The organism is Streptomyces sp. NPDC014006, assembly GCF_043088925.1.
Classification (GTDB): Bacteria; Actinomycetota; Actinomycetes; order Streptomycetales; family Streptomycetaceae; genus Streptomyces.
On the sequence record NZ_JBICAJ010000011.1, the window covers coordinates 113,809 to 229,151 of the forward strand.

Consider the following 115,343-nt stretch of genomic DNA (forward strand, 5'->3'; position numbering starts at 1 on the left):
CCTGCGGCGCGGCATCCTGTGCGCCTCGCTCACCGCGCGGGCCGTCCGGCTGTGCACCGCACATCTCAGCCCGGCGGGCAGCGATCGCGCCCACCCCCGCTGGGAGCTGCGCGACGACCAGCTGAAAGCCCTGGTGACCGCGGTGCCCCAGCGGCGCACGGTCTACGGCGGTGACCTGAACGTCCGTCCGCCGGGCTCCGGCAACCCGTCCACGTGGGTGTGGCCGCCCGGTCCCTACACCGTGCACCGGGAGTGCGACCAGGCCTCCCCCACCGCGCGGTCGGGGCGGGCGACGCATCGCTCCGGGCACAAGCTCGACTACCTGTTCACCGGATTTCCCCGGACCCGGTGCCAGGTGTACGACACCAGCGCCTCGGACCACTCCGCGCTCCTCGTCGAGGTGCGCACCGCCTGAGATCTCGCCCGGGTGACCGCTGCGTGGCCACCAGCCCGTGGAACCGGTCGTGGACGTCACACGATCACGCCCTCGACGGCCCTGCCGTCGTACGACCGCGTCGGGGGGTGGTGCTCGCCGGGCCCTTCGAGACCGGTCAGCTCCTGGAATCCGGCCGGCATCGGCTGCCGACGTGCCTGCTGCGGCGGTGCGGGTATGCGCACCGCCGCCTCGCCCCGGCTGGGCTGGCCCGGCAGCACGTCCATCAGCCGGTGGCGGTCCTCCCCGTGGCCTGGTTCTTCCCCGTAGCCGGGCGCGGGCGATCGCTGCGGGGAGAACCACTGCGGAGTGGTCCGGGCAAGCGGCGTCACCGGACGGCCGACGTGCCGGGTGCCGACGGTTCCGACAGCCGGAGCCTGGGCGCCCTCGGGGGCGAGGTCACCGCCGGCGACCAGCATCCGGTCGGCGAGCCGTGCCGAGGCGTAGCCGTCGTCCAGGTCGCAGAACTCGCGCTGGAACCAGGCGTAGCGCTCGGCGTAGGTCTGCTGGATACGGTCGACCTCACGGATGGCGGTCACCAGTTCCTGCGAGGTGTACACCAGGGGGCCGGGAGCGCTTTCCGCGAAGTCGAAGTAGAAGCCGCGCAGGGTGTCGCGGTAGTGATCCAGGTCGTAGGTGAAGAAGAGGATGGGTCGCCCGGTGTTGACGTAGTCGAACATCAGCGACGAGTAGTCCGTGATCATCACGTCGGTGATCAGGGACAGATCGGCCATGTCCGGGTAGTCGGAGACGTCGAAGACGAATCCGTCACCGGCGCCCGGCACCGGGTCGACCACGTTGGGGTGCCGGCGCACCAGCAGCACGTGGTCGGCTCCCAGGCGGGCGCGCGCGTCGTCCAGGTCGATACGGAAGTCGAGCTTGTACTTGCCGGGGGCGTAGAACTGGTCGTCGCGCCAGGTGGGCGCGTACATCACGACGCGCTTGCCCTCCGGCAGGCCGATGCGCCGCCGGATGGCCTCTTCCCGCTCGGCCGTTCCGGGCCGGCGCAGGATGTCGTTGCGGGGGTAACCGGACTCCACCATCTCACCCGGGAAGCCGAAGGCGCGTCGCAGGATCGGCGTGGAGAAGCTGTTGGGCGAGACCAGCATGTCCCAGTTCTGCACCTCCTTCTCGACCCGTTCCAGGTAGCGCTGGTCCGCGAAGTGGATCGCCTCGATGTCGTGGCCGATCTTCTTCAGCGGCGTGCCGTGCCACGTCTGTACGACGATCTGGCCCTCCCGCTTCTGGAACCAGTCGGGCAGGTGGTTGTTGGCGACGACGTACCGGCTGGTGGCGAGGGCGTCGTACCACTCCGGGGACCACATGCGCACCGGCTTGGCCGTGGGCGGCACCTGGACCTGGTCGTCGCGCACCACCCACAGGTGTTCGAGGTCGGCGCCGCGCCGTACCAGTTCCTCGTGCAGGGCCCGCGGGCTGTCGGAGTACTGGGTGCCCTTGAAGGCGTCGAAGAGCACGGCGGGGCGCACCTTCTGGCGCCGGGCCGCCGGGTACGCCTTGGTGCGCAGCGTCTTCTGCCGGTAGGGACCGCGGGCGTGGTCGGGCATGGCCGAGTGGACCAGCAGGGAGAGCCGGTCCCAGGCTTCCGCCTGGAGTTCGTAAAGGCGGTCGTCGCGCCCGTACTCCTGGGGGAAGGCGGCGATGACGTCCTGGTCGAGCTTGACCATCAGATCGTCGAGACGGTCCTCGCGTGCGACCGCCGAGAGGTCCTGGCGGCGCAGGAAGAAGTCCCAGCGGCCGGCGGCGAGCGGGATGTCCCCGGCGAGCGTCCGCATGGCCGCGGGGGCCAGCACGCCGTGGAACCGGTTGCCGTCCCAGGTGAGCCGCACGGCGCGTTCCGCGCCGTGCGCACGTGAGCGCACCACCAGGTGTGCGGCCCGGTACTGCTCCGGGGTGAGACAGTCGGCCGCCCGGTACCGTCCGTGGACCTCCAGCGAGCCGTCCTCCCGCCAGCTCACCTGTGTCGCCGTCGGCAGGGTCGCGCGCTCGAAGACCACCAGGTAGCCGGAGCCGTTGCGGTGGACCACGACTTCCCGGTCGCCCTGGCGGGTCTGGAGCGCCGCGGGCACCCGGTAGTACCCGTCCGGGGTGTCTTCCGCCACGACCGGATAGATGGCCGCCTTGCGGCCCTCGACATGGAAGGTGGTCTTCCAGCCGTTGCTGCCCATGTTCCAGGACTGCGGTATCTCCACCCCGTCCTGGGCCGTCGCCCGGAACTTGGGGACGAGCACCCGCACGGGGACCTTCGCCGTGAAGGTGCACCACCCCTCGCCGCCGGGCCTGAAGTGGACGCGGGCGTCATGACGCCCGGCACCGACCATGCTGGTGACCCGGAGCTTGCCCCACTCAGGCACCTTGGGGCCGAGGTACACACCGCGCACCTCAAGGTGGTCGCCGACGAGGCGGTGACCGGTGATCCTGCAGCGCACGATCTCCACGCGCAGCTTGAGGGATCCCTGGAGGAAGACGGGGAGGATGCGGGTGTTCTTGTCGACGTACCGGTACGGCGGGTTGGCGGCGCTCCCGGCGCTCCCGCGGCCGATGCCCTTGTAGCGGAACAGCCCGCGGCTGAGGACGCCCGCCGCGACGTCCCAGGTGCCCTCGGCCCACTGCCCCTTCTTCTTCAGCCTGGTCGTGTCGATCCGGACCTCGAAGCCGGCCCAGTCGTAGCAGTAGCGGCTCTGGTTCGAGTGCTCCGTGGCCTGCGGCGCGTAGGTGGTCTTCGCCGGCATGACCACCATCCGCCCCTGCTTCTTGTTCCGCAGGGCGAGCGCCTTGACCGACATGTGCCGCTTGTGCACGTTGATGAACCGCACGTAGGCGGTTCCGGTGAGCGTCAGCAGGTCCGAGTCGGCGTTCCAGCGGGCCCCGGTCAAAGAGCCGTGCAGGGAGAGTTCCTTGTCCAGGCGGTAGGCCTTCTTATCGAGGCCGACCTCCCGGTCGCCGAGGTAGGGGTAGTTGAGGTAGCGGCGGAAGCGTCGCTGGACGGGTATGGGTCCGCCGCGGCGCTCGAACTCGATGACGTCGATGAGCTCCGGCAGCCGGCCCTCACGCACCAGAAGCCACTTGACCCGGGCCTCGGCGGGCAGTTCGTCGATGATGCTGACGTCGGCCTCGTCGAGGAAGAGGTTGGACCACTGCATGAAGGCCCGCTGGTACTCCTCGTCGGCGTCGGGCAGCACCTTCAGATGCTGCATCAGGTCCGACTTCAGGCAGGCGAGGTCGTACTTGCGCTTGGCATCCTGGTACTGGCGCGAACGGTGCTCGGCGAGGAAGCGGCTGACGGTCTGGACGGCGACGACGCGGTCATGGAGGTTGGACAGTTCGGTGTACCGCTGGGTGATGGAGGGGGCGGCACCACCCTCCCGGCGGCGCCAGTAATAGATCACGTCGGTGATGACGTCGACCTTGGCCGCGCGGAAGTGCGCGTACATGTTGACCCAGGAGTCCTCGTACATGACTCCCTCGGGGAACTGGATGAAGTTCCGGTCCCAGAAGGGCCGCCGGAACATCTTGTTCCACACGGTGCGGTCGTAGATCAGTGCGTCGAACCTGGTGATGTGGGTACCGCGCCGGTTCTTCTGCATCGGACCCTTGTGCAGCGGTGACTGCCACTTCTTCTCGGAGTTCATCATCTGCACGTTGCCGGAGACGAAGTCCGCGTCGGACTCCTCCAGGGTTCGTATCAGAAGCTCATAGGCGTATTCGGGGATGACGTCGTCGCCGTCGATGAAGGCGAGGAACTCGCCCCTCGGATGCAGCGAGCGCAGACCGGTGTTGCGGGCGTGGCCGGGACCGTGCGCGTGCTGGCGGATGAGCTTGAAGCGGGGGTCGGCGGCACAGTAGTCGGCCGCGATGCGGATCGATCCGTCGGTGGACCCGTCGTCCACGAGGATCACCTCGAAGTCCCCGAAGGACTGGCGAGCGATCGACTCCAGGCACTCGGCGAGATACGCCTCGACGTTCTGGAAGGGAACGACAACACTCAGACGCGGCTGAACCGCCAACTTCAACTCCTGCCCAAATCCCCCCCACGGGGACGCCAACCGGTACCCATGCGGACGCCTGCCCCCGCACTGCGGCGCGCCCTCGCGGCCTCCCGGCCAGTACGGCAGAACCGCCGCTGCGACCTGGGCAAATCCCCCTCTACCAAGATTCACAGCTTCGCTACATCTTATGTCACACTTACGAGTGGTCAAGAACTATTAATGCGGGGTTCATTCGCATCTCGCTATACGGTCACCCACCCCCCAAGACGCGGCGACCCCTTGCCTATAGTTCTGTCACCGCTTGACAGATCAGTGGGCCGGCCTCCCCCACCCGGGCCCGAACCCTCCGCCGCGGCGGAGCCCGTGAGGAGAGGAACCCAAGGCGATGACGCACAGCGCCACCAGCGAGTCCAGGCGTGCCCGCCGGTCCCCGGCGAACGGCGGTCGGCGTCGGCAACAGGGCGGCAAGCGGCGCTGGGGCCGCATCGTGTTGCTGTCCCTCGTCGTCGTCCTGCTGGCCGCAGGCGGTACCGGTTACTGGCTCTACCGGGACCTCGACGGGAACATCAAGGGCGTCGACATCGACAAGGCGATCGGTGACGACCGACCCGCCAAACTGCCCACCTCCGGACAGAACATCCTGATCCTGGGCTCCGACTCACGCGCCGGCGCGAACGCCTCTCTCGGTACGGGCAACGTGGCCGGGGCCCGTTCCGACACCGCGCTGGTGATGCACATACCGCAGGGCCGCACGCGAGCCGTCGCCGTGAGCATCCCGCGCGACACCCTCGTCACCCGGCCCGCGTGCACGAAGACGGACGGCACCGAGGTGGCCTCCGCGAAGCGTGTGATGTTCAACTCCATCTATTCGCTGGCGGGTCCGGCCTGCGTCGTCAAGACGGTGGAATCCCTCTCCGGGGTCCGCATGGACCACTACGTCGAGATCGACTTCGCCGGCTTCAAGGGCCTGGTGGACGCCATCGGCGGTGTGACCGTCACCGTCGACCAGGACATTCACGACTCCTCCAGCGGCCTGAACCTGACCGCGGGCACCCATCGGCTGGACGGGACGCAGTCGTTGCAGTTCGTCCGCACCCGGCACGGCATCGGCGACGGCAGCGACCTGGGGCGTATCGGTCTCCAGCAGCAGTTCATGCTGGCCCTGCTGTCCGAGATCAAGAAGCAGGACCTGCTCGGCAGCCCCACCAAGACGTACAAGATCGCGAACGAACTCACCGCGGCGCTCACCACCGACTCCGACCTGGCCTCGCTCACCAAGCTGGCGGAGTTCGGCCGCAGCATGAACGGCGTCGACCCGGCCGACATGGAGACGATCATGCTGCCGGTCGCGTACGACAAGGTCGACCCGAACCGGGTGGTGGCCGCTGAGCCGCAGGCGTCGCAGCTCTGGAAGGCGATCCGCACCGACGACGACATTCCCGAGAGCGCGAAGAAGTCGCCCGCGAAGGGCGGTTGAGCCCTGTCCCCAGGTGCGGGCTCAGCGCTCCCCGCTGCGGGCCCGGCGAATCACAGCCGGCGCCATCGGGTGAGGCTGAGCCCCGTCCCCTCCTCCTGGCGGGCCACCTTCGGTACACCGTCGGTGCCGATCAGCGCCATCACCACGCGCCCGCGGCCGTCGCGGGCCAGGGCGGGCGCGCCCTCGCACGACTCTCCCAGCGCGTACCACCAGAACCCGCCGGCCTCGTTCTCCGTGGCGCCGATGCCGAACACGGCGGAGCCGTCCCGGTCCCGATAGGCGAGAACGACCCAGTCGTGACCATCCAGTCGGGTGCGCAGGGTGGCGTAGGGCCGCTGGGCCGAGGACGCGCCGAGCGCGGTCGGCCAGTGACCGATCCGCCAGGCCGCGGCGGCGCCGTTGTCGGCGTCCGTCCAGAAGAACGTGGCGCGGTCCGGTCCGGTCTCCAAGGCGGCGACCGTGCCCGGCGCGGGGCGCAGCGAGAAGCCGCGTGGTCCCGTGAAGTCGCCGCCCGGCGCCGTCTGTCGCCAGACCAAAAGCCCCGTTTCGGCGGCGGCGCACACCTCCAGCCGGCCTCCGCTCAGGGCGATCGGCGCCGGCAGCGCGTCGATGCCGCTCCCCTGCAGGTCTTCCCAGGCCCGCCACTTGCCGTTCGGGGCTTCCCGACGCAGCATCAACCCGCCGAGCGCACCGCGCACGAAGACGTGCACGATGCCGTCCATGGCGACCGCTCCCAGCGGTGGGCCCAGTTCACGCCCCAGTTCCCGGTCCGCGTGCGGATTGCCGAGCGAACGCCAGTCGGTGACGGCGAGCCCGGTCTGGTACTGGATGGCGTGCACGACGTCCACGGTCCGCGCGCCGTCGGCGCCGGCCCGCTCCCTCCGACCGAGCAGGTGCACATAGGCGTCCGCACCCTGTACCACCGTCAGGTCGGTGAGCCCCGGCGCTGCGACGAAGTGCGCGTCGCCCCAGTCGGGGCCGCCGACTGCGGTTTCGGTCCACCGCAGGAGTCCGCCGTCCGCGGGGGCGTACAGCGTGAGCCGGCCGTCCTTGCCGAGCGTGAGCCAGCTTCCATGGGCCGCGCCGGACGCGTTGCGCGTCCGCGCCTCGACCGAGCCGGCGGCGCCCGCGGGACCGGTCGGCTTTCTCCGCATGGCCTGGTGAACCTTCCTGAATCCCGCCGCATCCGGCACTGGGGAACTTGAGACGGGGACATCATATGCAGTTCGCTCAGACGTTCCCCCAGGGCTGCCGGCCATACGCCCGCGAACCCGCCGCGCTCCGTGAGAGCCGCGTGAGCGGGCCGCGGACGCCGTGCGAGGCTGACCCCATGGACGACAGCACCCCCCTGCTCGTGATCGTCGACGGCGCCAACGTCGTCGGGTCGGTGCCCGACGGCTGGTGGCGGGACCGGCGCGGGGCCGCCGAGCGGCTGCGGGACCGGCTGGCGGCACGAGGGCTTGCCGGATACGACGGCGACGGCGGCGCCGTGGACATCGTCCTCGTCGTCGAGGGCGCCGCCCGCGGCGTGGCCTCCGTGCCCGGCGTCCATGTCGAGGACGCCCCCGGCAACGGCGACGACCACATGGTCGACCTGGTCGCCCGCGCCACGGGCCGCCGCTGCCTGGTCATCACCGCCGACCGCGAGCTGCGCCGCCGGGTCATGGAACTGGGCGCGGAGGTCACCGGGCCACGGGCGGTACGCGACTGAGCCGCCGGCGAGGCGCGGGCGGCAGCCACTGGCGAGGCACGGGCAGCGGCCGGCGAGGCACGGGCGCGGGCCGCACGGCCCCGGGCACGGGGTCGGAACGCCCCGTGCCCGGGATGTCCGTCCCTCCCCCGCCCCCGCGCGTGACGCGGCGGTGGTCACGGCCTGGTGCCGGTGCCGGGTCCGGACGCCTGGCCCGCCGCGGCCCGTTGGGCCCGGCCCAGGCGGCTGTGGCCGCGGCCGTACAGGAAGTAGACGACGAAGCCGATCGCCATCCAGACGCCGAAGCGGACCCATGTCTCGGCCGGCAGGTTGAGCATCAGCCACAGCGAGGCGCACACCGACAGGATCGGGATCACGGGCACCCACGGGGTGCGGAAGGCGCGGTGCAGCTCGGGCCGGGAGCGCCGCAGGAGGATCACACCGATCGCGACCACCACGAACGCGAACAGCGTGCCGATGTTGACCAGCTCGGCCAGTTCGCTCAGCGGGGTGAAGCCGGCGAGGATCGCGATGAGCACGCCGAGCAGGATGGTCGGCCGGTGCGGGGTCCTGAAGCGCGGATGGACGTGCGAGAAGAAGCGCGGCAGCAGTCCGTCGCGGCTCATCGCGAAGAAGACCCGGGTCTGCCCGAGCAGCAGGATCATGCAGACCGTGGTCAGGCCGACCGCGGCGCCGAAACTGATCAGGCCCGCGAACCAAGGGTGCCCGGTGGACTTGAAGGCGTCGGCGAGCGGCGCGGTGATGGACAGCTTGGTGTAGTGCTCCATACCGGTGACGACGATCGACACGGCGACGTAGAGCGCCGTGCAGATGAACAGCGAGCCGAGGATGCCGCGGGGCATGTCGCGCTGCGGGTTCCTGGTCTCCTCGGCGGCCGTGGCGACGACGTCGAAGCCGATGAAGGCGAAGAAGACGACGGAGGCCGCGGTGAAGATGCCCATCACGCCGAAGTTGGACGGCGCCCAGCCGAAGATCAGCTGGATCAGCGGCGATTTCAGGTCGCCGCCCGCCTCCACCGGCTTCTGCGGGGGGATGAAGGGGTGGTAGTTGTCGCCCTTGACCAGGAAGGCGCCCGCGATGATGACGACGAGGACGACCGTCACCTTGATCGCGACGACGACCGAGGTCACGCGCGCGGAGAGCTTGGTGCCGACCACGAGGATGCCGGTGAGGACGAGGACGAGCGCTGCCGCGAGGATGTCGAAGCCGAAGCCGTGGGCCCCGTCCCGCGTGCCCAGCGCCGCGGGCAGATGCCACCCCGCGTTGTCCAGCAGCGAGGCGACGTAGCCGGACCAGCCGACGGCGACCACCGCCGTGCCGAGGGCGAACTCCAGGACCAGGTCCCAGCCGATGATCCAGGCGGGGAATTCGCCCAGGGAGGCGTACGAGAAGGTGTACGCCGATCCGGCGACCGGGACCGTGGAGGCGAACTCGGCGTAGCACAGCGCGGCCAGGGCGCAGACGACGCCGGCCACGACGAAGGCGAGCGCCGTGGCCGGACCCGCGTTGTTCTTGGCGACCGTTCCGGTGAGCACGAAGATGCCGGTGCCGATGATCACACCGACGCCGAAGACGGTCAGGTCCAGCGCGGACAGGGATTTCTTGAGCGCGTGCTCGGGTTCCTCGGTGTCGGCGATCGACTGCTCGACCTTCTTCGTCCTGAAGAGGGTGTTGCTCACGGTGACCTCCCACGCTGTGTCGTCCTCGACAGGGTCGAGAGGGGGTGTGGTGCGTATGCCCCACCGTGGGCCTCATCACGCGAACGGGCCGGTCGCACCACTCTTCACAGTGGCGCAACCGGCCCATTCCGGCACGTCGGGGATCAGTCGCGGGCCGGCTCGATCTCCGCGGCGCTCCGCTCGAAGCGGCCGTCGAGCTTCGAGACCAGGCCCGTGACCTGGCGTGCGATGTCCGGCGCGGTCAGCCCGATCTCGGCGAGGACCTCGGCGCGGGAGGCGTGGTCGAGGAAGCGCGGCGGGATGCCGAAGTCGCGCAGCGGCACGTCCACGCCCGCGTCGCGCAGAGCCTGCGCGATCGCGGAGCCGACGCCGCCGACGCGGCTGTTGTCCTCGACGGTGACCACGACCCGGTGCCGCTCGGCGAGCGGGGCCATCGCCTCGTCGACCGGCTTCACCCAGCGCGGGTCGACGACGGTGGTGGAGATGCCCTGCTTGTCCAGCAGGTCGGCGACCTCCAGGCACATCGGGGCCAGCGCGCCCACGGACACCAGCAGCACGTCCGGGCGTTCGGTGCCCGGCTCGCGCAGCACGTCCATGCCGCCGACCCGGCCCACGGCCGGTACGGCGGGGCCGACGGCGCCCTTGGAGAAGCGCACCACGGTCGGCGCGTCCTTGACCTCGACGGCTTCCCGCAGCTGGGCGCGGACCTGGTCGGCGTCGCGCGGCGCGGCCAGCCGCAGGCCGGGCACGACCTGGAGGATCGACATGTCCCACATGCCGTTGTGCGAGGCGCCGTCGGTGCCGGTGACTCCGGCCCGGTCCAGCACGAACGTCACCCCGCACCGGTGCAGGGCCACGTCCATCAGCACCTGGTCGAAGGCGCGGTTGAGGAAGGTGGCGTACACCGCGAAGACCGGGTGCAGCCCGCCGTGGGCGAGGCCGGCCGCGGAGACGGCGCCGTGCTGCTCGGCGATGCCGACGTCGTAGACCCGCTCCGGGAACGCCTTGGCGAACCGGTCCAGGCCGACCGGCTGGAGCATCGCGGCCGTGATGGCGACGATGTCCTTGCGCTCCTTGCCGAGCTTGACCATCTCGTCGCCGAAGACGGACGTCCAGTCGGCGCCGGAGGTGGCGATCGGCAGGCCCGTGTCCGGGTGGATCTTGCCGACGGCGTGGAAGCGGTCGGCCTCGTCCTGCAGGGCGGGCTGGTAGCCGCGGCCCTTCTCGGTGAGGCAGTGCACGATCACCGGGCCGCCGAACCGCTTGGCGCGGGCCAGCGCGGACTCCAGCGCCTCGATGTCGTGGCCGTCGATCGGGCCGACGTACTTCAGGCCGAGGTCCTCGAACATGCCCTGCGGGGTGATGAAGTCCTTCAGCCCCTTCTTCGCGCCGTGCAGCGTGTCGTAGAGGGGGCGGCCGACGACCGGAGTGCGCTCCAGGAGGTCCTTGGTGCGGGCCAGGAAGCGCTCGTAGCCGTCGGTGGTGCGAAGGGTCGCGAGGTGGTTCGCGAGGCCGCCGATGGTCGGCGCGTAGGAGCGCTCGTTGTCGTTGACGACGATGACGAGGGGGCGGTCCTTGGCGTCGGCGATGTTGTTCAGCGCCTCCCAGGCCATGCCGCCGGTCAGCGCACCGTCACCGATGACGGCGGCGACGTGGCTGTCCCGCTTGAGCAGCTGGTTGGCCTTGGCGATGCCGTCGGCCCAGCCGAGCACCGTGGAGGCGTGGCTGTTCTCGATGACGTCGTGCTCGGACTCGGCCTGCGACGGGTAGCCCGACAGGCCGCCCTTCATCTTCAGCTTGGAGAAGTCCTGGCGGCCGGTGAGCAGCTTGTGCACGTAGGACTGGTGGCCGGTGTCCCACAGCACCTTGTCCTTCGGCGATTCGAAGACGCGGTGCAGGGCGATGGTCAGCTCCACCACGCCGAGGTTCGGACCGAGGTGGCCGCCGGTCTTGGAGACCGCCTCGACGAGGAAGGTCCGGATCTCCCCGGCCAGCTGGTCCAGCTCCTCCAGGCTGAGCCGGTCCAGATCGCGCGGTCCCCTGATGCGGGTCAGCAGCGGCACCCGTGCCTCCTTGCAGTAGAGCTGATCGAGCAATTGCCGGGCTTGTCGAGTCTAATGTTCCGCCCACGGAAACGATGTCCGGCCCCATGACACGACAGTCGCCCGGCACCTGTCAGGTGCCGGGCGACTGGACCTACTCAGGAGTGCGGGGAACTGCGGGACCAGCCACGGACTACCCGCACCCGGCCCACATCCGCACCCCTACGGCGCTGAACGCGAAGCGCTACGCACGCCCCGCGGTCTTCTGCGTCTTACGGGTGACGGAGTCGATGACGACCGTGGTCAGCAGCACCGCCGCCGTGATCATGTACTTCACCGGCTCCGCGATGGACTCCAGCTGCAGCCCGTACTGGATGGACACGATCACCAGCACACCGAGCAGCGCGTTCCACGTGCGCCCACGCCCGCCGAACAGCGACGTACCACCGATGACCGCCGCGGCGATCGCGTTCATCAGCAGGTCACCGGTACCGGCGCTCTGGTTGGCGGAGGCGATCTTCGACGCCAGGAACAGGCCGCCGATCGCCGCGAACCCACCGGAGATCGCGAACACGGACATCCGTACGGCGGTGACGTTGATGCCCGCACGCCGGGAGGCCTCCACGCTGCCGCCGAGCGCGAACACCTTGCGGCCGTAGGTGGTACGGCGCAGCAGGAAGTCCGTGCCGATCAGGAACACGAGGAAGATCACCGTGGCCAGCGGCAGGCCCTTGTACTGGTTGTACATGTAGGCCGCGGCGAAGGAGATCACCGCGAGCAGGATCGTGCGCAGCACGGTGTCGCTCATCGGCCGCGACGGGATGCCGACGGCCTCGCGGCGCCGGTTGCCGAGGAAGGAGGTGAGGAAGAACACGACCACGACCACGGCGGCCAGCCCGTACGCGGCGGCCGTGTCGGTGAAGAAGTACGTGGTCAGTTTGCCGATCAGGCCCTCGCTGTCGAGGTTGATCGTGCCGTTCTCACCGAGGATCTTCAGCATGAAGCCGAGCCAGAACAGCAGGCCGGCCAGGGTGACGGCGAACGCGGGTGCGCCGAGGACGGCGAAGAAGAAGCCGTGCAGGGCGCCGATCGCGCAGCCGGCGACGACCGCGACGGCCACGGCCGCCCACTCGGGCCAGCCCTGGTTGACCGCCAGGACGGCTGCGATGGCGCTGGCCGCGCCACTGACCGAGCCGACCGCAAGGTCGATCTCGCCCAGCAGCAGCACGAACACGATGCCGACCGAGATCATGCCGGTGCCGACCATCGTGACGGTGATGTCACTGAGGTTCTGCGCGGACAGGAACTCGGAGTTCAGGCTCTGGAAGACGACGCAGATGATGATCAGGCCGAGGATGACGGGCATGGAGCCCAGCTCGCCCGCCTTCAGCTTGCGCTTGAACTCACCCAGGTAGCCCGCGAGACCCTGCTCACGGACGAGGAGGCGGGGGTCGACGGCGACGTCGGCGCCTGCGGCTGCCTCGGGGTTCACGACCTGCTCGTCCTGCGCGGTCGTGGAGGTCTTGTCGATGCTCACTTGGAAACCTCCCCGGTCGTGCTGGTCGTGCGGGCCGCACGGCGGGTCACTGCGTTGTCGGTGGCGCCGGTGATGGCGGAGATGATCTCTTCCTGCGAGGTCGTCTTGACCTCGAAGACACCGTTGTTACGGCCGAGACGCAGGACCGCGACCTTGTCGGCGACGGCCTTGACGTCGGCCATGTTGTGGCTGATGAGGATGACGGCGTGCCCGCGCTCCCGCAGCCGCTCCACCAGGTCGAGCACCTGTGCGGTCTGCTCGACGCCGAGGGCGGCGGTGGGCTCGTCGAGGATGACCAGCTTGGGCTCGCCGAGCATGGAACGCGCGATGGCCACGGTCTGGCGCTGACCGCCGGAGAGCGAGGCGATCGGGATCCGGACGCTGGGTATGCGGATCGAGAGGGTGCGCAGCAGCTCCTGGGAGCGCCGCTCCATCTCGACCTCGTCGAGGATGCCCCACTTCCTCAGCTCACGGCCGAGGAAAAGGTTGCCGACGACATCGATGTTGTCGCACAGCGCGAGGTCCTGGTAGACCGTCGCGATGCCCAGGGACTGGGCGTCGTGCGGCCTGCTGATCGAGACCGCCCTGCCCTCCCATTCGATGACGCCCTCATCGATCGGGTGCACGCCGGCGATCGTCTTGACCAGCGTGGACTTTCCGGCGCCGTTGTCGCCCACCAGGGCGACCACTTCACCGGCGTGGACCTCAAGCTCTACGTCGGTGAGCGCCTGAACGGCACCGAACCGCTTGGAGACCCCGCGCAACGCCAGCACGGGCGTAGCGGACACGTGAACCATCTCCTTCGCCGCCTGACCCGGCGGAAGGGTTGTGCAGAAGAGTTTTCTTGGGGGGTGTTCCGTCCGGCGCCCCGCCACTGAGCTTGCGGGGCTGTCCGATGCGCGGGGCGCCGGAGGAGCGGGGAAGCAGCGGGTGCTGCTTGTGGGGGCCGGTCCGGGTACGCCGGGACCGCTCGGGGCGGCCGGCGGACACGGACGGCCGCGGCTTACTTCAGACCGATCTTGTCGCAGGCCGCCTTGTACTTGGCGGTGCAGATCTCGTCGATGGTGTAGATGCCGTCCTTGACGACAGTGTCCTTGATGTTGGCCTGGGTCAGCGAGGTGACCGGGACCAGGACGGACGGAACGTCCTTGGCGCTGCCGCTGGAGACCTTGTCCTTGGCGACGGAGCTCAGGGACTGGCCCTTGGCGAGCGCGACGGCCATCGCGGCGGCGGCGTCGGCCTCCGGCGCGTACGGCTTGTAGACGCTCATGTACTGGTCGCCGGTGACGATGCGCTGCACGCCCGCCAGCTCGGCGTCCTGGCCGGTGACCGGGACCTTCACACCCGCGGCCTTGAGGGCGGTGATGATACCGCCGGCCATGCCGTCGTTGGCGGAGTAGACGCCCGCGATGTTGTCCTTGCCGACCGCGGAGATCGCCGCCTCCATCTCGGAGTTGGCGTTGTCCGGCGACCACTCCTTGGTGTCGTACTCCTTGGCGATAGTCACCTTGGGGTCGAGGGCGGAGTGCGCGCCCTTCTTGAACTGGGCGGCGTTCGGGTCGGTGACCGAGCCGTTGATCATGACGACCTTGGACGCCTTGGTCGCCTTGTTGCCCAGCGCCTTGATGAGGGCGTTGCCCTGGGTCCTGCCGACCTCCTCGTTGTCGAACGAGGTGTAGCCGCTGATCGGGCCCTCGGCGAGGCGGTCGTAGGCGACGACCTTGATGCCGGCGTCGGTGGCCTTCTTGACGGAGTTCTGGATGGCCTTGGCGTCGACCGCGTCCAGGATCAGCACGTCCACCTTGTTGGTGATCATGGTGTCGACCTGCTGGGCCTGGAGGTTGGCGTCCTGGCGGGCGTTGTTGTACTGGATGGTCGCCTTGCCACCCGTCAGCTCCTTGATCTTCTTCTCGATCAGGGGCCGGTCGAACTTCTCGTAACGAGCGGTCTTGTTCTCCGGCAGGAGCAGACCGATCTTGATGTTGTCGCCCTTGGCGGCGGCGGAACCGGACGACTCGGTCTTGCTGCCGCCGGACTCCTTCGCGCTGCCGCAGGCGGCGAGCGAAACGGCCATCGCACCAGCGGCAACGGCTACGGCGGCACGACGCATACGCGTGTTCACTTCGAAAAACCTCCCTGACGAGGCCGCGTCGTTGCGGCCGAGGTGGCTGGAAGTCAACTCGGCCACACGTACGACGTCAAGAAGTAAATCCTTAACGAGATGGCAACGGTGCCATCCGTTCTCTAAGTGAAGGCAGGCACGGCCGTAGTCGGCGCGCCGTCCAAAAGTGTCGAATCACCCATCTCGCTGAGTGCGAGCGCGAGTGCTCCGAGCACCTCCGCACGGCCCCCAAGTGCCCCCGGGAGAACGGACAGTTGGCGCGCCGCGCTGGGGATGGCGTAGCGGCCGACGGACTCCCTGATCGGCCCGAGCACAAGCTCACCGGCCTCGGCGAGATCACCGCCCAGGACCACCCGGCTCGGATTCAGCAAGTTGCAGAGATTGGCCACTCCACTGCCGATATGGCGGCCGACGTCGGCGATCACCCGACGACAGCCCGGATCCCCGTCCTTGGCCAGCCGTACGACGCCTTCCATGGTCAGGTCGGTGCCGTGACTGGACTGGAGCAGCGGCAGCACATAGCGCGCGGCCGTGAAGGTCTCCAGGCAGCCACGGTTCCCGCAGCGGCAGACCGGTCCGGATTCATCAAGAGTAATATGTCCTATTTCTCCCGCAGTGCCACCCGGGCCGCGGTAGATCTTGCCGTCGATCACCAGACCGGCGCCGACACCGCTGGCGACCTTGATGTACGCCAGGTCGCGCACGCCCCGGCCGCTGCCCCAGACCAGCTCGCCGAGGGCGCCGAGGTTGGCGTCGTTGTCCACGTACACGGGCACGCCCAGGCGCTCTTTGAGCTCCTCGGCGGGCTTGGTGCCGGTCCAGCCGGGGAGGATCGCGGTGGACCCCAGGGTGCCGGATTCGACGTCGATCGGACCCGGTACGCCAAGGCCCACGCCGGCGACTTTGGACCGGTCGACCCCCGTTGCTGCGATCAGGCGATTCACGAGCTCCTCGGCCCGGTCCAGGCCCTGCGCGGAGGAGGCGTCGACGTCCAGCGGCTCGGACTCCTCGGCGAGCACCTGGTGGGCGAGGTTGCCCACGGCGACGCGCAGGTGGGTGTGCCCGAAGTCGACGCCGACAACGATGCCCGCGTCTCCGCTGAGGCTCACGCTGCGGGCCCTGCGGCCACCCGCCGAGGTGGGCGTGACGTCGACCGTCCCGCCGTCCTTGAGTTCCCGGACGATGTTGGAGACCGTAGCCGCGGACAGGCCCGTGGTCCTCGCGATCTCCGCCTGGGTGAGCGATCCCGCCAGCCGAACGGCGCGTACGACCCGCTCCAGGTTGGCTCGGTGCAGCGACGACTGCGACCCCGGAGTCTCCACGACGACCTCCTGCGCACGGGACCGCTTCGATGAGGCCCCGCTCTATGTCCAACTAGTGAACTCTAAGCTGAGCTGTTCGGGGTGACTCCCGTCAAGAGGTTGAACACTTTCCACTGTGTGCACGAACTCTCACCGTCAGTCCCCGACGGCGGTACGGGATGCGTCCACACGGTCGCACAGGGCTACGGACGGACCGGGGGCGAGGGCTTACTCGGGGGCCTGCCGTATCCAGGCCCGGAGTACCCCGGAACGGGGCCGGAGCACCCCCGCACACGGGTACGCCGCCCCCTCGGGAGCGGCGTACGCGTCCTTCGGTGCGGCCGGGCCGGCCGCCGGGGCTACTTCAGCGCCCCCGCCGTCAGGCCCTGGACCACCTGGCGCTGGAAGATGATGTACGCCGCCAGGACCGGGAGCATCGCCATCACCAGGCCCGCGAAGAGGCCCGACCAGTCCCCCTTGTAGCCCTGGCTGACTGCCAGCTGGACCAGACCCTGGGTGAGGACCCGCTTGTCGGGATCGGTGTTGAGGACCGTCGGAAGCATGTACTGGTTCCACTGGCCCAGGAAGTTGAAGATGCCCACGCTGATCAGGCCCGGCTTTGCCATCGGGAGCATGACCTGGAAGAACGTCCGGCTGTGCGAGGCGCCGTCCACGAACGCCGCCTCCGCCACCGACGACGGCAGCGAGCGGAAGAACGCGGTCAGGAAGAACACCGTGAAGGGCAGCGAGTACGCGATGTACACCAGGATCAGCCCGTGGATGGTGTTCAGCAGTCCCATGTTGTTCACGACGTAGAACAGCGGGACCAGCGCCAGCATGATCGGGAAGCTCATGCCGCCGACGAAGAGGTAGTAGATGAAGCGGTTGCCCGGGAAGTCGAACCGGGCCAGTACGTACGCCGCCATCGAGCCCAGCACCAGCGTGCCGACGAGCGAGCCCCCGACCACCAGGACGGTGTTGAGGAAGTACTCGCTCATATGGGCGTCGGTCCAGGCCCGCGCCCAGTTGTCGAAGTGCAGCGTGTCCGGCAGCGACCAGGGCGAGCCGAAGATGGAGCTGTCGTCCTTGAAGGACGTCATCACCGCCCACAGCAGCGGCATGACCACCATGATCGCCCAGAGGATCAGCATGCCGTGCGAGAAGACGTTGAGGACACTGCCCTCCTTCTTCACCGCACGCGGCTTCTTCGCCGGTACGTCCACCTTGGCGATCGGCAGGCCCGGCTCGGCCGGGATCGGGGCGGGGGTCTCGGTCGTCTTCATCAGAACTCCAGCCGCTCGCGCCGGCCCAGCCGCATGACGACGGCCGCGAAGGCCAGCGTGACGACGAGCAGGGCGACGCCGATCGTGGTGGCGTAGGCGGCCTGCCCGTCACGGAACGCCTTCTGGTACACGTACAGGACCATGACGGTGGTCGAGTAGTCGGGGCCGCCCGGTCCGGTCGTCATGATCTGCACGACCGCGAACGACTCGGCGCCGAGCGCCAGGATGCCCATGTACACCCAGCCGGACTGCACGGTGTCCCACAGCAGCGGCAGCGTGATCCGGAAGAACGTGGTGAAGCGGTTCGCCCCGTCCAGCAGCGCGGCCTCGTACAGGTCCGCCGGGATCGACGCCATGCCCGCCGAGAACAGCACCACGAAGAAACCGACCGTCGACCAGACCAGAACGGCCATCACACACCACAGCGCCAGGCTCGGATCACCCAGCCACAGCGGCTGCAGGCTGTCCAGCCCGATTCCGCGCAGGACCGAGTTGATGGCACCGCTCTCCGGGTTGTACGCGAAGGCGAACAGCAGGGCGACGATCGCGATGGAGAGCACCTGCGGGAAGAAGTACACGATTTTGTAGAACGACGACCCCCGCACGCCGGAAATGACCGGCCCGCCCTTTCTCCGCCGCCCGCCCACATTGATCATGAAGGAGAAGAACAGCGCCAGACTGAGTGTCACCAGCGGCAGCACCAGGGCGAACACCAGGCTGTGCTGCAACGACTTCCAGAAGATGTCGTCGTCGAGCATCCTCTTGTAGTTGTCGAAGCCGACCATCTTGAATTCGGGGCTCAGACCCGTCCAGTCCGTGAACGAGTAGTAGATGGACTGGATGAAGGGCCAGACCACGAACAGGGCGTACAGCCCCAGGGGTACCGCCAGGAACCCCACGATGAACCGGTATTTACCGTGCTGCATTACTACCGACCCCGATCTCTGGGCGGGTCCGGCCGCCAGGGCCCGCCCGGGCTGGTCAGGGTGCCGGGCGGGCTCTGGTGACGGTTCGTCACTGGTGCTTGTAGTGCTTGATCGAGCTGTCCTTGGCGGCCTCGTCGGCGAAGCCCTGGATCTTCTTGATGGCCTCCGCCGGGGTGAGACGGCCGGCCATCATCTCACCGAGGCCGGCCACACCGATCTTCTCCTTCTGCAGCTGCACATACCAGTCCTGCAGCCGCGGGTTCACCACGTTCTGTCCGGCCTTGTCCAGCGCCGCCACACCCGACTTCAGACCGGGGGTGAGGGTGATGCCGTCGGTGCCGCCGTTGTACGCGGTCAGCGACTTCACCTTGGCGGTGAAGTTCTTCGAGGACGCCTCGCTGAGCATGATGCGCAGCTGCTCCATGCCGCCGGTGCCGTTCTTGGCCTTGGCCGGCACGATGAACGGCTCGCCGCCGGAGGCCCAGATGGTGCCGAAGGGCATCTTGTCGGAGGCGTCCAGGCCGGTCGGCGCCGAGACGGCGAGGTTGAAGTCGGCCGGGATGACGTTGGCCGACTCGTTCTCCACCCAGGAGCCGTTCGGGATGAACAGTGCCTTGCCCTTGGCCCACGCGGTCTGCGACTGGATGTGGTCCAGGCCGGGGGTGCCCTGGAGGACGTAGCCCTTCCGGTACAGCTCGTAGTACGCCTCGAAGCAGGCCTTGACGGCCGGGTGCTTCCAGGCGTTCGGCTCGAGGTTGTCGATGGCGTCGAGCACCTCGCGCCCGCCGACCTTGCCGATCATCGGGTAGAGGGAGAAGGGCAGGTAGTACGGGTACTTGCCGGCGTACGTCCAGCCGGCCATGCCCTTCTTCTTGGCCTTCTCGCACACCGCGAGCATCTGGTCCCAGGTCTCGGGGTACTTCTCGTCGAGCGCGTCCAGCGCCTTCTGCGAGTACCACACGCCGTACACGGTGTAGGCGTAGTACAGGATCCAGACCTGCTGCCCGTCGAACTGGCCCATCTCCACGATGCCCGGGCGCAGGGTGTCGCGGACCTTCTTCTTCGGGTCGTCGTAGGACGGGGCGTCCAGCAGCGGGGTGAGGTCGGCGAGCTGGTTCTTGCCCACCAGGACGCCCATGTCCATCTGCTCGGCGCCGGAGTTGTCGATGAGGTCCGGCGGGTTGCCCTGGTTGAAGCGGGGCTGCAGCGTGGACTGGATCTTCTGGGTGGCGGAGAACTTGACGTGCGCCTTGGGGAAGTTCTTGGCGTAGATCTTCGTCGCGTCCTCGGCGTACTCCTTGCCGAAACCGCCGTCGAAGAGGACGAACTCCATCTGCGCGGTGTCATTGACGCCGAGCGGGTTCTGGGCGGTCTTCTTGCCCGCCGCCGCCTTCTCGTTGTTGTCGCTGCCGCCGCCACTGGCACACGCGGACAAAAAGCCCATCGCGGGCACGGACACCAGGCCGAGAGCGGCTGACCGCTTGATCAGATCACGGCGGCCGACACCGTCGGTGCCGTTGTTTGCTGCGGAAGTGGATCCCATGCTCAAGTCCTCGCCTTCTCACAGGACTCAGGCGGTGAACCGGATCCTCCCGGCACCGCGGTCGGGTCAAGCAGGGTGAAGCAGGGTGACACAGGGGTCGTGCTGCGAGCTCGTGGAGATCGGGTGAATCGCCGACAGGTATAGTCCACTTCCGGCCGCCTGAGCAAGATCGAATGCAAGGTTGGCCAAGGGTCTTTTCCGAGTTGAGACCTCGCGGAAATATGAACCGCCTGTGGAGGCCGTGCCGGAAGAATTACCGACATAGCCCCCGAACGGCGCAGCCAACACCCTTGACACCGCTGACCACTTCACCCCCTACTGGTTCCTGCGCGATGAAGGTGACAACGTTGTCCAGCGCAGGGAGGGTGTGCTCGTCGATGCAGCGCAGAACTCGGCACAGATACGGTCCGGCGGTCGTTCTCACGGCCGCCTTTGTCATGGCGGCAGGCGCCCAGGGGGCGGCGGTGGCGCTGCCCGGCAAGGCCCCGGCCGCCGACCGGTCCTTCGCATCGTCCTTCGAGGCGGGCGACCCGGCGCCCGACTGGCTCAACACCGTCGACACCGGGCCCGACGGCGGCAAACGCGCGTCCGGCGTGGACGGCGGTTATGCGAGCGGCATACCGGGCAACGTCACCGACCATGTCACGGACGTGCGGGCGAGCGGCGAGAACACGGGCGCGGGCGAGGTGAAGGAGAACCTCGTCGACGGCGAGCCGAGCACCAAGTGGCTCACCTTCGAGCCGACGGGCTGGGCCGAGTTCGACCTGGACAAACCACAGAAAATCACTACGTACGCGCTCACCTCGGCCAATGACGCCGCCGAGCGCGACCCCAGGGACTGGACCCTGAAGGGTTCCACCGACGGCAAGGACTGGAAGACGCTCGACACCCGCTCCGGCGAGTCCTTCGGCGAACGTTTCCAGACGAGGACGTACGACCTGGCCGAGCCCGCCGAGTACGCGCACTTCCGGCTGGAGGTCACCCGCAACAGCGGCGCCTCGGACATCCTGCAACTGGCCGACGTGCAGTTCTCCACCGGCGCCGCCGACGGGCCGGTGCCGCAGGACATGCTCTCGCTCGTCGACCGCGGCCCCAGCGGATCCCCGACGGCGAAGGCGGGCGCCGGATTCACCGGAAAGCGCGCCCTGCGTTACGCCGGACGGCACACCGCCGACGGCCGGGCGTACTCGTACAACAAGGTCTTCGACGTCGACGTGCGCGTCACCCGGGCGACCCGGCTGTCCTATCGGATCTTCCCCTCGATGGCCGACGGCGACCGTGACTACGACGCGACGAACGTCTCGGTGGACCTCGCCTTCACCGACGGCACCTATCTGAGCGGCCTCGGCGCAAGGGACCAGCACGGCTTCGCGCTCACCCCGCAGGGGCAGGGCGCGGCGAAGGCGCTCTACGTCAACCAGTGGAACAACGTGGCCTCCGCGATCGGGTCGGTCGCGGCCGGCAAGACCGTCGACCGCATCCTGGTGGCGTACGACTCCCCGAAGGGCCCGGCGCGCTTCCGCGGCTGGCTGGACGACATCGCCCTGCGGCCCGTCGCGCCCGAGCGGCCCAAGGCCCACCTGTCCGACTACGCGCTGACCACCCGCGGCACCAACTCCAGCGGCGGCTTCTCCCGCGGCAACGACTTCCCGGCGACCGCGATGCCGCACGGCTTCAACTTCTGGACGCCGGTCACCAACGCCGGCTCGCTGAGCTGGCTGTACGACTACGCCCGGATGAACAACGCGGACAACCTGCCGACCATCCAGGCGTTCAGCGCGAGTCATGAGCCAAGCCCGTGGATGGGCGACCGGCAGACCTTCCAGGTGATGCCGTCCCTCACGCCGGGCACCCCGGACACCGCGCGCGCCGGCCGCGCCCTGCCCTTCCGGCACGAGAACGAGACCGCGCGGCCGTACTACTACGGCGTGCGGTTCGAGAACGGCCTCAAGGCCGAGATGGCCCCCACCGACCACGCGGCCGCGCTGCGCTTCACCTTCCCCGGTGACGACGCGAGCGTGCTGTTCGACAACGTCACCGAGCAGGCGGGCCTGACGCTCGACAAGGAGCACGGGATCGTCACCGGGTACTCGGACGTCAAGTCCGGGCTGTCCACCGGCGCGACCCGGCTGTTCGTGTACGGCGTCTTCGACCGGCCGGTGACGGACGGCTCGTCCAGCGGCGTACAGGGCTGGCTGCGCTTCAAGGCGGGGGACGACCGCACGGTCACGCTGCGCCTGGCGACCTCGCTGATCAGCCTCGACCAGGCCAAGGACAACCTCCGCCAGGAGATCCCCGACGGCATGTCCTTCGACGGGGTGAGGAACCACGCCCGCAAGGCCTGGGACGACCTGCTCGGGCGGGTCGAGGTGGAGGGTGCCACCCCGGACCAGCTGACCACCCTGTACTCCAGCCTGTACCGGCTGTACCTGTACCCGAACTCCGGCTTCGAGAAGGCCGACGGCAAGGACCGATACGCCTCGCCCTTCTCCCCCATGCCGGCCCAGGACACCCCGACGCACACCGGTGCGAAAATCGTCGACGGCAAGGTCTACGTCAACAACGGCTTCTGGGACACCTACCGCACCACCTGGCCGGCGTACTCCTTCCTGACGCCCACTCAAGCGGGCGAGCTCGTCGACGGGTTCGTGCAGCAGTACAAGGACGGCGGCTGGACCTCGCGCTGGTCCTCCCCCGGCTACGCCGACCTGATGACCGGCACCTCCTCGGACGTGGCGTTCGCCGACGCCTACGTCAAGGGCGTCGACTTCGACGCGAAGGCGGCCTACGACGCCGCCGTGAAGAACGCCACGGTCGTCCCGCCCGCCTCGGGCGTGGGCCGCAAGGGCATGGCGACCTCCCCCTTCCTGGGGTACACCAGCACCGACACGCACGAGGGCCTCTCCTGGGCGCTGGAGGGCTACCTCAACGACTACGGCATCGCCAAGATGGGCCGGAAGCTGTACGCGCAGACCGGCGAGAAGCGCTATCAGGAGGAGTCGGAGTACTTCCTGAACCGGGCCCGCGACTACGTGAACCTCTTCGACACCAAGGCCGGTTTCTTCCAGGGCCGCGACGCGAAGGGCGACTGGCGGGTCGCGTCGGAGAAGTACGACCCGCGGGTGTGGGGCTACGACTACACCGAGACCAACGGCTGGGGCTACGCCTTCACCGCCCCGCAGGACAGCCGGGGCCTGGCCAACCTCTACGGCGGCCGCTCGGGGCTCGGTGACAAGCTCGACAGGTACTTCGCCACCCCGGAGACCGCCTCGCCCGAGGTCGTCGGCTCCTACGGCGGCGTCATCCACGAGATGACGGAGGCCCGGGACGTCCGCATGGGCATGTACGGCCACTCCAACCAGGTCGCCCACCACGTGATCTACATGTACGACGCGGCGGGACAGCCGTGGAAGGCGCAGGAGAAGGTCCGCGAGGTGCTCTCCCGGCTGTACGTCGGCAGTGAGATCGGCCAGGGCTACCACGGCGACGAGGACAACGGCGAGCAGTCGGCCTGGTACCTGTTCTCGGCGCTCGGCTTCTACCCGCTGGTCATGGGCAGCGGCGAGTACGCCGTCGGTTCCCCGCTGTTCACCAAGGCGACCGTGCACCTGGAGAACGGCCGCGACCTGGTGGTGGAGGCACCGAAGAACAGCGCGCGCAACATCTACGTGCAGGGCCTGAAGGTCAACGGCCGCAGCTGGAACTCCACCGCGCTCCCCCACTCCCTGCTCGCCCGCGGCGGGGTCCTGGAGTTCGGCATGGGCCCGCGGCCGTCGGCGTGGGGCACCGGAAAGGACGCGGCACCGGCGTCGATCACGACCGACGACAAGGCACCCACCCCGCGCACGGACGTACTGAAGGGCGACGGCGCCCTGTTCGACGACACGTCGGCGACCGAGGCCGCCGTGACGACGGCCGACCTGCCGGTCACCGGCCGCACCGAGGCCGTCCAGTACACCCTGACCTCGCCGAAGGACCACACGAAGGCACCGGCCGGCTGGCGCGTCGAGGGCTCCGCCGACGGCACCACCTGGCGCACCCTCGACGAACGCACCGGCCAGTCCTTCCCCTGGGACCGGCAGACCCGGGCGTTCACGGTGGAACACCCGGGCGCGTACGAGAAGTACCGCCTGGTGCTGACCGGTGAGGCGACGCTGTCGGAGGTCGAACTGCTCGCCCGTCCCTGACGGGTGCGGCCGGCACCGGACGTCGTCGTCCGGTGCCGGCCGCCACGGGGTCAGCCGTACAGCCCCACGAGGGCCGCGAGGAGGAGGGCCCCCGCAGCCGACAGCCCCAGGACCCGGAAGCGGCTCGACGCGGCGAACGCGAAGGAGCCGCACCACAGGCCGCCGGTGACGACGGCGGCCCCCGCACCGCCGGCCGTTTCTGCGGCGACAAGAGGCAGCGGCGCCAGCAGAACGGTCGGCGGGACGACCACGAGGCGCGGCCCGATGTCCAGCGCCTTGTACACGGTGATCAGGACGATCAGCGCCGCCGTGACAGTGACCGGGACGACGGCCACGTCCCACCAGGTGAAGCAGAAGCCGTCCGTGTGGGCGCAGGCCAGGCTGCGGTGCCGCGTCGTCCAGGCGAAGGTCTGCTCGGCGCCGAGGGACAGAACCGCCCCGGTGACTGCCGCGCCGCCAACGCGGGGCAGCACGGGGCGGTTCTGCGTGCGGGCGGTGTTCATGCCGCCAGCTTTCCCGAAGGGAGGGCACGAGTGCCTGAGTACGGATACTCAGGGCCGCCCTCAGTCCACGGCCAGCGTGAACACGTGCAGGTCCGCGTTGTGCGGAAGGGTCACGGAAGCGATCCGCTTGCCGTCGGGCGCGGTGAACGGCCGGGTGGCGAAGATGTACGTCGCCACCGGATCGCGGTCGGCGCCGGCGACGTTGCGGTACGCGGTGCGGGCGACGACCTCGTTGCCGTACTGGACGCTGCCGCCCCCGCCCCCGACGGTCCAGTCGGTGAAGGCCAGGTCGACCGTGCCGGTGGTGCCGTCGGTGTAGGTGACGGTGGCCTTCGCCTGCTGGTTGCCGTTGACGGCGCTGCCGACGAAGGACAGGCGGGCGGCCGGGGAGGCCAGCCGCAGGGTCTGGCCGGCCGCGGAGGCGTTGTCGGGACGGCCGTTCGGGGAGTTCGGCCAGGTGAAGGTCAGCCCGGCCACGGTGCCGTCGGCGCCCGGGGTGAGGCCCGCCGCGGCCAGGGCCTGGCGGGAGTAGCTCCAGCCGCCGCCGTCGTAGTCGGCCTCGTCGTGGTCGCCGGTGTCGTCGGAGATGCCGGCGGTGTCGTAGGCGGCGAGCAGGCTGCCGGGTGCGGCCACGGTCAGCGTCACCGGCTGCCGGTACGCCGTGCCGCCGGAGGTCACGGTGATCCGCGCGTCGTAGAAGCCCTGCGCGGTGTCCGGGCCCGCGGTGAGGGTGATCTCCTGGGTGCCCGAGGTGACCGTGCCCTCGGCCGGGGAGGCGGTGACGCCGTCCGGGGTGTCGACGCGGAAGTGGACGTCGGGCCCGGCGCCGCCGTTCAGCGCCACGGCCCGCACAGTCGTCGTCATGCTGCCGCCCGGCGGGATCGTCGCCGTGGTCGGTCCGACGCCGATCTGGTACGGCTGCTCGCCCGCCCGGAACGACGGCGGCGCGTCGGCGGGGTCGCTTCCCCAGCTCCGGTCCGGGGTCGCGGACAGGGTGTAGTCGAGGTGCCCGCCGCGCTGCACGAAGGACGCGGGCAGCCAAGGCCGTTCGCCGGCGCGCCCATCGACGCGCAGGGAGTGGATGTACGGGGCGTCGGCGGCGGCGCCCCGGGCGCGCACGGAGATGTCGTTGCCGTAGGGGCGGTGGATCTCGATGCGCTCGAACAGCGGTGAGGCGAGGACCAGTTCGGCCCGGGAGGGCACCTGCGGATACATGCCGAGGGCGGAGAAGACGTACCAGGACGACATCGCGCCGAGGTCGTCGTTGCCGGGGATGCCGCCGGGCTCGGTCGACCACAGCCGGCGCATCGCGGCCCGCACGGTCTCCTGCGTCTTGTAGGGCGCGCCCGCATAGGCGTACAGATAGGGCACGTTGATCGACGGCTCGTTGTCCAGCTCGGACTTCTCACCGCCGGCACCGGTGAACGCCCAGCCGCCGTCGGCGGTGTGGAAGAAGGCGTCGAGGCGTTGCAGGGCCTTGTCCCGGCCGCCCATCGCGGCGAACAGCCCGGCCGGGTCGTGCGGGACCATCCAGGTGTACTGGGCGGCCGTGCCCTCCACGAAACCGGAGCCGGTGGCGGGGGTGAAGCCGGTGACCCAGCTGCCGTCGGCCTTGCGGTCGGCGATGTAGCCGCCGCTGCCGTGTGCCGCGATGTTGAAGTTGTTCTGCCACCACTGGGCGCGGCCCGCGAAGGCGGCCGCGGTGTCCTTCTCCCCCGCGGCCGAGGCGAGCTGGGAGAGCGCGAAGTCGGCGGTGGACATCTCCAGGGTCTCGGCGGCACCGCCCCAGGCGTTGGACACCGACGGCATGTAGTGCAGCTTCAGGTACTTGTCGAGGGAGGGTCGCTGGCCGACGGAGAGCACCGGTTTTCCGGCGGAGGACAGGTCCTGCTCGGTCGGCACCGTGGCCGCCTCGACCAGGGACTCCAGCGCGCCGTCGAGGTCGAAGCGGGTGCCACCGAAGGCGTGGATGCCGGCGAGGGCGGCTGCGGAGGGGTCGCCGTTCATGACGTGGGTGCCGGCCGCGCCGTGCAGCCAGCGGTCCCAGACGCCGCCGTTCTGCCGGGCCAGTTCGTACAGGGACTGGGCGATGTCCGAGCCGATCCGTGGGTCGAGCAGGGTCAGCAGCTGCACCTGGCCGCGGTAGACGTCCCAACCGGAGAAGGTGCCGTACTGGGCGCGGTGGCCGAGTGCGACGGTGTGCGGCCGGCCGTCGGCTCCGCGGTATCGGCCGTCGGCATCGCTGATGACGTTCGGATGCAGCAGCGAGTGGTACAGCGCGGTGTAGAAGGTGGTGCGCTCGGCGTCCGTGCCACCGCCGACCCGGACGGCACCGAGCCGCTCGCGCCAGGCCCGGCGCGCCGCCTGCCTGACGGCGTCGAAGGAGCGGCCCGGCGGGTTCTCGGCGCCGAGGTTCGCCTCGGCGGCCTCCCGGCTGACGTAGGAGATGCCGACCTTGACGTTCACCGGACCGGCACCGGGCGCGAACTCCACGTAACCGCCCGCGCCCCTGCCGGCGACGGGCCGCCCGCCCTGGGAGAAGCCGCCGGTGCCACCGGACGCCTCCGTGGAGCCCGGGTCGAGACGGTCGTCCCGCCAGGTTCCGGTGGCCTGGAAGGCGCGGTCGAAGCGGGCGGTGAAGTACAGGGTGTAGTAGGCCCGCCGGCCCTCGGGATCGAGGTACCCGCAGAAGTTCCCGGAGGTGACGGAGCCGGAGATCGTCCGGGCGCCCGGGTCGATCGTGACCGTAGAGTCCTCCGAGCCGACCTCCGAGTTGGCGGTGCGCACCAGCAGGGAGGCGGGCTTGTCGGTGGGGAAGGTGAAGCGCGCCGAGCCGGTGCGCGTGGTGGCCGTGAGGTCGGCGGTGACACCAGAGGCGAGGCCCACCTTGTAGTGGCCGGGTTCGGCGGTCTCGTCGGTGTGGGTGAAGTCCGAGGCGTAGACGGCGTCCTTGGTGTCGCTCGCCGGGGAGGAGGTGACCTCGCCGGCGTAAGGGAAGAAGGGGATGTCGCCGCCGCCTCCCGCGCAGCCGGTGCCGGACATGTGGGTGAGGCTGAAGCCGCGGATGCGCGGGGTGTCGTACTGGTAACCGCCGGGTGCGGCGGTTCGCGTGGCGTCGCCGCGGGTGTTCTCCGGGCTCCAGGAGAGCATGCCGAACGGCACGACGGCGCCCGGGAAGACGTCGCCGCCGTTCTTGGTGCCGATCAGCGGATCGACATAGGGCGTGGGGTCATTGACGAGGTCGGGGGGAGCGGCGGTCGCCGCGAGGGCGGGGGCGGCGCCGCCGGTCGCGAGCAGAGCGGCCAGCAGCAGGGACATGGGTCGAAAGCGCATGACGCGGCCCTTCCTCCTTACGGACGGGTCGCGCACCACCGGTCGCACAAGCCGCAGGGACAGTAGCGTGCGCCACCGGTACCACGGAAGACCGCGTACGCCCGCGCAGGCGCACGGCCGGATACCGCAAGTGGGTTGACACCGTTGTCGGTTGACGCGATAAAGTCACGTACAGACCATAAGACAACGTTGTCGAGCACCGCCGACCACACAAGCCACTCTGTTCGCACCCTCGGCGCCTTCCACCGGGTCCGCTCCGAGTGTGACTCCCGGCCCCCGGCCCCGCGCGTTACAGGTGTGGTGTGACTCCTGTGGCGATTTGAGGCTCCTGAGGCATACGCAGCGTCAAAAGATGCGTCCATCTCCTGGACCGGCATAGTCATGGGCATCCACCGGTGCTACAAATGCCGCATGTCGGACCGTTTTGCCCGATTCAGGATTACGCCAAGTCGTGCCATGGTCGGCAGGAGCCCTCGCAGCGTCGCCGGGCAGGTCTTCCTCCTTCAGGTGCCGCTGGTGGTCCTACTCGTGGTCTGCGGCGTCATCGCTCTCGTCCTGCAGTCGGAACGGGACACCAGCACGGAGGCCAAGCGCCGTTCCGTAGCCGTGGCGCAGACCTTCGCGCACTCGCCCGGCGTCGTGCAGGCACTGCACACCCGCGACCCGTCCAAGCTGCTCCAGCCGCTCACCGAGGCGGGACGCAAGTCCGCGGGCGTCGACTTCATCGTGGTCATGGACACCAAGGGCATCCGCTACACCCACCCCATCCCGAGCAAGATAGGAAAGCGGTTCGTGGGCACCATCGGGCCGTCGCTGGCCGGGAAGGTCTACACGGAAAGCGTCCACGGCCCGCTCGGCCACGAGGTGCAGGCGACCGTCCCCATCGACGACGCCCACGGCCACGTCGTTGCCCTCGTCTCCGCCGGGCTGAAGGTGCGCAACGTGACCAGCCAGGTGGACCGGCAGCTGCCGATCATCCTGGCCGCCGGTGCCGGAGCGCTCGTGGTGTCGACCGGCGGTACCGCGCTGGTCGGCAGGAGGCTGCGGCGGCAGACCCACAGCCTGGCTCCGGACGAGATGACCCGCATGTACGAGCACCATGACACGGTGCTGCACTCGGTGCGGGAGGGCGTCCTCATCGTCGGTGAGGACGGGCGGCTGCTGCTCGCCAACGACGAGGCCAAGCGCCTGCTGGAGCTGCCCGGCCAGGCCGAGGGACACTATGTGCGGGACCTGCCGGGCCTCGACCCGGCGACGGCGGAGCTGCTCCGGTCCGGGCGTGAGGCCAGCGACGAGGTGCTCTTCGCCGGAGGGCGCCTGCTGGCGGTCAACCAGCGGCCCATGGACCGCGTCGGAGGCCCCAGGGGCACCGTGGTGACGCTCCGGGACTCCACCGAGCTGCGGGCGGTGTCCGGCCGGGCGGAGGTCACACGCGAGCGGCTGGAGTTGCTGTACGACGCGGGCCTGGGCATCGGCACCACCCTCGATGTGGTCCGCACGGCGGACGAGCTGGCGCAGGTCGCCGTCCCCCGGTTCGCCGACTTCGTCACCGTGGACCTGGCCGACGCCGTGCTGCAGGGCGAGGAGCCGGCTCCCACCGCGACCGACATGCGCCGCGTCGCCGTCAGCGGCATCCAGGACAACCATCCGCTGTACGAACAGGGCCGGCTGATCGACTTCCTGCCGTCCACACCCCAGGCACGCGGCTATGGTTCCGGCCGCTCCGAGCTGGTGACCGACCTGTCGGACGCGGAGGGCTGGCAGGCACAGGACCCGGAACGGACCCGGCAGATCCTCGACTACGGCATCCACTCGCTCGTCGCCGCCCCGATCCGGGCCCGCGGTGTCGTGCTCGGCATGGCGAACTTCTGGCGCTCCAAAGGGGAGCCCTTCGACGAGGAGGAGCTGTCCCTGGCGGAGGAGCTGGTGGCCCGTGCCGCGGTCAGCATCGACAACGCCCGCCGGTACACCCGCGAGCACGTCGTGGCGGTCACCCTCCAGCGCAGCCTGCTGCCGCGGGCCCTGCCCGAGCAGAGCGCCCTCGATGTCGGCTACCGCTACCTGCCCGCCCAGTCGGGCGTGAGCGGCGACTGGTTCGATGTCATCCCGCTGCCGGGCAGCCGGGTTGCGCTGGCCGTCGGCGACGTGGTCGGACATGGCCTGCACGCCGCGGCGACGATGGGCCGGCTGCGCACCGCGGTGCACAACTTCTCCACGCTCGACCTGCCGCCCAACGAGCTGCTCAGCCATCTGGACGAGCTGGTCAGCCGCATCGACCAGAACGAGGCCTGCCCGGAGACGGCCGGGGAGATCGTGGGCGCCACCTGCCTGTACGCGATCTACGACCCCGTGACGCGCCGCTGCGCCATGGCCCGAGCCGGGCACCTGACGCCCGCGCTGGTCTCGCCGGACGGCACCGTCGTCTTCCCCGACGTGCCGGCCGGACCGCCGCTGGGCCTCGGCGGCCTGCCGTTCCAGACGGCCGAGCTGGAGCTGGCCGAGGGCAGTCAGCTCGTCCTGTACACCGACGGCCTCATCGAGGACCGCACGCGTGACCTGGACGAGGGGATGGAGCTGCTGCGCCGGGCGCTGGCGGGGCACCCCGGCCGGCCGCCGGAGGAGAGCTGCCAGGCGGTCCTGGACGAGTTGCTGCCCGAGCACCCCAAGGACGATGTCGCCCTGCTCATCGCGCGCACCCGGGCGCTCCCGGCGGAGAACGTCGCCGACTGGGACGTCCCCCGCGACCCGGCAGCCGTGTCCGGGATGCGCCTCGCCGTGTCCGACAAGCTCGCGGAGTGGGGCCTGTCGGAGCTGGGCTTCGGGATGGAACTCGTGCTGAGCGAGCTGATCACCAACGCCATCCGCTACGGCTCCGATGCGATCCATGTGCGGCTGATCCATGACCGCACGCTGATCTGCGAGGTGGCCGACGGCAGCAGCACCTCGCCACATCTGCGGTATGCCGCGACGACCGACGAGGGAGGCCGGGGCCTGTTCCTGGTCTCGCAGCTGGCCGAGCGCTGGGGCACCCGGTACACGCCGCACGGCAAGGTGATCTGGGCCGAGCTGGCAGTTCCGGACCTCACGGCGTTGCTCGGGGAGTGAGGGTTCAGGCGGGGCTGCGGTGGCCCAGAGGCGGGGAACGGGGTTCAGGCGCAGCTGCGAGCGGGCCTGGGGCCGGGGACGACTGAGGACTCAGGCCGGGCCTCCCGAGCGGGCCCCGAAACCGGGGGGGTGAGGACTCAGGTCTGTGCCGGTCCGCTGGGGGAAGCCTGTGTTCCGGCTGAGGGCCGGATGACCTGGGGCGCGCACGGCGGAGGGCCGCACCCCCGTCGCCGGGGATGCGGCCCTCTGCTGCCGTCCGCTGCCGCTTACTTGCGGATCAGGCTGCGCAGCACGTACTGCATGATGCCGCCGTTGCGGTAGTAGTCCGCCTCGCCGGGGGTGTCGATGCGGACGACCGCGTCGAACTCGACGCCGGTGTCGGTGGTGACCTTGACCGTGCGCGGAGTGGTGCCGTTGTTCAGCTCGGTGACGCCGGAGAAGGAGAAGGCCTCCTCGCCGGTCAGGCCGAGGGACTCGGCGGACTGGCCCTCCGGGAACTGCAGCGGCAGGACGCCCATACCGATGAGGTTCGAGCGGTGGATGCGCTCGTACGACTCGGCGATGACCGCCTTGACGCCGAGGAGCGCGGTGCCCTTGGCCGCCCAGTCACGGGACGAGCCGGAGCCGTACTCCTTGCCGGCCAGGACGACCAGCGGGATGCCGGCGGCCTGGTAGTTCTGCGAGGCGTCGTACATGAAGGAGACGGGGCCGCCGTCCTGGGTGAAGTCGCGGGTGTAGCCGCCCTCGGTGCCCGGCGCGATCTGGTTGCGCAGGCGGATGTTGGCGAACGTACCGCGGATCATGACCTCGTGGTTGCCGCGGCGGGAGCCGTAGCTGTTGAAGTCGCGGCGCTCGACGCCGTGCTCCGTGAGGTACTTGCCGGCCGGGGTGTCGGCCTTGATCGCACCGGCCGGGGAGATGTGGTCGGTGGTGACCGAGTCGCCCAGCTTGGCCAGGACGCGGGCGCCGGTGATGTCCTCCACCGGGGCCGGGTCCATGGTCATGCCCTCGAAGTACGGGGGCTTGCGGACGTAGGTGGACTGCGGGTCCCACTCGAAGGTGTTGCCCGTCGGGACCGGCAGCGACTGCCACTGGGCGTCGCCGGCGAAGACGTCGCTGTAGGACTTGGAGAACATGTCCTCGCCGATGGCGTTGGCGACGACGTCGTTCACCTCGGCCTCGGAGGGCCAGATGTCCTTCAGGTAGACGGGGTTGCCGTCCTGGTCGGTGCCCAGGGCCTCGCGGGTGATGTCCACCTTCATGGAGCCAGCGAGGGCGTACGCGACGACCAGCGGCGGGGACGCCAGGTAGTTCATCTTGACGTCGGGGTTGATACGGCCCTCGAAGTTCCGGTTGCCGGAGAGGACCGAGGTCACGGCGAGGTCGTTGTCGTTGACCGCCTTGGAGACCTCCTCCGGCAGCGGGCCGGAGTTGCCGATGCAGGTGGTGCAGCCGTAGCCGACGAGGTTGAAGCCGACCTTGTCGAGGTACGGCGTCAGGCCGGCCTTGTCGAAGTAGTCGGTGACGACCTTCGAGCCCGGGGCGAGGGTGGTCTTGACCCAGGGCTTGCGGGTCAGGCCCTTCTCGACCGCCTTCTTCGCCACCAGGGCGGCGGCGACCATGACGTACGGGTTGGAGGTGTTGGTGCAGGAGGTGATGGCCGCGACCGTCACCGCACCGTGGTCCAGCTCGTAGGTGCTGCCGTCGGGGGCGGTCACCTGGACGGGGTTGGACGGTACGGAACCGGTGCCCTGGCCGTGCTGCGGGGCGCCGGCGCCGTTCTCCTCGTGGCCGTAGGCCGGGGCGTCGGAGGCCGGGAAGGACTCGGCGCTCGCCTCGTCCACCACGGAGGTGGCGGCGCCCGGCGTCTGGGCGACGGGGGCCTCGACGTAGTTGAGGACGTCCTTGGCGAACTGCTGGGCGGCCTCGGCGAGAACGATGCGGTCCTGCGGGCGCTTCGGGCCGGCGATCGACGGGACGACCGTGGACAGGTCCAGCTCGAGCTTCTCGGAGAAGTCCGGCTCGGCCTTCGGGTCCAGCCAGAGGCCCTGCTCCTTGGCGTAGGCCTCGACGAGCGCGACCTGCTGCTCGTCGCGCCCGGTCAGGCGCAGGTACTTCAGGGTCTCGTCGTCGATCGGGAAGATCGCGGCGGTGGAGCCGAACTCCGGCGACATGTTGCCGATGGTGGCGCGGTTCGCGAGGGAGGTGGCGGCGACGCCCTCGCCGTAGAACTCGACGAACTTGCCGACGACGCCGTGCTTGCGCAGCATCTCGGTGATCGTGAGCACGAGGTCCGTGGCGGTGGTGCCGGCGGGCAGTTCACCGGTCAGCTTGAAGCCGACGACGCGCGGGATCAGCATGGAGACCGGCTGGCCGAGCATGGCGGCCTCGGCCTCGATGCCGCCGACGCCCCAGCCGAGCACACCGAGGCCGTTCACCATGGTGGTGTGCGAGTCGGTGCCGACGAGGGTGTCGGGGTAGGCCTGGCCGTTGCGCACCATGACCGTACGGGCCAGGTGCTCGATGTTCACCTGGTGGACGATGCCGGTGCCGGGCGGGACGACCTTGAAGTCGTCGAACGCGGTCTGGCCCCAGCGCAGGAACTGGTAGCGCTCCTTGTTGCGGCCGTACTCCAGCTCGACGTTCTGCGCGAAGGCCTCGTGCGTGCCGAACTTGTCGGCGATGACGGAGTGGTCGATGACCAGCTCGGCCGGGGAGAGCGGGTTGACCTTCGCGGGGTCGCCGCCCAGCTCCTTGACGGCCTCACGCATGGTCGCGAGGTCCACCACACACGGCACACCGGTGAAGTCCTGCATGATCACACGGGCCGGCGTGAACTGGATCTCCTGCGACGGCTGGGCCTGGGAGTCCCAGCCGCCGAGGGCGCGGATGTGGTCGGCGGTGATGTTAGCGCCGTCCTCGGTGCGGAGGAGGTTCTCCAGCAGCACCTTCAGGCTGTAGGGAAGGCGCGCGGAGCCCTCGACCTTGTCCAGCCGGAAGATCTCGTACGACTCGTCGCCCACCTGCAGTGTGCTGCGGGCGTCGAAGCTGTTCGCCGACACGACAGTCTCCTTCATTGATGTGCGCGTACCACCGTCAATCGTGCCGCCACGCCGGCTTGGCCGTTCCGGTGAGGTCAGGCTAAGTTAGGCATGCCTTACCGGGGTGGCGGCTACGGTGCGCCTCGGCAGATATCTCGATGTCGAGATAACAGTAGTACATGGGCGCTGGTTGGTCATGCCCGACCCGGCCGGGCGCCGGGCATCGCGCGCCCTACCGGTCGCCGGGCGCCGGGTATCCCGGGCCCTACCAGTCCCGCTCGGCGGTCATCTTCGCCGGGGCCAGGACCTCCACATGGCCGTGGTCGCCGTACAGGGACTGCCGCCAGTGGGCGAACACCTGGGCGGTGCGGTTCAGCGGCCCGTCCTCCCACACGTCGTAGTCGACCCGGACCCGGGCCAGGGTGCGGGCGCCGCCCTGGGTCGTACAGACGCCGACACTGTGCACGTGGGCGGCGAGGGCGGCGTCCGCCTTCGGGGCGGCGGTCCTCAGGTACGCGACGAATTCCCGGGTCATGGAGTACCAGCGCTCCGACAGGTCCGCGTCCTCCTCGGTGTCCACGGGGGGCGGGCCCTGGTCGTCGGAGGTGGTGTCGGGGAGAGTCTGCCCGCCCTGGTCGTCGGAGGTCGTGTCCGGGAGGGTCTGGCCGCCCTGGTCGTCGGAGGTCGTGTCGGGGAGGGTCTGGCCGCCCTGGTCGTCGGAGGTCGTGTCCGGGAGGGTCTGGCCGCCCTGGTCGTCGGAGGTCGCGTCCGGGAGGGTCTGGCCGCCCTCCTCGTCCGTGTTCTCCGGTACCGACACGTCGCAGGACGTGTCGGACGCGGACGGGCGCGGCGACGCCGGCGAGGCGGTCGGCGGGGCGGCCGCCGCGGGCTCGCCCGCACGCTCGGTGCCGCACGAGGTCAGCGTGCAGCAGCAGACGAGCGCCGCGGCGACGGCGAGGCGCCGCATGTGGATGTTCATCTGTGTCCCCCTTTCGGAGGGTGAGAGGGACACGCGCAGACCGGGGTTCCATGCCGCACGGCGGGCTTGATCAGGACATCGGCGGATTTGCCCGTATCTTTCGGATGGCGGGGCACCTCTGAGTCCGGACGGCCTTGACGGACCGTCACACGACTCACTCGAACGGACCCCCCGACGGGCACCATCTCATATCTGAGATAACCTCAGCCTCATGGCAGACGACTACCTCGTACGCATCGGCAAGCTCATCCGCGACGCCAGGCAACACCGCGGCTGGACGCAGACGCAGCTCGCCGAGGCGCTCGGAACCAGCCAGAGCGCCGTCAACCGCATCGAGCGCGGCAACCAGAACATCAGCCTTGAGATGATCGCTCGCATCGGTGAGGCGCTGGACAGCGAAATCGTCTCGCTCGGTTACGCCGGCCCGATGCACCTGCGGGTCGTCGGCGGCCGCCGGCTGTCGGGGGCCATCGACGTCAAGACGAGCAAGAACGCCTGTGTGGCCCTGCTGTGCGCGTCCCTGCTCAACAAGGGCCGCACGGTGCTGCGCCGGGTGGCACGGATCGAGGAGGTGTACCGCCTGCTGGAGGTGCTCAACTCCATCGGCGTACGCACCCGCTGGATCAACGACGGCGTGGACCTGGAGATCGCGCCGCCGGCCGAGCTGGACATGGGGGCCATCGACGCCGACGCCGCCGTGCGCACCCGCTCCATCATCATGTTCTTCGGTCCGCTGCTGCACCGCATGAACCACTTCAAGCTGCCCTACGCCGGCGGTTGCGATCTCGGCACCCGCACCATCGAACCGCACATGATCGCGCTGCGCCGGTTCGGTCTGGACATCGCGGCGACGGAGGGTCAGTACCACGCCCAGGTCGACCGTTCGGTGCGCCCGGACCGACCGATCGTGCTGACCGAGCGCGGCGACACGGTGACCGAGAACGCGCTGCTCGCGGCCGCCCGCCACGACGGCGTGACCGTCATCCGCAACGCCTCCTCCAACTACATGGTCCAGGACCTGTGCTTCTTCCTCGAGGCGCTGGGCGTGCGGGTCGAGGGCATCGGCACCACGACGCTCACCGTGCACGGCGTGCCGAACATCGACGTCGACGTCGACTACTCCCCCTCCGAGGACCCGGTCGAGGCGATGAGCCTGCTGGCCGCGGCCGTGGTGACGGAGTCGGAACTGACGGTGCGTCGCGTGCCGATCGAGTTCCTGGAGATCGAGCTGGCGGTCCTGGAGGAGATGGGTCTCGACCACGACCGCACGGCGGAGTACTTCGCCGACAACGGCCGCACGCGCCTGGTGGACCTGACCGTACGCCCCTCCAAGCTGGAGGCGCCGATCGACAAGATCCACCCGATGCCGTTCCCGGGCCTGAACATCGACAACGTCCCGTTCTTCGCGGCGATCGCGGCCACCGCGCAGGGCAAGACCCTCATCCATGACTGGGTCTACGACAACCGGGCCATCTACCTGACCGACCTCAACCGCCTGGGCGGCCGCCTGCAGTTGCTGGACCCGCACCGCGTCCTGGTCGAGGGCCCCACGCGCTGGCGCGCCGCCGAGATGATGTGCCCGCCGGCCCTGCGCCCCGCGGTGGTCGTCCTGCTGGCGATGATGGCGGCGGAGGGCACGTCGGTCCTGCGCAACGTGTACGTCATCAACCGGGGGTACGAGGACCTGGCGGAACGCCTGAACTCGATCGGGGCGCAGATCGAGATCTTCCGGGACATCTGACCCGCCCCGGCACACCGTCGACCCGTCGACCCCCTTCCGGACCCGCCGCGCGAGTCCGGGAGGGGGTCGACGGCGTTTCACGCCGCACAACACATCCGGCCGACGGGAATGCGTCGGTGCAATTCATGAACGACATCGCGTATCGGCGATGAAACGACTACGTGCATGTGCGGCGGGTTTCAGCCGCGGCCCGTCGCACCTGCGAGGTATTTCGGCGGGTTCCCGCCCGCACCGCAGCGCCGGGCCGCGCCCATGAACTGTGCCGCGCTCCGTACGTCCCCCCTTGACCGACCGGCCCGCCGCACCGTACTTTCGAGCGAACCGACTCGAGAACTGCTGGAAGGAGGCGAAGTCGGATGTCGATCATCTCCGACCTGCATCGCCTCGCCCAGCGGACCGTCTGGGTCCCGGGTCGCGTAGCACACGGCTGCTGAACAGCCTTCCTTCCCGGCGTGCCCGTCAGCGGCCCCGGTGCCTTCTGATGTCTTCACCCGCCTGCGGCACGTTTTCGCGTGCTGATTTCTGCTGCGGGTTCTTACGCTTCAGCTTCGCCACCGAAAGAGAAAGCCCTGAAATGGCGACCAGCATCATCTGTACGACCGCGCTCCGAAATGAGGACGTGGCATGGTAGCGGCGCGGATCACGGTCAACGGGGAGACCACTCCGATTTCCCCGGCCACCCCCCACACGACGGTCCTGGATTTCCTCCGTGACCGTGGCCTCACCGGCACCAAGGAAGGCTGCGCCGAGGGTGAGTGCGGTGCGTGTTCGGTCCTGGTGGCCCGTCCCGGCGTGAACAAGCCCACCGACTGGGTGGCGATCAACGCCTGCCTGGTACCGGTCGCGGCCCTGGACGGTCAGGAGATCGTCACCTCCGAAGGCCTCGCCACTGCCGGCGAGCCCGGTACGCCGCCCACGCTGCACCCGGTGCAGGAGGAGATGGCGGTCCGCGGCGGCTCCCAGTGCGGTTACTGCACACCGGGATTCGTCTGCAGCATGGCCGCCGAGTACTACCGGCCCGACCGCTGCGCGCACGCGCACACCGACTCCGACTCGGCCGAGGGCGCCGACGCCGAGCACGGTCCGAACGGCTTCGACCTGCACGCGCTGAGCGGAAACCTGTGCCGCTGCACCGGTTACCGCCCGATCCGCGATGCCGCGTTCGCCGTCGGTGCGCCCACCGAGGACGACCCGCTGGCGCAGCGTCGCGAGCAGGCGCCGCCGGAGCCTGTCGCCACCGAGTACGTCCAGGACGACAGCACGTTCGTGCGCCCGGCCACCCTGGCCGACGCGGTGCGGCTGCTGCGCGAGCGGCCCGACGCGGTCGTGGTCGCCGGAAGCACCGACTGGGGCGTGGAGGTGAACATCCGTTCCCGGCGGGCCAGTTGTGTGGTCGCCGTCGACCGCCTTCCCGAACTGCGGGAGCTGCGCGTCGAGTCCGACCACATCGAGATCGGTGCCGCGCAGACGCTCACCGAGATCGAGCGGCGCCTCGACGGCAGCGTCCCGCTGCTGGCGGAGCTGTTCCCGCAGTTCGCGTCCCGGCTCATCCGCAACGGCGCGACCCTCGGCGGCAACCTCGGTACCGGCTCCCCCATCGGTGACAGCCCGCCCGTGCTGCTCGCGCTGGAGGCGTCGCTGGTGCTCGCCGACGCCGACGGTGAGCGGGTGGTCCCGCTGGCCGAGTACTTCACCGGCTACCGGCAGAGCGTGCGCCGTCCCGGCGAGCTGATCCGCGCGGTGCGCATCCCGCTGCCGCTGTCGCCCGTCACGGCCTTCCACAAGATCGCCAAGCGGCGCTTCGACGACATCTCCAGCGTGGCGGTCGCCTTCGCCCTCGACATCGAGGGCGGCATCGTCCGCAAGGCACGCATCGGTCTGGGCGGCGTGGCCGCCACCCCGATCCGCGCCCTCGCCACCGAGGCCGCCCTCGAGGGCAAGCCGTGGGTGACGGAGACCGTCGAGGCCGCGGCGAAGGTGCTGCGAGGCGAGGGCACGCCGATGGACGATCACCGCGCCAGCTCCCTCTATCGTTCCGCGATGCTCGGCCAGAGCCTGCTGAAGCTGTACGCACAGACCCCTGAGGCGGTGTCGTCATGAGCCATCTGTCCGAGCGTCCCGAAAAGCCCGTAGTCGGTGTTCCGATGCCGCACGAGAGCGCGAACCTGCACGTCACCGGCACCGCGCTCTACACCGACGACCTGGTCCACCGCACCAAGGACGTCCTGCACGCCTACCCGGTCCAGGTCATGAAGGCCCACGGCCAGATCATCGCGCTCGACACCGAGCCGGCGCTCGCCGTGCCCGGTGTGGTGCGCGTACTGACCAAGGCCGACGTGCCCGGCGTCAACGACGCCGGCATGAAGCACGACGAGCCGCTCTTCCCCGACGAGGTCATGTTCCACGGCCACGCCGTCGCCTGGGTGCTCGGCGAGACCCTGGAGGCGGCCCGGCTCGGTGCCGCGGCCGTCGAGGTGGAACTCGACGAACTGCCCGCCCTGGTCACCCTGCAGGACGCGATGGCGGCCGGCAGCTACCACGGCGCCCAGCCCGTGATGGAGGCCGGCGACATCGACGCCGGTTTCGCCGACTCGGCGCACGTGTTCACCGGTGAGTTCCAGTTCGCCGGCCAGGAGCACTTCTACCTGGAGACGCATGCGGCGCTCGCCCAGGTCGACGAGAACGGCCAGATCTTCATCCAGAGCAGCACCCAGCACCCGTCGGAGACCCAGGAGATCGTCTCCCATGTGCTCGGCGTGCCGGCCCACGAGGTCACCGTGCAGTGCCTGCGGATGGGCGGCGGCTTCGGCGGCAAGGAGATGCAGCCGCACGGATTCGCGGCCATCGCCGCGCTCGGCGCCAAGCTGACCGGCCGGCCGGTGCGGTTCCGTCTCAACCGGACGCAGGACCTGACCATGTCCGGCAAGCGGCACGGCTTCCACGCCACGTGGAAGATCGGCTTCGACGCGGACGGCCGTATCCAGGCCCTGGACGCCACCCTGGTCGCCGACGGCGGCTGGAGCCTGGACCTGTCCGAGCCGGTGCTGGCCCGGGCGCTGTGCCACATCGACAACACGTACTGGATCCCCAACGCGCGTGTCGCCGGTCGTATCGCCAAGACCAACACGGTCTCCAACACCGCGTTCCGCGGCTTCGGCGGACCGCAGGGCATGCTGGTGATCGAGGACATCCTGGGCCGCTGCGCGCCGCTGCTCGGCCTGGACCCCATGGAGCTGCGGGAGCGCAACTTCTACCAGCCGGGCCAGGGCCAGACCACGCCGTACGGGCAGCCGGTCACGCAGCCCGAGCGGATCTCCACCGTCTGGCAGCAGGTGCTGGACGAGGCCGGTATCGCCGACCGCAAGCGCGAGATCGCCGCCTTCAACGCCGCGCACCCGAACACCAAGCGGGCGCTCGCGATCACCGGCATCAAGTTCGGCATCTCGTTCAACCTCACCGCCTTCAACCAGGGCGGCGCGCTGGTGCTGATCTACAAGGACGGCTCCGTCCTGATCAACCACGGCGGCACGGAGATGGGCCAGGGCCTGCACACCAAGATGCTGCAGGTGGCCGCGACCACGCTGGGCATCCCGCTGCACAAGGTGCGCCTCGCTCCGACGCGCACCGACAAGGTGCCCAACACCTCGGCCACCGCCGCCAGTTCGGGCGCCGACCTCAACGGCGGGGCGATCAAGAACGCCTGTGAGCAGCTGCGCGAGCGGCTGCTGCAGGTGGCCGCCTCCCAGCTCGGTGCGAACGCCTCGGACGTGCGCATCGTCGAGGGCGTCGCGCGCGTGCTCGGCAGCGACAAGGAGCTGGCCTGGGACGACCTGGTGCGCACCGCGTACTTCCAGCGCGTTCAGCTGTCGGCGGCCGGTTACTACCGGACCGAGGGGCTGCACTGGGACGCGAAGACGTTCCGCGGGTCGCCGTTCAAGTACTTCGCGCACGGCGCCGCCGCGACCGAGGTGGAGGTCGACGGTTTCACCGGCGCCTACCGCATCCGGCGCGTGGACATCGTGCACGACGTCGGCGACAGCCTCTCCCCGATGATCGACATCGGTCAGGTCGAGGGCGGTTTCGTGCAGGGCGCGGGCTGGCTGACGCTCGAGGAGCTGCGCTGGGACACCAGTGACGGTCCGAACCGCGGCCGGCTGCTGACGCAGGCGGCGAGCACGTACAAGCTGCCGAGCTTCTCGGAGATGCCCGAGGAGTTCAACGTCATGCTGCTGGAGAACGCCACCGAAGAGGGCGCGGTGTTCGGGTCCAAGGCGGTGGGTGAGCCTCCGCTGATGCTCGCGTTCTCGGTGCGCGAGGCGCTGCGGCAGGCCGCCGCGGCGTTCGGGCCGGCCGGCATCAGCGTGGATCTCGCGTCCCCCGCGACGCCGGAGGCCGTGTACTGGGCGATCGAGAACGCCCGCACGGGCGACGCGCGGCTCAACGGCGTCGCCAAGCTCGACGGCGAGGCACGCGACAGCCACACGGTCCGTGCCGACGTCAACGCTCTGAGCAATGCCTGACATGACCTGGGTGGCCGCGGTCGCGCGGTTGCGAGCCCACCGGGAACCCGGTGTGCTCGTGACCGTCGCGACCGTGCGCGGTCACGCACCACGCAAGGCCGGCGCCAAACTCGTCGTGGGACGCTCCGAGACCTGGGGTTCCATCGGCGGCGGCAACATCGAGGCGGTCGCGATCGACCGGGCCCGCGAGCTGATCGGCGGGCCCGACGCGGAGCCGGAGCTGATGGATTTCGCCCTCAACGACAAGGTCACCAACCGGCACGGCGTGCAGTGCTGTGGCGGAGCCGTCTCCGTCCTGCTCGAACCGCTCCCGGTGGTGCCGGCGGTGGCGATCTTCGGCATCGGGCACGTGGGGCTGGAACTGGCCCGCATCCTGGCCCGCCACGACCTGGATCTGCACCTGACCGACACCCGCTCGGACATGCTCGCCGACGAACGGCTCGGTGTGCTCGCGGACGCGGTGGCGCAGGTCCATGTGCACCACGTACCGCTGCTCCCGGAGGAGGTGCTGGCGGAGCTGGCACCCGGCACCCACGTCCTGATCATGACGCACGACCACGCCGAGGACGCGGCGCTGGCCGACGCGGCCCTGCGCACCGAGGGTCTCGGCTCGATCGGGCTGATCGGCTCGTCCGCCAAATGGGCGCGGTTCCGGCACCGTCTGTCCACCGAGGGCGGTCACGACGACGCCACGATCGACCGGATCAAGACGCCGATCGGACTGCCCGAGATCACGGGCAAGGAGCCCGCCACGATCGCGGTGAGCGTCGCGGCCGACCTCCTCCTGACGTTCGAGAAAGAACGCCGCTGAGCGCGGTCCCATCTGCCCGTACGAGGAGCCACCAAGTGGCTCCTTTCGGCTTTCACCGCACCTGACGTCACCTGGACCAACAGCCACACGGACGGTGGGTTCAGGGCGCCGGGGGCTTGTAGGACTCTACGAAGACCCCGTCTCAACCTGCGGGGTCTTCGTGCCTTCCACCCCTAGCTGCCACCCCTCGTTTGACGGTGTACTCCTGACACGAGTTGCAACGCGTCGTAGATCCGATCGGCACCCGCAATGCGATGGTCATTTCGGTCTGCCCCATCTGTTCCCACCGCATCCGAAAAGGAGTCGCCGTGACCGCGCACATTCAGGAAACGAGCATCCAGGACCTCAAGCGAGTCTGGATGGAAGAGGCGATCAGCCTGGCCACCAACAGCGTGGCGAACGGCGGCGGCCCGTTCGGCGCACTGGTCGCCAAGGACGGCGAGATCGTCGCGCTCGGGAACAACCAGGTCACCGCGTCTCTTGACCCGACGGCTCACGCCGAGGTGAGCGCCATGCGCGCCGCCTGCAAGGAGCTGGGCAACTTCTCGCTCGAGGGCTGCCTCCTGATCACCTCGTGCGAGCCGTGCCCGATGTGCCTCTCCTCCGCCCTGTGGGCGCGAGTCGACGGGATCGTCTACTGCGCCGACCGGCACGATGCCGCGGTGGCCGGCTTCGACGACCGGAAGTTCTACGACCTGTTCGAGAAGCAGCCCCAGTCGATGTGGCCGACGCAGGTGGAGCACCTGGACCTGCCGAACCGCACGGCCCCGTTCGACGCGTGGCTGGCGAAGGCCGACCGCATCGACTACTGAGCCCGGTTCACCGCGCACCCGATGCCCCGGCGGACTGGACGAGCCGGGGCATCGGTGTCCGTACCCGGAACCGCAGGTGAACTGGATGTGCACCTGACACAATCGTGAGGTGAACAAACTTTCGACACGCAGCGCGGTTCTTGCCGCGCTGCTCGCCGTGCTAGGGGCCTTCGCCACCTACCTGGCCCTGCCCGCCAAGGCCGACAGCTGGCAAGGATGCGCCGCCGGGCAGCTGTGCCTCTACACCGAGGCCGGCGGCGCGGGAACCCCGTGGGCCACCGGACCGGCCGATGCCACCCAGACCTACGACACCGCCCACGACAACGTCGCGGTCTCCGTGTGGAACAACACCGCCTACTGGGCCTGCCTCTACGACGGGACGTCCTACGGCGGCGTCATGCAAGCGATCAAGCCCGGCGTCCACACCGACCTGTCCCGCACCACTGCCGACCTCACCGGCAAGGTGAGTTCGCACAAGCTGGCGAAGTCCAAGGCGGGCTGCTGGACCGGCTTCGAGCGCTGCCCCGACCACACGCTGTGCCTGTTCCAGGAGCCGAGCGGCCGCGGGGTCGGCACCGTCTCGACGGCGGACAACCCCGACTACGGGCCAACCTGGGACAACCGCGTGGTCTCCGTCTGGAACCGCACCGACCGGCACCTCTGCTTCTACGACACGCCCGGCTACAAGGGCAGCTGGACGGCGGACGGTCGCGCCTACAAGGCGTACGTGGTGCTGAGCGGCTCGAGCACCACCGTTCCGGCGCCCTACGCAGGCACCTTCGGCTCGCACAAGTTCGTCACCGGAACGTCGGAGTGCTGACCATGAGACCGACCCTTGTGAGAGCCGTGCTGCGACGCCGAGCCGTTCTGCCCGTGGCCGCCGGCCTGCTGGCCACCGCACTGCTGCCGGCCTCCGTCGCCGACGCCGATGAGACGACGCCGAGCTCCCTGATCACCAGTCCGGGATACACGCGGGGCATCGACCCGGTCGGGCCCGGGCTGACCCTGCTGACGTACGACAACCCGAGCGACGACCGGATCGTCCAGGTGCTGCGCACGGACCCGGATCTCGCCGCGCTGACCGTCGAGAGCACGACGGGCACCGCGGGGGCCATGGCCGAGAAGACCACCGACATGCTGAAGTCCACGACACCGTTCACGTCGCGGTGGCCGCACGCGGGCATCAACGGCGGTTTCTGGTGGTCCACCACCGGGGGGCTGGCCTTCCAGGGCATCTCGGTCCAGAAGGGCCGGGTGCAGAGCGCGTCCTGCGCGGTGCCGGACCGCGCGGAAGCCGTCCTCATCCAGCACGGGCGTCCGTACTTCTCGCAGTTCACCACGCATCTGACGGTGACCGCACCGGGAAGCACCCCGATGCCGCTGGACGGCGTCAACCGGCACCCCGGCTGGATGCCGGGGTGCTCCCAGGGAGCCGGTGCCGCCGCGGACCGGTCGATCGGCGAGGGTCTCTTCACGGACTCCTCGGAGATCGTGGAGTTCACACCGGAATACGGGGCGCCCACCCCCGCGCCCGACGGGGACGCCGGCCTCACCGAGGACGATGACCCGGGCGCGGAGGCGGTCCTCGACGGATCAGGCAGGGTGGTGACCCTGAACCCGAGCGGCCGCGGCGGCACGAAGGTGCCGACGGGCGGCCGGGTGCTCCAGGGCATCGGCACCGGCGCCGACTGGCTGCGCGCGCATGCCGCCGCCGGCACCGAGCTGACGCTGCAGGAGAGCGTCAGGGACGAGCGGTTCGGCGACGACATCGTGCTGGACACCTCGGTCGACATCGTGAACGGTCACTATCCCCTGGTGCAGGATGGCGAGTACGCCTACGCGGGGTCCAACGTCAAGGTCGACCCGCGCACCGCGGTCGACGGCTATGGCCGCACCCTGTTCGTCGCGGTGACCGGGAAGAGCACCCGCAACGGCGTGACCCTCGACGAACTGGCCCGCATCCTGCTCGACCTGGGCGCCGTGGACGGGCTCAACCTCGACGGCGGCGGTTCCACCACGCTCGTCGTCGAACAGACCGTGCGCAACCGGCCGTCGGACGCCACCGGCGAGCGTGCCGTCGCCGACAGCGTGTACATCGGCCACGGCGGTTACGGCCTGTACGCCGACTGACGCGACCGTGCGGCGCCGGCTGCCGCTCGGCCGGCAGGACGCATGCGGAGTACCGCAAATGATTCCGGCACTCGGCAGGGATCGGTGAGGGGGAGTCAGACCTGCGTCAGGGTGATGTCCTGCTGGCGGGCCGCGTGGAAGTGGGACAGCGGGAGACCGCCCTGGGGGCGCAGCTCCAGCACGGTGGCCTCGACGTGGGCCGCGCCGGGGCGCAGGGCGTCGATGGCGACCTTGCCGGTGTTCTGCCAGGTGTGCTCGGCGCCGTCGCACACGGCACGGGTGTCGCCGATGCCGTGGCGCACGGTCGAGGCGTACGGGCCGTTGGCCGGCGCGTTCTGGGAGACGGCGGTTGTGATGAAGACCGGGCCGGAGCTGCCGAGGCAGCTGTAGGTGCCGGACAGGGTGACGGTGCCGTCGGCGGTGATACGGCCGACCGGGTCGACGGTGATCGTCTCGTAGGGGTCGGCCGCGGCCGGTGCGGCGGGGGCCGCGGCCGGCAGGGCGAGCGCGGCGGCCGCCGTACCGAGGGCGGTGCGCAGCGACAGGCGGCGCAAGGCGGACGGGGACAGGGTCATGGGGAAACCTCCTGAGGTGGGGTTTCCACTGGTACCGGCCCGGCGCACACGCGCGCGTGAACGTCACCCCTTCGGTGGTGCGTTCCTCGCCCGCGGGTGGTGTCCCCCTGCCGTCCGCGTCCCCGCCCCGCCCCGCGCGTCGCGGGACCGTCCCCGGTATGTCCTAGGGCTGTCACGCTTGCCGGCCGGGCCTTGGCGAACGTCGTCCGGCGGGCGCATGGTCGAGCCGTAGGACGGTCACCCGACCGGCCTCATCGCGTGGAGGTGCGCCATGTGTTCCCACCGCTCCTCGTGCCCCGCGGCCGACAGCCGCCCCGCGCACGTCGTGGCCGCCCACCCCGAGCAGGGCTGGACCCTGCTGTGCGACGGCACGATCGTCTTCGACGACACCGGCGAGCTGCTCCCCGACGGCCGCGCCGTCGCCCCGCACCGCGCCCCGTCGCAACACCTCACCATGGCCGCGTGACGAAGGCGCCAGGCACGCCACGACGCACCGCAACGGGCCGCCGCAGGCACAAAAGGGGCGCGGGGAACTGCGCGACCAGCCACAACGAAAGCCGCAGACGAAAAATCGGCCCAGGCGCCGCAGGCACCGGTATCCGCACAGACCAACGGCGGGCCGCCAGGCGCCCGCCTCACGGCAGGACGGCGAAACCGTCCAGTTCGACCAACGCTTCCTCGTCCCACAGGCGTACGACCTGGACGACCGCCATCGCCGGGTAGTCGCGGCCCGCCGACTCCCGCCAGATGCGGCCGAGTTCGGCGGCATGGGCGCGATACGCGGCGACGTCCGTGGCGTACACGGTGACCCGGGCGAGGTCGGCGGGGGTGCCGCCCGCCGCGTGCAGCGCGGTCAGCAGATTGGCCAGCGCCCGCGCGAACTGCTCGGGCAGCGTCGTGCCGGTGACCTTGCCGTCGGCGTCCAGCGCGGTCTGCCCGGCCAGGAAGACCACGCGCGAGCCGCCGGCGACGACGGCGTGGGAGAAGCCGGCGGGCGGGGACATCCCGGGCGGGTTGATGCGCTCGGTGGTCACTCGGTGGCCTCCTGACGGGCGTACAACTCCTTGGCGATGATGGAGCGCTGCACCTCGCTGGCACCCTCGTAGATGCGCGGGGCGCGGACCTCGCGGTAGAGGTGCTCCAGCAGGTGCCCGCGCTGCAGCGCGCGGGCGCCGTGCAGCTGGACGGCCGTGTCGACGACGAACTGCGCGGTCTCGGTGGCCAGCAGCTTCGCCATGGCCGCGCGCCCCGGCACATCGGGGGCGTTCTCGTCGTACGCCGATGCCGCCGCGTACACCAGCAGGCGGGCGGCCTCGGTGCGCAGCGCCATCTCGGCCACCTGGTGGGAGACGGCCTGCAGGTCGCTCAGCGTGCCGCCGAAGGCGCCGCGACGGGCGGTGTGGGCGACGGTGGCGTCCAGGGCGGCCCGGGCCATGCCGACGGCGAAGGCGCCGACGCTGGGGCGGAAGAGGTTGAGGGTGCCCATGGCGACGGCGAAGCCGCGGTCGACCTCGCCGAGGACGTCGTCACCGGTCACGGGGACGGCGTCGAAACGCAGGGCCCCGATCGGATGCGGGGAGAGCATCTGAAGGGGGCTGCCGGTCAGTCCCGGGCGGTCGGCCGGGACGAGGAAGGCGGTGACGCCGCGGGCGCCGGCGCCGGGGGTCGTCCGGGCGAAGACGGTGTAGAAGTCGGCCTCGGGAGCGTTGGAGATCCAGCACTTGTCCCCGGTGAGCCGCCAGCGACCGTGCCCGTCGGCCTCGGCGACCGCGGCGTCGTCGCCCTCCGACCCCCGCCGATCCTCCTCCCGTTCCGCCGCCAGCCCCAGCGCCCCCGCGTCCGAGCCCGCTCCCGGCTCGCTCAGGGCGAAGGCCGCGATCGCCGTGCCGTCGGTGACCGCCGGGAGCCAGCGGGTGCGCTGGGCCTCGGTGCCGTGGGCGTGCACGGGGTGGGCGCCCAGGCCCTGCAGGGCGAGGGCGGTCTCCGCCTCGGTGCAGGCGTACGCCAGGGACTCCCGCATCAGGCACAGATCGAGCGCGCCGGAGGCGAACACGCGCCGCAGCAGGCCCAGCCGGCCCAGTTCCGCGACGAGGGCACGGTTGACGTGGCCGGGCTCGCCCTTCTCGGCGAGCGGGCGGAGCCGTTGCGCGGCCAGGGTGCGCAGCTCGGCACACCAGGCGGTCTGTTCCGGTTCGAGCGAGAATGCGGGCATTGCCGGTCCTCTCTCCCACGGGCTCACGTCGACGATATCGCGTACCGTTGACTGTCGTCACCAAGGCGATACGCTCCCGATAAGCGAGCCCGGTAAGCGAGCCCACCACCACGGCCGACTCGGCAAGGGGGCGAACCGCCATGAACACCTCGGCGCACCTCGACACCTTCGCGCACGACCACCTTCCGCCGCGCGAGCAATGGCCCGAGCTCCGCTTCGACCTCCCGGAGCTGCGCTACCCCGAACGGCTGAACTGCGCGGACGTCCTGCTGACCGGCCCCCCGGACGGCCGCCCCGCCTTCCGCACCCCCACCGGGGACCTGTGGACCTACGGCGACCTGCGCGCCCGCGTCGACCGGCTCGCGCACCTGCTCTCCCGTGACCTCGGTGTCGTCCCCGGCAACCGGGTGCTGCTGCGCGGACCCACCACCCCGTGGCTGGCCGCGTGCTGGCTCGCGGTGCTGAAGGCGGGGGCGATCGCCGTCACCGTGCTGGCCCAGCAGCGCCCGCACGAGCTGGCCACGATGTGTGAGATCGCCCAGGTCCGGCACGCGCTGTGCGACATCCGCGCCGTCGACGACCTGGCCAAGGCCGAGATACCCGGACTCGCCATCACCACCTACGGCGGCGACTCCCCCGACGACCTGCTGCGCCGCCCCGCGCCCGAGGAGCCGTACGTGGCCGTGGACACCGCGGCCGACGACGTGGCGCTGATCGCCTTCACCTCCGGCACCACGGGCCGCCCGAAGGGGTGCATGCACGTCCACCGTGACGTGCTCGCCATCGCCGACACCTTCTCGCGGCACGTCCTCAAACCCACCGCCGACGACGTGTTCACCGGCTCTCCCCCGCTCGGCTTCACCTTCGGCCTCGGCGGTCTGGTCGTCTTCCCGCTGCGCGCGGGCGCCGCCGCGCTGCTGCTCGAACAGGCGCACCCGGCGCAGCTGCTGCCCGCGATCGCCGAGCACCGCGTCTCGGTCCTGTTCACCGCGCCGACCGCGTACCGGGCGATGCTCGCCGAACTCGACGGCCACGACGTCTCGTCGCTGCGCCGCTGTGTGTCGGCCGGCGAGAACCTGCCGGCCGCGACCTGGCACGCCTGGCGCGAGAAGACCGGGCTGAGGATCATCAACGGCATCGGTGCCACCGAGCTGCTGCACATCTTCATCTCCGCCGCCGACGACGACGCCCGGCCGGGCACCACCGGCGTCCCGGTACCCGGATGGCAGGCGCGGGTGCAGGACGCCGACGGCCGTGAACTGCCCGCCGGCGAGCCCGGGCTGCTCGCCGTGCGCGGCCCGATCGGCTGCCGCTACCTCGCCGACCCGCGTCAGCGCGAGTACGTCCGCGGCGGCTGGAACATCACCGGTGACACCTATGTCCGCGACGACGACGGCTACTTCCGCTATGTCGCCCGCGCCGACGACATGATCATCTCGGCCGGGTACAACATCGCCGGGCCCGAGGTGGAGGACGCCCTGCTGCGCCACCCCGACGTGGTCGAGGCGGCGGTCGTGGGCCGACCGGACGAGGACCGCGGACAGGTGGTCGTGGCCCACGTCGTCCTGAAGGAGGCCGCGGTCCAGGACGCCGAGGCGCTGCGCGCGCACGTCAAGTCCGAGCTGGCGCCGTACAAGTGCCCGCGCGAGATCGTGTTCCTCGACGCGCTGCCGCGCACGGCGACCGGCAAGCTGCAGCGGTTCCGGCTGCGGGCGGACGAGTGAGGCGCGAGCGAACGTGACCAGCAGCGATTCCGACGACCTAAAATGATCAACGTGTCCGACCAGCACGCTCCCCGTTCCCTGATCGTCACGCTCTACGGCGCCTACGGCCGCTTCGCCCCGGGCCCGGTGCCCGTGGCCGAACTGATCCGGCTGCTGGCCGCGGTCGGCGTCGACGCGCCCTCGGTGCGCTCCTCGGTGTCCCGGCTCAAACGGCGCGGGCTGCTGCTGCCCGCCCGCACGGAGCACGGCGCGGCCGGTTACGCGCTCTCCCCCGAGGCACGGCAGCTGCTGGAGGACGGCGACCGCCGTATCTACGCCACCGCTCCGCCGGAGGACGAGGGCTGGGTGCTGGCGGTGTTCTCGGTGCCGGAGTCGGAGCGGCAGAAGCGGCACGTGCTGCGCTCCCGGCTGGCCGGCCTCGGCTTCGGCACGGCGGCGCCCGGCGTGTGGATCGCCCCGGCCCGGCTGTACGAGGAGACCCGGCACACCCTTCAGCGGCTGCGCCTGGACGGCTACGTCGACTTCTTCCGCGGCGAGCACCTCGGCTACACACCGACCGCTCAGGCGGTGGCCCGCTGGTGGGATCTGGCGGCCATCGCCAAGGAGCACGAGGCGTTCCTCGACCGCCACGAACGCGTGCTGCACGCCTGGCAGCAGCGCGCCGGCACCCCGCCGGAGGAGGCCTACCGCGACTACCTCCTCGCCCTCGACACCTGGCGCCACCTGCCCTACGCCGACCCCGGCCTGCCCGCGCGGCTGCTGCCCGCGAACTGGCCGGGGGTGCGCTCGGCGGCGGTGTTCCGCGCCCTGCACGAGCGTCTGCGCGACGCGGGCGGCGAGTTCGCGGGCGTGACCCCCGGCCGGCCTGCGGCCTGACTCGGCAGCCGCCCGGCGCGGGCCGGTTCAGCGGCCCCCGCCCAGGGCGAGGCGGGGCTTCGGCGCGTCCGTACGGCCCGTCTGCGGGCGGCGGCTGCCCGCGCGGTACGGGGTGGGCCAGACGGCGCCCGGGCCAGTGTAGCCCTGCTCGGCTGCCGCGTGCAGGGTCCAGTGCGGGTCGTACAGGTGCGGGCGGGCCAGCGCGCACAGGTCGGTACGTCCGGCGAGAATCAGGGAGTTGACGTCGTCCCAGGAGGAGATGGCGCCGACCGCGATCACCGGGACGCCCACCTCCTGCCGGATCCGGTCCGCGTACGGTGTCTGGTACGACCGCCCGAACTCCGGCCGTTCCTCGGCGACGACCTGCCCGGTGGACACGTCGATCGCGTCGGCGCCGTGTGCGGTGAAGGCCCGGGCGATCTCCACGGCGTCCTCGGCGGTGGTGCCGCCGTCGGCCCAGTCCGTGGCGGAGATCCGTACGGTCAGGGGCCGTTCGGCCGGCCACACCTCGCGGACGGCGTCGAAGACCTCCAGCGGGAACCGCAGCCGCTTGGTGAGGCTGCCCCCGTAGGCGTCCGTGCGGCGGTTGGTCAGCGGGGACAGGAAGCCGGAGAGCAGATAGCCGTGCGCGCAGTGCAGTTCGAGCAGGTCGAAACCGGCCCGGGCGGCACGCACGGCGGCAGCGGTGAACTGCTGCCGGATGTCGGTCAGTTGCGCGCGCGACAGCTCGCGCGGCACCTGGCTGCCCGGCTTGTACGGCAGCGGGGAGGGGGCCAGCACCGGCCAGTTGCCGTCCGCCAGCGGCTCGTCCATGCCCTCCCACATGAGCTTCGTCGAGCCCTTGCGCCCGCTGTGACCGAGCTGCACACCGATCGCCGTACCGGGCGACTGCGCGTGCACGAAGGACACGATCCGTTTCCAGGCCGCCGCCTGCCGGCTGTCGTACAGGCCCGCGCAGCCCGGGGTGATCCGGCCCTCGGGGCTGACGCAGACCATCTCGGTCATCACCAGGCCGGCGCCGCCGAGCGCCCGGGCGCCGAGGTGGACGAGGTGGAAGTCGCCGGGGATTCCGTCGACGGCCGAGTACATGTCCATCGGGGAGACGACGACCCGGTTGCGCAGGGTCAGACCGCGCAGCCGGAACGGCGTGAACATGGGCGGCGTGCCGGGCGGGCAGCCGAACTCCTGCTCCACGGACGCGGTGAAGCGGGCGTCGCGCAGGCGAAGGTTGTCGTGGGTGACGCGGCGCGAGCGGGTCAGCAGGTTGAACGTGAACTGCAGGGGCGGCTGGTCGAGGTACCGCGCGAGGTCCTCGAACCACTCCAGGCTGGCGCGGGCGGCGCGCTGCGTGGAGGCGACGACCGGTTTGCGCTCCTCCTCGTAGGCCGCGAGGGCCCGGTCGAGGGAGGGCTGTTCCTCCAGGCAGGCGACCAGCGCGAGCGCGTCCTCGACGGCGAGCTTGGTGCCGGAGCCGATGGAGAAGTGGGCGGTATGGGCGGCGTCGCCGAGCAGGACGACGTTGCCGTGCGACCATCGGTCGTTGACGACCGTGCGGAAGGTGGTCCACGCGGAGTTGTTCGAGCGCAGCGGCCGGCCTCCGAGGGCATCCGCGAAGATCTTGGCGCAGCGGGCGATCGACTCGCTCTCGGTCAGCTCGTCGAACCCGGCGGCCCGCCAGACCTCCTCGCGCATCTCGACGATCACCGTCGAGGCGTCGGCCGCGTAGGGATAGCCGTGCAGCTGCATCACGCCGTGCTCGGTCTCGGCGATCTCGAAGCGGAAGGCGTCGAAGGCGAAGTCGGCGGCGAGCCAGATGTAACGGCAGCGGTGCGAGGTGATGCGGGGGCGGAAGGTGTCGGCGTAGGTCGCCCGGGTGGTGCTGTGGACTCCGTCGGCTGCGATGACCAGGTCGTACGTCGCCGCCAGGGTGTCCGCCTGTGGAGCCTGTTCGCGGAAGCGCAGTTCGACGCCGAGGTCCCGGCAGCGGTCGTGCAGGATCTGCAGGAGGCGTTTGCGGCCGAGGGCGGCGAATCCGTGGCCGCCGGAGGTGTGCTTCACGCCTCGGCGGACGATGTCGATGTCGTCCCAGCGGGTGAAGTCCTTCTGCAGAGCCTCGTAGACGACGGGGTCGGCGTGTTCGATGCCGCCGAGGGTTTCGTCGGAGAGGACGACGCCGAAGCCGAAGGTGTCCTGCGGGGCGTTGCGTTCCCACACGGTGATGTCTCGGGTGGGGTCCCGGCGTTTCAGCAACGCGGCCGCGTAGAGGCCGCCGGGGCCGCCGCCGATGATCGCGATGCGTCGGGGGTGGCTGTTCTTCTCCGGCGGCTGCGGGTTCGTCGTGGCTGGTCGCGCCCCGCGGCGAAGCCGCATATCGCCACTGCCCCGCGCCCCTGAGGGTGCGGCAGTCCCCTTGGCCGAGAGCATCCCTACCTCCCCTGCCACTTCGGTGGCCGCTTCTCCGTGAACGCCGCGTGGAATTCCGCGTAGTCCTCGCCGTTCATCAACAGGGCCTGGGTCGAGGCGTCCAGCTCGATCGAGGCCGCCAGTGGCATGTCCAGCTCGGCCGTCAGCAGGGCCTTCGTCTGGGCGTACGCCAGGGCCGGGCCGTCGGCCAGGCGGCGGGCGAGGGTCCGGGCTGCCTCGTCGGCTCGGCCGTCCTCCGTCAGTTCGCTGATCAGGCCGATGCGCTCGGCCTCCAGGGCGCGGACCGGTTCGCCGAGCATGAGCAGGCGGGTCGCGTGGCCCAGGCCGACGACCCGGGGCAGCAGGTAAGCCGCGCCCATGTCGCCGCCGGACAGGCCGACGCGGGTGAAGAGGAAGGCGAACCGGGCCGACGGGTCGGCCACCCGGAAGTCCGCCGCCAGGGCCAGCACCGCTCCGGCGCCGGCGGCCACGCCGTGCACCGCGGCGATCACCGGGAACGGGCACTCGCGGATCGCCCGTACGACCTGGCCGGTCATCCGGTTGAAGTCGAGCAGCTGGGCCGTGTCCATGGACAGCGTGGCGCCGATGATCTCGTCGACGTCGCCGCCGGAGCAGAAGCCGCGGCCCTCGCCGGCCAGCACCAGGGCCCGCACGGACCGCTCGCGGGACAGTTCGGCCAGCAGGTCGCGTAGGTCGGCGTAGGCGCCGAAGGTGAGGGCGTTGAGCTTGTCCGGGCGGGCCAGGGTGACGGTGGCGACCCCGTCGGCGAGCTCCACCCGCAGGTGTTCCCAGGCGGGGGTGCGGGCGGCGGAGCCGGTGAAGGGACTCATGCGGGCGGCCTCCTCACTGAGGGCTACCTCACGAAGCTATCACCGATCCGTGACTGTCGTCACGAGGGCGCAATACGAGGGCCGGCACATTGGCCGAAGAACGTCACGGCTCCTCGATGAGCCGGTAACAGGGAGACCTGTGGGGCTCGGCAGGGCGCGGTGACGGGTAGGTCGCCCGGTGCCGGGGCCGCTGGTTCCGGACGGCGCCCGGCCGGGGAACCGGACGGGCGGCGCCGTATCCTTCATACGTTGAAAGCAGGACAGCCTGCTGATGAACGGACTCGCTGTGTACGAACCCCCCACCTCGTCCGCCTCCTGGCGGATCGCGCTGCCGCACACCGCCGCGGCCGTGCCCGTGGCGCGCGCCCTGGTGCGCACGGCACTGGCCGAGCTGGAGCACGGGGCGGACAGCGACACCGCGGAGCTGCTGACGGCGGAGCTGGTCGCGAACGCCGTCGAGCACACCGCCGGGGGCTCGCCGATAGAGCTGGTCGTGGAGCTGCTGCCGTCCGGCTGCCAGGTCGAGGTGCACGACCCGGACCCGGCGCCGCCGGGCGATCTCACCCGGCCCACCCTCGCCATGCCGGATCCGTGGCAGGAGGGTGGGCGCGGGCTGCTGCTGATCCGCGCGCTCAGCTCGTCGTGCGGGCACCGCCCCACCGAGTCCGGCAAGGCGGTGTGGTTCAGACTCCCAGCGGTTCCCGCTCAGCGGCGTCCGGTGTGACCTCGGCGGCCCGGTGCCGCACGAGCCGCGAGTTGCGGCGCCCGTAGGCGGCGTACACGCCCGAACCGACGGCCAGGAAGGCGGCGAACTGGAGCCAGGCGCTCCAGCCCGTCTCGTACATCAGGTACAGGCAGAAGCCGACGCCGAGCAGCGGCAGCACCGGGTAGAGCGGGACCCGGAAGGTGCGGGCGAGGCCCGGCTCGCGGCGGCGCAGGGCGATGACGGCGATGTTGACGACGGCCATGATCGCGAGCGTGCCGATGGTGCACAGATCCACCACCGCGTCCAGCGAGGCGAAGGCCGCCGGGATCGCGAAGACGATGGCGATGATCATGGTGCCCGCGACGGGGGTGGAGGTGCGCGGGGAGACCTTCTCGAAGACGCGCGGGACCAGGCCGTCCCGGGACATCGACATCAGGATGCGGCTCTGGCCGTACATGACCGCGAGCGTCACCGAGGCGATGGCGACGACCGCGCCGAAGGCGATGATGCCGCCGCCGACCGTGGAGCCGGTGACCTGGTTGACGACATAGGACAGGGCGGCGGGGCGGCCGCCGACCTCCTTGCCGCCGACGGCGCCGGTGGCGGCGAGGGCGACCGCGCAGTACAGCAGGGTCACCACGCCCATGCAGACCAGGATGGCCACGGGGATGTCCCGGCGCGGGTTCTTGGCCTCCTCGCCGGCCGTGGTGATCGCGTCGAAGCCGATGTAGGAGAAGAACGCGGCCGTGGTGCCCGCGCCGATGCCGCCGAGGCCGGCCGGTGCGAACGGGGTGAGGTTGCCGTCCTTGAAGGCGTAGAAGCCGACGGCGCAGAACGCGAGCAGGATGGCGAGCTTGACCGCGGCCATCGCGGCGGTCGCGCGGGCGCTCTCGCGCACCCCGCGCACCAGCAGCACGCAGGCCAGGGCGATGACGATCACGGCGGGGAGGTTCACGATCCCGCCGTCGCCGGGACCGGAGGACAGGGCGGCGGGCAACTGCCATCCGGTGAGGCTGTTCAGCAGTTCGTTGACGTACTGGCTCCAGCCGACGGCGACGGCGGAGATGGACACGCCGTATTCGAGGAGCAAACACCAGCCGACCAGGAATGCGGTGGTCTCGCCGAGGCCTGCGTAGGCGAAGGAGTACGACGATCCGGAGACCGGGATCGCGCCGCCCAGCTCGGCGAAGGAGAAGGCGGTGAAGACGCAGGTGATCGCGGCGAGCAGGAAGGAGACGACGACGGCGGGCCCGGCCTGGGCGACGGAGTCGGAGAGGCCGACGAAGATGCCGGTGCCGACGATCGCGCCGACGCCGAAGCAGATGAGCTGGGACAGACCCATCGTGCGCTTCAGGCCGTGGCCGTCCCGGTCGGCGCCGGATTCGGCGACCAGGAGCGCGGGGGACTTGATGCGGGGCATGCGGGTGGTGCTCGTTTCTGGGGACGGATGCGCCCGGGTGGGGGCGCGCGACGGCCGCGGAAGGGGTGGCTCCGGGCCGCCGGACAGCATAAGGCCTGGTGGTCAGGCCGGGTTCGGAGCGGGGATCAGGCCAGGGTGGCGACGAGGACGGCCTTGATGGTGTGCAGCCGGTTCTCGGCCTCGTCGAAGACGACGGAGTGCGCCGACTCGAAGACCTCGTCGGTGACCTCCAGCGAGTCCAGGCCGTGGGTCTCGAAGATCTCGCGCCCGACCTTGGTGCCGAGGTCGTGGAAGGCCGGCAGGCAGTGCAGGAACTTCACGTCCGCGTTGCCGGTGGCGCGCAGCACGTCCATCGTGACGGCGTACGGGGCGAGGGCGGTGATGCGCTCGTCCCAGACCTCCTTGGGCTCACCCATGGACACCCAGACGTCGGTGGCGACGAAGTCGGCGCCGCGCACGCCCTCCTCGAGAGCCTCCGTGAGGGTGACGCGGGCGCCGGTCGACTCGGCCAGCTCGAGCGCCCGGTCGACGATCTCCTGGGCGGGCCAGTAGGACTTCGGGGCGACGATCCGCACGTCCATGCCGAGCAGGGCGCCGGTGACCAGGTAGGAGTTGCCCATGTTGAAGCGGGCGTCGCCCAGGTAGGCGAAGGCGATCCGGCTGAGCGGCTTGTCGCTGTGCTCGGTCATGGTGAGCACGTCGGCGAGCATCTGGGTGGGGTGCCAGTCGTCGGTGAGCCCGTTGAACACCGGCACACCGGCGCAGGCGGCCAGCTCCTCGACCTTCTCCTGGCTGTCGCCGCGGTACTCGATGCCGTCGAACATCCGGCCCAGCACCCGCGCGGTGTCCCGCACGGACTCCTTGTGACCGATCTGGGAGCCCGACGGGTCCAGGTAGGTGGTGTGGGCCCCCTGGTCGGCGGCCGCGACCTCGAACGCGCAGCGGGTGCGGGTGGAGGTCTTCTCGAAGATCAGCGCGATGTTCTTGCCGCGCAGGTGCTGCGTCTCGGTCCCGGCCTTCTTGGCGGCCTTCAGCTCGGCGGCCAGCTCGACCAGACCGCGGAACTCCTCGGGGGTGAAGTCCAGCTCCTTGAGGAAGTGGCGGCCGGCGAGGGCGGTCGGGACTGTCGCCATGGGGGCGCTCCAGAGGGACGGGGGACGGCTGACTATTGGAAGTCTATACGACGGGCAACATTTATATACAGCCGGCCCGACCCGACCTGCAGCCGCAGCCGCAGCCGCAGCCGGCTAGACGGCGTCCCGTTCCACCGGACAGCTCATGCACCGCGGACCTCCCCTCCCCCGGCCCAGCTCGCTGCCCGGGATCTCGATCACCTCGATGCCCTGCTTGCGCAGATGGGTGTTGGTGGTGGAGTTGCGTTCGTAGGCGACGACGACGCCCGGCTCGACGGCGAGCACGTTGCAGCCGTCGTCCCACTGCTCGCGTTCGGCGGCGTGGACGTCCTGGGTCGCGGTCAGCACACGGATCTCGCTCAGCCCGAGCGCGGCGGCGATGGCGCGGTGCATGTGCTCCGGCGGATGGTCGGTGACCTTCAGCTCCTTCTCGCCGGCACCGGGCTCGATGGTGTACGAGCGCAGCATGCCGAGGCCCGCGTACTGGGTGAACGTGTCGCCGTCGACCATGGTCATCACGGTGTCGAGGTGCATGAACGCGCGCCGCTTGGGCATGTCCAGCGCCACGATCGCACGGGCCGAGCCGGCCGCGAACAGCTTGTGGGCGAGCATCTCCACGGCCTGCGGTGTGGTGCGCTCGCTCATGCCGATCAGCACCGCGCCGTTGCCGATGACGAGCACGTCGCCGCCCTCGATGGTGGAGGGGTAGTCGGCCTGCCCCTCGGACCACAGGCGGAACGGTTCCTCGCGGAAGAGGGGGTGGTGCCGGTAGATCGCTTCGAAGTGCACGGTCTCGCGCTGCCTGGCCGGCCACCGCATGGCGTTGACGGAGACACCGTCGTAGATCCAGGCGGAGGTGTCGCGGGTGAAGAGGTGGTTGGGCAGCGGGGCCAGCAGGAAGTCGTCCAGCTCCATGACGTGGAAGCGGACGGAGACCGGCTCGGCGTGCTCCTGCAGGAACTCGCGCTTGGTCATCCCGCCGACCAGCGCCTCGGCCAGCTCGCGCGCGGGAAGGGTCTCGAAGGCGGCACGCAGGTGGTCGGTGGCCAGCGGGCCGTACTCCTTCTCGTCGAAGACGCGGTGCAGGACGAGCGACCGGGCGGCTGGGATCTCCAGCGTCTCGGTCAGCAGGTCGCCGAAGAGGTGCACGGTGACGCCGCGGTCACGCAGTACGTCGGCGAACCCGTCGTGCTCGGCGCGCGCCCGGCGCACCCAGAGCACGTCGTCGAAGAGGAGGGTCGTCTTGTTGCTGGGCGTGAGCCTTTTGAGCTCGAGGTCCGGCCGGTGCAGGATCACGCGGCGCAGCCGCCCGGCCTCGGAGTCGACGTGGAATCCCATGCCTCCATCCTGACCACCGGTACCCGTCTTGACCCGTCACTCGCACGTTTCTCTTCTCCCCGTCTCGAGGAGAACGTCGCTCCCGCCCCGGGAGAGGGGGGCTTTCGGCCGGGGGGCGGCGCTCACGCGGTGTGCTGGGGCTGGAGTCGTTCCGGGTGGGTGAGCAGGCGGCGGGTGGTGCGGCCCGGGTGGGCGCCGGCCCGGGCGACGATCCAGCCGGCCAGCGTGTGGGGTTCCGTCGGGCGGGCCGCAAGCAGTTCGGTGTACCCGGTCAGGGCGGTGGCCGGGTCACCGGCGGCCAGGTGTTCGTCGGGGGTGCGCGGAGCCGTGGGCGCGGCGGCGAAGGCGTGGGTGCGCAGGTCCGGCCAGAAGGTGCGGTCCGCGCGGAAGCGCAAGGGATGGGGCGTCGTGCGCGAGGCCGGCGCCGCCACGTTGCGCAGGCGCCACTCCGTGCGGTGCAGCAGGGCCGCCGTACGGGCCCGGACGAGGGCGGCCGGGGGGACCGGTTCGCGCAGCCAGCCGTCCAGCGTGGCCGCGAGGCCCGAGACCAGGGCGCGGCCCTGGACGGTGAGGCGGCCGCTGGTCAGCAGGGTGCGCACCACGAACCGGCTTTGCAGGCGGCGCAGGGCGAAGTGGTAGCCGGCGGTGTCGGCCGCCCGGTCGTCGCGGGCGCCGGCCAGCCGGTCCCGCCAGAAGCCGGCGACGCCGGTGAAGGCGTACGCCCCGTGCAGCAGGCCGGTCAGATGGCGCGGGTCGGCCCGCCAGGGGGCGTAGTACCGCTCCTCCCGGTCGTCGTCGAGCAGCGGGAAGAGGTGCAGCAGGGCGGCCAGCTTGCTGTGCTGGAACTCGTGGACGAAGGTCTCGGCGAGGGCCACCGCGGACGACGGGCGGGAGATCACCATGCCGCCGTAGGAGTCGCCGCTGGAGGCGGACACCCGGACGGCGGGCGGCGCGGGCGGGGTCGCGGCGGTACGGCCGTAGGGGACGACGGAGCGGATCAGGGCCGCGTCCATCCGGCCGGGGCCCGGCCCGCCGGAGGCGTCGAGCACCGCGGCGGCCTCCTCGAACAGCCGCTGCCAGGCCCGGGCCTCGGCGTCCTCCAGCCGGGCCGGCGGCAGCGGGTCGTCGAGGTCGCGGTAGGGATCGAGGTCGTCCAGGGGGACGGTGACCGGGCCCGCCGGGCGGTCGAGGGTGAGGGTGCGCAGCGGGAGCCAGCCGGTCTCCCGCGGTGTCCCACCGGTCCGCTCGCCCACGGCCGCTGTCGCCGGGCGGATCGTCAGCGCGGGCCCGCCGCCCGCGGTCAGGGTCAGTTCGCCGTCGCGGGTGACGGCACGGCCGGCCGTCAGCCCCGGTGCCGGGTCCGGGAGCCGGACCAGTCCGAGGCCGGGCAGCGGCAGACGGCCGTCGGTGAGCGGGACGCGGAGGTCCGCCGCCGTACCGGCGAGCAGGGACGCGGAGACGGCGAGGGCGGCCAGGTGGCCGGCCTCCGCCCACAGCGGCGGTCCCGACGCCGTGCCGTGCAGCCGGCGCAGTGCATGGGCGAGCCAGCCGCCGGTGGCCGGAGCGAGCAGCAGCCGGTCGACCGGCTCGGGCACCCGCGCTGCGGCCTCCTTGACGACCCGCCATGCCTCGGCGACGGACGTCACGGGCGTGGGCAGGTCCGCGGCGCGATCGAGCAGCGTGCGCAGGAGCAGCAGCCGGCGGGCGCGCTCGGCCCGCTCCAGGAAGGCGACGGCCGCCTCCGAGCCGCCTCCGGCGGCGAGTTCGGCGAAGAGCGCGTCGGGCATGCGCAGAGGGGCGGGGCGCTCGCTCGTCATGGGCGGGACCTCCGGTCACGGGTACGGGCGGGCACGGCGCCACCGCCCGCGGCGCCGGCCGACGGCGGACGGAAGGGGCTGCGGGCAGCCGCGGTTCGGGGCGGACGCGGCCTTCCGCCCGGGCGGTGCCCTCTATTCGGCCCGGGCGCCGCCGGGGCCGTCGCTGCCGCCCTTGACACCGCTGCGGGCGCGCAGGACCTCATCGAGCAGGCGGGCGCCGGCGGACAGCGGCGTCAGATCGTCCACGGCGGTCAAGGGCAGCGCGGCCACGTCCGTCAGATCCGACTCCCAGACAAGAGCGCCCGCGGCGCGGTCCGGATCACGGACGGCTGTGGCGTGCTGCACAGCGGGCGGCTGGTCCAAGATGCTCCCCCTTCTCGCACGGTGGCACGCAATGCCCCGCGTCCTGTTCCATCATGGCCATTCCTGCCCCGGTCGAAAACCGTACGATCACGCCACCCGATCATCCCCCATCGCGCGGGCTGCCCGGCGGGGGGCCGAATTCCCGCAGTGCGGCCGCCAGTTCCGCGGCGCGCTCGGTGTCGTCGTCCACGGACACCACCGCGTCGTACAGCTGCCACAGGGCCTGCTCCCCCTGCCGGGCGAGCCCGCCCAGGAGCCCCACCGCGTCCGTGCGGGCCCGGGTGTGACGGGCCAGCGTCCCGGTGACACGAGGGTCGAGCGCGCCGACCACCATCTGCCGTTCGACGGGGTCGGCCATCAGCGGATAGGCCAGCAGGGCGTCCACCGCGCGCTGCAGCGGGGAGGGGGAACGGGGCGCGGCGGGCGGCGGGACCGGGGTGAGGATGTCGCCGCGCTCGGGGCTTTGCAGCCGGATCTCCGGATACTGCAGGGTCCGGCCCGCTTCCCTGAGGGCCGCGATGCGTGCCCGGACGGCCGGAAACAGTTCCTCCGGATCGGGCGGGGCGGGCAGCGCCCCGGCGTGTTCGGCCAGCAGGCCGAGCAGGACGTCGGAGAACAGTCCGGTGCCGCGCACGGGGTCGTTGGCTGCGGCACGGCCTCGCCCGGCGGCCCGCAGCACGGTCTGCCGGTGCACCAGGGTGCGCCGGCCCACGGGCAGCGCGTCCGGCGGCAGCGGCTCGCGCAGCGCGAGGTCCTCCTCGAAGGTCTCGCAGGCGTCGACGACCCACAACTGCCCGGTCAGGGACGGCACGGCGTCGCTGCGGTACCGCTCCAGCGCGGAGTCCAGGTCGATGCCGAGCTTGTCGGCGGTGGTGGCGTCCGCGCAGAACAGGCGTAGATGCCCGGACCGGTCCAGCGCGCCGTGGCCGCCCCACCACACCCACAGCACGTCGCCCTGCGTCCGCGGCAGTTCCTGGACCAGGGCGCGGCGCAACGTGGCCTGGTCGGCGGGCGCGTGCGGGACGTCGGGACGGTAGGGCGGCAACGGCGCGAGATGCAGGCGCAGATGGTCGTCGGGTACGCCGGCGGCGCGCAGCAGGGCGTGGAAGCGGACCGCGTCGCGGGCCGGCCCGGGCAGGTCCCAGGCGGGGCCGGCGCCGTAGGACTCAATGCCGACGATCAGGGCGTGCACGCGCGCGGGATCGGCGTCCGGGCTGTGCGCGGAGAAACCGCTCACGGCAGGTGGTCCACGATGTGCCGGTACACCACCGGGTTGGTCCAGTAGGCGCTGTGCGCGGCCGGGAACGGCTGGCGGCTGTCGACGGCGACGTCGGTGACCCGGCCCGGGAACAGACCGGCGCCGAGGTAGGAGAGCAGGTCGCGGGGGTCGTAGAGATTGAGCCAGTGAGGGACGTGGGGCGGCAGCGGGGCGGGGTGTTCCAGGGTGGGCAGGGAGCCCGACTCGTACAGGAACGGCCCCTGGGAGCCGGCCGTCACCAGCAGCCGGACCTGCGGCAGCGGGGCGGAGATCAGCGTGTCCAGGGCGATGATGCCGCCCAGGCTGTGGCCGAGGAGGACGACGGGGGGTTCGAGGCCCTCGACGAGCGAGCGCAGGCCGGCGCGGACGGCGGCGCCGCGGGCGAGGTAGCGCAGTACGTCACCGGCGGCGGGGTGGGCGGCCTCGGTGAGGGCGCGCCGGCGGCGCACGACGGCGCGGGAGGCGGCGGACCCGGCGGTCCGCAGCAGCAGGGAGCGCACACCGCGCTGCGTGCCCCGGGGTGATGCACCCAGTGCCTCGGCGAGCCGGTCGGTGACGGCGTCGCGGGTGTCGCCGACCGGGACGAGCGGGGTGTCGGCGTCGAGGGCGTCCGCGGTGACGCGGGCGGTCAGGCTGCGGGCGGCGACGGTGGCGAGGCCGTCGGGGTCCAGGACCTCGGCGGCGGAGGCGAGCAGGGGGTGGGCGGCAAGATCGGTGGCGGCGCGGGCCAGGCCGGGGCCCAGCTCGGCGGCGGGCGCGTCGCCCTGGGCGGCCAGCGCGGCGAGCCGGGCCTGGAGCTTCTGCGCGGGCGGTACGGAACCGGGGGGCCGCTCGGCGGCTCCTTCCGCCGCTGCGTGGGCGGCGACGGCGAGTTCGGCGTACGGGTCGGTGTAGAGGGCGGCCCAGGCGGCGGTGTCCTCGTCGGAGTCCGTGGCGGTCGGGGCCTCGCCGGGCCACCGGGCCGGGCCGGCGGCGGGCGCCTCGGCGAGACCGCGGGTCGTTCCGGCGGCCGGGGGCAGGCTCGCTCCGTCCGCGGCGAGCGTGGCGCCGTGCGTGCCGCCCCAGTAGTGCGGCACGATGCGTAGTCCGTCGCGCAGCGCGGTCAGCCCGGCCGCGACGCGTCCCGCCGTCGCAGAGAAGGCCGGTTCGCGAACCCCTGTCCCATGAATGAAGACGACCGCCGTCATGTGCCCCCCGTGACACTGGTGCAGCGCGCTGTACGACTGCCGCTGGGACGTCAAGTTACCAGTATCATAAGGAGGTTGGGGTCGTGAGCGGGTTCGATCCCCGTCGGCGGCCGGACGACCGGCTCGGCCCACCGGACCACTGGGGGACACCATGAGCCCTGACGCGCTCGTCCTGCACATCGTGGGTGCCTCGGCGCTGATCCTGGTGGCCGCGCATGCCGCCGGCTGGCTGGCCCGCCGGCTCGGACAGCCGTACATCGTCGGCCAGTTGACCGCCGGCATCGCACTCGGCCCGTCGCTGCTGGGCAGCGCGGCGCCCGGGGTGCACGAGGCACTGTTCCCGAAGGGCATCTCACCGGCGCTGACCGGTTTCGCGCAGATCTCCCTCGTCGTCTTCCTGGTCTCCATCGGTTACGAACTGGACCTGCGGATCCTCGGCGACCGGGCGCGGTCGGCGGTGGCCGTGGCGGGGGCGGCGTTCGTGGTGCCGATGGCGGTGGGCGCGGGCTGCGCCGTGCTGTTCCGGGAGCAGCTGCGGCACCTCGGCATGGAGCGCGAGCTCTCCCCGGCCGTGGTGGTGTTCGCCGGGGTCGCCCTGTCGATAACGGCCGTGCCGGTGCTGACGGCCATAGTGCGGGAGAACGGCCTGGCCCGCACGGTGCCCGGGGTGGTCGCGGTGTCCGCGGCCGGGCTGCTCGACGTGATCGGCTGGACGGTACTGGCGGGGACGCTGCTGAACAGCGGCGCCGGCGACCAGGCGCTCGCCTGGCAGTGGCGGGCGCTGCTCGCGGTGGGCTTCATCGCGCTGATGCCGCTCGTGGCGCGGCCGCTGCTGCGCCGGCTGCTGTGGCGGACGGCGATGGAGCCGTCGCTGCGGATGGCGCTGCTGCTGGGGTTCGCGCTGGGGTCGGCGTGGGTGACGCACTACCTGGGGCTGCACGTGATCTTCGGCGCGCTGCTCGCCGGTGCGGTGCTGCCGCGGGAGCCGGACGACACGCTCGATCCGGATCTGGTCCGGCCGCTGCACGACGTCAGCTCGCTGCTGCTGCCCTTCTTCTTCGTCGTCTCGGGCCAGTCCGTCGCGCTGAACTCCATGAACGCCACCGGCTGGATCGCGCTGCCGGTCGTGACGGTACTGGCGGTGGTGACGAAGGTCGGCCCGAGTACGGCGGCGGCGCGGCTGAGCGGTCTGGAACGGGACGACGCGCGCACGGTCGGCGTCCTGATGAGCACCCGGGGCCTGACGGAGCTGATCGCCCTCAACGCGGGCTACCAGGCCCACCTGCTGAGCGAACAGCTCTACACGGTCCTGGTCTTCATGGCCCTGGCCACGACCCTCCTCACCCAGCCGCTGCTGCGCCTGGTCGGCCGGCTGTCCCGCCCCACGCCGACACCGCACCCGGACGACACGTCAGGCCCCACCCACCCGAACCCGACGGAGACTCCGCTTCCGGGGGTGTGATCGGGGTTTCCGGGGGCGTGAGTGAGCCGACGGTTTCCGGGGGCGTGAGCCGACGGTGGGCCCCACCCCGCCGCGCCCACCCTCCCTGGCGGGGCCACGGTGCCTGTCGGGCAAGGCGCGAGCCGGAGTTCGGCGGGCCGGGGCAGCCCGGTCGCAAGGGCTGGGCAGGCCGCACACGGCCCGTCCGGGCGAGACACCCCCCGTCGCAGCCCTCTGCGCCGGGGGCCGCCCCATCCCGGCCGCCATCCGGCCGGGGGCCGCCGCGCCGCCGCACCGCTTCCCAACCAGGACGGCGAAGGCCGGCCCCAACCGGGACGCCGGAAGCCGGCCCCGGTCGGGACGAGCCGGAGACACGCGACCCCCCGGCTGAGGCCGCCGGCAGGCTACAGCGGCATCGGGGCCATGTCGCACTCGATGCGGCGGCGTTTGCGGGCAGCCTGGAGCCAGGGGTGGTCGGGGCGGACCACGCCGCCGGAGAAGCCGTCGACCGCCTTGCGTTCCAGTTCGTCCGCCTCCCGGCCGCGGCCCAGGCCCCGCAGGTCCAGCGCGAGGTTGGCGGTGCAGGACAGGGTCAGCGGGTGCATCTCCCCCGCGACCTCGGTGAGCAGCGGCAGGTTGGCCTCGTCGGTCTCGCGCGCCCGCTCGAAGTCCAGTCGCGCGTACGCCGTGTTGGCCTGGCCGATGGCGACGGTCAGGGTCGTGACATGGCGCGGCCCGATCGTCTCCGCAAGCCGCAGCGCCGCGTCGTCCTCCAGTTCCTGCGCCTCGTCGAGCGCGCCCAGCGCCCGCAGCGTGGCGGCCAGGTTGGCCTTGGTCAGCAGGGTGTAGGCGTGGTTCTTGCCGAGCCGCTGCTCGTAGCGCAGCAGGGTGGCCTCGGCGAGCTTCCGGGAGCCGTCCAGGTCACCGGCGAGGCGCAGGTCGACGGAGACGTTGGTCGCCGTCGCGAGCGCGTCGAAGTGGTCCTGCCCGTAGCGGTTGGTGAACCGGCGCAAGGTCTGACCGGCCAGCTCCGCCGCGTCGCCGAGCGCCCCGTCGCGGCGCCGGCACACCGCGAGGTTGCGCGCGATGCGCAGGGTGAGCGGATGCTCCTCGCCCATGGTGTCGCGCGCCCGCCGGTGCACGTCCTCCTGGAAGTCGCGGGCGCCGGGATAGTCGCCGCCCTCACGCATGTCGATGGAGAGCGCGTTGAGGGTGTTGAGGGTGTAGAAGCTCGCCGGTCCGAACAGCAGGTCGCGCAGCCGGGCGTTCTCCTGGTCCAGGGCCAGCGCCTCCTGGAACTTCCCGCACAGCCGCAGCTCCACGCCGTAGGAGTGGGTGGCGCGCAGGGTGATGGGGTCGTCGGTGCCGAACAGGGAGCGGGCCAGCTCGTACGCCTCCTTCGCCACGTCCCGGGCCTCGGAGACGCGGCCCTGGTAGCCGTAGGCGTCGGCCATCTCGCACAGGGAGTCGATCAGGACCTCCGGCTCGGCGTCGATGCGCCGGGAGATCTCCAGGGCCCGCTCGGTGAGCGGGATGGACTCGCCGACCTCGCCGATCTGGCGCAGCAGCCACGCGAAGCACTTCACCATCCGGATGACCTGGATGTCCTCCTCGCCGGAGGCGGCCACCCAGGCCGTCCACGCCTGCCGGGCGAGCGCGGCGGCGCCTTCGTGGTCGCCCCAGTAGTAGAGGAACCACACGGTGTCGGCGACCAGGTCGCGCACATAGTCGTCGGTGCTGGTCACGGCCTGCGAGGCGAGCACGTGCGGCAGCAGCGCCTGGTACGCGCGCCATTCGAGGGACGAGCCGGGCTGGCCTGGCTTGGCGGCCGACAGCAACTGGTGGGCCGCGTCGCGCATCTGCTCGCGCTCATCGGCTCCCAGCTTGGCCAGGAGCACGGTCTGCAGCAGGCGGTGCATCTGGAGCGTGTCGGAGCGGGGGTCGACCCTGATCAGTGAGAACTGGCTCAGGTCGCGGATGGCGCGGTTCAGTTTGATCGACTCGCGCAGCAGCGGGTCGACCTCGGAGGTGATGCTCACCCCACGGCTGCCGCGCAGCATGGAGCGCGGGATCGGCTCGGGGGCCATGCTGGCGCAGATGTCGAGGAGTTGCCGGGCTCCGGGGTTCTTCTCCTTGATCCGGTCCAGGGAGATGTTCCAGGCGGCCGCGACGGAGACCGGGTAGTCGGGCGACGGGTCGAGTTCGAGGATCTCGGGGCTGCGCTGGGCGAGGGCGTCCAGGTACTCGTCGACCTGCATGCCGGTCACCGCCCGCCAGGCGCCGGCCTGCTCGACGGCGAGCGGCAGGTCGCCGAGGGCCTCGGCGAGACGCTCGGCGTCGTCGTTGCTCAGGTCCGGCGAGCGCTTCTGCAGCAGTTCGACGGATTCCGCGCGCTCGAAGACGTTCACCGGCAGCGAGGTCGCCACCCGCTCCCAGCCGCGGTTCCGGGAGGTGACGATGACCTTTCCGGGGCCGTTGGTCGGGAAGTAGTTGCGGACCTTGTCGATGTCCTCGGCGTTGTCGAAGACGAGCAGCCAGTTGTCGTACGGCTTGCCCGTGCGCAGGGCCTCCAGCACAGCCGGCACGGCGGTGTTGGCGGCAGGGGCGGCGGCGCTGTCCTGGCCGGTGGGCGCCACGCCCAGCTGGGCGGCGAGGCTGGCCAGCGCGGCCAGGATGAGGCTCTCCCGCTCGGCGGGGATCCAGCAGATCACCTTGTAGTCGTGCTGGTGGGTGTAGATGTACTCCAGCGCCAGCTGGGATTTGCCGACACCGCCCAGGCCGTGCAGCGCGTTGGGCAGCACGGCCGTCGTGTCCTGGGCGCTGAGCTGCTCCTCCACGGCCCTGAGCAGCGCCCGGCGGCCGACGAACGAGGTGTTCCTGAGCGGAACGTTCACCAGGAGGGCCGGCGTCGCGGTCGTGGTGCTCTGCATGAGCGGTTCAGCCTCCGGGGCTTGTGGTTGGGTAGCGTCGGTCACCAGGCTCACGTGGTCTCCAGCGGTCTCGGGTTCGGTCGACGCTGGATCACTGCCTTCCGGACCCGGGGGAGCGAGCACCGCGTCCCCCTGGTTCACCACTGTGGGTGAAGCATTCGACAAACCGGTGCCCACCCGTTCAGCCGTACCGGCGTCGCCGAACGCCCGGCCGCCGGACGGCCGGTCGCCGTAGGGGGACAGCTGCGGCTCGATGCGCCGGGCGCGCTCGCCGTACGGCCCGGACAGCGCCCGCATGACGGCGAGTTCGCTGCGGGCCCAGCCTCGGGCGGCCGGGTCGGGCAGCCTGGCGCCCCCGGGGTCGCGCAGCGCGGCACGCAGCGCCACGCCCCGCTCCCCCGCGGCGGGCAGGTCGCCCACCACGCTGACGGTCCGGGCGAGTTGGGAGCGGGTGGTGGTGGCGAGCAGCGCCTCGCGCACCCCGTCGGCGAACTCGGGGTGGTCGTCATCGCGGTCCCAGTCGATCAGTCCGCCCATGAGGATCTCGGCGAGGTGGTCGGGGCGGGTCTCCGGCATGGTGCGCCGGCGCAGTTGCTCCACGAGGTCGAAGTCGAAGGGGACGGCCGCGAGTTGGGCGGCCAGGGCGCGGGCGGCGGGGGTGGCGAGGGTGAGGAACCGGCGTACGGCGGCGGCCGCGGCGCGCGGGAAGCGCGGCGCGCGCAGTCCGGGGGCGGGCGCGCCTTTGCTGAGGGTGCCGGCCAGGACGACGGGCAGCGCGCGGCGCACTCCGCGTTCGCCGGTGACGAGGTCGGCCCAGGCGGCGATCGAGCCGTGACGCAGTGAGAGCAGGGGCACCGGGACGGCGCCGTCGCCGGCGGCGGGCAGCGGCCGCAGCGGGTCGGGGCCGCCGGGTGGCGCCCAGTGCCGCAGCGAGGCGTTGGCGGCGCCGAAACCGCCGGCCTCCAGGGTGGCGTCGTAGGGGTTGAGGGAGGTGCGGTGGCGCAGGTGGGGGGGCAGCAGGTGGACGACGGCGGTGGGGCCGGCGTGCGCGAGGCGGTCGAGCAGGGTGTCGGCGGCGGTCGCGGCCCAGCCGTGGGCGAGTCCGTCGGTGACGAGGAGGAAGACGCGGCCGCCGCGGCCGTCGAGGAGTTCGGCCGGGTCGGCCGCCTCCCGTCCGGTGGGCCAGCGCAGGGTGGCGGTGCCGGTGCGGGGGACGGTGACGCGGACGGTGCGCACCCCGCGGAAGGCGCCGCTGTGTTCGGCGGCCTCGGCGAGGCGGGCGACGGCGTCCTCCCAGATCCGCATGGTCGGCGCGGCGTCCACGAGGAGTACCAGGTCGAAGGCGCAGGTGCGGGCGGGGCGCAGGAAGGGCAGCCACAAACCGTCCACGACTCCCTGTTCGGCGGTGGTCTCCTCGTCGAGTTCGAGGGTGTCGCGGGAGGGGATGCGGCGGGCGAGCCGGTGCAGGGCGCGGGCGAGCAGGGCGGTGGCCCGGCCGGGTCCGGGCTGGGGCGGCTCGTCGGCGGGCAGCAGCGGGCGGCCGAGGTGCAGCGTGCGGGTGCCGGCGGGGTCGGGTAACAGCCAGGCGGCGCGGACCGCTTCGCCGGTCGCGGGCCCGGGAACGGGGTCGCTCTCGGGCGGCGTGGACGGGGGCGGATGGTGCGGGAGCGCGGAGGGCACGTCGGGGGCGAGGTCTTCGCCGGGCGGGGTGAGCGGGGGCCGTTCGGCCGGTGCCGCCGCGTCCGTGGGTGTGCGGTCCGGGCGGGTACCGGCGTCCGCGTCCGCGCCGGGAGCCGGTCCCGGCTGGGGGCCCGGGTCGTGCCTGGCCCAGTGCGCGGCGAGCCACACCGCGTCGGCGATCTCCTGCCAGTGCGGCAGGGAGGGCTCCGGTTCGGGGAACGCCGAAGGAGGCGACGACGACCCCGTGACGGGTCCGCCGTCGCCCAGTCCGGATGCGCGCTCCCTACCGGTCAATTCAGCGGCCCTTCGCGAGGTCGCGGAGCAGCGTTTCGACGAGCTTACGCCCGTCACCATCCGTCTGGAAACCACCCGCCGTAGTCATCTGGACAGCGTTGAGTAGCTGATCGAGGCTGTGGGTGCCGCCCGCCTGGACGCGCTGGACGAACTCCTCCACCAGCTCCTCGGCGCCCTCGGGCCGGGTGCCCAGGTGCCCCTCGATCATCGCCAGCAGCCGTTCGCGGCCGGGCGGGCGCATCTCCAGGGGCAGGCACCGGCGCCGGAAAGCGGCCGGAAACTCACGTTCCCCGTTGCTGGTGATCACCACGACCGGGAACTCCCGGCACTCCACGCGCCCGTGTCGCACGTCGGCGCGGCCTCCGGGGTCGCTGGTGTGGACGCGTGCCGTGTCGGCGGCGTCGCGCACCAGCTCCGGGACGTCATAACTTCCGTTCTCCAGGACGTGCAGCAGGTCGTTGGGCAGGTCGATGTCGCTCTTGTCGAGTTCGTCGACAAGCAGCACCCGGGGACGATCGTAGGGCAGCAGGGCGGTGCCCAGGGGCCCCAAGGTGACGAAGTCACCCAGTCGGGGCGGGAGTTGACTCTCTCTTGGTTCTGGCCGGGATTCGGCGCCCGGCAGTGCGGCCTGCCAGGCGGCGATCGCCTGGGCGCGGCCCATGGCGTCATGGACGTACAGGCCATCCTTGAGCGTGGTGCGGCTGACGATGTTCCACTCGAGTACCCGGCCGAGGCCCAGTTCGCGGGCGATCAGATAGGCGAGGGTGGACTTGCCGACGCCGGGCGGGCCGGTGATCAGCAGGGGCCTGCGCAGTACCAGCGCGGCGTTGACGACGTCGATCTCGTCGGCGTCGAGCTGGGGGCCGAGGTCGCGCGGGCCCAGGCGGCGCTGGGCGGCCTCGGGGTCGTCGGGCGGCGCCGGCTGTGACGGGCCGCCGCGGAACCGGCGCCAGGGCGGCGGTTCCGGCAAGGGGGGCGGGGCGGCCGGGGGCCGACCGGTGGCGTCGAAGACGCGCCAGCCGCCGCCTGCCGTGTGCTCCTGCGCGCTCATGCCGGTGCCTCCTCGCTGGCGAGATCGCCGGGATCGGGGGTCTGAAGGTCGACGAGCCGGGTCGGATCGTCCCAGAAGAAGCCGATGTGCCGGCCGAGCAGACGGCCGGGCCCCTCGGTGTGCCGGGCGGCGCTCTGCCGCAGCCGGTGGACCACGGCGGGGATCTGCGCGGGGGTGGGCACGGCGGCGAACACGGCGGTCACCACTTCGCGCCGCTCCTCCGGGAACACTCCCCTGCGGTCCCAGACGGCGAGCCCTATCCCTTCCGCGATGGCGGCCTTGAGCGCCTCCAGCGCGGGCGCGCTGTCCGGGGCGTCCAGCACGACCGCCGTGTGGGAGGTCTCCCCGGCGAGTTCGGCCTGCCACGCGTCGAGCCGCTCGGCGTCCGGTTCGTTCCAGTGGTGTACCCCGACGCCGCTTTGCCGCAGGGTGTCCCAGCGCTGCTGCCACTGCTCGCGCACCATGCCGTCGCGCGAGCGCATCCGCTCCAGGGAACGCAGATGGATCCCGTACCGGGTGCCGAGCGCGAGGGGGCGTCCGTCGCCGATCCGGTACGGCAGCGCGGCCACATCGTGGTTGAGGAGGTCGTACGGAAGGACGAATTCGACGTACGGCGGCGGGGGCCGGCGCCCGCTCGGGTGCGGCTCGGGCGGGACGGTCCACAGCCGGGCGCCCTGCCGCAGGGCGGCTTCGACGGCGGGGCCGAGGCCGTCGAGGGTGGTGGTGACGGGTTCGCAGGGCTGTGGGTCCCAGTGGCCGGGGACGGTGTTGAGCCAGGGGCGCACCAGCACCTCGCCGGTGCCGTCCCGGGCGGGTTCCACGGCGACGATCAGACAGCGCGGGATGTCGGGGTCGCCGGCCGCCGCGGGGCGGGCGCCGCGGCGCTGTTCGAGCTGTGCGGCGAGGCCGGCGCGGCGGGCCCAGTCGCCGGCCCAGCCGGACAGGGCGGTGCGGTGGGCGGGCGTGGCGGCGAGGGCGGCGGCCCGGTCGAGGAGGAGCACGGCGGGCGGGAGGCCGTCGGGCTGGGCGTTGCACTCCAGGACGTAGCCGAAGAGCTGGTCGGGGGTGAGGCCGAGGGGGAGGAAGAGTCCGTTGAGTTCCTGGACGAGGTCGTCGCGCAGCCGGCCGGCGGGCAGCTCGCCCTTGGCGAGGACGGCGCGTGCGCTGTTCTCGTCGACGCGGGTGAGCGGGCCGGGCAGCAGGTCGTCCTCGACCGGCGGGGCGGCGGGTTCCAGCAGCCCCTCGAGCCGGTCGCCGGCCGGGCCTCCCTCGAAGACGCGCACCATGCCCACCAGGACGCGCTCGCCGCCCTCGACGTTCAGCGCGGCGCGCACCAGGGTCACGACGTCCTCGCGCTGTTTGACGCCGCGGAGGTCGATCGGGCGGCGCAGATGGTCACCGAGGATGGCGGCGAACTGGACGCGCCCCTGGGCGTCCTCCATGCAGCTCAGCTCGCACAGCGCGTCGGTGAGATGCAACAGCAGGCCCACGCCCTGGGCGTGCCCGGATGCGTCCTCGGGTCCGACCGACCCCGCGCCTGTCTTCACCGACTTTCCCCCTGAGTCGGTTCACCTGCCTGACCGACCAGCGAAGTTAGCACGGCAACCAGCGGTTAACCAGGGACGAACGGGACTTGCGGCACGATGTCCGGCCAGGACCGCCCCACCGGGGACGACCTGGCCGGAACCGATCGCTCGGGCGGCCGGGAACCTCCGTTCGGGGCGGCCCGGAGGTGCCCCGAACCCGAAGAACGCGGCCGCCGCGATGCACACGGTTCAGAGCCGGGGGTCCACCGGCTCCGACTCCAGTGCCAGCACGCCGAACACCGCCTCGTGCACCCGCCACAACGGCTCGCCCTCCGCGAGCCGGTCCAGGGCCTCCAGACCGAGGGCGTACTCGCGCAAAGCCAGCGACCGCTTGTGGTTGAGGAACCGCTGCCGCAGCCGGGCCAGGTGGTCCGGGCGGGTGTACTCCGGGCCGTAGATGATCCGCAGGTACTCGCGGCCGCGGCACTTGATGCCGGGCTGCACCAGCCGGCCCTCCGGGCCGCGCACCAGTGCGCCCAGCGGCTTGACGACCATGCCCTCGCCGCCGCGGCCGGTCATCTCCAGCCACCAGTCGACGCCCGCCTGCACGGACTCGGGGTCGCCGGTGTCGACGTACAGCCGCCGGGTGGTCTGGAGGAGACCGGTGCCGTCGTGCTCCACCAGCCGGTCGAGCAGGGCGAGCTGCTCGTCGTGCGGCAGCGCGGCGAGGCTGCGGCCCTGGACGCCGAGGATCTGGAACGGCGCCAGGCGCACGCCGTCCAGGCCGTCGGTGGTCCAGCAGTAGCGGCGGTACGCCTCGGTGAACGCGGCGGCGTCGGCGGCCCGGTCCCGCTGGCGGGCGAGCAGGCCGGTCACGTCGACGCCCCGGGCCGCGGCGCCCTCCAGCGCGGCCAGCACGCCGGGGAACACCGCGCCCGACGCGGCGCCGACGGCCGCGTACTGCGAGCGCAGCAGCCCGGAGGCCTTCAGCGACCACGGCATGAGCTCGGCGTCGAGCAGCAGCCAGTCGGTGTCGAGTTCGCTCCACAGGCCGGCCTCGCCGATCGCCGTGCGCAGCCGGCCGAGGATCTGCTCGGTGACCGACTCGTCGCTGAAGAACGGCCGCCCTGTCCGCGTGTACAGGGAGCCGGTCGGCCCGTCCACGCCGAACCGCTTGCGGGCCGCCTCCGCGTCCCGGCACACCAGGGCGACCGCCCGCGAGCCCATGTGCTTCTCCTCGCACACGACCCGCTCGACCCCGTCCGCCGCGTAACTCGCGAACGCCTCCACCGGGTGCTCCAGGTAGCCCTCCACCTTGCTGGTCGCGGTGGGTGCCATGGTCGGCGGGAGGTACGGCAGCAGCCGCGGGTCGGTCGCGAAGCGGCTCATCACCTCCAGCGCGGCGGCCGCGTTCTCCTCCCGGACGGCGACCCGCCCGGCGTGCCGGGTCTCCACCGCTCGGCGTCCCTGCACGTCGGCCAGGTCCAGCGGCCGGCCGTCGTGTCCACCGGGCGCCTCGGCGCGCAGCGGCTTGACCGGCTCGTACCAGACCCGCTCGGCCGGTACGTCGACCAGCTCCCGCTCCGGCCAGCGCAACGCGGTCAGCTTGCCGCCGAAGACGGCGCCGGTGTCCAGGCAGATCGTGTTGTTGAGCCAGGTGGCCTCGGGCACGGGCGTGTGGCCGTAGACCACGGCGGCCCGGCCGCGGTAGTCCTCGGCCCACGGGTAGCGCACCGGCAGCCCGAACTCGTCGGTCTCGCCGGTGGTCTCGCCGTACAGGGCGTGCGAGCGGACCCGGCCGGAGGTGCGGCCGTGGTACTTCTCCGGCAGACCCGCGTGGCAGACGACGAGCCGGCCGCCGTCGAGGACGTAGTGGCTGACCAGGCCCTCGATGAACTGCCGTACCTCGCCCTTGAACTCCTCGCTCTCGCCCTCCATCTGGGCGATCGTCTCGGCGAGGCCGTGGGTGTGCTGGACGGCGCGGCCCTTGAGGTGGCGGCCGAACTTGTTCTCGTGGTTGCCCGGCACGCACAGTGCGTTGCCCGACTTCACCATGGACATCACACGGCGCAGCACGCCCGGGCTGTCCGGTCCGCGGTCGACGAGGTCGCCGACGAACACGGCGGTACGGCCTTCGGGGTGGACGCCGTCGACGTAGCCCAGCTTGCCCAGCAGCGCCTCGAGTTCAAACGAGCAGCCGTGGATGTCGCCGACGATGTCGAACGGGCCGGTGAGGTGCGTGAGGTCGTTGAACCGCTTCTCGGTGACGACCGTCGCGTGCTCGATCTGGTCCACGCCGCGCAGCACGTGCACCTTGCGGAAGCCCTCGCGCTCCAGGTGACGCAGGGAGCGCCGCAGTTCGCGGATGTGCCGCTGGATGACCCGGCGCGGCATGTCGGCCCGGTCGGTACGGGCCGCGTTGCGCTCGGCGCACACCTCCTCGGGGACGTCGAGGACGATGGCGATGGGCAGCACGTCGTACTGCTTGGCCAGGTCGATCAGCTGCCGCCGGGCGTCCTGCTGGACGCTGGTGGCGTCCACGACGGTGCGGCGGCCGGCGGCGAGCCGCTTACCGGCGATGTAGTGCAGGACGTCGAAGGCGTCCCGGGTCGCGCTCTGGTCGTTCTCGTCGTCGGAAACCAGGCCGCGGCAGAAGTCGGAGGAGATGACCTCGGTGGGCTTGAAGTGGCGGCGGGCGAAGGTGGATTTGCCCGAGCCGGACGCGCCGACGAGGACGACGAGGGAGAGGTCGGTGACGGGCAGCACACGGCCCTCGGTGGTGGTGGTCTCGGTCATGCCGCCTTCGCCTCCTTCTCGCTCTTCTCGGCCTTGTCGAGCTTCTCGGTCTTCTCGGTCTTCTTCAGGAACACGGCCATCTGGGTGGGCGGGCCGACCTCCGGGTCGTCCGGGCCCACCGGGCGGAACTCCACGTCGTAGCCGTGCCGTTCGGCCACCGCGTCCGCCCAGGCACGGAACTCCTCGCGCGTCCACTCGAAGCGGTGGTCGCCGTGCCGGACATGTCCGGCGGGGAGGGACTCCCAGCGCACGTTGTACTCGACGTTCGGGGTGGTCACGACGACCGCGCGGGGGCGGGCGGAGCCGAACACCGCGTACTCCAGGGCCGGCAGCCGGGGCAGGTCGAGGTGCTCGATCACCTCGCTGAGCACGGCAGCGTCGTAGCCCTTCAGCCGGGTGTCGGTGTAGGCGAGGGAGCCCTGGAGCAGCTTGACCCGCGCCGCCTGCCGCTCCCCCATCCGGTCCAGCTTCAGCCGACGGGAGGCGATGGTGAGCGCCCGCACCGACACGTCGACGCCGACGATCTCGGTGAACCGCGTGTCCTTCAGCAGCGCCTGCACCAACTGGCCCTGTCCGCAGCCGAGGTCGAGCACCCGGGCGGCGTCGGTCTCTTGCAGGACGGCCGTGATGGCGTCGCGGCGCTGCACGGCGAGCGGAGTCGGCTTCTCCTCCTCCTCGGTCTCCGCGGCGACCGCGTTGTCGATCTCCTCGACGTCCGCGTCGTCGGTCTCGGCGAGCCGCACCAGCTCCAGCCGTTCCATCGCCTGCCGGGTGAGCGACCAGCGGCGGGACAGGAAACGGCTGGTGATCAGCTTCTGCTCCGGGTGGCCGGGCAGCCAGCCCTCGCCGGCCCGCAGCAGCTTGTCGACCTCGTCGGCGGAGACCCAGTAGTGCTTGGCGTCGTCCAGCACGGGCAGCAGGACGTACAGGTGCCGCAGCGCCGCGGAGAGGGTCAGCGCCTGCGACTGCAGGACCAGACGCACGTAGCGCGAGTCGCCCCACTCCGGGAACTCGCTGTCCAGGGCGACCGGTTCGGCGCTCACCGTCCAGCCGAGCGGCTCGAAGAGTGCGCGTACCAGGCCGGGGCCTCCCCTGGCGGGCAGCGAGGGCACGTCGATGCACAGCGGCAGCGGCTCGGCGGCGCGCTCCGGGCGGGCGGTGCACACCCCGCGCATCGCGCTGGAGAACACGCTGCTCAGCGCGACGGCGAGGAGCGAGGACGCCGCGTACGGGCGGTCGTTGACGTACTGCGCGAGGGCCGCGTCGGGTGCGCCGCCGCGGCCCTTGCCCTTGCCGCGCCGCACCAGCGCCACCGGATCGACCTCCAGCAGCAGCGCCGCCGTGCAGCGCTCGGCGTCCGCCTCGGGGTAGAGGACGTGCGCGGTGCCGTAGGAGGTGGAGAACGCCTGCGCCTTCTCGGGATGCTTGTGCAGCAGGAAACCGAGGTCGGTCGCGGGGCGTTCCGCCGTGCCGGTGGTGCTGATGGTCAGGAACATGTGAGCGAGTTTCCCGGCCGTCAGGCGGCCGGGCCACCGGTTTTCGCCACGACCTCCGGGAGCGTCCTTTGCAGGACGTCCGCGAACCGGGTGCCGATACGGCAGTGGGTGGCGCCGTCGGGATGGAGCCCGTCGGGCAGCGGCAGCTCGGCGTGGTCGTCCTCGCCGTACAGCTCGCGGCCGTCGAGGTAGCGCAGGTGCGGGTCCTCGGCGGAGCGCTCGGTGACGATCCGGGACAGTTCCTCGCGGATGACGGTGAGGGTCAGTTTCCCGGCGGCGACCTCCGCCGGGTCGCCGGTGGCGCGGAAGTTCAGCCGCCCCTCGGCGAGCGCCGCGAAATCGAAGGCGCCGGGCCCTGGCGTCTCCTCGTGCATGGGGCAGTACAACGGGGAGACGACCGTGAGCGGTGTCGTCGGGTGCCCCTCGCGGACGGTGTCGAGGAAGCCGTGGACGGCCGGCCCGAAGGCGCGCCTGCGCATCAGGTCGGCGTTGACCAGGTTGATGCCGATCTTGAGGGTGATCAGATCGGCGGGGGTGTCCCGGATCGCGCGTGCGGTGAACGGGTCGAGCAGCGCGCTGCCGCCGAAGCCGAGGTTGATCAGCTCCACTCCGGCGAGCCGGGCGGCGAGCGCCGGCCAGGTGGTGGTGGGGCCGTCCGCGTCGGACCCGTGGCTGATGGAGCTGCCGTGGTGCAGCCATACGGGACGGCCCCGGTCGGGCGCCGGCTCGACGGGGGCGTCGGTGCGCAGGGCGACCAGCTCGGTGTGCTCGTTGTGCGGCAGCCAGATCTCGACGTCCTTGTCCCGGTCGGGCAGACCGGAGAAGCGCAGGGTGCGCACCGGGCCGGGGCGGATGTCGGAGGCGCCGGTGGTCAGGTCGATCGTGACGGTGTTGCCGTCGTCCGCGGTGGCGCTGCCGGCCGGGCGGCCGTCGACGAGCAGCTCGTACACGCCGTGCGGGCGGGGCGGGGCGCCGCGGTAGACGCGCTTGGTGGCCAGCACGTCCAGCTCGACGGCGGTGGCACGGGTGCGCAGGGCCAGGCGGACACCGCTGGGCTGCGACTCGGCGAGGGCGAGCTGCGGGTCGTCGTTCTGGGCGCGGGCACGGGCGGGCAGGCGGTGCGGCAGCAGCCCGTGCGCGGTGCGCTCCAGCTCGAGGGCGCCGCGCAGGTGGGCGGCGGTGAGGGGGGTGGTGATCCAGTCGGCGGTCATCGGGGTCCTCCGGGTGCGGGCCAGTTCCGCAGCAGGGCGTCGAGGGCGTCCAGGACGCGTTCCCAGCTCTCCTGGCTGTCGGGGGCGCTGTGAGCGAAGCCACCGCCCAGCTCGAGGCTGACGTAGCCGTGGAAGACGCTGCCCAGCAGCCGGACCGCGTGGGTCTGGTCGGGTTCGGTCAGGTCGTAGCCGCGCAGCAGCGCCCGGGTCATCCGCGCGTGCCGGACGCCCGCGCTCGCGGCCGCGGTGTCGGGGTCGAGGGGCAGGCGGGTCGCGGCATAGCGGCCGGGGTGTTCGCGGGCGTAGTCGCGGTAGGTGTTGGCGAGCGCGGTCAGGGCGTCTTTGCCGGCCCGGCCGGCGAGGGCGTCGGCGGCCCGGTCGGCGAGTTCGCCCAGCGCGAGCAGGGCGATGCCGGTCTTGAGGTCCTGGGAGTTCTTCAGGTGCGAGTACAGGCTCGCGACCTTGACGTCGAAACGCCGGGCGAGCGCCGAGACGGTCACCTGGTCGAAGCCGACCTCGTCGGCGAGTTCCGCGCCCGCCCGGATCAAACGGCCGGTTGTCAGCCCTGCGCGCGCCATGACCTTCCTCTCTTCTGCCATCAACGAGTATGCAGCTGCCTAAAGCTTTTAGGCAAATGGCTATGGCGTGAAGGAGGCGGCGAGCCCCGCCCCCGAGCCCCGCCCGGGGCCGCTTGGCCCGGCGGTGCGGCGGTGCGGCGGGCGGTGCGGGCGAGCCGTGCACGCCGGCCGTGCACGCGGGCGGTGCGTGCGGGCCCGCCGGTCGCAGGGCCGGCCCGCCGGTTGCGGAACCGCCCCCGGGGCGGCCGGTGCCCGCATGCGGCGGGCACGAACCCCGGGGGCGGTCACGGTCGCGGTGCGCGGGGCCTACGACAGCTGGGACTGCACCTGGGCCGAGATCAGCTCCAGGTGGTCCAGGTCGGCCAGGTCGAGCACCTGGAGGTAGACGCGGCTCGAGCCGATCTCGGCGTACCGGCCGATCTTGTCGACGACCTCGGCCGGGGAGCCGGCCAGGCCGTTCTCCTTCAGCTCGTCGACCTCGCGGCCGATGGCGGCGGCACGGCGGGCGACCTCGGCGTCGTCGCGGCCGACGCAGACGACGAGGGCGTTGGAGTACACGAGGTCGTCGGCCTTGCGGCCGTTCGCCTCGGCGGCGTCGCGCACCCGGCCGAACTGCCGCTCGCTGTCCTCGATCGAGGCGAAGGGCATGTTGAACTCGTCCGCGAAGCGGGCGGCCAGGCGCGGCGTGCGGGTGGCGCCGAGGCCGCCGACGAGGACCGGGATCTTCTCCTGCGCGGGCTTGGGCAGCGCGGGCGAGTCGGTGAGGTCGTAGTGGGTGCCGTGGAAGTCGAAGGTGTCGCCCTCCGGCGTCCCCCACAGGCCGGTGACGATCTCCAGCTGCTCCTCCAGGCGGCCGAACTTCTCCTTCGGGAAGGGGATCCCGTACGCCGTGTGCTCCTCCTCGAACCAGCCCGCTCCCAGACCGAGTTCGACGCGGCCGCCGGACATCTGGTCGACCTGGGCGACCTGGATGGCGAGGACACCGGGGAGCCGGAAGGTGGCCGCGGTCATCAGTGTGCCGAGTCGGATACGGCGGGTCTCGCGGGCGAGGCCGGCGAGGGTGATCCAGGCGTCCGTGGGGCCGGGGAGCCCGTCGGTGTCGCCCATCCTCAGATAGTGATCGGAGCGGAAGAAGGCGTCGAAGCCGAGGTCCTCGGTGGCCTTCGCCACGGTGAGGAGGGTGTCGTAGGTCGCGCCCTGCTGCGGTTCGGTGAAGATGCGAAGATCCATGCCCTCCATCCTCCACACCGCGGCCGCCGGTCCTGTCACCGGTCCCCGTGGCCCGGGCCGTTCTCCCCGGTCGGGTGAGAACGTCAACGCCGGGCCCGGTCGACCACCGGGCCAGTGACCGCCCGTGGCGGTGACGTTGGCTCGGGCGGAGCCGGACCGCCCGGCGCCCGCGCCGGTCCCCGCGAGGGGACCGTGGGCCGGGAAGGCCGTCATGCCCGAAGGTCCGTGCGGGGCGTCGCCCAGCCGAAAGGACTGCTGCAGCAGACGGAGGAACTGATGGCGGCGCTGAACGCGGACCTGTCGGCACTCGACGCGGGCCTCCAGTCGGCGACGGGCACCTCACGCATCCTCCGGGAGGACCGGAGGTGAGCTGAGCCCTCGGGGAGCGGGCGCGTGGCAGGGCTCGCACGGGCGCCGTGGCCGAGGGCGGGGCGTCCGCCGTGGCGCCGTGGCCATAGACGGGGGCCGACCAACCACTGGGGCACCGGCGCCTGGAGGGCGGGCCGGCAGACCGGTGGACGGGCGGCGGACCGGCGGACCGGCGGACCGGCGGACCGGCGGACAGACAACGAGCGTCACAGCGCCCCGCGGCCCGCGGCAGTTCACCGTTCCGGTAACGCCTCCTCGCGGGTGGCCAGTTTGCGAAGCATCCAGTGGACGCGGTCGCGCGATTCGTCGGCCGCGTCGATCGCCTCCATGCACTGCCAGTACGTGCCCTCGCCGTCCGCCCCGCCGGCTATGCCGACGAGGGCGATGCCGACGTCGGCGAGCAGGGCGTCGAGAGCGAGCAGCGTCTGCCGGGCGTCGTCCAGGGCGGTGAGCTGAGCGGCGCGTAATTCGCCCGGGTCGAGGTCGGGCGGGTCCAGGACACCGCAGCCGCGCCCCGCCAGCTCCGTCAACCCCAGCGCCTCGCCGCGCAGTTCGGGCGGACCCGAGACCGCGAGGCGGCTGCCGATGGCCTGGGCGAGGGCCTGGGCCTGCCAGACCTCTCGCAGGGTCCGCGACGGATCACTGCTCGCCGCCAGCGCCCGTCTGCTCGTCAGGATGAGCCTCACCGCGTCCATACGCGCCCCCGGTGACGATCCGACGTGCGTCTCGCACGTCTGCCCGAACTCCCTTGTTCACTACCCAGCGTGAAGGCATGTGGGGCGAAAAGCCAGAGGAAGGCGGAATTCTGCGGACAACAAATCGATTTCGGGCAGCTGAACGACTGCGGAGAGTGAAAGCGGAGGCATCTCGTCCAACGTCAGCCGCCACCACCACCGTTGCCGTCCTCGCCTGTGTCCCCGCCCCCGGGCGCCGGGAACCGCTGCTCGTTCCGCTCGATCTTCTCCGCCAGAGCCGTCAGCGGGTCGACGCCGAGCACCTCGCACAGTTGCAGCAGATACGCGAGCACGTCGGCCACCTCGTCGCGGACCCGGTGGGCGGTGTCCGGGTCGCCCATCACCCCCGCCGACTCCTCCGGCGTCAACCACTGGAAGATCTCCACCAGTTCGGCGGCCTCGACGCTCAGCGCGGTCGCCAGGTTCTTGGGCGTGTGGTACGGCTGCCAGTTGCGGGCGGCCGCGAACTCGGCCAGCCTGCGCTGCAACTGCGCCAGATCCGGATGCTTCGTCACCGGTCCAGGTGTACCACCGTGACGCCGTCGATCCCTGCCGCCCACGAGGCGTCGGCCACCGCTCCGACGCAGCGCAGATGGCCGCGCTCACCCATCCGCACCGCCAGCCGTGCGAGTGCCGCGCGCTGCCGTGGGTCCAGGCAGCGGTCGAAGCCGTCGGCGAGCACGGTGAGTTCCTGCAGGGCGGACGGCACCTCGCCGACCGGGTCGGCCTCCAGAATGCCGGGCCCGGTGAGCAGCACCAGGGCCAGCGCGAGATAGCGCAACTCGCCGTCGCCGAGCCGGGCCAGCGCCGTAGGGGCGCCGCCGTCCCGTTCCAGCCAGGCCCGCACCGTCCCGTCGCTGTGGAGTTCGGCCACCACGTCGGCGGCGGGGACGGCGCAGCCGTCGCGCAGCGCGGCGACGAGCAGCGCGTGCCGGCGGCCGCACTCGGCGCGGGTGCGCCACAGGACGTCGGCGAGGTTGTCGCAGCCGGTGAGCAGCCGCCCTGAGCCGTTCGGGACGGGCGCCCGCATCCGGGAGGGGCGCGGGTCGCAGGCGAACACCGAGCGCAGTGCGACGAGGAGTTGCTCGGCGGCGGCCAGCACCTGGCGCTGCCCGTCCGTCTTGCCGGCGACGCGCAGCGGCAGCAGGGCGGTCCCGAGCCGGTCGTCGGGCAGCGGGGCGCGCGTCACCGGAGCGGAGCCGGCGGTGTGCCAGGCGGCCTGCACGGCGCGCCGCGTGGGATCGACGAGCGCGGTCTCCAGCAGGACGGTCCGGCCGGCGGTGAGCCGCTCCCCCACGACGCGCAGTTCGGGCTCGGCCTGTACGGCGAGGTCGAGCCGTACCGGGCCGACGGGACCGTCGGCCGTACAGCCGATGCGGAAGCCGCGCCGCCGCTGGGCGTCCGGCCGGGCCTGGTCCGGCACGCAGGAGAGCGGATCCGGGAAGACCTCTTCGAGTTCGGCGCCCGCGGCGAGCCGCGCGAGTGCCGCGTAGGCGCGCAGCGCGGTCGACTTGCCGCTTCCGCTGGGCCCGGCGAGCAGCGTGAACGCGCCGTCCAGGGGCAGGACGACTCGCCGGTGCACGGCGAAGGCGGACAGCCGCACCTCGGTGACCCGCGGCCGCACCGGCCTCACCACGTCCGGCTCCCGGGAAGCGGACAACGTCGAAACGGAAGAAACTCCCATACGGCGGACGCTAGGCCCGCCCGCGTCCAGCGAACCGTTACGCCGGGGTCAGCTTCCTCCTATCGAGGGACGCGCGGCGTGGACGCGCCCGTCAACTCCCCGACAGCCCTGTGTTCTCCATCAGCCCGCTGACCTCCGTGCCGCGCGGGGTGAGCAGGAACACGTTGCGGTCGACGCGGTGCATGCCGCTGGCCAGGCCGAAGACCACGCCGGTGGAGAAGTCGAGGACGCGCTTGGCGACCTCCGTCTCCGCACCGGTCAGGTCGAGGAGGACCGGAATGCCGGCCATCAGCGTCTCGGCGACCTCACGGGCGTCCGCGAAGACATTGACCCGCAACACCACGAAGCGGCGTCGCATCTCCGTCTCCGCCTCCGGCAGAGAGCGGTGATTGACCGCTGACGGCCAGGAGTCGCGGCCGCGCAGGGGTACGACCTGGGCGAGCCCTTCCCACTGTTCATCGGTGACGTCGTAGCGGTTCACCGTTCCCCCGTTCCGACTCGCACTCATCTCCTGCACCACGCAATTCTTACGCCACGTCACCTGTTCGGCCCAACAGCGACACGGTCCGCGACCGGGCGAGCCGGTCACACCATCCCGTATGCCGACTTTCTCCCGGACTGCCACCGCTCATCTGGGTCACACCGGAATCTTCACCTCCGGCCGCACCCCGTTCATCGGGCGCTCTTAGCGTTCCATGCCGTGCACATGGCATACACGCAGCCGGCGGCTCCCGCTCGCCGCCCGCGGCCGGCGCCGGCCGCCCACCTCGAGCAGCCTCCGCCCGCGCAGTGGCACCGGGTCCTCACCCTGCTCGCCGTCATCAGCCTCTTCATCGGCACCCGCACGGTGTGGACACAGGCGGCGACCCACCGGCTCCCCGTGGCCCTGGTGATCACGGCGTGCTACGCGTCGATCCTGGCGTGCGGGGTGCTCACCGTGGTGACCCGGCGTCACCGCACCCTGGCGCGCCTGGATCTGGCCGTCCTGCTGACCGCGGTGACGCTCACGCTGTGCACCTGGGTGATGAACCACAACGGCGCCGACGAGGCCGTACTGACCACCCAGGCCGCCCGCGAGCTGGTCGCCGGGCACCCCGTCTACGGACAGCCCTGGCCCTGGCTGTTCGGCCCCGGCATCGCCCTCACCCCCACCGTCGACGGCGGCTACGACTACACGTACGGCTATCCCCCGCTGGCCCCGCTGCTCACCGCGCCGTTCCTGTGGCTGGGCCACGCCGGCACCCCGGCGACGCTGGTCACCACGGCCGCGCTGCTCGTGGCCGCGGTCACGCTGTGGCGGATGCTTCCGGTGCCGTGGCGTTCGGCGGCGACGATGGTCTGCCTCGGCTTCGGCTTCCTGCCGTCCTACGCCCGCCTCGGCTATCCCGCGATACTGGGCCTCGCGCTGCTGGTCCCGGTGGTCGTGCGCTGGCCGCGGATCGGACAGGGCGGGCGGCTCGGCGCCGCCGGGATCGCCCGCGCCGCGTGCCTGGGCGCGGCCTGCGCGGCCCAGCAACTGCCGTGGTTCATCACGCCGTTCCTGCTGGCCGGCCTCTACGCGGTGCGCCGCGGCGAGCTGGGCGGACGCGAGGCCGGGCGGCTCCTGCTGCGGGTGCTCGGGATCGTCTTCGCCACCTGGCTGCTGATCAACACGTACTTCGTGGTCCACGAGCCGCGCACCTGGTTCGAGGGGATCCTGCTGCTGATCACGCAGGGCGCGGTGCTGCACGGCCAGGGCCTGAACGTCGTATCGCTGCTGCTGACCGACGGCAGTGACCGGCTGGACTGGTACGGGCACGCGAGCATGCTGCTGCTGGCCGGGCTGCTGGCGGTGTTCGTGCTGTTCGTACGGCGACTCGGGCCCGCGGCGACCGTGCTGCCGTGGTGCGCGTTCTATCTCGCGACGCGCTCCCAGGACGGCTACTACCTGCTGATGACGCCGCTGTGGCTGGCCGCCGTGGTGACGGCGCCGGCCGCCGAGTTCGCGGGCGCCTGGCAGCCACGGCCTCGATGGCTGCCGGCCGGCCGGCGGCGCCGCCCGGCGCTGGCCGCGGCGGGCGTCCTCCTGCTGGCCCCCGCACTGGTGAGCGCCCTGGTCGCGGCGACGGGGACGCCACCCCTGCGGATGCGGGTCACCGAGGTGCGGCACGCGACGCCGAGCAAGGTGTCGCTGCTGACGGTACGCGTGACCAACACCGGCGACCGCCCGCTCACTCCCCACTTCATGCTGACGACGGGCGAGGGCATGGGCCGCTACTGGACGGTGGTGCGCGGCCCGGCCACCATGCCGGCGCACGGCACGGCCGTCTACGCACTGCGACCGCCCAAGGGCACGTTCCCCGTGTCCCGCAACAACGCGAAGGTCCGGGTCCGTCTGCGGGCGTTCACGGGCGACCCGCAGACCCTGTCGAGCGTGGACGTACGGCAGCTGCTGCTGAAGCCGCGCAGATGACGGACCGCCCGCAGATCAGAGCCCCTTCGGGGCAGGCTCCAAGATCGCCACGCACTCCACATGATGCGTCATCGGAAACAGATCGAACGCCCGCAGCGTCCGCACCCGGTACCCCCCGTCCCGGAAGTACGCCAGGTCCCGGGCCAGCGCAGCGGGGTCGCAGGCGACGTAGGCGATGCGGCGGGCACCCAGGGAGGAGAGGTGGGCGACCGTCTGGCGGCCGGCGCCGGCCCTCGGGGGGTCCAGGACGATGAGGTCGACCTCCGTGATGCCGGTGCGCGGCAGGACCGACTCGACCTTGCCCTGTTCGATGCGGACCCGGGGGAAGTCGGCGAGGTTGTGCCGGGCGTCCTCGACGGCGCGCTTGCCGGACTCGATGCCGAGGACCGCGCCCTGCTCGCCGAGGCGGTCGGCCAGGGCGCCGGCGAAGAGGCCGACGCCGCAGTACAGGTCCAGTGCCATGTCGCCCTTGCGGGGCAGCAGGCCCTGCATGACCGCGGTGACGAGGGTGTCGGCGGCCTTCGGGTGGACCTGCCAGAAGCCGCCGCTGCCGACCCGGTAGGTGCGGTCGTCGGCGCGCTCGCGCACGAAGGGGCGGCCGTGGACGCGGTGTACGCCGCCGTCCTTCTCGTCCACGCGCATCACCGAGACCGGACGGTCCAGTTCGACCAGGGGCAGCCGGCCGCCCGGGCGCGGGGTGAGGATCACCTGGCGGTCCTGCGAACCCGTCGCCGCGATCGCCTCCACCGACTCCATGCCCGACCAGTCGCGCTGCTCCACGCCCAGCTCGCTGACGCCCTCGGCCGCGATCATGCAGTGGTCGATGCGCTCGACCTCGTGCGAGCGGTGGCGACGCAGACCGGCGTGACCCTCGGCGTCGACGGCATACTGCACGCGCGTGCGCCACTGCGGGACCTGGCCGGCGGGCAGCTTGTCGCCCTCGGCCGGGACGACCGTGCCGTCCCAGCCGGCCTCCTCGGGCGTCAGCCCCGCGAGCCGCTTCAGCTGCTCGGCGATCACCTCGCCCTTCAGCCGCCGCTGGGCGCCGGGCTTGGCGTGCTGCCAGTCGCAGCCGCCGCAGCGGCCCGGACCGGCGAAGGGGCAGGGCGCCTCGATGCGGTCCTTGGAGGCCTCGAGGATCTCCACGGCGTCCGCACGCAAAAACCGCGCGCCCTCCTCGCCCTCGGTCACCCGGGCCACGACCCGCTCGCCCGGCAGCGTGTGCCGGACGAAGAGGACCTGGCCCTCGGAGGTGCGGGCGATGCAGTGACCGCCGTGGGCGACGGGGCCGATCTCGACCTCGAACTCGGCCCCGACCAGCGACCCCGCCTGCGAGTTGTTCTCTTGTGCCTGCATGGCGGGGTGACTCCAGAGGGGGTGAGGGGGACGGACGGACAACAGCCCACCAGTCTACGTGGTCGCGGGAGAGCTACTTCCGGTTCTCCGTCCCCTTCGCCCGCTCGCCCTGCGTCAGCGGACCGCGCCGGACCGAACCGGGCGCGTTCCACTCCTGCCGCCTGCGGGCCCGCTTCTTGGCGGCCTCGGAGGACTCCAGCTGGTAGGGCACCGAGGTGACCATGATGCCCGGGGTGAACAGGAGGCGTCCCTTCAGCCTGAGCGCGCTCTGGTTGTGCAGGAAGTGCTCGTACCAGTGGCCGACCACGTACTCGGGGATGATCACCGACACAGCGTCGCGCGGGCTCTCCCTGCGCAGGCCCTTGACGTACTCGATGACCGGCCGTGTGATCTCGCGGTACGGCGAGTCCAGCACCTTCAGCGGTACGTCGATGCCGCGCCGCTCCCACTCCTCGCGCAGCGCCTTGGTCTCGACCGGGTCGACGTTGACCGTGAGCGCCTCCAGGGAGTCGGAGCGCATCAGCTTGGCGTAGGCGAGCGCGCGCAGCGTCGGGCGGTGGATCTTGGAGATGAGCACCACCGAGTGGACGCGCGAGGGGCGGACGCTGTCGTCGCTGGGGCCCTCGGGCGCGGCGATCTCCGCGGCCACGGCGTCGTAGTGACGGCGGATCGCGGTCATCGTCACGTAGAAGATGCACATGCCGAGCAGGGCGACCCAGGCGCCGTGCGTGAACTTCGTGACCAGGACGACGACCAGCACCAGACCGGTGAAGAAGGCGCCGAAGGTGTTGATCGCACGGGAGCGGATCATGTGGCTGCGCTTGGCCTGGTCCTTCTCGGCGGCCAGGTGCCGGTTCCAGTGCCGGACCATGCCGATCTGGCTGAGCGTGAACGACACGAACACACCGACGATGTACAGCTGGATCAGCCGCGTGGAGTCGGCGCCGTAGATCAGGACCAGGAGGGTCGCCGTGCCGGCCAGCAGCACGATGCCGTTGGAGAAGGCCAGGCGGTCGCCGCGGGTGTGCAGCTGACGCGGCAGGTAGCGGTCCTGGGCGAGGATCGAGCCGAGCACCGGGAAGCCGTTGTAGGCGGTGTTGGCGGCGAGGAACAGCACCAGCGCGGTGGCCGCGGCCAGTACGACGAAGAAGAAGCTGCCCTTGCCGAACACGGCCTCGGCGACCTGGGTGATCACCGGGTTCTGGACATAGTCGACGCCGACGCCGACGCCGTTCTTCAGCAGATCGGTGGCCGGGTTCTCGGCCATGCGGACCTTGGTGGTCAGGGCGAGGACGATGATGCCGCAGAACATGGTGACGGCGAGCAGGCCCATGGCCGCCAGGGTGGTCGCGGCGTTCTTGGACTTGGGTTTGCGGAAGGCGGGCACGCCGTTGGAGATCGCCTCGACACCGGTGAGCGCGGCACAGCCGGAGGAGAAGGCGCGCAGCAGCAGGAAGACCAGCGCGAAGCCGGCCAGGCCCTGGTGCTCGGCCTTGATGTGGAAGTCGGCGGTGGGTGCCCGCATGGTGTCGCCGAGGACCAGGCCGCGGAAGGCGCCCCAGGCGATCATGATGAAGACGCCGGCGACGAAGACGTACGTCGGGATCGCGAAGAGCTTGCCGGACTCCTTCACGCCGCGCAGGTTCATCACCGTCAGCAGGATGATCACGGCGACGGCGCAGGCCACCTTGTGCTCGACGACGAACGGGATCGCCGAGCCCAGGTTCTCGATGCCGGAGGAGATCGACACCGCGACGGTCAGGACGTAGTCGACGAGCAGCGCGCTCGCCACGGTCAGACCGGCCTTGGGGCCGAGGTTGGTGGTGGCGACCTCGTAGTCGCCGCCGCCGCTGGGGTAGGCGTGCACGTTCTGTCGGTAGGAGGCGACGACCGTGAACATCAGCACGACGACCGCGAGGGCGATCCAGGGGCTGAAGTGGTACGCCGACACGCCCGCGATGGACAGGACCAGCAGCACCTCCCCTGGCGCATAGGCCACGGAGGACAACGGGTCGGAGGCGAAAACGGGAAGGGCGATGCGCTTCGGCAGGAGAGTTTCCCCCAGCCGATCACTGCGCAGTGCGCGCCCGATGAGAATCCGTTTGGGCACGTCGGTCAGTTTGGACACAACAGAGGATCGTAAGCCTTCGAACACGGGCTCGCCCACCTGCCGTGGCCGATCTGCCGCACGAGTGGAATCGGCGCTTCACAGCGCTACGGATTCCGCAGGTGGGACCGTGCCCGTGACTAGATGGCTGGACTCCCGCCCTGCCGCACCTCGGAGGTCACCGTGCCCGCCACCGCAGAGCTGATCGGCGCCGCCGTCACACTCCTCGGCCTCGGATTCCTCACCCTGCGCAGCGTGCGCAGCATCACTCGCCGCCGCGCCACACAGCCGCGCTGAGCCCGTCGTTCGGATGATCCCGGCGCGGCGAGGGCCGGCACGCACCTCGCCGGAAGGACAGGACGTAACCGGCCCGGGGGTGCACAGCCCGCGGCGTGCCTGTGTAGCTTGGTCGCCGGTCTGAGACCCTGTTCGAGCCAAGTGAGATCTCTTGACACCGGAAGGACGGTCGTGCACATCGTCATCATGGGCTGCGGCAGAGTGGGTTCCGCTCTCGCCCAGACCCTGGAGCAGCAGGGGCATACGGTCGCTGTGATCGACCAGGACCCCACCGCCTTCCGACGTCTCGGTTCCTCGTTCGGGGGCCGCCGGGTCACCGGGGTCGGCTTCGACCAGGACACCCTGCGCGAGGCCGGCATCGAGGAGGCGGGCGCTTTCGCCGCGGTCTCCAGCGGCGACAACTCCAACATCATCGCCGCCCGGGTGGCCCGTGAGATGTTCGGTGTCGAGAACGTCGCGGCCCGTATCTACGACCCCCGTCGCGCCGAGGTCTATCAGCGTCTCGGCATCCCGACGGTCGCCACGGTCCGCTGGACCGCCGACCAGATGCTGCGCCGTCTGCTGCCCTCCGGCTCCGAGCCGCTGTGGCGCGACCCCACCGGGGGTGTGCAGCTCGCCGAGGTGCACGCCTCGGCCGCCTGGGTCGGGCACAAGATCAGCAAGCTGCAGGAGGAGACGGGCGTCCGGGTGGCGTTCCTGACCCGCCTGGGCGAGGCGATCCTGCCCACCTCCCAGACGGTGCTGCAGGAGGGCGACCTGGTGCACGTGATGATGCGCAGCGACGAGGTCGAAAAGGTCGAGGCGGTCTTCGCCAAGGGCCCTGAAGAGGAGGGCGGTCACTGATGAGGGTCGCCATTGCCGGTGCCGGCGCGGTGGGCCGCTCGATCGCGGGCGAGCTGCTGGAGAACGGCCATGAGGTGCTGCTGATCGACAAGGCGCCGACCGCGATCTCGGTCGAGCGCGTCCCGCAGGCGGAGTGGCTGCTCGCCGACGCCTGCGAGATCACCTCCCTGGACGAGGCGGCGCTGCAGCGCTGCAACGTCGTGATCGCCGCGACCGGCGACGACAAGGTCAACCTCGTCGTCTCCCTGCTGGCGAAGACGGAGTACGGCGTTCCGCGCGTCGTGGCCCGGGTGAACAACCCCAAGAACGAGTGGCTGTTCAACGAGTCCTGGGGCGTGGACGTCGCCGTCTCCACCCCGCGCCTGATGTCGGCCCTGGTCGAGGAGGCGGTGAGCGTCGGCGACCTGGTCCGGCTGCTGCGCTTCAGCCACGGCGACGCCAACCTGGTCGAGCTGACCCTGCCGGAGGAGTCGGCGCTGGCCGGCACGCAGGTCGGCGACGTGGAATGGCCGCAGGACACCTCGCTGGTCACCATCATCCGCGGCACCCGCGTTCTCACGCCGTCCCGCGAGGACTCCCTGGAGCCGGGCGACGAGCTGCTGTTCGTGGCCGCCCAGGCCCGCGAGGGCCAGCTGGAGGACCTGCTGTCGGTGCGACGCGACGACAGCTGACGGTTCCGGTTTCGATTACGGCGATGGGGCGCCCGGTGAGCACCGGGCGCCCCATCGCCGTATGCGCCGGTCTTACGCTTCCCGGCGGTGGCGGCCGCTCTCCGTCGGCTCGGGGCTTTCGCCGCGCTCCGCGGCCAGGGCCGTCGCCTTGCGCTCCTGTTCGGCCTTCTCCTCGGCCTCCATCTCCGCGAAGACGTCGATGGGCGCCGGCGCCTTCGCCAGGAAGACCCACGTCAGCCAGACGGCGAGCAGGAACGGCGGGATCTTCAGCGCGACCAGCACCCAGCCGAGCTGGGTGGTGTCGGCCCACCAGTACAGCGGGAAGAGGATCGCGCACTTGGCGAGCAGGATCAGGCCCCAGGCCCAGCTGGCCTTGGCGTATGCCTTCTTGCGTCCCGGGTTGCGGGTGCGCCAGGAGAGGTTCTCCTTGAACACCGGGCCGAGGATCAGACCGATCAGCGGAACCCCGGCGATCGTGGTGACGATGTACGCCAGCGCCAGGCCGAGGGTGTAGAGCATGCCCGGCAGATAGAAGTCCTTGGCGTTGCCGGTCATCATCGCGAAGACGACACCGAAGGCGACGCCGAAGACGCCGCTGAAGGCGTGCTTGACGGTGTCCCTCATCGCGAGGCGCACCACGACCAGCACCAGGGACACGGCCACCGCGGCGATCGCCGACAGATGGAGGTCCTTGTTGATCGTGTAGATCGTGACGAAGAGGAGGCCGGGGACCACCGTCTCGACCATGCCCCGCACTCCGCCGAACGCCTCGAACAGCGCGGCCTCCGTCACCGCCCGGGCGTCGTTGGCAGATGTGTCGTCGGTCGGCTTGTCGAGTGACGTCACCGGCTACTCCCGTCCGAGGGGTCGTAGTTCGTATTTGGGGTTGAACAGCACCCGGCGGCCCCGGCTCATCGAGATCCGGCCCGATGCGATCAGCTTGCGCCCCGGTTCTATCCCCACGATGGAGCGCCGGCCGAGCCACACCACGTCCAGCGCGGCGGTGCCGTCGAACAGCTCCGCTTCCAGAGCCGGGACACCCGCACGCGGACGCAGGGTGACCGTGCGCAAGGTACCAGTAACCGTAACGATCTGACGGTCCTTGCAGTCACCGATCCGGGTACAGCCCGCCGTCTCGGCGTCCTCGCGCAGCTCCTCGGACTCCAGGTCCTCCTGCGACGAGGAGAGCCGGTCGAGCATCCGCCGGAACCGGCCCGCCGGCTTTTCGGAACGGGGAACAGCACTCATATCTGAAGCGTACCGGGGTGCACTGACGGCTACGTACTCCCCGTGTCGGCCCTCACACACCCTCCCCGGGCCGAAAGCCGGGCTCGGCCGGGCTAGCGCTCGAACCGGTACCCCATCCCCGGCTCCGTGATGAAGTGCTTCGGGTGCGAGGGGTCCGCCTCCAGCTTGCGGCGCAGCTGCGCCATGTACACCCGCAGGTAGTTCGTCTCCGTCCCGTACGACGGCCCCCACACCTCCTGCAGCAGCTGCTTCTGCCCGACCAGACGGCCGCTGTTGCGCACCAGCACCTCCAGCAGATGCCACTCCGTCGGCGTCAGGCGTACGTCCCGGCCGCCGCGGTTGACCTTCTTCGCGGCCAGGTCGACGGTGAACCCGGCCGTCTCCACCGTGTCCTCCTCGCCGGTGCCGACGGGCTCGGCGCGGCGCACGGCGGCCCGCAGCCGGGCGAGCAGCTCGTCCATGCCGAACGGCTTGGTGACGTAGTCGTCGGCGCCCGCGTCCAGCGCCTGCACCTTCTCGTCGGAGGAGTGCCGCGCGGAGAGCACGATGATCGGCACCCGGGTCCAGCCCCGCAGCCCCTTGATCACCTCGACGCCGTCCATGTCCGGCAGGCCCAGGTCGAGCACCACCACGTCGGGGTGGCGGGCGGCAGCGAGCTTCAGGGCGCCGACGCCGTCGTGGGCCGCGTCGACCTCGTACTTGCGGGCCTTGAGGTTGATCACGAGGGCGCGCACGATCTGCGGCTCGTCGTCGATCACGAGCACCCGGGTCATGTGGCCTGCCTTTCTGAGGGAACCGACTGCACCGAGCCGTGTCGCGCCGGCTCCTGCGGGGGCGGGCCGGCGGCCGCCCGGAGGCTGAGGACCATGGTGAGGCCGCCGCCGGGGGTGTCCTCGGCGTTCAGGGTGGCGCCCATCGCCTCGGCGAAGCCGCGCGCCACGGCCAGGCCGAGGCCGACACCGGCGCCTCGCGGTGCGTCGCCGTAGCGCTGGAAGGGCGCGAAGATGCGTTCCTTGGCCTCGTCCGGGACGCCCGGGCCGCGGTCGACGACCCGCACCTCGACCCGGCCGGCCATCGCGCTCGCGGCCACCAGGACGGGCAGCGCGGGCGGGCTGTACTTGACGGCGTTCTCCACGAGGTTGGCCACCGACCGCTCCAGCAGCCCGGCGTCTACGGCGACCATGGGCAGTGTCTCGGGGATGTCCAGCTCGACGCTGCCCTCAGGGACGCCGCCGAGCGCCATCGGCACCACCTCGTCGACGTCGATCTCGCGGATGATCGCGGTGACCGTGCCGGTCTGCAGCCGGGACATGTCGAGGAGGTTGCCGACCAGGTGGTCGAGCCGGTCGGCGCCCTCCTCGATCGCCGCGAGCAGCTCCGCCTCGTCCTCCTCGGACCACTCGACGTCGTGGGAGCGCAGCGAGGAGACGGACGCCTTGATCCCGGCGAGCGGGGTGCGCAGATCGTGGCTGACGGCTGCCAGCAGCGCGGTGCGGATGCGGTTGCCCTCGGCCAGCTGTTTGGCCTGGTCGGCCTCCTGCTGCAGCCGCCGGCGGTCCAGGACCACGGCGGCCTGCGCGGCGAACGCGGCGAGCACCCGCCGGTCCTCGGCGGGCAGCACCCGACCGGTGAGCGCCAGCGCCATGTGATCGCCGACCGGCATGTCCACGTCGGCCTCCTCCGGCCGCTGAACGGGTCCGCCGAGCCCCGCGCGCCCGGCGCAGGTCCACGGCGCCACATCGCTCTCGCGCTCCAGCAGGGCCGCCGACTCCATCCCGAAGGTCTCCCGTACCCGCTCCAGCAGTGCCTCCAGGCTGGTCTCGCCGCGCAGCACGTTTCCGGCGAGGAAGGAGAGGATCTCCGACTCCGCGCGCAGCCGGGACGCCTGCTGGGTGCGCCGGGCGGCGAGGTCGACGACCGAGGCCACCGACACCGCCACCGACACGAAGATCACCAGGGCGAGGATGTTCTTCGGGTCGGCGATGGTGACCCGGTGCACCGGCGGCGTGAAGAACCAGTTCAGCATCATCGAGCCGAAGGCCGCCGCGACCAGCGCCGGCAGCAGCCCGCCCACCAGGGCCGCCGCCACCGTCAGCCCCAGGAACAGCAGCATGTCGTTGGTCAGGCCGAGCGACGCGTCGATGCCGGTCAGCAGCAGGGTCATCAGCACCGGGCCGGCGCCGCCCACCAGCCAGCCCCACACCACCCGTGAGCGCCCGAGCCGTGCACCGCGCGCCATGGGCAGCCCGCGGCCCTTGGCGACCTCCTCGTGCGTGACGATGTGTACGTCGAGGTCGGGTCCGGACTCACGGGCGACCGTGGCGCCGACCCCGGGGCCGAAGACGTATTGCCAGCTCTTGCGGCGCGAGGAGCCCAGCACGATCTGGGTGGCGTTCACCCCGCGGGCGAACGCCAGCAGGGCGGCGGGGATGTCGTCCCCGACGACATGGTGGAAGGTGCCGCCCAGGTCCTCCACCAGCGTGCGCTGCACGGCCAGCTCCTTGGGCGAGGCCGCGGTGAGGCCGTCGCTGCGGGAGATGTACACCGCGAGCACCTCCCCGCCCGCGCCCTTCTCCGCCAGCCGCGCCGCCCGCCTGATCAGTGTGCGCCCCTCGGGGCCGCCGGTCAGGCCCACCACGATCCGCTCCCGCGAACCCCATATCGCCGACACCCGGTGCTCGGTGCGGTACCGCTGGAGGTAGGCGTCCACCCGGTCCGCCACCCACAGCAGCGCCAGCTCGCGCAGCGCGGTCAGGTTGCCGGGCCGGAAGTAGTTCGACAGGGCCGCGTCGACCTTGTCCGGCTGATAGATGTTGCCGTGCGCCATCCGCCGGCGCAGCGCCTCCGGCGACATGTCCACCAGCTCGATCTGGTCCGCCCGGCGCACCACCTCGTCCGGCACCGTCTCCTGCTGCCGCACTCCGGTGATCGACTCGACGACGTCGCCGAGCGACTCCAGGTTCTGGATGTTGACCGTCGACACCACGTCGATGCCGGCGGCCAGCAGCTCCTCGACGTCCTGCCAGCGCTTGGCGTTGCGCGCACCGGGGACGTTGGTGTGGGCGAGCTCGTCCACCAGCGCCACCTGCGGGCGGCGGGCCAGCACCGCGCCGACGTCCATCTCGGTGAAGCGCGCGCCGCGGCACTCCAGCTCCCGGCGCGGCACCGCCTCCAGACCGTGCAGCATCACCTCGGTACGCGGCCGCCCGTGGTGCTCGACGAACCCCACGACGCAGTCCGTACCGCGCTCGACCCGCCGGTGCGCCTCGGACAGCATCGCGTGGGTCTTGCCGACACCGGGTGCCGCTCCCAGGTAGATCCGAAGCTTGCCGCGTGCCATGAACCCATTGTCTTCCGGTGTGACTGCCCCTACGCAGCGTCGACCTTACGACCCACGGGAGCGACGAAAGCGGCGCGGGGGCGAGCAGCGGACACCTTTGACGCGACCCTGACGGTCCCGGACGACGGAGGTGGGCCCGGCACCGACCCCCGTCGGCGCCCCTTCTCAGGCTCCGGCTCAGGCCCCGGCACCCGCCTCGACGATCTCGCCGTCTCTCAGCTCCAGGACCCGGTCGGCCAGGTCCAGCAGCGTCGCGTCGTGGGTGGCGACCAGGGCCGTGACCTTCTCGCTGTGGACGACCGCGCGCAGCAGCTCCATCACGGCGTGGCCGGTCTCCGCGTCCAGCTGCCCCGTCGGCTCGTCGGCTATGAGAAGCGCCGGCTCGTTGGCCAGGGCGCGGGCGATGGCCACCCGCTGCTGCTGGCCGCCGGACATCTCACCGGGGCGCTGCGCGGCGTGCTCGGCGAGGCCGACCAGGGACAGCAGCAGTTGTACGCGCTGCTCCCGCTCGCGGGGGTCCGCGCGGCGCAGTCGCATCGGCACGCCCACGTTCTCGGCGGCGGTGAGGATCGGGATGAGGCCGAAGGACTGGAACACGAATCCGACCCGGTCCCGGCGCAGGGCGAGCAGCCCCTCCTCGCCCAGGTCCGACAGATCGCTGCCGTCGACGATCACCCGGCCCCGGTCCGGCTGGTCGAGCCCGCCGACGATGTTGAGCAGAGTCGTCTTGCCGGACCCCGAGCGGCCCTTGAGGGCGACGAGTTCGCCGCGCGGGATCTCGAAGGAGACCCCCTTGAGCGCATGGACGGCGGCTGCGCCTTCGCCGTAGGACTTGTGCACGTCCTCGACGCGCACCATCGTCTCGGTGACGACCTTCGTCATGTGTGCTCCCCCTGTTCCCCCGTGGACCCGCGGTCCGCGGACCGGGCGCCAGTATCACCACCGGGCGCCCGGTCCCTCAATGGTTCTCGTCGGTTCTCGATCGTTCTCGCCGGTTCGTCCTCGCCGGCTGTTGTGCGCTCTCACTTCCTCATCGGACGAGACCCCCTCAGCGGTTCACGCCGGGTTGTCACCGTGGGTGAGGGTTTCCCAGGCCACGAAGAGGTTGTTGCTGCCGGCCGGGCGGTTGCGCTCGGTCAGGGCCTGGGTGTTGGTCATGGCGACGCCGAGGCGGTTGTGGAGCGCGTTGTAGCCGACCTCGGTGACCGGGCCCAGCCCGAGCTTGAGGGAACCGCCGCACAGCCAGCTCGGGACGGCCGTACCCAGTTCGTACCGGGCCTGGAAGCCCAGTGCCTGGCGCAGCCGCTCGCCGACGTCGGTGCCGTACAGGTCCTGTCCCTGGATGCGGCTGGTCTCGGCGACGTGGGAGATGGCGGAGATGCCGTAGCCGGTGTGGACGAAGTCGCGGCAGGTCTCCTGGGTGAGGCCGGTGACGAAGGTGGACTGTCCCTGCCAGTACCTGACGATCTTGTCGCGGGTGTCGAGGTGCTGGCTCGGGACGGTCTTCGGCAGGTCGCCGTCGGAGGCGAGGTACACGTAGGCGGCGGTGCGCGTACGGAAGGCGGCCATGGCCCTGTCGTAGGAGGTCCTGTCCTCCAGGAAGACGGAGATGCCGATCGCCGCCTCCATCATGGACAGCTCCCAGTTGCCGTTGGAGTTCGAGCCGTTGATCACCTCGGGCAGGTAGACGTCGCGCAGCATCGTGGCGAAGCGGGCGGCGTTCGGCCAGGCGCCCGTGTACGTGTACTTGATGATCTCGGCGGCGCGCGGCCAGGTGGAGCCGGCCCATCCGGTCTGCAGGGGTGCGTTGCTGTTGGTGTGGTCCTGGATCACGGCGGACCAGGCGTCCATCAGCTGGATGGCCTTCTTCGCGTACCGGTCGTCGCGCGTGACGTACCAGGCGAGCGCGTCGGTGTACGCGGCGAGGGCGTCCTCGCGTTCGTCGGTGCAGCCGTAGTTGGGGGTGGAGTACGAGCCGCACTCGACGGTCGCGCGGGGCGCCGGGGTGCGGTTCAGATCGGCGTACTTGCTCGCCAGCAGCTGGTCGAAGGCGCCCTTCCAGGGCTGTGCGCCGGCCAGCACCTGGGTGCGGGCGAAGTCCAGCTGGCTGCGGGAGACGGTGACTCCGGGGTGGACGAAGGAGGCGGGGGCGGAATGGGCGGCGGGCGCGGTGAAGGCGCCCAGCAGCAGAGAGGCCACCACTGCGAGCAGTGCGGCACGACGCATAGCGACTCCGTTCTCGTATGTGAACCAGGAGCGCCTTTGTGAACGCAGGCGTTGGCCGGAGACCATAGGTACGGACCAATGCGCCGTCAAGGGGTCACGCATGCGAAAGGGCCGCACCCCATGTGGGTGCGGCCCCGCGTCGCTCGATCGAGCAGGCGTCTAGCGGACCTCAGTGATCTCCGGCCCGCGCTGCAGCTGGCCCATGCCGCCGGAGAAGCGGGAGGCCTCGTCCTCCTGCTGTTGCTGCTGCACGGCCTCGGGCACCATCTGGGCGTCGTTCGGCAGCTTCAGCACGATCGGGTCGCGCGGCGCCATCGGCCCTTCGCCCCGGACCACGACCGTGTCCCGGAAGATCTGCTCCAGCAGGCCGGCCGCCTGCGGCTGCACCGCGCCCTGCCCGGAGATCACACCGCGCAGGAACCAGCGGGGCCCGTCCACACCGACGAACCGCACGACCTGGAAGCCGCCCGTGCCGTCGGGCAGCTGCACCGGCACCTGGGCGCGCAGCTCCCAGCCGAGCGGGCCCTCGACCTCGTCGACGATGCCACCCTGCTGAGTGATGCCGGAGCCGATCTCCTCGCGCACCTCGCCCCAGATGCCCTCGCGCTTGGGCGCTGCGAAGGCCTGCAGCTGGATCGCGCTGTCGCGCAGGACGACGGTCGCCGCGACGATCGCGTCGCCCGCGACCTCCACGCGCAGTTCCATGCCGTCGACGCCCGGCACGAACAGGCCTCCGAGGTCCACGCGGCCCTCGGCCGGGTCGCGCACCTCGGAGACGTCCCACGGCCCGTCGGGCCGCGGCTCCGGCTCGAGCCGTACGCGCTCGCGCTCGCCCTCTTCGTCCGCCTCGGTGTCGACGCTGTCGACGACCTGCTCGGCCTCGCCGGCCGCGTCCTCGGCGGCGCCCTTCTTATTGCGACGTCCGAACACGTCACTGTCCTTCCCGGTCGGATACGACCGAAGCGTATCGATTCCCACCCGTCGGGCCGCCCTCGGCGACCTGACCGCTCGTGCCGCTTTCACCGCCCACCGCGGCATGGCCCCCGGTGGACCCGAAGCCCCCCTCGGCCCGTGCCGAGTCGGGAAGTTCCGCGACCTCCTGGAAGCGGACCCTCTCGACCTGCTGGACGACCAGTTGGGCGATCCGGTCGAAGCGCTCGAACCGCACGCACTCGCGCGGGTCGAGATTCACCACGATCACCTTGATCTCCCCACGGTACCCGGCATCAACCGTCCCCGGGGCATTCACCAGGGCGACACCGCAGCGGGCGGCCAGGCCGGAGCGCGGGTGCACGAAGGCCGCGTACCCCTCCGGCAGTGCCACAGACACCCCGGTGGGCAGCACCGCGCGTTCGCCGGGCGCGAGTTCGCAGGGCTCGGTGGTGCGCAGATCGGCCCCCGCGTCGCCGGGGTGCGCATACGCCGGAAGCGGCACGTCCGGATCGATGCGGCGAATGGGCACCCGCAGCGGCTCGCGGCTCACGGGTTCACCTCGAAGGCGCGGGCCCGGCGCAGCTGGTCCGGGTCGTTCATGGCGGCCCGGATCTCCTCCTGGCGGCCGTGGTCGACGAAGTGGTCGACCTTGACCTCGATGAAGAGGGCGTCGGCGCGGACGGCGACGGGGCCGTCGGGGCCGCCGATGCGGCCGGTGGCGGTGGAGTAGATCTTCCGTCCGGCCACGGCCGTGACCTCGGCCTGAAGGAACAGGGTGGTACCGACCGGCACCGGCCGCACGAAGTCGGTTTCCAGCCGTCCGGTGACGGCGATGGTGCGCAGCAGCCAGTTCAGCGAGCCCAGCGTCTCGTCGAGCGCGGTGGCCAGGACACCGCCGTGGGCGAGGCCGGGCGCGCCCTGGTGGGCGCTCTGCACGGTGAACTCGGCGGTGATGCTGACGCCGTCACCGGCCCGGGCCGCCAGGTGCAGTCCGTGCGCCTGCCCGCCACCGCAACCGAAACAGTGTTCGTAGTGCGCGCCGAGGAGCTCACCGGGGGCGGGAGCGTCGGGATGCCGCACGGGGGGCGCGGCGTCGGCCGGGGGCTGAAGGGCTGGGGAAGTACCACTCACAGCCGCAGACCTTACCCGCCCACCCGTCCCCCACGACCAGCCCTGCCCGGCGAGCGGCGGGCACCGCCGTGGGTGGGGCGGGCGTGGGGGCGGCGCCTGATTGCGGGGACGTCAGCGCACCATGCCAAGCTTGGCTCCATGCAGCTTCCCGCCACCCCCTATGAAGAACGCCTCACCGCCCCCCGTTCGTGGTGGCTGGTGTCCTTCCTCGTGGGTCTCGCCCTCGCCCTGGTCTTCCTGCCCTTCGGCACGCTGCCGATGCTCGGCGCCCTGGTCGGCGGTACGGCCGTGTCGGCGGTCGTGGCCAGCGCGTACGGCTCGCTGCGCATCCGGGTGGTGAACGGCTTCCTGATCGCCGGTGACGCGAAGGTCCCCGTCTCGGCGCTGGGCGAGGCCGAGGTGCTGGACGCGGAGGAGGCGCGCGCCTGGCGCACCTACAAGGCGGACACGCGCGCGTTCCTGCTGCTGCGGGCCTACATCCCGAAGGCGCTGAAGGTCGAGGTCACGGACCCGGCCGACCCGACGCCGTATCTGTACCTGTCGACGCGGGAGCCGCAGCGGCTGGCCGACGCCCTGAAGACGGCGCGGGAGGCAGCGGCTCAGCAGGGCTCGTAGGCGCTTCAGGGGCCCGGCCGGGAGCCCTTGGCGCCACCCTGGCGCCAGTTGCCCCAGAGGCCCGGCAGGGGCCCCCGGTGGGGCCAGGAGGGCCCGTGGGTCAGCGCTCGAGGTCCTTGGTGAGCTCGCCCACCGTCACGGGCTCGTCCGGCTGCTCGAGAGGCGGCAGCTCGGGGAGGGCGTCCCAGGGCACCTGCACCTTGCGCAGGTCGGTGCGGACGTGCCCGGCGAGCTTGCGGGTCTCGCGGCGGTTCATGACCGCGCCGACCGCGGCACCGACCATGAACGGCATCAGATTGGGCAGATCGCGCACCAGGCGCTTCATGATCTGCTGGCGCAGTTCGCGCTTCATCCGGCCCCCGAGGGCCGCGTCGAACGTCGACGGTTTCGTCACCTCGATGCCCCGCTCGCCGGACCAGGCGCGCAGGTACACCGAGCTGCGGTCCTTGAGAGAACCGGGTGGTCGCACGCCGTAGACCTCGTGCAGTTCGGCGATGAGCTTCAGCTCGATCGCCGCGACGCTGGTGATCTCAGCGGCCAGCTCGGTCGGCATGGCGGGCGGCACGGGCAGCATCGCCGCCGCGCCGACTCCCGCTCCGACCGTCGCCGTCGCCCTGGTGGCGCCGGCCACGAGTTTGTCCGCCAGCTGCTCCGGACCGAGGCCCGGGAACTGTGCGCGGAGCGTGGCGAGATCGCGTACGGGCACGCGTGGGGCGAGGTCGATGATCCGGTCGGCGAGGTAGCTCAGGCCCGCGCGGGCGCGGTCCTTGCCCTTGCTCGCGCCGGTCCTGGCCAGATCTCCGGCCTTGGTGCGGGCGGCCGCGGCCCGCCTTTTGGCGACGGGCGCGATACGTCCGGCGCGGTCCCGAAGACCGCTCCGGTCGCCCGCGGCTTCGAGCGAGGCCAACCCTGTTCCTTCCGTCGAGGACGTAAGGGGTGAGCCTCGCTCGTCGTCACGCACGCCATGGGGGCCTTCCAGCGGCCCCGGGTCCGCTCCCCTGCGGGAGAAGCGGCGCTTCCGAGAAGGGGTCGAGCCAGTCACGGCCGACCCGCCCTCAGTCGCAGTCGCGGCAGATCGGCTGACCGTTCTTCTCGCGGGCCAGCTGGCTGCGGTGGTGCACCAGGAAGCAGCTCATGCAGGTGAACTCGTCCTGCTGCTTGGGCAGCACCCGGACGGCCAGCTCCTCGTTGGAGAGGTCCGCTCCGGGCAGCTCCAGGCCTTCTGCGGCCTCGAACTCGTCGACGTCGACGGACGACGCCGACTTGTCGTTGCGCCGGGCCTTCAGCTCCTCAAGGCTGTCGGAATCGACGTCGTCGTCGGTCTTGCGTGGGGTGTCGTAGTCAGTTGCCATGTCGCTCTCCCCCTCTGGGTGTCTGCGGTGTCTCCAGCGCACGTAACGCGTGAGAGGCCGGACTTGTGCCCGCCTCGAGGCGGAGATTTTGCCTCACATCAAGGTCTGTTACTCAATCGACACCCAACCGGACACCTCAAGAGTGATCGGCTTGGATGGCGAACGGGACCGTACACGGTCCGAATGTCGCACTTCAAAGGCGTCCCACCGTGTACTTCCCGTGATCAGGACCCCTGAAAACCCGGATTTTCCGGGCTTTCCGGCGGCCTTCATGATCACGGAGAGTAGATGGCCGGAAAATCGCCCTTGTGATCGATCACACATCGGGGGCTGGGTCGAGTGCCCGGAAAATTCCGCGCAAAGCGAACATCCTCCGCGTGTGTCGCGACGGTCTCACAGCGGCAGGGTGACCCGCATGACGAGCCCACCCCCTTCGCGGGGCGTCGCCGTGATGTGCCCGCCGTGGGCCCGCGCCACGGACCGCACGATGGACAGGCCCAGGCCCACCCCCTTGTCGCTGCCCGTGCGCTCGGTGCGCAGCCGCCGGAACGGCTCGAAGAGGTTGTCGATCTCGTACGCCGGGACCACCGGGCCGGTGTTGGACACCACCAGCACCGCCTGGCCGTGCTGGACCTCCGTGGTGACCTCCACCCAGCCGCCTTCGGGAACGTTGTACCGGACGGCGTTCTGCACCAGGTTAAGGGCGATCCGCTCCAGCAGTACGCCATTGCCCTGAATGACCGCGGGCTCGCGCTTGCCGCGCACCTCCACGCCCTTGTCCTCGGCCTCGCCGCGCACCTGGTCGATGGCCTGCGAGGCGACCTCCGCGAGGTCGACGGGCTTGCGCTCGACGATCTGGTTGTCGCTGCGGGCGAGCAGCAGCAGGCCCTCCACCAGCTGCTCGCTGCGCTCGTTGGTGGCCAGCAGCGTCTTGCCGAGCTGCTGCAGCTCCACCGGGGCGTTCGGGTCGGACAGGTGCACCTCGAGCAGCGTGCGGTTGATCGCCAGCGGCGTGCGCAGCTCGTGCGAGGCGTTGCCGACGAAACGCTGCTGGGCGGTGAAGGCCCGCTGGAGGCGCTCCAGCATGTCGTCGAAGGTGTCGGCGAGCTCCTTCAGCTCGTCGTCCGGGCCGTCCAGCTCGATCCGGCGGGACAGATCGGATCCGGCCACCGCACGCGCGGTGCGGGTGATCCGGCCCAGCGGCGACAGCACCCGGCCGGCCATGGCGTAGCCGAACGCGAACGCGATCACCGCGAGGCCCAGCAGGGCCAGCAGGGAGCGGCTGAGCAGGCTGTCCAGGGCGTGCTGGCGCTGCTCGTTGACGCAGGCGTTCATGGCGCTGTTGAAGACGTCGGGCGACGCCTTGTCCGGCAGGTTGCAGACGTTGCTGGTGACGCTTCCGCTGGTGATCTTGAAGGGCAGCTCACTGCCCACGTTGAGCGCCTGCGCGGCGAGCAGATAGATGATCGACAGCAGCAGGATGCCGGCGATCAGGAACATGCCGCCGTACAGCAGCGTCAGCCGTATCCGGATGGTCGGCCGCAGCCATGGGAACAGTGGCTGCGGCCGTCGGGGATCCCAGGTGGGCTTCGGTGGCGCCTGGGGAGGCGCGGGGGTGGCCGTCACGTCGATCAGATCCGGTAGCCGGAACCGGGCACGGTGACGATCACGGGCGGCTCGCCCAGCTTGCGGCGCAGCGTCATCACCGTCACGCGCACCACGTTGGTGAAGGGGTCGGTGTTCTCGTCCCAGGCCTTCTCCAGCAGCTGCTCGGCGGAGACCACGGCTCCCTCGCTGCGCATCAGCACCTCCAGGACCGCGAACTCCTTGGGCGCGAGCTGTACCTCGCGGCCGTCCCGGAAGACCTCGCGGCGATTGGGGTCGAGCTTGATGCCGGCCCGCTCCAGGACGGGCGGCAACGGCACGCTGGTGCGCCGGCCGAGGGCACGCACGCGTGCGATCAGCTCACTGAACGCGAACGGCTTGGGCAGATAGTCGTCGGCGCCGATCTCCAGGCCCTCCACGCGGTCACTGACGTCGCCGGAGGCGGTGAGCATCAGCACGCGCGTGGGCATGCCCAGCTCGACGATCTTGCGGCAGACGTCGTCGCCGTGGACGAGCGGGAGGTCACGGTCGAGGACGACCACGTCGTAGTCGTTGACGCCGATGCGTTCCAGAGCGGCCGCACCGTCGTACACGACGTCGACCGCCATGGCCTCCCGGCGCAGTCCGGTGGCCACCGCATCGGCGAGCAGCTGCTCGTCCTCGACGACGAGTACGCGCACGTCGCTTGTCCTTCCTCAAAGCCGCCGGGCACGCCGCATCGGCGCACACAGGCGGAATCCATACCGGGGTCTACGCCTCCATCCTGCCGCGTTGGCCCATAAACCGGTGGTAAGGCGCCCGTCGGCCGGTATGGGAGGCGCTGACTTAGAGGGGTCGTCCCAGGGGTCAGCCCCCTCGGGACGTCCCCCTCGCGCGCCGGCCGGCGTACGGGTTCCCCTCTCCCTGGCCCGCCCGCAGAGCCGTCCCCCTCGGTCCGTCCGCACCGGCCACTCGACGGTCCCGTTAGGCTCTCCCAGCCCCACAAGTCCCCTCCCGCCGCCGTCCGTCGGGTTCCGGTCACCCCCGCGGGCATATGCGGCCAGATGCGGGCGCGGGAAGATTTGTCGGCTCGCCGAGGTTTCCCCGGATGTCCGCAGGGGGAGGACGGCTTTACACCCCGCGATCACGCTCTGCTTGTGCCGCAGCACCATGCGGCACGACAGGCCGCTTCCGCAGAGCGGGCGTGGGTGTCCGGCACCGTCGCCGCCCAGCAGGGCAGCGCTGGGCACCTACGGAGACGTGATCGCCCCTTCCCAACCGGCACACCCCCGTGCCACCGACCCACGACCCTGGACGAGGGGGCGCAGCATGGACGCTTTCACCGCAGGACTTCTGCAGCGCATAAGGGCGACCGAGTCCGACCTGACGCGGGCTCGTGACGAGGGCGACGACTTCCTCGTCGACGTGGAGCAGGGCGAGCTCGACGACCTGCGCCGCCTGGCCGCCGAACATGGCGTGGAAGTCGGCCTGTCCGGCGTCTGATCAGCCCGTACGCACCCCAGCGGGGCCCCGGCGAATCCAGCGCCGGGGCCCCACTGTCCGTGTCGGCGTCGTACCCGCCGTCAGTCGTGCCAGGCGCCGAAGTCCTCCAGGAGCCGCTGGAGGGGCTGGTAGACGGCCGGTGAGGCGGCGATCGTCAGGTCGCCCGACAGAGGCTCTCCGGGCCGCCCACCGGTCACCGCGCCCGCTTCCCGGGCGATCAGGTCACCGGCGCCGAAGTCCCACGGGTGCAGCCCCCGCTCGTAGTAGCCGTCGAGACGGCCCGCGGCGACGTCGCACAGGTCGATCGCGGCGGATCCGCCGCGGCGGATGTCGCGCACGAGCGGGATCAGCCGCCGGACGACCTCGGCCTGATGCTCCCGGACGTCGGCCACGTAGTTGAAGCCCGTGGAGATCAGGGCCTGCTCCAGGGGCGCGGCCGCGCGGCAGGTCAGCCGGCGCTCGCCGTCCCACGAACCGGTGGCCCACGCCCCGCCTCCGCGCACCGCGTGGTACGTCTCCCCACGCATCGGTGCCGCGACGACGCCGACCACCGTCTCGCCGTCCTGCTCCGCGGCGATGGAGACCGCCCAGGTCGGCAGGCCGTAGAGGTAGTTCACCGTGCCGTCGAGCGGGTCGATCACCCAGCGGATCCCGCTGGTGCCCTCGGTGGTGCCGCCCTCCTCGCCGAGGAAGGCGTCCTCGGGGCGGCGCTCGGAGATCAGTCCGGTGATCAGCTTCTCGGCGGCGATGTCCATCTCGGTGACGACGTCGACGTCGCTCGACTTGGTCGCGGCGACCGAGAGGTCGGCCGGCCGGCCGTCGCGCAGCAGGGTTCCGGCCCGGTGGGCGGCCTCCCGGGCGAGCCTGAGCAGCTCCAGGTGCAGGGGGTCGTTCACGGCGCTCCTCACGCGTACGGGCTGTCGGCGCCCGCGGCGGCGGGACGCGGGGCACGGGACGGGCAGCAGCCCACCGGGCACAGCTGGTGGCTCGCACCCAGGGCGCCCAGCGCGCACGGCGTGACCTCCTGGCCGCGCTCGAGGCCGGCGCGCTCCAGGACGAGGTCGCGCACCGCGGCGGCGAACCGCGGGTCGGCGCCCACGGTGGCCGAGCGGCGCACCGGCAGGCCCAGCTCCTGCGCCTTGGCCTTGGCCTCCGTGTCGAGGTCGTACAGGACCTCCATGTGGTCGGAGACGAAGCCGATGGGGGCCATGACCACCGCGGAGACCCCGGCGGCCTTGCGCTCCTCGAGGTGGTCGCAGATGTCGGGCTCCAGCCACGGGATGTGCGGGGCGCCGGAGCGGGACTGGTAGACGAGCTGCCAGGGGAGCTCGAGGCCGGTGCGCTCGCGCACGGCGTCGGCGATCAGATGCGCCACGTCCAGGTGCTGCCTGACGTAGGCGCCGCCGTCGCCGTGGTCCTCCACCGGTCCCGAGGCGTCGGCGGCCGCGGTCGGGATGGAGTGGGTGGTGAAGGCGATGTGGGCGCCGGCTCGGACGTCCTCGGGGAGGTCGGCGAGGGACTCCAGCACGCCGTCGATCATGGGCTCGACGAAGCCGGGGTGGTTGAAGTAGTGCCGCAGCTTGTCGATCTTCGGCAGTTCTAGGCCCTCGGCCTCGAGGGCGGCCAGGGCGTCGGCGAGGTTCTCGCGGTACTGCCGGCAGCCCGAGTAGGAGGCGTAGGCGCTGGTGGCCAGGACGAGGATGCGGCGGTGGCCGTCGCGCACCATCTCGCGCAGGGTGTCGGTGAGGTACGGCGCCCAGTTGCGGTTGCCCCAGTAGACCGGCAGGTCCAGGCCGTGCTCGGCGAAGTCCTTGCGCAGGGCTTCCAGCAGGGCGCGGTTCTGGTCGTTGATCGGGCTGACCCCGCCGAACAGGAAGTAGTGCTGCCCGACCTCCTTGAGGCGTTCGGTCGGGATACCACGGCCGCGCGTCACGTTCTCCAGGAACGGAACCACGTCGTCCGGGCCCTCGGGGCCGCCGAACGAGAGCAGGAGCAGGGCGTCGTAGGGACTGGCGTCGAGCACGTCTGGCATGAGTCGATCCTGCCACCCGCCACTGACACCGGGGAAACGACGGGTGGCCGGTGCGTCGGCGGTCCGGCCGGCCTCCGCTGCGACGGCCTGGTTACTCGTGTGCGTTAGGACGCCCTAACTCGTAAGCTGTACCGGCTGCCTTCGCTGCTTACGAAGGCACCGCCCACTCGCACGGCCCCGCCCCGAGCCGTACCGGACCCCGGAGACCACGTGCCCAGCCCCTACCGCGCCTTGTTCGCCGCCCCCGGCTCCAAGGGTTTCTCCGCCGCGGGCTTCGTCGGCCGGATGCCGCTGTCGATGATGGGCATCGGCGTCGTCACGATGATCTCCCAGCTCACCGGCCGTTACGGCCTGGCGGGCGGGCTGTCGGCGACGATCGCGCTGTCCGCGGCGGCGCTGGGCCCGCAGATCTCCCGGCTGGTGGACCGGCACGGGCAACGCCGCGTGCTGCGCCCGGCGACCCTGGTCACGCTCGCGGGTGCCGGCGGACTGCTGCTCACGGCCCACTACCGGTGGCCGGACTGGCTCCTGTTCCTCTGCGCGGTCGGCATCGGCACCGTCCCGAGCCTCGGAGCGATGATCCGGGCCCGCTGGGCCGAGCTGTACCGGGGCACCGAGCAGCTGCACACCGCGTACTCCTTCGAGTCCGTGGTGGACGAGGTGTGCTTCATCTTCGGGCCGATCATCTCCATCGGCCTGTCCACGGCCTGGTTCCCTGAGGCGGGTCCGCTGCTCGCCGCGTGCTTCCTCGCCGTCGGCGTCTTCTGGCTGACCGCGCAGCGGGCGACCGAGCCCGCGCCGCACCCGCGCGAGCAGCACGGCGGCGGCTCGGCGCTGCGCGCGAAGGGGCTGCAGGTACTGGTGGCGACCTTCGTGGCCACCGGCACGATCTTCGGCTCGGTCGACGTCGTCACCGTGGCCTTCGCCGACGAGCAGGGCCACAAGAGCGCGGCGAGTGTCGTCCTGGCGCTGTACGCGGCCGGCTCGTGCCTCGCCGGGATCGTGTTCGGTCTGCTGCGTTTCACGGGGCCGCCCGCCCGTCGCTGGCTGCTGGGCGTGTGCGCCATGGGCGTGAGTATGATCCCCCTCCTACTGGTCGGGAACCTGCCGTTTCTGGCCGCGGCGCTCTTCCTTGCGGGTCTGTCCATCGCTCCCACGATGATCACGACGATGGCCCTCATCGAGGAGCACGTACCACGCGCGCACCTGACCGAGGGCATGACCTGGGTGAGCACCGGGCTCGCGGTCGGGGTCGCGCTCGGCTCCTCGGTGGCCGGCTGGGTGATCGACTCGGCCGGCGCGCGGGCCGGGTACGCGGTTCCGGCGGTGTCCGGAGCGGTCGCGGTGGCGGTCGGTTTCCTCGGGTACCGCCGGCTCAGTAGGCCGGTTCCGCGTCGGGGAGGCACCGTTGAGCAGCACAGCGAGCGGGAAGAACGGCACGTGGCGTAACTGGGGCGGCAACGTCTCGGCCCGCCCCGCGCGGGAGGTCACGCCCGCCTCCGTCGACGAGCTGGCCGCCGCGGTACGGCGGGCCGGCGAGGACGGTCTGACCGTGAAGGCCGTCGGTACGGGGCATTCCTTCACGTCGATCGCGGCGACCGACGGCGTCTTGATACGCCCTCAACTGTTGACCGGCATACGCAACATCGACCGTGAGGCGGGGACCGTCACGGTGGAGGCCGGCACCCCGCTCAAGAGACTCAACACGGCGCTGGCGCGCGAGGGACTGTCGCTCACCAACATGGGCGACATCATGGAACAGACCGTCTCCGGCGCCACCAGCACCGGCACGCACGGCACCGGTCGTGACTCCGCCTCGATCGCCGCACAGATCAAGGGCCTGGAGCTGGTGACGGCCGACGGCTCGGTGCTCACCTGCTCCGAGAAGGAGAACCCGGAGGTCTTCACGGCCGCCCGGATCGGCCTCGGCGCCCTGGGCATCGTCACCGCGATCACCTTCGCCGTAGAGCCGATCTTCCTGCTCACCGCGCGCGAGGAGCCCATGCCGCTGGAGCGGGTCCTCACCGACTTCGACGAACTGTGGGCCGAGAACGAGCACTTCGAGTTCTACTGGTTCCCGCACACCGGCAGCACCAACACCAAGCGCAACAACCGCAGCGCGGGCCCGGCCCGGCCGGTGAGCCCCGTCAAGGGCTGGATCGAGGACGAGTTCCTCTCCAACGGCGTGTTCCAGGTGGCCAACTGGGTCGGCCAGGCGGCGCCCGCCGCGATCCCGGCGATCGCGCGGATCTCCAGCAAGGCCCTGTCCGCGCGGACCTACACCGACATCCCCTTCAAGGTCTTCACCTCTCCGCGCCGGGTGCGGTTCGTGGAGATGGAGTACGCCGTTCCGCGCGCGGCCCTGACCGAGACGCTGCGCGAACTGAAGGCCATGCTGGACCGTTCGGGCCTGCGCGTCAGCTTCCCCGTCGAGGTGCGCACCGCCCCGGCCGACGACATCGCCCTCTCCACGGCCTCCGGGCGCGACAGCGCCTACATCGCCGTGCACATGTTCCGAGGCACTCCCTACCAGCGGTACTTCACGGAGGCCGAGCGGATCTTCACCGCACACGAGGGCCGGCCGCACTGGGGCAAGGTGCACACCCGGGACGCCGCGTACTTCTCCCGGGTGTACCCGCGCTTCGGCGAGTTCACGGCGCTGCGGGACCGGTTGGATCCGGAGCGGCGCTTCCAGAACGACTACCTGCGCCGGGTGCTGGGGGCGTAGCGGTCGCGGGCGCGCTCGGCGTGCCGGCGCCGCCCGTCGAGCCGTCCTCGGTGGCGTCGGCGCTGGGCGTCGGTGTCGGCGTGGCACTGGGAGTCGGGCCCGGCTTGGTGCCGGAACCGGAGGGCGACTCGCCCGGCGCGGTGCCGCCGTCCGCCGGCGGCTCCTTCGAGGGCGAGCCGGCGCCGTGGTCCCCCGGTTCGGAGGACGGGGACGGCGTGGCGGGCGACGAGGCGCTGCGGCCGGTGAACGCATGACTGACGGTCGTGCCCTTGCCGCCGCTGAAGCTGCTGCCGGAGACGAGTTCGAAGGCGGTGACACCGGCCATGGTCACGCCGAAGACCAGTGCCGCCGCGAGGAGCGGTCGCCGCCAGCTCTTGACCCGGGCCCGGTAGACGGTCCCTTCCGTGTACCCGCCCGGAGCGGGCGGCCCGGACCGCTCCCTTGAGCGGGGCACGGTGACTGTGCGCAACTGCTCGCCGGTGTGCTTGAAGAAGTGCTGGAACACCGTGCCGCCGCAGGTGGCGATGACACTGACCACCCCGGCGCCGAGGATCGTGCCGTAGACGCCGAAGGAGGAGGCGAGTTTGGCGGCCACCACCGCGGCCATGGCGCTGCCCGCCACCTGAGGGAGGTTCAGGTCGATGCGCTTCTTGTCCTGCCCCTGCGTCAACTGTCCGTTCCCTCTCATTCCCGTACGTGATCGACTTTTCCTACTTGATCAACCAACTGCACGAGAAAGGGACGTACGAACGAAACCAATAGTTCCGTTTCTGCTGATTGCGTGAAGTACGCCACGTTCAAGATCGCGAAAACCGGCCACGGGCGGCCAAGTACCACCTCTTGCCAGAAGTTGAGCGGCGCGCCGATCCACGCACGTGGCCCGAATGGAGTACTGTTGCGAGCCCTGGGCCCGGTCTCCCGCCAGGATGTCCGAGGCCTGGCTGGACCGCCAGGACGGGGGGTTTGTTGCACAGGGTGACGGTGTTGGTCACTTAGCGTGGCGAATAGGTAACCGTGCCATAACGGCGATCCAGGGCCCGTGCCCGACACGCCGGGCAACTCGGCAAGGTTGTGGCAGGCTGCACCCGGGCAGGCCACACTCGACTAGCGGAAGCAGCGACGCACGTGACGTCGGCAGGCACCACCCGGGAGGTCCCCATGCCCGAACTGCGTGTCGTGGCCGTCTCCAATGACGGCACACGGCTGGTGCTGAAGGCTGCGGACAGCACGGAGTACACGCTTCCGATCGACGAACGGCTCCGCGCCGCCGTGCGCGGCGACCGTCCCCGCCTCGGCCAGATCGAGATCGAGGTGGAGAGCCATCTCCGCCCCCGCGACATCCAGGCGCGTATACGCGCCGGCGCGACCGCGGAAGAGGTCGCGCAGATGGCCGGCATCCCCGTCGACCGCGTACGCCGGTTCGAGGGCCCCGTCCTCGCCGAGCGTGCCTTCATGGCCGAGCGGGCACGCAAGACACCCGTCCGCCGCCCCGGTGAGAACGCCGCGGGGCCGCTGCTCGGCGAGGCCGTGCAGGAGCGGCTGCTGCTGCGCGGCGCCGAGAAGGACACCGTGCAGTGGGACTCCTGGCGCCGCGACGACGGCACGTGGGAGGTGCTGCTGGTCTACCTGGTGGCCGGCGAACCGCACTCGGCGAGCTGGACGTACGACCCGCCGCGGCGGCTCGTCCAGGCCGTCGACGACGAGGCGCGCTCGCTCATCGGCGAGTCCGACGACCTCGCGCCGCCGGAGCCCAGCTTCCCCTTCGTGCCCCGCATCGCCCGTCTGCCGCGCGACCGTCCGCTGGACCGCCCGCTCGACCGGGAGCGGCCGAGCCTGCCCGCGCAGGCGTCGGAGCCGGTGGAGGAGAACACCGGCGAGCGCGACTCGCTCACCAGCCTGCTGGAGGCGGTCCCGAGCTTCCGGGGCGATCTGGTGGTGCCGGAGCGAGCGGCGTCCTCGGAACCGGACGGCGACGAACCGGACGCGGAGCCCGCGGCGGAGGAACCGCCGGCGCCCGCCGCCTCCGCCGGTTCCGCCTACGCCGACGTGCTCATGCCGCGGTCGGTCGGCAGCCACCGGGACCGCCTGATCGGCGCTACCGACCGGCAGGCCGAGGCCGACGGCGTCCGCCCCGGCCGCCGCGCGGCGGTACCGAGCTGGGACGAGATCGTCTTCGGCACGCGACGCAAGAAGCAGGAGTAGCGCGCGGGAGCGGGGTTCAGGCCCCGTGGGTGAGGTTCCCCCTCGCCGGGCCTAACGGCGCCCGGCGAGGCGGTACGACGACGGTCGCGCGGGCACCTCGGGCGGTACGGCCCGGAGCCGGAAGGCTGGACGCGCTCGCCCCGGCATCCGCGTGCAGCCTCTCGGGGCGCCTCCATGACGCCATGGCGCGCGCGTAGACGCTTCCGGCACACGCGCGCGTAGGCGCTCTCGGGAGGGCACAACGCTCACGCGGTCGAAGTCACCGCTCCACGCGCGCGTGCTCGTCGTGTCGCGCGAACCGGGGCGGAGAACCCGCCCCGACGCCACCTGATCACTGCGGGTCCGGTCCCACCGCCACCGGCCGGTCGGGATCCGACGACCACTCCGACCACGAACCGACGTACAGGGCCGCCGGGATGCCCGCCACGGCCAGCGCCAGCACCTCGTGCGCCGCGGAGACGCCCGAGCCGCAGTAGACCCCGACCTCGGTGTCGTCGGCGGCTCCGAGGGCCTTGAAGCGGGCGCTCAGCTCCTCCGCGGGCAGGAAACGGCCGTCGGGGCCGACGTTGTCCGTGGTCGGCGCCGACACCGCGCCGGGGATGTGACCGCCGATCCGGTCGATCGGCTCCACCTCGCCCCGGTACCGCTCCCCCGCCCGGGCGTCGAACAGCAGGCCGGAGCGGGCGAGCGCGGCCGCCTCGTCCGCGTCCAGCCGCCGTACGGCTCCGGGAACCGGTTCGAAGTCGCCCTCCGGCGGCTGCGGCACCGCCGTCTCCAGCCGGCCCTTCCATGCCGTCAACCCGCCGTCGAGGACCCTCACATCCGGGTGACCCGTGTAGCGCAGCAGCCACCATGCGCGTGCCGCCGCCCAGCCCTGCCCGCCGTCGTACACGACCACGGGCCGCTGTGCGGACACGCCGGCCCGGCGCATCGCCGTACCGAAGAGGTCGAGGCCGGGCAGCGGGTGGCGGCCGGCCGTGCCGGGAGCGGCGGCCAACTCGCGGTCCAGGTCGACGAAGACGGCGCCGGGGATGTGCCCTTTCTCGTACTCGGCGCGGCCGTCGAAGGGCGGTTCGCCGGCCGCCTTGGCCACGCTCAGCTGCCAGCGGACGTCCAGCAGGACCGGCGGGTTCTCGCCGGTCAGCTCACCGGCGAGTTCGGATGCGGAGATGATGGCGTTCATGACCCCATCCTTGCGCACGGAGTGGCCGCGGCACCCATGTCCGGCTACTCTGCTCGGCCGGACAGGCTCGGTCACGATGCGTACGTGATCGAGCACATGCCGTACCATCCATCGACACCCGCCGCCGGTACACCGCGACGCGCGGGAGACCGCGCTCCGGACACAGCCCGACGTCCCGACCGCCCCGTACCGCGCGTGGCGGGCCCGGCCGCGGCTGGTGTGCGTATCCCGCACGCGTCCGGTGAGCGGATTGGACACGGCCGCCGCGAGGGGCCGAGAAGAGAGTGACGATGACCGAGGCAGGCGGGTCGACCGACCGGAACGGTGCAGCGCACGCTCGGTACGCACCGGGAACACCCTGCTGGGTGAGTCTGATGGTGCACGGGGTGGCCGCGACCCAGGAGTTCTACTCGGAGCTCTTCGGCTGGGAGTTCCAGCCGGGCCCACAGCAACTCGGCCCGTACGTGCGGGCCCTCCTCGACGGCCGTGAGGTGGCCGGCATCGGACAGCTGCCGCCCGACCGTCATCTGCCCATCGCCTGGACGCCCTACCTGGCCTCCGACGACGTGGACCTCACCGCCGAGACGGCCCGGATGTGCGGCGGCACCATCGGCGTCGGGCCGCTGGACGCCGCCGAGGCGGGGCGGATGGCGATCGGCTCCGACCCGTCCGGCGCTGTGTTCGGCATCTGGCAGGCCTCGGCGCATCTCGGCACCGGCCTCACCGGCGTACCCGGCACGCCCGTCTGGAACGAGCTGGTGACGTTCGAGACGGAGAACATCGCCAAGTTCTACGAGACGGTGTTCGGCTACGAGGAGGAGCCGCGGGCCTCCGCCGACGAGGACCGCGTGGTCCTGCGCGTCGGCGGCCGGCCGGTCGCAGGTGTCCGCGGGGTGGGCCACGCGCTGCCGCGCGACCGGGGTCCGCACTGGATGACGTACTTCCAGGTGGCCGACGTGGACGCGGCTCTGACCCGGGTCGCCGAACTCGGCGGCCGTGTCCTCGGCCCGGTGCGCGACAGCGCGTTCGGGCGCATGGCAGCGGTGTGCGACCCGGAGGGGGCGCGCTTCTCGCTGCTCCAGCCGCCGGACGGTGCGCCCGCGTAGGTCGGGCAGACCGCGTGGTTCAGGCAGACCGCGCAGCCCGGGCACGAGAAAGCCGCGGCTCGGGCAGGAGAGAGCCGCGGGCTCAGGCCGGTGAGACCGGCAGGACGTCCGGCGACAGGGCCGCCGCGTGGGCCGTCGCGGCCGTCATTCGGCGGCGGTGGTGGCGGCGGCACAGCACCTCGTAGCCGATCTCGTCGGCCGAGCGGTTGACGTCGCCGACGACGACCTGGGCGCCCTCGACGACCATCACACCGCCCACGGTGCGCGCGTTGTGCGTGGCGCGGGCGCCGCACCAGCACAGGGCCTCCACCTGGAGCACCTCCACCCGGTCGGCCAGCTCCACCAGCCGCTGCGAGCCGGGGAAGAGCTTGGAGCGGAAGTCCGTGGTGATGCCGAAGGCGTAGACGTCGAGCTCGAGGTCGTCGACGACGCGCGCGAGCTGGTCGATCTGCTCGGGCACCAGGAACTGAGCCTCGTCCGCGATCACGTAGTCCACGCGCCCGCCGTGCGAGAGGTGGTCGACGACATAGGCGTACAGGTCCATGCCGTCCACGACCTCCACCGCGTCCGTGACCAGGCCGAGGCGGGAGGACAGCTTGCCCTCGCCGGCGCGGTCGTCACGGGTGAAGATCATGCCCACCAGGCCGCGGGCGGAACGGTTGTGCTCGATCTGGAGAGCCAGCGTCGACTTCCCGCAGTCCATCGTTCCGGAGAAGAAGACCAGCTCGGGCATGGGGGGATGAGCACCTTTCGGCAGGAGGGGGACGAGTGGGCCTTCAGGAGCGTACTTCGAGCAACGGCACCAGCTGCTCGGCAGGGGTCATCGAGCCGTGGTTGCCGACCATCGCCGACTCGTTGGGCTCCCGCTCGGAGGCGATGAGGAGCACGTCGTCGTGCGCGGCCGCGACGACGTCGCCGAGGCGTGCGTACACCCGGTCGTCGATGTGCGGGCCGAACCAGCCGGCCGCGATCGCCTCGTCCCGGGACGCCACCCAGAACCGGTCGCCGAGCACCTCGCGCCAGCAGGTGAGCACGTCGTTCTCGGCCCCGGAAACGGCGTAGACGTGCCGGGCGCGGCCCTCGCCGCCGAGCAGGGCGACGCCGGCGCGCAGCTCCCAGTCCTCGTCGAAGTCGATGCGGTGGTCCTCGTCGAACGGGATGTCGACCATGCCGTGGTCGGCCGTGATGTACAGCGCGCTGCGCGGTGGGAGCTGCTCGGCCAGCCGCTGGGCGAGCCGGTCGACGTACATGAGCTGGCCGCGCCAGGTGTCGGAGGCGACGCCGTAGCGGTGGCCGGAGCCGTCGAGTTCGGCGTAGTACGTGTAGACCAGGGAGCGGTCGGCGGCGGCCAGTTGTTCGGCCGCGAGATCCATGCGCTCCTCGCCGGTGAGCCGCCCGAGGAACGTCCCGCCGCTGAGGGCGACCTTGGTCAGCGGGGTGTTCTGGAAGGTGGGCGACGACACCTGGGCGGCATGCACACCGGCCTCGTGGGCCTGCTGGAAGACCGTCGGATACGGCTGCCAGGGGCGCGGCGGGGTCCAGGGCTGCCAGCGCAGCTGGTTCATCAGCTCGCCGGTGGCCGGGTTGCGGGCGGTGTAGCCGGGCAGGCCGTGCCGTCCCGGGGGCAGGCCGGTGCCGACGGAGGCGAGGGAGACGGCGGTGGTGGCCGGGTAGCCCGCGGTGACGGGGCGGCCGGTGCCGCCGCGCGAGGCGGCCATCAGGGAGGTGAGGAACGGCGCCTCGTCCGGGTGGGCTCGCAGCTGCTCCCAGCCGAGGCCGTCGATGAGGAAGACGCAGTTCCGGTCGGCCGGGGTCAGCTCCGGGATGGCCGCGGTCATGCCGGGTACGCCCATGCCGGCGGCGAGGGTGGGGAGTACGTCGGCCAGGGAACCGCTGCCGTACTCGGGGACGGGAGCGGAGGCCAGGGCGAGTGGTTCGGGGTGCGGTTCCCAGGCGGTGTGGACCATCAGCGGGTGATGTCCGCCGTGGCCTCGGAGATCGCCTGGGCGAAGGCGAGCGCCTGGCGGACGGTCTCCGGGCCGTCCCCCGCCTCGCTGACACGCAGGCTCAGGTCGTCCGCGGTGGAGTTGCCGGTGTAGCCGTGGTCGGCGTCGCAGTTGGGGTCGCCGCAGGCGGCGGGCTCCAGGTCGATGCGGGAGACGGCTCCCCAGCCGATGGTCAGCACGACCTCGCGGGGCAGCGTGCCCGGGGTGTACGACTCGGGGTTGGCGACGACGCGGCTGACCACGACCGACGAGATCCGGTCGATCTTGACGGACTCGGTGGACGTCGTGGCGTACGGCGTCGGGGACGTGCTGTCGGCGCTCT

The 115,343-nt window shown here is 71.4% G+C and carries 88 protein-coding genes (2 of these 88 only partly in view); 26 read left to right on the forward strand and 62 right to left on the reverse strand.

Annotated elements, in window-relative coordinates; translation table 11 throughout:
* A protein-coding gene (locus ACF1GV_RS31860) for an endonuclease/exonuclease/phosphatase family protein (protein ID WP_391687602.1) crosses the window boundary here: on the forward strand, window positions 1-415 show its final stretch. 497 nt of this gene lie to the left of the window's left edge; the window shows 415 of its 912 coding nt (coding positions 498-912); its start codon lies beyond the left edge, outside the window; its stop codon occupies window positions 413-415.
* Window positions 416-471: 56 nt separating this feature from the next.
* On the opposite strand, the gene ACF1GV_RS31865 is transcribed toward ACF1GV_RS31860, so the two are convergent.
* Window positions 472-4,458 carry a CDP-glycerol glycerophosphotransferase family protein gene (locus ACF1GV_RS31865; protein WP_391687605.1) on the reverse strand — a complete coding sequence of 1,329 codons (3,987 nt, stop codon included), beginning with the start codon at window positions 4,456-4,458 and terminating at the stop codon, window positions 472-474.
* Window positions 4,459-4,825: 367 nt separating this feature from the next.
* Here ACF1GV_RS31865 and ACF1GV_RS31870 point away from each other — a divergent pair, with 367 nt between their 5' ends.
* A complete protein-coding gene (locus tag ACF1GV_RS31870; RefSeq protein ID WP_391687608.1) occupies window positions 4,826-5,917 on the forward strand; it encodes an LCP family protein in 1,092 nt (363 codons plus the stop codon).
* A gap of 50 nt (window positions 5,918-5,967) precedes the next feature.
* Here ACF1GV_RS31870 and ACF1GV_RS31875 read toward each other — a convergent pair whose 3' ends face one another.
* Window positions 5,968-7,071, reverse strand: coding sequence for a hypothetical protein (locus tag ACF1GV_RS31875; RefSeq protein WP_391687611.1), 1,104 nt, complete (start codon window positions 7,069-7,071; stop codon window positions 5,968-5,970).
* 176 nt (window positions 7,072-7,247) lie between these two features.
* Here ACF1GV_RS31875 and ACF1GV_RS31880 point away from each other — a divergent pair, with 176 nt between their 5' ends.
* Window positions 7,248-7,628 carry an NTP pyrophosphohydrolase gene (locus ACF1GV_RS31880; RefSeq protein ID WP_391687613.1) on the forward strand — a complete coding sequence of 127 codons (381 nt, stop codon included), beginning with the start codon at window positions 7,248-7,250 and terminating at the stop codon, window positions 7,626-7,628.
* Window positions 7,629-7,783: 155 nt separating this feature from the next.
* Here the strand turns inward: ACF1GV_RS31880 and ACF1GV_RS31885 are convergent, their stop codons facing one another.
* The 9 genes from ACF1GV_RS31885 to ngcE all read right to left on the reverse strand — a co-directional run bounded on the left by ACF1GV_RS31885 (window position 7,784) and on the right by ngcE (window position 20,061).
* Entirely contained in the window at window positions 7,784-9,307 is a 1,524-nt protein-coding gene (locus ACF1GV_RS31885; RefSeq protein ID WP_391687616.1) for an amino acid permease, read from the reverse strand.
* A gap of 143 nt (window positions 9,308-9,450) precedes the next feature.
* A complete protein-coding gene (gene dxs, locus ACF1GV_RS31890; RefSeq protein WP_391687619.1) occupies window positions 9,451-11,370 on the reverse strand; it encodes a 1-deoxy-D-xylulose-5-phosphate synthase in 1,920 nt (639 codons plus the stop codon).
* A 223-nt stretch (window positions 11,371-11,593) separates the two neighbouring features.
* Window positions 11,594-12,886: a sugar ABC transporter permease gene (locus tag ACF1GV_RS31895; protein ID WP_391687622.1), complete on the reverse strand. Its 1,293-nt coding sequence runs from the start codon at window positions 12,884-12,886 to the stop codon at window positions 11,594-11,596.
* On the reverse strand, window positions 12,883-13,683 hold the full coding sequence (locus tag ACF1GV_RS31900) for an ATP-binding cassette domain-containing protein (protein WP_363262242.1): 801 nt from the start codon (window positions 13,681-13,683) through the stop codon (window positions 12,883-12,885). Before ACF1GV_RS31900 ends, ACF1GV_RS31895 begins: the two co-directional genes overlap by 4 nt.
* A 206-nt stretch (window positions 13,684-13,889) precedes the next feature.
* Window positions 13,890-14,996, reverse strand: coding sequence for a substrate-binding domain-containing protein (locus tag ACF1GV_RS31905; RefSeq protein ID WP_391688020.1), 1,107 nt, complete (start codon window positions 14,994-14,996; stop codon window positions 13,890-13,892).
* Window positions 14,997-15,130: 134 nt separating this feature from the next.
* Window positions 15,131-16,330, reverse strand: coding sequence for an ROK family transcriptional regulator (locus ACF1GV_RS31910; RefSeq protein WP_391687626.1), 1,200 nt, complete (start codon window positions 16,328-16,330; stop codon window positions 15,131-15,133).
* A gap of 338 nt (window positions 16,331-16,668) precedes the next feature.
* Window positions 16,669-17,592 (reverse strand): carbohydrate ABC transporter permease, encoded by a 924-nt coding sequence (locus ACF1GV_RS31915; RefSeq protein ID WP_391687629.1) that lies wholly within the window; start codon window positions 17,590-17,592, stop codon window positions 16,669-16,671.
* A complete protein-coding gene (locus tag ACF1GV_RS31920; protein ID WP_391687632.1) occupies window positions 17,592-18,518 on the reverse strand; it encodes a carbohydrate ABC transporter permease in 927 nt (308 codons plus the stop codon). Before ACF1GV_RS31920 ends, ACF1GV_RS31915 begins: the two co-directional genes overlap by 1 nt.
* A gap of 88 nt (window positions 18,519-18,606) precedes the next feature.
* The gene (gene ngcE, locus ACF1GV_RS31925; protein ID WP_391687635.1) at window positions 18,607-20,061 is read right to left on the reverse strand and encodes an N-acetylglucosamine/diacetylchitobiose ABC transporter substrate-binding protein; all 1,455 of its coding nucleotides are present in this window, start codon (window positions 20,059-20,061) and stop codon (window positions 18,607-18,609) included.
* Between the two features lie 377 nt (window positions 20,062-20,438).
* Here ngcE and ACF1GV_RS31930 point away from each other — a divergent pair, with 377 nt between their 5' ends.
* Window positions 20,439-24,248 (forward strand): GH92 family glycosyl hydrolase, encoded by a 3,810-nt coding sequence (locus ACF1GV_RS31930; RefSeq protein ID WP_391687638.1) that lies wholly within the window; start codon window positions 20,439-20,441, stop codon window positions 24,246-24,248.
* Between the two features lie 50 nt (window positions 24,249-24,298).
* Here the strand turns inward: ACF1GV_RS31930 and ACF1GV_RS31935 are convergent, their stop codons facing one another.
* Together ACF1GV_RS31935 and ACF1GV_RS31940 are read right to left on the reverse strand one after the other, a co-directional pair.
* Window positions 24,299-24,751 carry a hypothetical protein gene (locus tag ACF1GV_RS31935; RefSeq protein WP_391687641.1) on the reverse strand — a complete coding sequence of 151 codons (453 nt, stop codon included), beginning with the start codon at window positions 24,749-24,751 and terminating at the stop codon, window positions 24,299-24,301.
* Window positions 24,752-24,811: 60 nt separating this feature from the next.
* Window positions 24,812-28,084: a GH92 family glycosyl hydrolase gene (locus tag ACF1GV_RS31940; protein ID WP_391687643.1), complete on the reverse strand. Its 3,273-nt coding sequence runs from the start codon at window positions 28,082-28,084 to the stop codon at window positions 24,812-24,814.
* A gap of 456 nt (window positions 28,085-28,540) precedes the next feature.
* Here ACF1GV_RS31940 and ACF1GV_RS31945 point away from each other — a divergent pair, with 456 nt between their 5' ends.
* Window positions 28,541-31,189: a SpoIIE family protein phosphatase gene (locus ACF1GV_RS31945; protein WP_391687646.1), complete on the forward strand. Its 2,649-nt coding sequence runs from the start codon at window positions 28,541-28,543 to the stop codon at window positions 31,187-31,189.
* 266 nt (window positions 31,190-31,455) lie between these two features.
* On the opposite strand, the gene ACF1GV_RS31950 is transcribed toward ACF1GV_RS31945, so the two are convergent.
* Both ACF1GV_RS31950 and ACF1GV_RS31955 read right to left on the reverse strand, forming a co-directional pair.
* On the reverse strand, window positions 31,456-34,251 hold the full coding sequence (locus tag ACF1GV_RS31950; RefSeq protein WP_391687649.1) for an aconitate hydratase: 2,796 nt from the start codon (window positions 34,249-34,251) through the stop codon (window positions 31,456-31,458).
* Window positions 34,252-34,495: 244 nt separating this feature from the next.
* The gene (locus tag ACF1GV_RS31955; RefSeq protein ID WP_391687652.1) at window positions 34,496-35,209 is read right to left on the reverse strand and encodes a hypothetical protein; all 714 of its coding nucleotides are present in this window, start codon (window positions 35,207-35,209) and stop codon (window positions 34,496-34,498) included.
* 211 nt (window positions 35,210-35,420) lie between these two features.
* Here ACF1GV_RS31955 and ACF1GV_RS31960 point away from each other — a divergent pair, with 211 nt between their 5' ends.
* The gene (locus tag ACF1GV_RS31960; protein WP_391687655.1) at window positions 35,421-36,950 is read left to right on the forward strand and encodes a helix-turn-helix domain-containing protein; all 1,530 of its coding nucleotides are present in this window, start codon (window positions 35,421-35,423) and stop codon (window positions 36,948-36,950) included.
* 459 nt (window positions 36,951-37,409) lie between these two features.
* On the opposite strand, the gene ACF1GV_RS31965 is transcribed toward ACF1GV_RS31960, so the two are convergent.
* On the reverse strand, window positions 37,410-37,541 hold the full coding sequence (locus tag ACF1GV_RS31965; RefSeq protein WP_391687658.1) for a hypothetical protein: 132 nt from the start codon (window positions 37,539-37,541) through the stop codon (window positions 37,410-37,412).
* Window positions 37,542-37,574: 33 nt separating this feature from the next.
* Between ACF1GV_RS31965 and ACF1GV_RS31970 the strand changes: the two genes are divergently transcribed.
* From ACF1GV_RS31970 to ACF1GV_RS31995, 6 genes are all read left to right on the forward strand, one after another.
* Window positions 37,575-39,050, forward strand: coding sequence for a xanthine dehydrogenase small subunit (locus ACF1GV_RS31970; protein ID WP_391687661.1), 1,476 nt, complete (start codon window positions 37,575-37,577; stop codon window positions 39,048-39,050).
* Window positions 39,047-41,470 carry a xanthine dehydrogenase molybdopterin binding subunit gene (gene xdhB / locus ACF1GV_RS31975; RefSeq protein ID WP_391687663.1) on the forward strand — a complete coding sequence of 808 codons (2,424 nt, stop codon included), beginning with the start codon at window positions 39,047-39,049 and terminating at the stop codon, window positions 41,468-41,470. The genes ACF1GV_RS31970 and xdhB overlap by 4 nt, the downstream gene beginning before the upstream one ends.
* 1 nt (window position 41,471) lies before the next feature.
* Entirely contained in the window at window positions 41,472-42,281 is an 810-nt protein-coding gene (gene xdhC, locus ACF1GV_RS31980; protein WP_391688022.1) for a xanthine dehydrogenase accessory protein XdhC, read from the forward strand.
* Between the two features lie 359 nt (window positions 42,282-42,640).
* Complete coding sequence (locus tag ACF1GV_RS31985; RefSeq protein ID WP_391688025.1) at window positions 42,641-43,093, forward strand: nucleoside deaminase; 453 nt, start codon at window positions 42,641-42,643, stop codon at window positions 43,091-43,093.
* Window positions 43,094-43,202: 109 nt separating this feature from the next.
* Window positions 43,203-43,913, forward strand: coding sequence for a peptidase inhibitor family I36 protein (locus ACF1GV_RS31990; protein ID WP_391687666.1), 711 nt, complete (start codon window positions 43,203-43,205; stop codon window positions 43,911-43,913).
* Between the two features lie 2 nt (window positions 43,914-43,915).
* On the forward strand, window positions 43,916-45,223 hold the full coding sequence (locus ACF1GV_RS31995) for a phosphodiester glycosidase family protein (RefSeq protein ID WP_391687669.1): 1,308 nt from the start codon (window positions 43,916-43,918) through the stop codon (window positions 45,221-45,223).
* Between the two features lie 95 nt (window positions 45,224-45,318).
* On the opposite strand, the gene ACF1GV_RS32000 is transcribed toward ACF1GV_RS31995, so the two are convergent.
* Window positions 45,319-45,768 (reverse strand): DUF6299 family protein, encoded by a 450-nt coding sequence (locus ACF1GV_RS32000; protein WP_391688027.1) that lies wholly within the window; start codon window positions 45,766-45,768, stop codon window positions 45,319-45,321.
* A gap of 301 nt (window positions 45,769-46,069) precedes the next feature.
* On the opposite strand from ACF1GV_RS32000, the gene ACF1GV_RS32005 reads away from it, so the two are divergent.
* Complete coding sequence (locus ACF1GV_RS32005; RefSeq protein ID WP_391687672.1) at window positions 46,070-46,264, forward strand: DUF5999 family protein; 195 nt, start codon at window positions 46,070-46,072, stop codon at window positions 46,262-46,264.
* A gap of 169 nt (window positions 46,265-46,433) precedes the next feature.
* On the opposite strand, the gene ACF1GV_RS32010 is transcribed toward ACF1GV_RS32005, so the two are convergent.
* Both ACF1GV_RS32010 and ACF1GV_RS32015 read right to left on the reverse strand, forming a co-directional pair.
* Complete coding sequence (locus ACF1GV_RS32010; RefSeq protein ID WP_391687675.1) at window positions 46,434-46,832, reverse strand: RidA family protein; 399 nt, start codon at window positions 46,830-46,832, stop codon at window positions 46,434-46,436.
* Complete coding sequence (locus ACF1GV_RS32015) at window positions 46,829-48,010, reverse strand: acyl-CoA dehydrogenase family protein (protein ID WP_391687678.1); 1,182 nt, start codon at window positions 48,008-48,010, stop codon at window positions 46,829-46,831. Before ACF1GV_RS32015 ends, ACF1GV_RS32010 begins: the two co-directional genes overlap by 4 nt.
* Window positions 48,011-48,150: 140 nt before the next feature.
* Here ACF1GV_RS32015 and ACF1GV_RS32020 point away from each other — a divergent pair, with 140 nt between their 5' ends.
* Window positions 48,151-49,734, forward strand: a complete 1,584-nt coding sequence (locus tag ACF1GV_RS32020) for an AMP-binding protein (protein ID WP_391687681.1) — start codon at window positions 48,151-48,153, stop codon at window positions 49,732-49,734.
* A gap of 42 nt (window positions 49,735-49,776) precedes the next feature.
* On the forward strand, window positions 49,777-50,610 hold the full coding sequence (locus tag ACF1GV_RS32025) for a PaaX family transcriptional regulator C-terminal domain-containing protein (RefSeq protein ID WP_391687684.1): 834 nt from the start codon (window positions 49,777-49,779) through the stop codon (window positions 50,608-50,610).
* Between the two features lie 27 nt (window positions 50,611-50,637).
* Here the strand turns inward: ACF1GV_RS32025 and ACF1GV_RS32030 are convergent, their stop codons facing one another.
* Window positions 50,638-52,980, reverse strand: coding sequence for a bifunctional salicylyl-CoA 5-hydroxylase/oxidoreductase (locus ACF1GV_RS32030; RefSeq protein ID WP_391687687.1), 2,343 nt, complete (start codon window positions 52,978-52,980; stop codon window positions 50,638-50,640).
* 56 nt (window positions 52,981-53,036) lie between these two features.
* A complete protein-coding gene (locus ACF1GV_RS32035; RefSeq protein WP_391687690.1) occupies window positions 53,037-53,864 on the reverse strand; it encodes an enoyl-CoA hydratase family protein in 828 nt (275 codons plus the stop codon).
* 271 nt (window positions 53,865-54,135) lie between these two features.
* On the opposite strand from ACF1GV_RS32035, the gene ACF1GV_RS32040 reads away from it, so the two are divergent.
* Window positions 54,136-54,588 (forward strand): ATP-binding protein, encoded by a 453-nt coding sequence (locus tag ACF1GV_RS32040; RefSeq protein WP_391687693.1) that lies wholly within the window; start codon window positions 54,136-54,138, stop codon window positions 54,586-54,588.
* Here ACF1GV_RS32040 and ACF1GV_RS32045 read toward each other — a convergent pair.
* The 7 genes from ACF1GV_RS32045 to ACF1GV_RS32075 form a co-directional block, all read right to left on the reverse strand.
* On the reverse strand, window positions 54,548-55,990 hold the full coding sequence (locus ACF1GV_RS32045; RefSeq protein ID WP_391687696.1) for an amino acid permease: 1,443 nt from the start codon (window positions 55,988-55,990) through the stop codon (window positions 54,548-54,550). The two genes, ACF1GV_RS32040 and ACF1GV_RS32045, sit on opposite strands and share 41 nt — an antisense overlap.
* A gap of 125 nt (window positions 55,991-56,115) precedes the next feature.
* Window positions 56,116-57,123, reverse strand: coding sequence for an ornithine carbamoyltransferase (gene argF / locus ACF1GV_RS32050; RefSeq protein ID WP_391687699.1), 1,008 nt, complete (start codon window positions 57,121-57,123; stop codon window positions 56,116-56,118).
* A 114-nt stretch (window positions 57,124-57,237) separates the two neighbouring features.
* Window positions 57,238-58,461: an arginine deiminase gene (locus ACF1GV_RS32055; RefSeq protein WP_391687702.1), complete on the reverse strand. Its 1,224-nt coding sequence runs from the start codon at window positions 58,459-58,461 to the stop codon at window positions 57,238-57,240.
* 122 nt (window positions 58,462-58,583) lie between these two features.
* On the reverse strand, window positions 58,584-60,278 hold the full coding sequence (locus ACF1GV_RS32060) for an HEXXH motif domain-containing protein (RefSeq protein WP_391687705.1): 1,695 nt from the start codon (window positions 60,276-60,278) through the stop codon (window positions 58,584-58,586).
* Window positions 60,279-60,410: 132 nt separating this feature from the next.
* The gene (locus ACF1GV_RS32065; RefSeq protein WP_363266168.1) at window positions 60,411-60,641 is read right to left on the reverse strand and encodes a hypothetical protein; all 231 of its coding nucleotides are present in this window, start codon (window positions 60,639-60,641) and stop codon (window positions 60,411-60,413) included.
* Between the two features lie 100 nt (window positions 60,642-60,741).
* Window positions 60,742-61,878, reverse strand: a complete 1,137-nt coding sequence (locus ACF1GV_RS32070) for a caspase family protein (protein WP_391687709.1) — start codon at window positions 61,876-61,878, stop codon at window positions 60,742-60,744.
* Entirely contained in the window at window positions 61,875-63,140 is a 1,266-nt protein-coding gene (locus ACF1GV_RS32075) for a hypothetical protein (RefSeq protein ID WP_391687712.1), read from the reverse strand. The genes ACF1GV_RS32070 and ACF1GV_RS32075 overlap by 4 nt, the downstream gene beginning before the upstream one ends.
* Before the next feature lie 97 nt (window positions 63,141-63,237).
* Here ACF1GV_RS32075 and ACF1GV_RS32080 point away from each other — a divergent pair, with 97 nt between their 5' ends.
* On the forward strand, window positions 63,238-64,548 hold the full coding sequence (locus tag ACF1GV_RS32080; RefSeq protein ID WP_391687715.1) for a cation:proton antiporter: 1,311 nt from the start codon (window positions 63,238-63,240) through the stop codon (window positions 64,546-64,548).
* A 383-nt stretch (window positions 64,549-64,931) separates the two neighbouring features.
* Here ACF1GV_RS32080 and fxsT read toward each other — a convergent pair whose 3' ends face one another.
* The 12 genes from fxsT to ACF1GV_RS32140 all read right to left on the reverse strand — a co-directional run bounded on the left by fxsT (window position 64,932) and on the right by ACF1GV_RS32140 (window position 82,614).
* Window positions 64,932-69,431: an FxSxx-COOH system tetratricopeptide repeat protein gene (gene fxsT, locus ACF1GV_RS32085; protein WP_391687717.1), complete on the reverse strand. Its 4,500-nt coding sequence runs from the start codon at window positions 69,429-69,431 to the stop codon at window positions 64,932-64,934.
* 1 nt (window position 69,432) lies between these two features.
* Complete coding sequence (locus ACF1GV_RS32090) at window positions 69,433-70,482, reverse strand: AAA family ATPase (RefSeq protein WP_391687720.1); 1,050 nt, start codon at window positions 70,480-70,482, stop codon at window positions 69,433-69,435.
* Window positions 70,479-72,029, reverse strand: coding sequence for a hypothetical protein (locus tag ACF1GV_RS32095; protein ID WP_391687723.1), 1,551 nt, complete (start codon window positions 72,027-72,029; stop codon window positions 70,479-70,481). Before ACF1GV_RS32095 ends, ACF1GV_RS32090 begins: the two co-directional genes overlap by 4 nt.
* Window positions 72,030-72,257: 228 nt before the next feature.
* Window positions 72,258-74,804: a polynucleotide kinase-phosphatase gene (locus ACF1GV_RS32100; protein ID WP_391687726.1), complete on the reverse strand. Its 2,547-nt coding sequence runs from the start codon at window positions 74,802-74,804 to the stop codon at window positions 72,258-72,260.
* Entirely contained in the window at window positions 74,801-76,300 is a 1,500-nt protein-coding gene (locus ACF1GV_RS32105; protein ID WP_391687729.1) for a 3' terminal RNA ribose 2'-O-methyltransferase Hen1, read from the reverse strand. The genes ACF1GV_RS32100 and ACF1GV_RS32105 overlap by 4 nt, the downstream gene beginning before the upstream one ends.
* Before the next feature lie 20 nt (window positions 76,301-76,320).
* Window positions 76,321-77,511, reverse strand: coding sequence for an SGNH/GDSL hydrolase family protein (locus tag ACF1GV_RS32110; RefSeq protein WP_391687731.1), 1,191 nt, complete (start codon window positions 77,509-77,511; stop codon window positions 76,321-76,323).
* On the reverse strand, window positions 77,508-78,089 hold the full coding sequence (locus ACF1GV_RS32115; protein ID WP_391687733.1) for a TetR/AcrR family transcriptional regulator: 582 nt from the start codon (window positions 78,087-78,089) through the stop codon (window positions 77,508-77,510). Before ACF1GV_RS32115 ends, ACF1GV_RS32110 begins: the two co-directional genes overlap by 4 nt.
* Before the next feature lie 306 nt (window positions 78,090-78,395).
* Window positions 78,396-79,319 carry an LLM class F420-dependent oxidoreductase gene (locus ACF1GV_RS32120; RefSeq protein ID WP_391687736.1) on the reverse strand — a complete coding sequence of 308 codons (924 nt, stop codon included), beginning with the start codon at window positions 79,317-79,319 and terminating at the stop codon, window positions 78,396-78,398.
* 602 nt (window positions 79,320-79,921) lie between these two features.
* Window positions 79,922-80,383, reverse strand: coding sequence for a DUF6099 family protein (locus ACF1GV_RS32125; RefSeq protein WP_391687738.1), 462 nt, complete (start codon window positions 80,381-80,383; stop codon window positions 79,922-79,924).
* A 182-nt stretch (window positions 80,384-80,565) separates the two neighbouring features.
* On the reverse strand, window positions 80,566-80,937 hold the full coding sequence (locus tag ACF1GV_RS32130) for a nucleotide pyrophosphohydrolase (protein ID WP_391687741.1): 372 nt from the start codon (window positions 80,935-80,937) through the stop codon (window positions 80,566-80,568).
* A complete protein-coding gene (locus ACF1GV_RS32135; protein ID WP_391687744.1) occupies window positions 80,934-82,106 on the reverse strand; it encodes an ATP-binding protein in 1,173 nt (390 codons plus the stop codon). Before ACF1GV_RS32135 ends, ACF1GV_RS32130 begins: the two co-directional genes overlap by 4 nt.
* Window positions 82,107-82,197: 91 nt before the next feature.
* A complete protein-coding gene (locus ACF1GV_RS32140; protein ID WP_391687747.1) occupies window positions 82,198-82,614 on the reverse strand; it encodes a cell division protein SepF in 417 nt (138 codons plus the stop codon).
* Window positions 82,615-82,812: 198 nt separating this feature from the next.
* Between ACF1GV_RS32140 and ACF1GV_RS32145 the strand changes: the two genes are divergently transcribed.
* Window positions 82,813-84,558: a hypothetical protein gene (locus tag ACF1GV_RS32145; RefSeq protein WP_391687750.1), complete on the forward strand. Its 1,746-nt coding sequence runs from the start codon at window positions 82,813-82,815 to the stop codon at window positions 84,556-84,558.
* Window positions 84,559-84,573: 15 nt separating this feature from the next.
* Here the strand turns inward: ACF1GV_RS32145 and ACF1GV_RS32150 are convergent, their stop codons facing one another.
* The gene (locus ACF1GV_RS32150; protein ID WP_391687754.1) at window positions 84,574-85,914 is read right to left on the reverse strand and encodes a class I SAM-dependent RNA methyltransferase; all 1,341 of its coding nucleotides are present in this window, start codon (window positions 85,912-85,914) and stop codon (window positions 84,574-84,576) included.
* A gap of 73 nt (window positions 85,915-85,987) precedes the next feature.
* Window positions 85,988-88,042, reverse strand: a complete 2,055-nt coding sequence (locus ACF1GV_RS32155) for an APC family permease (protein ID WP_391687757.1) — start codon at window positions 88,040-88,042, stop codon at window positions 85,988-85,990.
* A gap of 447 nt (window positions 88,043-88,489) precedes the next feature.
* Between ACF1GV_RS32155 and ACF1GV_RS32160 the strand changes: the two genes are divergently transcribed.
* Together ACF1GV_RS32160 and ACF1GV_RS32165 are read left to right on the forward strand one after the other, a co-directional pair.
* Complete coding sequence (locus tag ACF1GV_RS32160; RefSeq protein ID WP_391687760.1) at window positions 88,490-89,161, forward strand: NAD-binding protein; 672 nt, start codon at window positions 88,490-88,492, stop codon at window positions 89,159-89,161.
* Complete coding sequence (locus ACF1GV_RS32165) at window positions 89,161-89,832, forward strand: TrkA family potassium uptake protein (RefSeq protein WP_361624895.1); 672 nt, start codon at window positions 89,161-89,163, stop codon at window positions 89,830-89,832. Before ACF1GV_RS32160 ends, ACF1GV_RS32165 begins: the two co-directional genes overlap by 1 nt.
* 72 nt (window positions 89,833-89,904) lie before the next feature.
* On the opposite strand, the gene ACF1GV_RS32170 is transcribed toward ACF1GV_RS32165, so the two are convergent.
* The 9 genes from ACF1GV_RS32170 to ACF1GV_RS32210 all read right to left on the reverse strand — a co-directional run bounded on the left by ACF1GV_RS32170 (window position 89,905) and on the right by ACF1GV_RS32210 (window position 98,710).
* The gene (locus tag ACF1GV_RS32170) at window positions 89,905-90,678 is read right to left on the reverse strand and encodes a DUF3159 domain-containing protein (protein ID WP_391687763.1); all 774 of its coding nucleotides are present in this window, start codon (window positions 90,676-90,678) and stop codon (window positions 89,905-89,907) included.
* A gap of 3 nt (window positions 90,679-90,681) precedes the next feature.
* Window positions 90,682-91,080 carry an OB-fold nucleic acid binding domain-containing protein gene (locus ACF1GV_RS32175; protein WP_363266190.1) on the reverse strand — a complete coding sequence of 133 codons (399 nt, stop codon included), beginning with the start codon at window positions 91,078-91,080 and terminating at the stop codon, window positions 90,682-90,684.
* Window positions 91,081-91,172: 92 nt separating this feature from the next.
* Window positions 91,173-91,853, reverse strand: coding sequence for a response regulator (locus ACF1GV_RS32180; RefSeq protein ID WP_391687766.1), 681 nt, complete (start codon window positions 91,851-91,853; stop codon window positions 91,173-91,175).
* The gene (locus ACF1GV_RS32185; protein ID WP_391687769.1) at window positions 91,850-94,420 is read right to left on the reverse strand and encodes a DUF4118 domain-containing protein; all 2,571 of its coding nucleotides are present in this window, start codon (window positions 94,418-94,420) and stop codon (window positions 91,850-91,852) included. Before ACF1GV_RS32185 ends, ACF1GV_RS32180 begins: the two co-directional genes overlap by 4 nt.
* A gap of 177 nt (window positions 94,421-94,597) precedes the next feature.
* On the reverse strand, window positions 94,598-95,302 hold the full coding sequence (locus ACF1GV_RS32190) for an ABC transporter ATP-binding protein (protein WP_391687772.1): 705 nt from the start codon (window positions 95,300-95,302) through the stop codon (window positions 94,598-94,600).
* 174 nt (window positions 95,303-95,476) lie between these two features.
* The gene (locus tag ACF1GV_RS32195; protein WP_391687775.1) at window positions 95,477-96,646 is read right to left on the reverse strand and encodes an alginate lyase family protein; all 1,170 of its coding nucleotides are present in this window, start codon (window positions 96,644-96,646) and stop codon (window positions 95,477-95,479) included.
* Between the two features lie 159 nt (window positions 96,647-96,805).
* Window positions 96,806-97,576 carry a DUF3710 domain-containing protein gene (locus ACF1GV_RS32200; RefSeq protein WP_391687778.1) on the reverse strand — a complete coding sequence of 257 codons (771 nt, stop codon included), beginning with the start codon at window positions 97,574-97,576 and terminating at the stop codon, window positions 96,806-96,808.
* 1 nt (window position 97,577) lies between these two features.
* Entirely contained in the window at window positions 97,578-98,129 is a 552-nt protein-coding gene (dut, locus tag ACF1GV_RS32205; protein WP_391687780.1) for a dUTP diphosphatase, read from the reverse strand.
* A complete protein-coding gene (locus tag ACF1GV_RS32210) occupies window positions 98,126-98,710 on the reverse strand; it encodes a PaaI family thioesterase (RefSeq protein ID WP_391687783.1) in 585 nt (194 codons plus the stop codon). Before ACF1GV_RS32210 ends, dut begins: the two co-directional genes overlap by 4 nt.
* Before the next feature lie 138 nt (window positions 98,711-98,848).
* On the opposite strand from ACF1GV_RS32210, the gene ACF1GV_RS32215 reads away from it, so the two are divergent.
* The gene (locus ACF1GV_RS32215; RefSeq protein ID WP_391687786.1) at window positions 98,849-99,325 is read left to right on the forward strand and encodes a DUF3093 domain-containing protein; all 477 of its coding nucleotides are present in this window, start codon (window positions 98,849-98,851) and stop codon (window positions 99,323-99,325) included.
* 100 nt (window positions 99,326-99,425) lie between these two features.
* On the opposite strand, the gene ACF1GV_RS32220 is transcribed toward ACF1GV_RS32215, so the two are convergent.
* From ACF1GV_RS32220 to ACF1GV_RS32235, 4 genes are all read right to left on the reverse strand, one after another.
* A complete protein-coding gene (locus ACF1GV_RS32220; protein ID WP_391687789.1) occupies window positions 99,426-100,367 on the reverse strand; it encodes a hypothetical protein in 942 nt (313 codons plus the stop codon).
* Window positions 100,368-100,380: 13 nt separating this feature from the next.
* Window positions 100,381-100,677, reverse strand: a complete 297-nt coding sequence (locus tag ACF1GV_RS32225; RefSeq protein ID WP_043504706.1) for a DUF4193 domain-containing protein — start codon at window positions 100,675-100,677, stop codon at window positions 100,381-100,383.
* A gap of 393 nt (window positions 100,678-101,070) precedes the next feature.
* Window positions 101,071-102,303, reverse strand: a complete 1,233-nt coding sequence (locus ACF1GV_RS32230) for a sensor histidine kinase (RefSeq protein ID WP_391687792.1) — start codon at window positions 102,301-102,303, stop codon at window positions 101,071-101,073.
* Window positions 102,304-102,308: 5 nt separating this feature from the next.
* Complete coding sequence (locus ACF1GV_RS32235; protein ID WP_010353034.1) at window positions 102,309-102,962, reverse strand: response regulator transcription factor; 654 nt, start codon at window positions 102,960-102,962, stop codon at window positions 102,309-102,311.
* Window positions 102,963-103,590: 628 nt separating this feature from the next.
* On the opposite strand from ACF1GV_RS32235, the gene ACF1GV_RS32240 reads away from it, so the two are divergent.
* Entirely contained in the window at window positions 103,591-103,764 is a 174-nt protein-coding gene (locus ACF1GV_RS32240; RefSeq protein WP_363266201.1) for a hypothetical protein, read from the forward strand.
* 80 nt (window positions 103,765-103,844) lie between these two features.
* On the opposite strand, the gene ACF1GV_RS32245 is transcribed toward ACF1GV_RS32240, so the two are convergent.
* Window positions 103,845-104,660: an inositol monophosphatase family protein gene (locus tag ACF1GV_RS32245; RefSeq protein ID WP_391687796.1), complete on the reverse strand. Its 816-nt coding sequence runs from the start codon at window positions 104,658-104,660 to the stop codon at window positions 103,845-103,847.
* Window positions 104,661-104,668: 8 nt separating this feature from the next.
* A complete protein-coding gene (locus ACF1GV_RS32250) occupies window positions 104,669-105,796 on the reverse strand; it encodes a ferrochelatase (protein WP_391687799.1) in 1,128 nt (375 codons plus the stop codon).
* Window positions 105,797-106,006: 210 nt separating this feature from the next.
* Between ACF1GV_RS32250 and ACF1GV_RS32255 the strand changes: the two genes are divergently transcribed.
* A complete protein-coding gene (locus ACF1GV_RS32255; protein ID WP_391687802.1) occupies window positions 106,007-107,245 on the forward strand; it encodes an MFS transporter in 1,239 nt (412 codons plus the stop codon).
* A complete protein-coding gene (locus ACF1GV_RS32260) occupies window positions 107,205-108,524 on the forward strand; it encodes a D-arabinono-1,4-lactone oxidase (protein ID WP_391687805.1) in 1,320 nt (439 codons plus the stop codon). The genes ACF1GV_RS32255 and ACF1GV_RS32260 overlap by 41 nt, the downstream gene beginning before the upstream one ends.
* Here ACF1GV_RS32260 and ACF1GV_RS32265 read toward each other — a convergent pair.
* Window positions 108,448-109,212, reverse strand: coding sequence for a hypothetical protein (locus ACF1GV_RS32265; protein WP_391687808.1), 765 nt, complete (start codon window positions 109,210-109,212; stop codon window positions 108,448-108,450). The two genes, ACF1GV_RS32260 and ACF1GV_RS32265, sit on opposite strands and share 77 nt — an antisense overlap.
* Window positions 109,213-109,682: 470 nt before the next feature.
* Here ACF1GV_RS32265 and sepH point away from each other — a divergent pair, with 470 nt between their 5' ends.
* Complete coding sequence (gene sepH / locus ACF1GV_RS32270) at window positions 109,683-110,726, forward strand: septation protein SepH (RefSeq protein WP_391687811.1); 1,044 nt, start codon at window positions 109,683-109,685, stop codon at window positions 110,724-110,726.
* 331 nt (window positions 110,727-111,057) lie between these two features.
* Here the strand turns inward: sepH and ACF1GV_RS32275 are convergent, their stop codons facing one another.
* Window positions 111,058-111,909: a sulfurtransferase gene (locus ACF1GV_RS32275; RefSeq protein ID WP_391687814.1), complete on the reverse strand. Its 852-nt coding sequence runs from the start codon at window positions 111,907-111,909 to the stop codon at window positions 111,058-111,060.
* A 290-nt stretch (window positions 111,910-112,199) separates the two neighbouring features.
* Between ACF1GV_RS32275 and ACF1GV_RS32280 the strand changes: the two genes are divergently transcribed.
* Window positions 112,200-113,015: a VOC family protein gene (locus tag ACF1GV_RS32280; protein WP_391687816.1), complete on the forward strand. Its 816-nt coding sequence runs from the start codon at window positions 112,200-112,202 to the stop codon at window positions 113,013-113,015.
* 82 nt (window positions 113,016-113,097) lie between these two features.
* On the opposite strand, the gene ACF1GV_RS32285 is transcribed toward ACF1GV_RS32280, so the two are convergent.
* The 3 genes in view from ACF1GV_RS32285 to ACF1GV_RS32295 are tightly spaced (at most 43 nt apart) and all read right to left on the reverse strand, a layout consistent with a single transcriptional unit that may run on beyond the window.
* The gene (locus ACF1GV_RS32285) at window positions 113,098-113,748 is read right to left on the reverse strand and encodes a thymidine kinase (RefSeq protein ID WP_391687819.1); all 651 of its coding nucleotides are present in this window, start codon (window positions 113,746-113,748) and stop codon (window positions 113,098-113,100) included.
* 43 nt (window positions 113,749-113,791) lie between these two features.
* Window positions 113,792-114,982 carry an alkaline phosphatase family protein gene (locus tag ACF1GV_RS32290; protein ID WP_391687822.1) on the reverse strand — a complete coding sequence of 397 codons (1,191 nt, stop codon included), beginning with the start codon at window positions 114,980-114,982 and terminating at the stop codon, window positions 113,792-113,794.
* A protein-coding gene (locus tag ACF1GV_RS32295; RefSeq protein WP_391688030.1) for a DUF5998 family protein crosses the window boundary here: on the reverse strand, window positions 114,982-115,343 show its 3' portion. It continues 235 nt past the right edge of the window; 362 of the gene's 597 nt are visible here — the last part of the coding sequence; the start codon falls outside the window, past its right edge; the stop codon is at window positions 114,982-114,984. The genes ACF1GV_RS32290 and ACF1GV_RS32295 overlap by 1 nt, the downstream gene beginning before the upstream one ends.

What these genes read in the sequence shown, in the direction of transcription:
- ACF1GV_RS31965 (WP_391687658.1), bottom strand. Translation starts at nt 37,541, where the DNA reads ATGATGCTGGTCGCCATTTCAGGGCTTTCTCTTTCGGTGGCGAAGCTG.
- ACF1GV_RS32025 (WP_391687684.1), top strand. Translation starts at nt 49,777, where the DNA reads ATGATCAACGTGTCCGACCAGCACGCTCCCCGTTCCCTGATCGTCACG.
- ACF1GV_RS32190 (WP_391687772.1), bottom strand. Translation starts at nt 95,302, where the DNA reads ATGACGAAGGTCGTCACCGAGACGATGGTGCGCGTCGAGGACGTGCAC.
- ACF1GV_RS32280 (WP_391687816.1), top strand. Translation starts at nt 112,200, where the DNA reads ATGACCGAGGCAGGCGGGTCGACCGACCGGAACGGTGCAGCGCACGCT.
- ACF1GV_RS31905 (WP_391688020.1), bottom strand. Translation starts at nt 14,996, where the DNA reads ATGCGTCGTGCCGCCGTAGCCGTTGCCGCTGGTGCGATGGCCGTTTCG.
- ACF1GV_RS32140 (WP_391687747.1), bottom strand. Translation starts at nt 82,614, where the DNA reads ATGAGTGCGAGTCGGAACGGGGGAACGGTGAACCGCTACGACGTCACC.
- ACF1GV_RS32115 (WP_391687733.1), bottom strand. Translation starts at nt 78,089, where the DNA reads ATGGCGCGCGCAGGGCTGACAACCGGCCGTTTGATCCGGGCGGGCGCG.
- ACF1GV_RS32265 (WP_391687808.1), bottom strand. Translation starts at nt 109,212, where the DNA reads ATGAGAGGGAACGGACAGTTGACGCAGGGGCAGGACAAGAAGCGCATC.
- ACF1GV_RS32030 (WP_391687687.1), bottom strand. Translation starts at nt 52,980, where the DNA reads ATGCGGCTTCGCCGCGGGGCGCGACCAGCCACGACGAACCCGCAGCCG.
- ACF1GV_RS31985 (WP_391688025.1), top strand. Translation starts at nt 42,641, where the DNA reads ATGGAAGAGGCGATCAGCCTGGCCACCAACAGCGTGGCGAACGGCGGC.
- ACF1GV_RS31940 (WP_391687643.1), bottom strand. Translation starts at nt 28,084, where the DNA reads ATGCGCTTTCGACCCATGTCCCTGCTGCTGGCCGCTCTGCTCGCGACC.
- ACF1GV_RS32215 (WP_391687786.1), top strand. Translation starts at nt 98,849, where the DNA reads ATGCAGCTTCCCGCCACCCCCTATGAAGAACGCCTCACCGCCCCCCGT.
- ACF1GV_RS32020 (WP_391687681.1), top strand. Translation starts at nt 48,151, where the DNA reads ATGAACACCTCGGCGCACCTCGACACCTTCGCGCACGACCACCTTCCG.
- ACF1GV_RS32005 (WP_391687672.1), top strand. Translation starts at nt 46,070, where the DNA reads ATGTGTTCCCACCGCTCCTCGTGCCCCGCGGCCGACAGCCGCCCCGCG.
- ACF1GV_RS31900 (WP_363262242.1), bottom strand. Translation starts at nt 13,683, where the DNA reads ATGGTTCACGTGTCCGCTACGCCCGTGCTGGCGTTGCGCGGGGTCTCC.
- ACF1GV_RS31995 (WP_391687669.1), top strand. Translation starts at nt 43,916, where the DNA reads ATGAGACCGACCCTTGTGAGAGCCGTGCTGCGACGCCGAGCCGTTCTG.
- ACF1GV_RS32055 (WP_391687702.1), bottom strand. Translation starts at nt 58,461, where the DNA reads ATGGGATTCCACGTCGACTCCGAGGCCGGGCGGCTGCGCCGCGTGATC.
- ACF1GV_RS32090 (WP_391687720.1), bottom strand. Translation starts at nt 70,482, where the DNA reads ATGAGCGCGCAGGAGCACACGGCAGGCGGCGGCTGGCGCGTCTTCGAC.
- sepH (WP_391687811.1), top strand. Translation starts at nt 109,683, where the DNA reads ATGCCCGAACTGCGTGTCGTGGCCGTCTCCAATGACGGCACACGGCTG.
- ACF1GV_RS32290 (WP_391687822.1), bottom strand. Translation starts at nt 114,982, where the DNA reads ATGGTCCACACCGCCTGGGAACCGCACCCCGAACCACTCGCCCTGGCC.
- ACF1GV_RS32100 (WP_391687726.1), bottom strand. Translation starts at nt 74,804, where the DNA reads ATGACCGAGACCACCACCACCGAGGGCCGTGTGCTGCCCGTCACCGAC.
- ACF1GV_RS32105 (WP_391687729.1), bottom strand. Translation starts at nt 76,300, where the DNA reads ATGTTCCTGACCATCAGCACCACCGGCACGGCGGAACGCCCCGCGACC.
- ACF1GV_RS31875 (WP_391687611.1), bottom strand. Translation starts at nt 7,071, where the DNA reads ATGCGGAGAAAGCCGACCGGTCCCGCGGGCGCCGCCGGCTCGGTCGAG.
- ACF1GV_RS32250 (WP_391687799.1), bottom strand. Translation starts at nt 105,796, where the DNA reads ATGCCAGACGTGCTCGACGCCAGTCCCTACGACGCCCTGCTCCTGCTC.
- ACF1GV_RS31870 (WP_391687608.1), top strand. Translation starts at nt 4,826, where the DNA reads ATGACGCACAGCGCCACCAGCGAGTCCAGGCGTGCCCGCCGGTCCCCG.
- ACF1GV_RS32275 (WP_391687814.1), bottom strand. Translation starts at nt 111,909, where the DNA reads ATGAACGCCATCATCTCCGCATCCGAACTCGCCGGTGAGCTGACCGGC.
- ACF1GV_RS32125 (WP_391687738.1), bottom strand. Translation starts at nt 80,383, where the DNA reads ATGGACGCGGTGAGGCTCATCCTGACGAGCAGACGGGCGCTGGCGGCG.
- ACF1GV_RS32145 (WP_391687750.1), top strand. Translation starts at nt 82,813, where the DNA reads ATGGCATACACGCAGCCGGCGGCTCCCGCTCGCCGCCCGCGGCCGGCG.
- ACF1GV_RS32040 (WP_391687693.1), top strand. Translation starts at nt 54,136, where the DNA reads ATGAACGGACTCGCTGTGTACGAACCCCCCACCTCGTCCGCCTCCTGG.
- ACF1GV_RS31960 (WP_391687655.1), top strand. Translation starts at nt 35,421, where the DNA reads ATGGCAGACGACTACCTCGTACGCATCGGCAAGCTCATCCGCGACGCC.
- ACF1GV_RS32165 (WP_361624895.1), top strand. Translation starts at nt 89,161, where the DNA reads ATGAGGGTCGCCATTGCCGGTGCCGGCGCGGTGGGCCGCTCGATCGCG.
- ACF1GV_RS31955 (WP_391687652.1), bottom strand. Translation starts at nt 35,209, where the DNA reads ATGAACATCCACATGCGGCGCCTCGCCGTCGCCGCGGCGCTCGTCTGC.
- ACF1GV_RS32060 (WP_391687705.1), bottom strand. Translation starts at nt 60,278, where the DNA reads ATGACGAGCGAGCGCCCCGCCCCTCTGCGCATGCCCGACGCGCTCTTC.
- ngcE (WP_391687635.1), bottom strand. Translation starts at nt 20,061, where the DNA reads ATGGGATCCACTTCCGCAGCAAACAACGGCACCGACGGTGTCGGCCGC.
- ACF1GV_RS32110 (WP_391687731.1), bottom strand. Translation starts at nt 77,511, where the DNA reads ATGACCGCCGACTGGATCACCACCCCCCTCACCGCCGCCCACCTGCGC.
- ACF1GV_RS31880 (WP_391687613.1), top strand. Translation starts at nt 7,248, where the DNA reads ATGGACGACAGCACCCCCCTGCTCGTGATCGTCGACGGCGCCAACGTC.
- ACF1GV_RS32175 (WP_363266190.1), bottom strand. Translation starts at nt 91,080, where the DNA reads ATGAGTGCTGTTCCCCGTTCCGAAAAGCCGGCGGGCCGGTTCCGGCGG.
- ACF1GV_RS31930 (WP_391687638.1), top strand. Translation starts at nt 20,439, where the DNA reads ATGCAGCGCAGAACTCGGCACAGATACGGTCCGGCGGTCGTTCTCACG.
- ACF1GV_RS32015 (WP_391687678.1), bottom strand. Translation starts at nt 48,010, where the DNA reads ATGCCCGCATTCTCGCTCGAACCGGAACAGACCGCCTGGTGTGCCGAG.
- ACF1GV_RS32045 (WP_391687696.1), bottom strand. Translation starts at nt 55,990, where the DNA reads ATGCCCCGCATCAAGTCCCCCGCGCTCCTGGTCGCCGAATCCGGCGCC.
- ACF1GV_RS32240 (WP_363266201.1), top strand. Translation starts at nt 103,591, where the DNA reads ATGGACGCTTTCACCGCAGGACTTCTGCAGCGCATAAGGGCGACCGAG.
- ACF1GV_RS31915 (WP_391687629.1), bottom strand. Translation starts at nt 17,592, where the DNA reads ATGAAGACGACCGAGACCCCCGCCCCGATCCCGGCCGAGCCGGGCCTG.
- ACF1GV_RS32285 (WP_391687819.1), bottom strand. Translation starts at nt 113,748, where the DNA reads ATGCCCGAGCTGGTCTTCTTCTCCGGAACGATGGACTGCGGGAAGTCG.
- ACF1GV_RS32225 (WP_043504706.1), bottom strand. Translation starts at nt 100,677, where the DNA reads ATGGCAACTGACTACGACACCCCACGCAAGACCGACGACGACGTCGAT.
- ACF1GV_RS32120 (WP_391687736.1), bottom strand. Translation starts at nt 79,319, where the DNA reads ATGGATCTTCGCATCTTCACCGAACCGCAGCAGGGCGCGACCTACGAC.
- ACF1GV_RS32195 (WP_391687775.1), bottom strand. Translation starts at nt 96,646, where the DNA reads ATGCGTCGTGCCGCACTGCTCGCAGTGGTGGCCTCTCTGCTGCTGGGC.
- xdhB (WP_391687663.1), top strand. Translation starts at nt 39,047, where the DNA reads ATGAGCCATCTGTCCGAGCGTCCCGAAAAGCCCGTAGTCGGTGTTCCG.
- ACF1GV_RS32180 (WP_391687766.1), bottom strand. Translation starts at nt 91,853, where the DNA reads ATGACCCGGGTGCTCGTGATCGACGACGAGCCGCAGATCGTGCGCGCC.
- ACF1GV_RS32150 (WP_391687754.1), bottom strand. Translation starts at nt 85,914, where the DNA reads ATGCAGGCACAAGAGAACAACTCGCAGGCGGGGTCGCTGGTCGGGGCC.
- xdhC (WP_391688022.1), top strand. Translation starts at nt 41,472, where the DNA reads ATGACCTGGGTGGCCGCGGTCGCGCGGTTGCGAGCCCACCGGGAACCC.
- ACF1GV_RS31970 (WP_391687661.1), top strand. Translation starts at nt 37,575, where the DNA reads ATGGTAGCGGCGCGGATCACGGTCAACGGGGAGACCACTCCGATTTCC.
- ACF1GV_RS32135 (WP_391687744.1), bottom strand. Translation starts at nt 82,106, where the DNA reads ATGGGAGTTTCTTCCGTTTCGACGTTGTCCGCTTCCCGGGAGCCGGAC.
- ACF1GV_RS32080 (WP_391687715.1), top strand. Translation starts at nt 63,238, where the DNA reads ATGAGCCCTGACGCGCTCGTCCTGCACATCGTGGGTGCCTCGGCGCTG.
- ACF1GV_RS32185 (WP_391687769.1), bottom strand. Translation starts at nt 94,420, where the DNA reads ATGGCACGCGGCAAGCTTCGGATCTACCTGGGAGCGGCACCCGGTGTC.
- ACF1GV_RS31945 (WP_391687646.1), top strand. Translation starts at nt 28,541, where the DNA reads ATGGTCGGCAGGAGCCCTCGCAGCGTCGCCGGGCAGGTCTTCCTCCTT.
- ACF1GV_RS32035 (WP_391687690.1), bottom strand. Translation starts at nt 53,864, where the DNA reads ATGAGTCCCTTCACCGGCTCCGCCGCCCGCACCCCCGCCTGGGAACAC.
- ACF1GV_RS31920 (WP_391687632.1), bottom strand. Translation starts at nt 18,518, where the DNA reads ATGCAGCACGGTAAATACCGGTTCATCGTGGGGTTCCTGGCGGTACCC.
- ACF1GV_RS31935 (WP_391687641.1), bottom strand. Translation starts at nt 24,751, where the DNA reads ATGAACACCGCCCGCACGCAGAACCGCCCCGTGCTGCCCCGCGTTGGC.
- argF (WP_391687699.1), bottom strand. Translation starts at nt 57,123, where the DNA reads ATGGCGACAGTCCCGACCGCCCTCGCCGGCCGCCACTTCCTCAAGGAG.